This is a genomic window from uncultured Cedecea sp., from assembly GCF_947498825.1.
Classification (GTDB): Bacteria; Pseudomonadota; Gammaproteobacteria; order Enterobacterales; family Enterobacteriaceae; genus JGM124.
Window position 1 is genome coordinate 1 of sequence record NZ_CANMLV010000010.1, and the last position, 115343, is coordinate 115343.

At 45.6% G+C, this 115343-nt stretch carries 99 protein-coding genes, 3 tRNA genes and 2 pseudogenes (1 of these 104 running past the window's edge); 63 read left to right on the top strand and 41 right to left on the bottom strand.

From position 1 onward, the window contains the following. Window positions 1–105 precede the first annotated feature (105 nt). Both Q1A40_RS12130 and Q1A40_RS12135 read left to right on the top strand, forming a co-directional pair. Complete coding sequence (locus tag Q1A40_RS12130; protein WP_300000427.1) at window positions 106–1164, top strand: cell wall metabolism sensor histidine kinase WalK; 1059 nt, start codon at window positions 106–108, stop codon at window positions 1162–1164. Then, entirely contained in the window at window positions 1164–1850 is a 687-nt protein-coding gene (locus tag Q1A40_RS12135) for a response regulator transcription factor (protein ID WP_300000641.1), read from the top strand. Before Q1A40_RS12130 ends, Q1A40_RS12135 begins: the two co-directional genes overlap by 1 nt. A gap of 139 nt (window positions 1851–1989) precedes the next feature. On the opposite strand, the gene sfsB is transcribed toward Q1A40_RS12135, so the two are convergent. Further along, window positions 1990–2310, bottom strand: coding sequence for a DNA-binding transcriptional regulator SfsB (gene sfsB / locus Q1A40_RS12140; RefSeq protein ID WP_300000428.1), 321 nt, complete (start codon window positions 2308–2310; stop codon window positions 1990–1992). A gap of 240 nt (window positions 2311–2550) precedes the next feature. After that, window positions 2551–3522 (bottom strand): octaprenyl diphosphate synthase, encoded by a 972-nt coding sequence (gene ispB, locus Q1A40_RS12145; protein ID WP_300000429.1) that lies wholly within the window; start codon window positions 3520–3522, stop codon window positions 2551–2553. Window positions 3523–3783: 261 nt separating this feature from the next. Between ispB and rplU the strand changes: the two genes are divergently transcribed. The 4 genes from rplU to cgtA all read left to right on the top strand — a co-directional run bounded on the left by rplU (window position 3784) and on the right by cgtA (window position 6619). Further along, window positions 3784–4095 (top strand): 50S ribosomal protein L21, encoded by a 312-nt coding sequence (gene rplU / locus Q1A40_RS12150; RefSeq protein ID WP_300000431.1) that lies wholly within the window; start codon window positions 3784–3786, stop codon window positions 4093–4095. Window positions 4096–4113: 18 nt separating this feature from the next. Then, a complete protein-coding gene (rpmA, locus tag Q1A40_RS12155; RefSeq protein WP_300000433.1) occupies window positions 4114–4371 on the top strand; it encodes a 50S ribosomal protein L27 in 258 nt (85 codons plus the stop codon). A 93-nt stretch (window positions 4372–4464) separates the two neighbouring features. Beyond that, a complete protein-coding gene (locus Q1A40_RS12160) occupies window positions 4465–5430 on the top strand; it encodes a DMT family transporter (protein ID WP_300000434.1) in 966 nt (321 codons plus the stop codon). A 16-nt stretch (window positions 5431–5446) separates the two neighbouring features. Next, the gene (gene cgtA, locus Q1A40_RS12165; RefSeq protein WP_300000436.1) at window positions 5447–6619 is read left to right on the top strand and encodes an Obg family GTPase CgtA; all 1173 of its coding nucleotides are present in this window, start codon (window positions 5447–5449) and stop codon (window positions 6617–6619) included. Window positions 6620–6657: 38 nt separating this feature from the next. On the opposite strand, the gene pmrB is transcribed toward cgtA, so the two are convergent. From pmrB to dacB, 3 genes are read right to left on the bottom strand one after another with little or no spacing between them, the layout of a single operon-like run. Beyond that, window positions 6658–7716 carry a two-component system sensor histidine kinase PmrB gene (gene pmrB, locus Q1A40_RS12170; protein ID WP_300000438.1) on the bottom strand — a complete coding sequence of 353 codons (1059 nt, stop codon included), beginning with the start codon at window positions 7714–7716 and terminating at the stop codon, window positions 6658–6660. Beyond that, on the bottom strand, window positions 7713–8375 hold the full coding sequence (pmrA, locus tag Q1A40_RS12175) for a two-component system response regulator PmrA (protein WP_300000440.1): 663 nt from the start codon (window positions 8373–8375) through the stop codon (window positions 7713–7715). The genes pmrB and pmrA overlap by 4 nt, the downstream gene beginning before the upstream one ends. A gap of 2 nt (window positions 8376–8377) precedes the next feature. Then, entirely contained in the window at window positions 8378–9811 is a 1434-nt protein-coding gene (gene dacB / locus Q1A40_RS12180) for a serine-type D-Ala-D-Ala carboxypeptidase (protein WP_300000442.1), read from the bottom strand. 252 nt (window positions 9812–10063) lie between these two features. Between dacB and greA the strand changes: the two genes are divergently transcribed. Further along, on the top strand, window positions 10064–10540 hold the full coding sequence (greA, locus tag Q1A40_RS12185; RefSeq protein WP_300000444.1) for a transcription elongation factor GreA: 477 nt from the start codon (window positions 10064–10066) through the stop codon (window positions 10538–10540). Between the two features lie 103 nt (window positions 10541–10643). Here the strand turns inward: greA and yhbY are convergent, their stop codons facing one another. Beyond that, window positions 10644–10937: a ribosome assembly RNA-binding protein YhbY gene (yhbY, locus tag Q1A40_RS12190; RefSeq protein ID WP_300000642.1), complete on the bottom strand. Its 294-nt coding sequence runs from the start codon at window positions 10935–10937 to the stop codon at window positions 10644–10646. 124 nt (window positions 10938–11061) lie between these two features. On the opposite strand from yhbY, the gene rlmE reads away from it, so the two are divergent. The 18 genes from rlmE to mtr all read left to right on the top strand — a co-directional run bounded on the left by rlmE (window position 11062) and on the right by mtr (window position 30543). Next, complete coding sequence (rlmE, locus tag Q1A40_RS12195) at window positions 11062–11691, top strand: 23S rRNA (uridine(2552)-2'-O)-methyltransferase RlmE (protein ID WP_300000446.1); 630 nt, start codon at window positions 11062–11064, stop codon at window positions 11689–11691. 56 nt (window positions 11692–11747) lie between these two features. Further along, window positions 11748–13667 carry an ATP-dependent zinc metalloprotease FtsH gene (ftsH, locus tag Q1A40_RS12200; protein WP_300000447.1) on the top strand — a complete coding sequence of 640 codons (1920 nt, stop codon included), beginning with the start codon at window positions 11748–11750 and terminating at the stop codon, window positions 13665–13667. Window positions 13668–13972: 305 nt separating this feature from the next. Then, window positions 13973–14821 carry a dihydropteroate synthase gene (gene folP, locus Q1A40_RS12205; protein WP_300000643.1) on the top strand — a complete coding sequence of 283 codons (849 nt, stop codon included), beginning with the start codon at window positions 13973–13975 and terminating at the stop codon, window positions 14819–14821. Continuing rightward, window positions 14814–16151, top strand: coding sequence for a phosphoglucosamine mutase (glmM, locus tag Q1A40_RS12210; protein WP_300000449.1), 1338 nt, complete (start codon window positions 14814–14816; stop codon window positions 16149–16151). The genes folP and glmM overlap by 8 nt, the downstream gene beginning before the upstream one ends. A gap of 227 nt (window positions 16152–16378) precedes the next feature. Further along, window positions 16379–16711, top strand: a complete 333-nt coding sequence (gene secG, locus Q1A40_RS12215; protein ID WP_300000451.1) for a preprotein translocase subunit SecG — start codon at window positions 16379–16381, stop codon at window positions 16709–16711. A gap of 37 nt (window positions 16712–16748) precedes the next feature. Continuing rightward, window positions 16749–16835 (top strand) — tRNA-Leu (locus Q1A40_RS12220). 61 nt (window positions 16836–16896) lie between these two features. After that, window positions 16897–16973, top strand: a tRNA-Met gene (locus Q1A40_RS12225). A gap of 211 nt (window positions 16974–17184) precedes the next feature. Beyond that, window positions 17185–17637 carry a ribosome maturation factor RimP gene (gene rimP, locus Q1A40_RS12230; RefSeq protein WP_300000452.1) on the top strand — a complete coding sequence of 151 codons (453 nt, stop codon included), beginning with the start codon at window positions 17185–17187 and terminating at the stop codon, window positions 17635–17637. Window positions 17638–17664: 27 nt separating this feature from the next. Next, window positions 17665–19152, top strand: coding sequence for a transcription termination factor NusA (gene nusA, locus Q1A40_RS12235; RefSeq protein WP_300000453.1), 1488 nt, complete (start codon window positions 17665–17667; stop codon window positions 19150–19152). A 24-nt stretch (window positions 19153–19176) separates the two neighbouring features. Beyond that, complete coding sequence (infB, locus tag Q1A40_RS12240) at window positions 19177–21864, top strand: translation initiation factor IF-2 (RefSeq protein ID WP_300000455.1); 2688 nt, start codon at window positions 19177–19179, stop codon at window positions 21862–21864. Between the two features lie 63 nt (window positions 21865–21927). Further along, window positions 21928–22329: a 30S ribosome-binding factor RbfA gene (gene rbfA / locus Q1A40_RS12245; protein ID WP_300000457.1), complete on the top strand. Its 402-nt coding sequence runs from the start codon at window positions 21928–21930 to the stop codon at window positions 22327–22329. Next, complete coding sequence (gene truB / locus Q1A40_RS12250) at window positions 22329–23273, top strand: tRNA pseudouridine(55) synthase TruB (RefSeq protein WP_300000459.1); 945 nt, start codon at window positions 22329–22331, stop codon at window positions 23271–23273. Before rbfA ends, truB begins: the two co-directional genes overlap by 1 nt. A 147-nt stretch (window positions 23274–23420) precedes the next feature. Then, the gene (gene rpsO / locus Q1A40_RS12255; protein ID WP_211993323.1) at window positions 23421–23690 is read left to right on the top strand and encodes a 30S ribosomal protein S15; all 270 of its coding nucleotides are present in this window, start codon (window positions 23421–23423) and stop codon (window positions 23688–23690) included. Between the two features lie 241 nt (window positions 23691–23931). Then, complete coding sequence (gene pnp, locus Q1A40_RS12260; protein ID WP_300000461.1) at window positions 23932–26061, top strand: polyribonucleotide nucleotidyltransferase; 2130 nt, start codon at window positions 23932–23934, stop codon at window positions 26059–26061. Window positions 26062–26160: 99 nt separating this feature from the next. After that, window positions 26161–27048: a lipoprotein NlpI gene (gene nlpI, locus Q1A40_RS12265; protein WP_300000462.1), complete on the top strand. Its 888-nt coding sequence runs from the start codon at window positions 26161–26163 to the stop codon at window positions 27046–27048. Window positions 27049–27155: 107 nt separating this feature from the next. Beyond that, window positions 27156–27233: a protein YrbN gene (gene yrbN, locus Q1A40_RS23185; RefSeq protein WP_367275746.1), complete on the top strand. Its 78-nt coding sequence runs from the start codon at window positions 27156–27158 to the stop codon at window positions 27231–27233. After that, a complete protein-coding gene (locus Q1A40_RS12270) occupies window positions 27226–29145 on the top strand; it encodes a DEAD/DEAH family ATP-dependent RNA helicase (RefSeq protein WP_300000463.1) in 1920 nt (639 codons plus the stop codon). Before yrbN ends, Q1A40_RS12270 begins: the two co-directional genes overlap by 8 nt. Window positions 29146–29301: 156 nt before the next feature. After that, on the top strand, window positions 29302–30543 hold the full coding sequence (gene mtr / locus Q1A40_RS12275) for a tryptophan permease (protein WP_300000465.1): 1242 nt from the start codon (window positions 29302–29304) through the stop codon (window positions 30541–30543). Between the two features lie 85 nt (window positions 30544–30628). Here the strand turns inward: mtr and Q1A40_RS12280 are convergent, their stop codons facing one another. The 5 genes from Q1A40_RS12280 to Q1A40_RS12300 all read right to left on the bottom strand — a co-directional run bounded on the left by Q1A40_RS12280 (window position 30629) and on the right by Q1A40_RS12300 (window position 37041). Beyond that, window positions 30629–31909 carry an MFS transporter gene (locus Q1A40_RS12280; protein WP_300000467.1) on the bottom strand — a complete coding sequence of 427 codons (1281 nt, stop codon included), beginning with the start codon at window positions 31907–31909 and terminating at the stop codon, window positions 30629–30631. After that, complete coding sequence (locus Q1A40_RS12285) at window positions 31902–33056, bottom strand: mandelate racemase/muconate lactonizing enzyme family protein (protein WP_300000468.1); 1155 nt, start codon at window positions 33054–33056, stop codon at window positions 31902–31904. The genes Q1A40_RS12280 and Q1A40_RS12285 overlap by 8 nt, the downstream gene beginning before the upstream one ends. An 814-nt stretch (window positions 33057–33870) precedes the next feature. Further along, window positions 33871–34875 carry a luciferase-like monooxygenase gene (locus tag Q1A40_RS12290; RefSeq protein ID WP_300000469.1) on the bottom strand — a complete coding sequence of 335 codons (1005 nt, stop codon included), beginning with the start codon at window positions 34873–34875 and terminating at the stop codon, window positions 33871–33873. Between the two features lie 265 nt (window positions 34876–35140). Continuing rightward, complete coding sequence (locus Q1A40_RS12295) at window positions 35141–36055, bottom strand: U32 family peptidase (RefSeq protein ID WP_300000470.1); 915 nt, start codon at window positions 36053–36055, stop codon at window positions 35141–35143. Next, window positions 36046–37041, bottom strand: a complete 996-nt coding sequence (locus tag Q1A40_RS12300) for a peptidase U32 family protein (RefSeq protein WP_300000472.1) — start codon at window positions 37039–37041, stop codon at window positions 36046–36048. Before Q1A40_RS12300 ends, Q1A40_RS12295 begins: the two co-directional genes overlap by 10 nt. Window positions 37042–37297: 256 nt before the next feature. On the opposite strand from Q1A40_RS12300, the gene Q1A40_RS12305 reads away from it, so the two are divergent. Further along, window positions 37298–37822, top strand: a complete 525-nt coding sequence (locus Q1A40_RS12305; protein ID WP_300000474.1) for an SCP2 domain-containing protein — start codon at window positions 37298–37300, stop codon at window positions 37820–37822. Further along, complete coding sequence (locus Q1A40_RS12310) at window positions 37816–38319, top strand: GNAT family N-acetyltransferase (RefSeq protein ID WP_300000476.1); 504 nt, start codon at window positions 37816–37818, stop codon at window positions 38317–38319. Before Q1A40_RS12305 ends, Q1A40_RS12310 begins: the two co-directional genes overlap by 7 nt. Window positions 38320–38405: 86 nt before the next feature. On the opposite strand, the gene Q1A40_RS12315 is transcribed toward Q1A40_RS12310, so the two are convergent. After that, window positions 38406–39401, bottom strand: a complete 996-nt coding sequence (locus Q1A40_RS12315; protein ID WP_300000478.1) for a threonine/serine dehydratase — start codon at window positions 39399–39401, stop codon at window positions 38406–38408. Window positions 39402–39454: 53 nt separating this feature from the next. Here Q1A40_RS12315 and Q1A40_RS12320 point away from each other — a divergent pair, with 53 nt between their 5' ends. Further along, a complete protein-coding gene (locus tag Q1A40_RS12320) occupies window positions 39455–39793 on the top strand; it encodes a helix-turn-helix transcriptional regulator (protein WP_300000480.1) in 339 nt (112 codons plus the stop codon). A 9-nt stretch (window positions 39794–39802) separates the two neighbouring features. On the opposite strand, the gene Q1A40_RS12325 is transcribed toward Q1A40_RS12320, so the two are convergent. Then, window positions 39803–40087, bottom strand: a complete 285-nt coding sequence (locus Q1A40_RS12325) for a GIY-YIG nuclease family protein (protein ID WP_300000482.1) — start codon at window positions 40085–40087, stop codon at window positions 39803–39805. Window positions 40088–40140: 53 nt separating this feature from the next. Here Q1A40_RS12325 and Q1A40_RS12330 point away from each other — a divergent pair, with 53 nt between their 5' ends. After that, window positions 40141–40566 carry a YhbP family protein gene (locus Q1A40_RS12330; RefSeq protein ID WP_300000484.1) on the top strand — a complete coding sequence of 142 codons (426 nt, stop codon included), beginning with the start codon at window positions 40141–40143 and terminating at the stop codon, window positions 40564–40566. Window positions 40567–40926: 360 nt separating this feature from the next. Here the strand turns inward: Q1A40_RS12330 and Q1A40_RS12335 are convergent, their stop codons facing one another. From Q1A40_RS12335 to nrdD, 4 genes are all read right to left on the bottom strand, one after another. After that, window positions 40927–45375, bottom strand: a complete 4449-nt coding sequence (locus tag Q1A40_RS12335; RefSeq protein ID WP_300000486.1) for a hypothetical protein — start codon at window positions 45373–45375, stop codon at window positions 40927–40929. Window positions 45376–46266: 891 nt separating this feature from the next. Next, complete coding sequence (locus tag Q1A40_RS12340; RefSeq protein WP_300000488.1) at window positions 46267–47298, bottom strand: AI-2E family transporter; 1032 nt, start codon at window positions 47296–47298, stop codon at window positions 46267–46269. Window positions 47299–47461: 163 nt separating this feature from the next. Next, on the bottom strand, window positions 47462–47926 hold the full coding sequence (gene nrdG / locus Q1A40_RS12345) for an anaerobic ribonucleoside-triphosphate reductase-activating protein (protein ID WP_300000489.1): 465 nt from the start codon (window positions 47924–47926) through the stop codon (window positions 47462–47464). A 3-nt stretch (window positions 47927–47929) separates the two neighbouring features. Further along, window positions 47930–50065: an anaerobic ribonucleoside-triphosphate reductase gene (gene nrdD, locus Q1A40_RS12350; RefSeq protein WP_300000490.1), complete on the bottom strand. Its 2136-nt coding sequence runs from the start codon at window positions 50063–50065 to the stop codon at window positions 47930–47932. A gap of 635 nt (window positions 50066–50700) precedes the next feature. Between nrdD and Q1A40_RS12355 the strand changes: the two genes are divergently transcribed. The 3 genes from Q1A40_RS12355 to Q1A40_RS12365 are packed head-to-tail and all read left to right on the top strand — an operon-like array spanning window position 50701 to window position 52403. After that, entirely contained in the window at window positions 50701–51372 is a 672-nt protein-coding gene (locus tag Q1A40_RS12355; RefSeq protein WP_300000491.1) for a CsgG/HfaB family protein, read from the top strand. Window positions 51373–51390: 18 nt separating this feature from the next. Then, on the top strand, window positions 51391–51750 hold the full coding sequence (locus Q1A40_RS12360) for a DUF4810 domain-containing protein (RefSeq protein WP_300000492.1): 360 nt from the start codon (window positions 51391–51393) through the stop codon (window positions 51748–51750). Beyond that, window positions 51747–52403, top strand: coding sequence for a DUF799 domain-containing protein (locus Q1A40_RS12365; protein ID WP_300000494.1), 657 nt, complete (start codon window positions 51747–51749; stop codon window positions 52401–52403). The genes Q1A40_RS12360 and Q1A40_RS12365 overlap by 4 nt, the downstream gene beginning before the upstream one ends. Before the next feature lie 333 nt (window positions 52404–52736). On the opposite strand, the gene treC is transcribed toward Q1A40_RS12365, so the two are convergent. The 6 genes from treC to pyrB form a co-directional block, all read right to left on the bottom strand. After that, window positions 52737–54395 carry an alpha,alpha-phosphotrehalase gene (gene treC, locus Q1A40_RS12370; RefSeq protein WP_300000496.1) on the bottom strand — a complete coding sequence of 553 codons (1659 nt, stop codon included), beginning with the start codon at window positions 54393–54395 and terminating at the stop codon, window positions 52737–52739. 56 nt (window positions 54396–54451) lie between these two features. Continuing rightward, on the bottom strand, window positions 54452–55870 hold the full coding sequence (treB, locus tag Q1A40_RS12375) for a PTS trehalose transporter subunit IIBC (RefSeq protein ID WP_300000498.1): 1419 nt from the start codon (window positions 55868–55870) through the stop codon (window positions 54452–54454). 111 nt (window positions 55871–55981) lie between these two features. Next, window positions 55982–56929, bottom strand: coding sequence for a trehalose operon repressor TreR (gene treR, locus Q1A40_RS12380; RefSeq protein ID WP_300000499.1), 948 nt, complete (start codon window positions 56927–56929; stop codon window positions 55982–55984). 540 nt (window positions 56930–57469) lie between these two features. Further along, a complete protein-coding gene (gene ridA / locus Q1A40_RS12385) occupies window positions 57470–57856 on the bottom strand; it encodes a 2-iminobutanoate/2-iminopropanoate deaminase (RefSeq protein WP_300000501.1) in 387 nt (128 codons plus the stop codon). A 123-nt stretch (window positions 57857–57979) separates the two neighbouring features. After that, complete coding sequence (gene pyrI, locus Q1A40_RS12390; protein WP_300000502.1) at window positions 57980–58441, bottom strand: aspartate carbamoyltransferase regulatory subunit; 462 nt, start codon at window positions 58439–58441, stop codon at window positions 57980–57982. A gap of 17 nt (window positions 58442–58458) precedes the next feature. Continuing rightward, a complete protein-coding gene (pyrB, locus tag Q1A40_RS12395) occupies window positions 58459–59391 on the bottom strand; it encodes an aspartate carbamoyltransferase (protein WP_300000503.1) in 933 nt (310 codons plus the stop codon). A 472-nt stretch (window positions 59392–59863) separates the two neighbouring features. Between pyrB and Q1A40_RS12400 the strand changes: the two genes are divergently transcribed. Then, entirely contained in the window at window positions 59864–60316 is a 453-nt protein-coding gene (locus tag Q1A40_RS12400; protein ID WP_300000505.1) for a YhcH/YjgK/YiaL family protein, read from the top strand. A 36-nt stretch (window positions 60317–60352) separates the two neighbouring features. Here Q1A40_RS12400 and argF read toward each other — a convergent pair whose 3' ends face one another. Further along, window positions 60353–61363 (bottom strand): ornithine carbamoyltransferase, encoded by a 1011-nt coding sequence (argF, locus tag Q1A40_RS12405; RefSeq protein WP_300000507.1) that lies wholly within the window; start codon window positions 61361–61363, stop codon window positions 60353–60355. A gap of 164 nt (window positions 61364–61527) precedes the next feature. Here argF and rraB point away from each other — a divergent pair, with 164 nt between their 5' ends. The 6 genes from rraB to uhpT all read left to right on the top strand — a co-directional run bounded on the left by rraB (window position 61528) and on the right by uhpT (window position 67817). Then, window positions 61528–61944 carry a ribonuclease E inhibitor RraB gene (gene rraB, locus Q1A40_RS12410; protein ID WP_300000509.1) on the top strand — a complete coding sequence of 139 codons (417 nt, stop codon included), beginning with the start codon at window positions 61528–61530 and terminating at the stop codon, window positions 61942–61944. A 49-nt stretch (window positions 61945–61993) separates the two neighbouring features. Further along, a complete protein-coding gene (gene miaE / locus Q1A40_RS12415) occupies window positions 61994–62758 on the top strand; it encodes a tRNA isopentenyl-2-thiomethyl-A-37 hydroxylase MiaE (RefSeq protein WP_300000510.1) in 765 nt (254 codons plus the stop codon). Window positions 62759–62862: 104 nt separating this feature from the next. Beyond that, window positions 62863–63453, top strand: coding sequence for a transcriptional regulator UhpA (gene uhpA, locus Q1A40_RS12420; protein ID WP_300000512.1), 591 nt, complete (start codon window positions 62863–62865; stop codon window positions 63451–63453). After that, on the top strand, window positions 63453–64952 hold the full coding sequence (uhpB, locus tag Q1A40_RS12425) for a signal transduction histidine-protein kinase/phosphatase UhpB (RefSeq protein WP_300000514.1): 1500 nt from the start codon (window positions 63453–63455) through the stop codon (window positions 64950–64952). Before uhpA ends, uhpB begins: the two co-directional genes overlap by 1 nt. Window positions 64953–64963: 11 nt before the next feature. Further along, entirely contained in the window at window positions 64964–66286 is a 1323-nt protein-coding gene (locus Q1A40_RS12430) for an MFS transporter (RefSeq protein WP_300000515.1), read from the top strand. 142 nt (window positions 66287–66428) lie between these two features. Further along, window positions 66429–67817, top strand: coding sequence for a hexose-6-phosphate:phosphate antiporter (gene uhpT, locus Q1A40_RS12435; RefSeq protein WP_300000517.1), 1389 nt, complete (start codon window positions 66429–66431; stop codon window positions 67815–67817). A 51-nt stretch (window positions 67818–67868) separates the two neighbouring features. On the opposite strand, the gene Q1A40_RS12440 is transcribed toward uhpT, so the two are convergent. The 4 genes from Q1A40_RS12440 to pepA all read right to left on the bottom strand — a co-directional run bounded on the left by Q1A40_RS12440 (window position 67869) and on the right by pepA (window position 73440). After that, a complete protein-coding gene (locus tag Q1A40_RS12440; protein WP_300000519.1) occupies window positions 67869–68378 on the bottom strand; it encodes a GNAT family N-acetyltransferase in 510 nt (169 codons plus the stop codon). 142 nt (window positions 68379–68520) lie between these two features. Next, window positions 68521–71376 (bottom strand): valine--tRNA ligase, encoded by a 2856-nt coding sequence (locus tag Q1A40_RS12445; RefSeq protein ID WP_300000521.1) that lies wholly within the window; start codon window positions 71374–71376, stop codon window positions 68521–68523. Window positions 71377–71382: 6 nt separating this feature from the next. Continuing rightward, on the bottom strand, window positions 71383–71841 hold the full coding sequence (locus Q1A40_RS12450) for a DNA polymerase III subunit chi (protein WP_300000523.1): 459 nt from the start codon (window positions 71839–71841) through the stop codon (window positions 71383–71385). Between the two features lie 87 nt (window positions 71842–71928). Continuing rightward, on the bottom strand, window positions 71929–73440 hold the full coding sequence (gene pepA, locus Q1A40_RS12455) for a leucyl aminopeptidase (protein WP_300000525.1): 1512 nt from the start codon (window positions 73438–73440) through the stop codon (window positions 71929–71931). A gap of 275 nt (window positions 73441–73715) precedes the next feature. Between pepA and lptF the strand changes: the two genes are divergently transcribed. The 3 genes from lptF (at window position 73716) to Q1A40_RS12470 (ending at window position 77688) form a co-directional block, all read left to right on the top strand. Continuing rightward, the gene (gene lptF / locus Q1A40_RS12460) at window positions 73716–74816 is read left to right on the top strand and encodes an LPS export ABC transporter permease LptF (RefSeq protein ID WP_300000526.1); all 1101 of its coding nucleotides are present in this window, start codon (window positions 73716–73718) and stop codon (window positions 74814–74816) included. After that, window positions 74817–75896, top strand: coding sequence for an LPS export ABC transporter permease LptG (gene lptG / locus Q1A40_RS12465; protein ID WP_300000528.1), 1080 nt, complete (start codon window positions 74817–74819; stop codon window positions 75894–75896). 151 nt (window positions 75897–76047) lie between these two features. Next, a complete protein-coding gene (locus Q1A40_RS12470) occupies window positions 76048–77688 on the top strand; it encodes a dihydroxyacetone kinase subunit DhaK (RefSeq protein WP_300000530.1) in 1641 nt (546 codons plus the stop codon). A gap of 57 nt (window positions 77689–77745) precedes the next feature. On the opposite strand, the gene Q1A40_RS12475 is transcribed toward Q1A40_RS12470, so the two are convergent. Beyond that, on the bottom strand, window positions 77746–78768 hold the full coding sequence (locus Q1A40_RS12475) for an NAD(P)-dependent alcohol dehydrogenase (RefSeq protein WP_300000532.1): 1023 nt from the start codon (window positions 78766–78768) through the stop codon (window positions 77746–77748). Window positions 78769–79032: 264 nt separating this feature from the next. Between Q1A40_RS12475 and Q1A40_RS12480 the strand changes: the two genes are divergently transcribed. The 3 genes and pseudogenes from Q1A40_RS12480 to Q1A40_RS12490 all read left to right on the top strand — a co-directional run. Continuing rightward, a tRNA-Leu gene (locus Q1A40_RS12480) sits at window positions 79033–79117 on the top strand. Window positions 79118–79316: 199 nt separating this feature from the next. Further along, window positions 79317–80573 (top strand): integrase arm-type DNA-binding domain-containing protein, encoded by a 1257-nt coding sequence (locus Q1A40_RS12485; protein WP_300000534.1) that lies wholly within the window; start codon window positions 79317–79319, stop codon window positions 80571–80573. A gap of 157 nt (window positions 80574–80730) precedes the next feature. Beyond that, window positions 80731–80928, top strand: a pseudogene (locus Q1A40_RS12490) (IS3 family transposase); the annotation flags it as partial. A gap of 129 nt (window positions 80929–81057) precedes the next feature. On the opposite strand, the gene Q1A40_RS12495 reads toward Q1A40_RS12490, so the two are convergent. From Q1A40_RS12495 to Q1A40_RS12525, 7 genes are all read right to left on the bottom strand, one after another. Next, window positions 81058–82416 carry a hypothetical protein gene (locus Q1A40_RS12495; protein WP_300000536.1) on the bottom strand — a complete coding sequence of 453 codons (1359 nt, stop codon included), beginning with the start codon at window positions 82414–82416 and terminating at the stop codon, window positions 81058–81060. Window positions 82417–82601: 185 nt separating this feature from the next. Beyond that, window positions 82602–85736 (bottom strand): type I restriction endonuclease subunit R, encoded by a 3135-nt coding sequence (locus Q1A40_RS12500; protein ID WP_300000644.1) that lies wholly within the window; start codon window positions 85734–85736, stop codon window positions 82602–82604. Then, the gene (locus tag Q1A40_RS12505) at window positions 85736–86923 is read right to left on the bottom strand and encodes a DUF4268 domain-containing protein (protein WP_300000538.1); all 1188 of its coding nucleotides are present in this window, start codon (window positions 86921–86923) and stop codon (window positions 85736–85738) included. Before Q1A40_RS12505 ends, Q1A40_RS12500 begins: the two co-directional genes overlap by 1 nt. After that, window positions 86916–88382 (bottom strand): restriction endonuclease subunit S, encoded by a 1467-nt coding sequence (locus Q1A40_RS12510; protein WP_300000540.1) that lies wholly within the window; start codon window positions 88380–88382, stop codon window positions 86916–86918. The genes Q1A40_RS12505 and Q1A40_RS12510 overlap by 8 nt, the downstream gene beginning before the upstream one ends. Continuing rightward, window positions 88372–90078: a class I SAM-dependent DNA methyltransferase gene (locus Q1A40_RS12515; protein WP_300000542.1), complete on the bottom strand. Its 1707-nt coding sequence runs from the start codon at window positions 90076–90078 to the stop codon at window positions 88372–88374. The genes Q1A40_RS12510 and Q1A40_RS12515 overlap by 11 nt, the downstream gene beginning before the upstream one ends. A gap of 483 nt (window positions 90079–90561) precedes the next feature. Beyond that, window positions 90562–90768 carry an AlpA family transcriptional regulator gene (locus Q1A40_RS12520; RefSeq protein ID WP_300000544.1) on the bottom strand — a complete coding sequence of 69 codons (207 nt, stop codon included), beginning with the start codon at window positions 90766–90768 and terminating at the stop codon, window positions 90562–90564. 149 nt (window positions 90769–90917) lie between these two features. Then, window positions 90918–91496, bottom strand: coding sequence for an inovirus-type Gp2 protein (locus Q1A40_RS12525; protein WP_300000546.1), 579 nt, complete (start codon window positions 91494–91496; stop codon window positions 90918–90920). Between the two features lie 527 nt (window positions 91497–92023). Here Q1A40_RS12525 and Q1A40_RS12530 point away from each other — a divergent pair. From Q1A40_RS12530 to Q1A40_RS12560, 7 genes are all read left to right on the top strand, one after another. Continuing rightward, the gene (locus tag Q1A40_RS12530) at window positions 92024–93229 is read left to right on the top strand and encodes a hypothetical protein (protein ID WP_300000548.1); all 1206 of its coding nucleotides are present in this window, start codon (window positions 92024–92026) and stop codon (window positions 93227–93229) included. Window positions 93230–93334: 105 nt separating this feature from the next. Next, window positions 93335–94201: a GTPase family protein gene (locus tag Q1A40_RS12535; protein WP_300000549.1), complete on the top strand. Its 867-nt coding sequence runs from the start codon at window positions 93335–93337 to the stop codon at window positions 94199–94201. Between the two features lie 49 nt (window positions 94202–94250). Then, the gene (locus Q1A40_RS12540; protein WP_300000550.1) at window positions 94251–95075 is read left to right on the top strand and encodes a DUF932 domain-containing protein; all 825 of its coding nucleotides are present in this window, start codon (window positions 94251–94253) and stop codon (window positions 95073–95075) included. A 231-nt stretch (window positions 95076–95306) separates the two neighbouring features. Further along, a complete protein-coding gene (locus Q1A40_RS12545; protein WP_300000552.1) occupies window positions 95307–96008 on the top strand; it encodes a YafY family protein in 702 nt (233 codons plus the stop codon). A gap of 45 nt (window positions 96009–96053) precedes the next feature. Next, a complete protein-coding gene (locus Q1A40_RS12550) occupies window positions 96054–96293 on the top strand; it encodes a hypothetical protein (RefSeq protein ID WP_300000554.1) in 240 nt (79 codons plus the stop codon). Next, window positions 96290–96742 carry a YfjS/YafY family lipoprotein gene (locus tag Q1A40_RS12555; protein ID WP_300000556.1) on the top strand — a complete coding sequence of 151 codons (453 nt, stop codon included), beginning with the start codon at window positions 96290–96292 and terminating at the stop codon, window positions 96740–96742. Before Q1A40_RS12550 ends, Q1A40_RS12555 begins: the two co-directional genes overlap by 4 nt. Before the next feature lie 41 nt (window positions 96743–96783). After that, entirely contained in the window at window positions 96784–97254 is a 471-nt protein-coding gene (locus Q1A40_RS12560; RefSeq protein ID WP_300000558.1) for a hypothetical protein, read from the top strand. Between the two features lie 220 nt (window positions 97255–97474). On the opposite strand, the gene Q1A40_RS12565 is transcribed toward Q1A40_RS12560, so the two are convergent. After that, entirely contained in the window at window positions 97475–98248 is a 774-nt protein-coding gene (locus Q1A40_RS12565) for a DUF3800 domain-containing protein (RefSeq protein WP_300000560.1), read from the bottom strand. A 288-nt stretch (window positions 98249–98536) separates the two neighbouring features. Here Q1A40_RS12565 and Q1A40_RS12570 point away from each other — a divergent pair, with 288 nt between their 5' ends. From Q1A40_RS12570 to Q1A40_RS12585, 4 genes are all read left to right on the top strand, one after another. Beyond that, window positions 98537–99769, top strand: coding sequence for a metallophosphoesterase (locus tag Q1A40_RS12570; RefSeq protein WP_300000562.1), 1233 nt, complete (start codon window positions 98537–98539; stop codon window positions 99767–99769). A gap of 1 nt (window position 99770) precedes the next feature. After that, complete coding sequence (locus Q1A40_RS12575) at window positions 99771–101567, top strand: hypothetical protein (protein WP_300000564.1); 1797 nt, start codon at window positions 99771–99773, stop codon at window positions 101565–101567. Beyond that, window positions 101557–102510 (top strand): hypothetical protein, encoded by a 954-nt coding sequence (locus tag Q1A40_RS12580; protein ID WP_300000566.1) that lies wholly within the window; start codon window positions 101557–101559, stop codon window positions 102508–102510. The genes Q1A40_RS12575 and Q1A40_RS12580 overlap by 11 nt, the downstream gene beginning before the upstream one ends. Before the next feature lie 273 nt (window positions 102511–102783). Beyond that, the gene (locus Q1A40_RS12585) at window positions 102784–104226 is read left to right on the top strand and encodes an IS1182 family transposase (RefSeq protein WP_300000568.1); all 1443 of its coding nucleotides are present in this window, start codon (window positions 102784–102786) and stop codon (window positions 104224–104226) included. A gap of 355 nt (window positions 104227–104581) precedes the next feature. Here Q1A40_RS12585 and Q1A40_RS12590 read toward each other — a convergent pair whose 3' ends face one another. Then, complete coding sequence (locus Q1A40_RS12590; protein ID WP_300000570.1) at window positions 104582–105403, bottom strand: hypothetical protein; 822 nt, start codon at window positions 105401–105403, stop codon at window positions 104582–104584. 481 nt (window positions 105404–105884) lie between these two features. Here Q1A40_RS12590 and radC point away from each other — a divergent pair, with 481 nt between their 5' ends. The 5 genes from radC to Q1A40_RS12615 all read left to right on the top strand — a co-directional run bounded on the left by radC (window position 105885) and on the right by Q1A40_RS12615 (window position 109675). Then, the gene (radC, locus tag Q1A40_RS12595; RefSeq protein WP_300000572.1) at window positions 105885–106364 is read left to right on the top strand and encodes a DNA repair protein RadC; all 480 of its coding nucleotides are present in this window, start codon (window positions 105885–105887) and stop codon (window positions 106362–106364) included. 13 nt (window positions 106365–106377) lie between these two features. Further along, complete coding sequence (locus Q1A40_RS12600; protein WP_300000646.1) at window positions 106378–106713, top strand: type IV toxin-antitoxin system YeeU family antitoxin; 336 nt, start codon at window positions 106378–106380, stop codon at window positions 106711–106713. Between the two features lie 66 nt (window positions 106714–106779). Continuing rightward, window positions 106780–107100, top strand: a complete 321-nt coding sequence (locus Q1A40_RS12605) for a TA system toxin CbtA family protein (protein WP_300000574.1) — start codon at window positions 106780–106782, stop codon at window positions 107098–107100. A 113-nt stretch (window positions 107101–107213) separates the two neighbouring features. Further along, on the top strand, window positions 107214–108047 hold the full coding sequence (locus tag Q1A40_RS12610; RefSeq protein WP_300000576.1) for a DUF4942 domain-containing protein: 834 nt from the start codon (window positions 107214–107216) through the stop codon (window positions 108045–108047). 542 nt (window positions 108048–108589) lie between these two features. Further along, window positions 108590–109675: a hypothetical protein gene (locus tag Q1A40_RS12615; protein ID WP_300000578.1), complete on the top strand. Its 1086-nt coding sequence runs from the start codon at window positions 108590–108592 to the stop codon at window positions 109673–109675. 196 nt (window positions 109676–109871) lie between these two features. Here Q1A40_RS12615 and Q1A40_RS12620 read toward each other — a convergent pair whose 3' ends face one another. From Q1A40_RS12620 to Q1A40_RS12630, 3 genes are all read right to left on the bottom strand, one after another. Next, window positions 109872–110747 carry an HNH endonuclease gene (locus Q1A40_RS12620; protein WP_300000580.1) on the bottom strand — a complete coding sequence of 292 codons (876 nt, stop codon included), beginning with the start codon at window positions 110745–110747 and terminating at the stop codon, window positions 109872–109874. Next, on the bottom strand, window positions 110747–112393 hold the full coding sequence (locus tag Q1A40_RS12625) for an AAA family ATPase (RefSeq protein WP_300000582.1): 1647 nt from the start codon (window positions 112391–112393) through the stop codon (window positions 110747–110749). Before Q1A40_RS12625 ends, Q1A40_RS12620 begins: the two co-directional genes overlap by 1 nt. Before the next feature lie 626 nt (window positions 112394–113019). Continuing rightward, on the bottom strand, window positions 113020–114057 hold the full coding sequence (locus Q1A40_RS12630; protein WP_300000584.1) for a hypothetical protein: 1038 nt from the start codon (window positions 114055–114057) through the stop codon (window positions 113020–113022). Window positions 114058–114313: 256 nt separating this feature from the next. On the opposite strand from Q1A40_RS12630, the pseudogene Q1A40_RS12635 reads away from it, so the two are divergent. Continuing rightward, window positions 114314–114435, top strand: a pseudogene (locus Q1A40_RS12635) (restriction endonuclease subunit M); the annotation flags it as partial. Between the two features lie 79 nt (window positions 114436–114514). Then, window positions 114515–115343: the 5' portion of a restriction endonuclease gene (locus Q1A40_RS12640; protein WP_300000585.1), read on the top strand. Its footprint extends 179 nt past the window's final position; the window shows 829 of its 1008 coding nt (coding positions 1–829); the start codon lies at window positions 114515–114517; the stop codon falls past the right edge of the window.

Consider the following 115343-nt stretch of genomic DNA (forward strand, 5'->3'; position numbering starts at 1 on the left):
ATTGAATGTAAAAGTCAATGACGGGTTGGATAGAAGGTCAAAAGCACGCCTTATATCCTCGCCCTAGAAGAACGAGGCTTTACGGCGCTTCCTGATAAAGACGGTATGATCATCGGGTTTCGCATCTCTTATATCAATTTGTTGTCAGATGTCATCAATGTTGCCCATTTTGATTTCGGCAGTGATACCTTGGTGCTGGAAGAAAATGCTCGCCTGTTGTACCAAAGTGCTCCCTATCGCGCACTGGATAAACAGCAACTGCTGGATAAACAAAACTTGCCCTATCCGCTCTCTGCCTGGCAGGTGAGTTATTATGGGCAGCCGGAAACGTCAGTCACCATATACCTTTGGGGAGGCGTTTTTATCCTGTTATTGCTGACTGTCACGGGATTGATCATTTTCCGGCTCTACCGTGAATATACTCAGGCAGACAGGCTGGTTCGCCAGCAGGTTAATTTTGTCAGCCAGGTATCCCATGAATTAAAAACACCTCTGACCAATATCACGCTCTATGCTGAGCTGTTAAAAGAGGAGCTGGCCGATGATGAATATATTGAATCGCTACGTTATTTGGATGTGATTACCGGAGAAAGTCAGCGTTTATCACGTCTTATTCAAAATATTCTGACCTTCACACGTGAACCTAAGTTGCACTTCCAACAGGTCGACGTCAATGCGGTAGTCACTCAGGTTGCCCATACTTTCATGCCTTCGTTGCATACTGAAGGAATAACAGTCTCACTGACACTCAGTGAAAATGCTGTCATACAGAGTGATATTGACAGGCTAATGCAAATTATCGGTAACTTCCTGAGTAATGCCGAAAAGTATGCCGGTGAAGCAAAAAAAATAGACTTACAGACCGTCACCGATGCGCAATATATCGATATCAGAGTGCGGGATTATGGCCCTGGTATTAGCGAAAAAGAGATTGGCATGATTTTCACCCCTTTCTACCGGGTCAAATCAAGTCTTACCGAAGGAGTCACGGGTACCGGTATTGGTCTGGCTATTGCTCAGCAATTAGCACAGAGCCTGGGAGGGATGATTCTGGTCACTCCACAATCACCCGGCGTATGTTTCACACTACGTCTGCTGCGTGATAGGTCTGAACAAAATCATAACCCGGGTAACCCGCTTGTACAAATTACAGGAAAGTCATGATGAAAATTCTGATCGTTGAAGACGATATCCATATTCGTCAAGGATTAGTGGAAGCGTTGTCACGTGAAGGATACCAGTTGATTGCGGCGGAAAATGGCAAAGTGGCCTTAGATAAGTATCGACAGGAGGCACCTGACTTTATCATTCTCGATATCATGATGCCTGAGCTGGATGGCTACAGCGTATGTCGTGAGATCCGTAAACTGGATGAACAGATCCCTATCGTTTTTTTATCGGCTAAGGATGAAGAGATCGATCGCGTTGTAGGACTGGAGCTGGGCGCAGATGATTATATCAGTAAACCCTTTGGTATCCATGAGATCAGAGCCAGGATCAAAACGATCGCACGACGTTGCCTGCACAGCAGGACAGCACAACCAGAGATCAGTTTTTATTTTGGTGATTTGACCGTTTATCCTAATCAATTGTGCGCGCTGCGCCAGAGTGAACGACTTGAACTTTCATTGCGTGAAATGAAAATTCTGGAGTGTCTTCATCTGCATAAAAATTGTGTTGTTACTCGAGAAATGCTATTTGATGCTGCCTGGGGCTATGACTATCTACCCAACAGCCGCACGTTAGATCAGCATATATCCAAGCTACGTAAAACGATTGAGCCTGACCCAAATAATCCACAATTGATCCGCACCGTACATGGCATGGGTTATCTCTATCATACTGAATAATAAAGAAATTAAATGATTACACTATTCTCTGCATTCTTGCAGCGATCATTAGCGTTCGGATATTCAGAGAGATGCTGGCATCCCTCTGAATATTGAGCCATGACTTATACAGAAAGCTCAGGCATGGTGTACATCAGTGCTACGGGATTGTGGCACATTCATCCCTCTCTGTTACGGGATCCACCGAAACGCTCGGTTCCTTTTTTCGGATATGATGAGTTCTGTCGATGAATTCATCAGTAATGGCATCGTGATAGCGCGATGGCCAGATAACCCAAGGTTTGATCCCCAAAACATCTGCAATAATCAGTTCACCTTTAGGCCACGGACGCGTTAGCGTGTTTGCCAGTGTTGATGAACTTAGCCCCGCCTTCCGTGACTCAGCGGCCAGTGATGTACCTTTTTTTCTCAAGCCGGCGACGATATCTGCCGGATGCCAATCCGTATGTTGACTTTTCATAACTTCTCCCTGTGAGTATCACTACCTATTGTTACCGAATAACAATGGCTGTCAGGGATAGTTATATCATGAAAACATCCAAATGCTTTTTGTAAATATATGGAACGATTAAATATGTGTCATCTCGCGCAACTTACTATGTAATAAATGAAAGTAAAGCACAAAGATAAGATATTCAGGGGCGTTCTTTATGTTATTGGAAACTTTAACGCGCCGTGGAAGACACGTTAAATAAGCTTGTTAGTGGTCGCGTTGTACAGACATATGTGCCAGCGCAATAAGTGCTTCGCGGTATGGCGAGTCCGGAATAGCACTAAGTGCTGAGATAGCCTTATCAGCCTCTTCTTCGGCACGCTGACGCGTCCATTCCAGCGATCCACAAGCTTTCATCGTCTCCAGAACAGACTCAAGCAGATGACGGCCGTTACCTTGCTCAATAGCTTCACGAATCATTCTGGATTGCTCAGGCGTACCATGGCGCATGGCATGGAGCAAAGGAAGCGTTGGTTTACCCTCATTGAGGTCATCGCCGACACTTTTGCCTAATGTCTGGTTATCGGCACTGTAATCCAGTAAATCATCAATTAACTGGAAAGCGGTACCAAGATAGCGACCGTAATCCCGAAGGGCGGTTTCCTGTGCTTCACTGGCTCCGGCAAGAATGCCTGAACACTGTGCCGCAGCTTCGAATAATCTGGCTGTCTTACTGTAAATGACCCGCATATAACTCTCTTCTGTAATATTCGGATCATTGCAGTTCATCAGCTGCAAAACTTCACCTTCAGCAATCACATTTACCGCTTCAGACATCACTTCCAGAACTTTGAGTGATCCTAATTGCGTCATCATCTGAAAGGCTCGGGTGTAGATAAAATCGCCTACCAGAACGCTGGCGGCATTGCCAAATGCGGCATTTGCCGTTGCTTTTCCGCGCCGCATATCGGATTCGTCAACGACATCATCGTGTAACAAAGTTGCTGTGTGGATAAATTCGATCAGTGCTGCAATGTTGATATGCGCTGTACCTTCATATCCTAATGCCCGGGCTGCTATAACGGCTATCATCGGGCGAATACGCTTACCGCCGCCACTGACGATGTAGTAGCCGAGCTGATTAATCAGCTGAACATCAGAATTTAATTGCTCAAGGATTGCCGCATTTACGCCCGCCATATCTTGCGCGGCTAATTCATTAATTTTTTCTAGTTTCATCGCAAAAATCTGGTTTTTGTCCTATTTCTGCCGTAATTCTACGGCTTAGCAGGAGGGTGTCGGTGAGATACTGTAGTACAGATTGTACTAAAAATACGAGACAGATAAATGGGGTGGCACAGATTGTACTTTTTTTCTTTGTGGAATAAACAATCGTACTTGTCAAAGCGTCGCGTTTTGCGTAATATTCGCGCCCTATTGTGAATATTTATAGCGCAGCCTGAATTCAATGTAAGGCGAGTGCGGAAAGCGGAGTTTTATATGTACGCGGTTTTCCAAAGTGGTGGTAAACAACACCGAGTAAGCGAAGGTCAGACCGTTCGCCTGGAAAAGCTAGACATCGCAACTGGCGAAGCAGTTGAGTTCGCAGAAGTTCTGATGATCGTAAACGGTGAAGAAGTCAAAATCGGCGTTCCTTTCGTTGATGGCGGCGTAATCAAAGCTGAAGTTGTTGCTCACGGTCGTGGCGAGAAAATTAAAATTGTTAAGTTTCGTCGTCGTAAACACTACCGTAAACAACAGGGCCATCGTCAGTGGTTCACTGATGTTAAAATTACTGGCATCAGCGCTTAATACAGAGGAGCAGATTAAATGGCACATAAAAAGGCTGGCGGCTCAACTCGTAACGGTCGCGATTCCGAAGCTAAACGTCTGGGCGTAAAACGTTTCGGCGGTGAGGCAGTATTAGCAGGCAGCATCATTGTTCGTCAACGTGGTACTAAATTCCACGCGGGCACCAATGTAGGTTGTGGTCGTGACCACACTCTGTTTGCACTGTCTGACGGTAAAGTTAAGTTTGAAGTTAAAGGCCCGAACAACCGTAAATATATCAGCATCGTTGCTGAATAAGTTTTTCGCGTCCTGATAACGGATGTAAGCCCCGCAAAATATTGCGGGGCTTTTTACATTCTGCATCCGAAAAATCATAGGTATCAAACGAGCATGAAGCAGCAGGCTGGAATCGGCATTGTTTTAGCGATAATCACGGCAATGTGCTGGGGGAGTTTACCGATTGCAATGAAACAAGTGCTTCCGGTAATGGAACCCTTAACCGTAGTTTTTTATCGTTTCTCAATGGCGAGTATTGGTTTAGGCATTATTCTCGCATTTCGTAAAAAACTGCCTCCGGTGCGTATCTTTCGTAAGCCCCGTTGGTTAGCTATGTTAGCGATTGCGACCGCTGGATTGCTTGGTAACTTTTTATTTTTTAGCTCCTCACTGCAATATCTCAGCCCAACCGCTTCTCAGGTTATTGGTCAGCTATCTCCAGTTGGAATGATGGTTGCCAGCGTCGTGGTTCTGAAGGAAAGAATGCGTGGCACACAGATCGTTGGTGCCATTATGTTGTTGTGCGGGCTGATTATGTTTTTTAATAACAGTCTAATCGAAATTTTTACCAGGATGACTGATTATACCTTGGGTGTGATTTTCGGTGTTCTGGCAGCAATGGTGTGGGTGAGTTACGGGGTCGCGCAAAAAGTGTTATTGCGTCGGTTAGCCTCACAACAAATCCTCCTTTTGTTGTATATTTTATGTGCGGTAGCATTGTTACCGATAGCGAAGCTGGATACCCTGTTCTTACTGAACAACTGGCAGCTTGCATGTTTATTCTTTTGTGGTTTGAATACCATTGTAGGTTATGGTGCACTGGCGGAAGCCATGGCACGCTGGCAGGCATCTCAGGTTAGTGCCCTGATTACACTAACCCCTCTGTTTACACTGCTCTTTTCAGACCTGTTATCCCAGGCCTGGCCCGACTATTTCGCCATGCCTCAGCTCAACCTTTTAGGTTATGTCGGAGCGTTTGTCGTCGTGACTGGTGCGATGTATTCCGCGATTGGTCATCGCCTTTGGGGACGCCGGCCATCAGCCGATGTCGTCACCCCTGGACAACGTTCAGACGAATGATTTACGGAGAAGTAAAATGAAGTTTGTTGATGAAGCAACTATCCTGGTGGTAGCAGGTGATGGCGGTAATGGTTGCGTAAGCTTCCGTCGTGAAAAATATATCCCGAGGGGCGGACCGGATGGCGGTGATGGTGGTGATGGTGGTGATGTCTGGCTTGAGGCTGATGAAAACCTGAACACCCTGATTGACTACCGTTTTGAGAAGTCATTCCGCGCTGAACGTGGTCAAAATGGTCAGAGTCGTGACTGTACCGGTAAGCGCGGTAAAGATGTCACGGTAAAAGTTCCTGTTGGTACGCGAATTATCGATCAGGGTACTGGCGAAACCATGGGTGATATGACGCTACATGGTCAGAAACTGATGGTAGGTAAGGGCGGCTGGCACGGGCTGGGAAATGCGCGTTTTAAGTCATCAGTAAACCGTTCGCCACGTCAAAAAACCATGGGAACACCGGGTGAGCAGCGCGAGCTTCAGCTTGAGCTGATGCTGTTAGCCGATGTCGGTATGCTGGGTATGCCAAATGCCGGTAAATCGACATTTATCCGTTCAGTTTCTGCGGCTAAACCCAAAGTCGCGGATTATCCATTTACCACGCTAATCCCTTCACTGGGCGTCGTCCGTATGGATAACGAAAAAAGTTTCGTGGTTGCGGATATTCCAGGTCTGATTGAAGGGGCAGCCGATGGTGCGGGACTGGGCATCCGTTTCCTTAAGCACCTTGAACGCTGCCGGGTTTTACTGCACTTGATTGATATCGATCCTATCGATGGTTCAGATCCGGTAAACAATGCGCGGATAATCGTTGGTGAGTTAGAAAAATACAGCGCTGACTTAGCTTCGAAACCACGCTGGTTAGTGTTCAATAAAATTGATTTGATGGATAAAGCAGAAGCCGAAGAAAAAGCGAAAGCGATTGCTGAAGCCTTAGGATGGGATGAAAAATACTATCTGATTTCTGCGGCAAGCCAGGTTGGCGTTAAAGATCTGTGCTGGGATATCATGAGTTTTATTATCGCTAACCCTATTGTTATCGCTGATGCTAGCAAGCAGCCAGAGAAAGTCGAGTTTATGTGGGATGATTATCATCGCCAGCAGCTCGATGAAATGGAAGCTGAATCAGAAGATGACTGGGATGATGACTGGGATGAAGAAGACGACGAAGGCGTCGAAATCATCTATCAGAAGTAGGGCAGGTAATCTGACAGGCCGAATTTATTCGGCCTGTTTTATTCTCTCTGGTGAGGGAGCCAGCAACTGGCCAGTAACCCGCCATTTTCAGAGCTATTATCCAGCGTCAGATAGCCATGGTGTAAATGCACTATTCGGTGGACGATACTTAACCCCAGTCCGCAGCCACTGTAGCGCCTGTCGAGACGTTCAAAGGGCTTTGTCAGATGTTGTCGATACTGCTCAGCAATGCCAGGTCCCTGATCGCAGACTGTCAGTACGATACCGTCCTCCTGTTCAACCAGTAATAGCTGAATAACGCTCTTCTCCGGCCCGTAACGGCATGCATTCTCTAACAGGTTACGTAGCATTAGCCGTAACAAGATAGCGTCTCCCTGTGTGTTACAGGTGGTTTTATCAGGCCAGACGATTCGTTGCTGACGTTGCATTGCCAGTTCGTCTATCTCCATCTGCAATGGCGCGATAATATCGTCTGTCCAGTTCAGCGTCTGATAATGCCCACTTGCCAGTGCATGTCCCGCTCTTGCCAGCATCAGCAGTTGTTCAATGGTGTGCATCAGTTGATCGGTACGCTGTAGCAATACTGGTGCCTGTGGAACACCATTATTTGCCATCAACTCCAGATGCAGTTTGAGACCTGCAAGCGGGGTACGCAATTCATGGGCAGCATCAGCAGTAAACTGACGCTCTTGCTGCAATCTGTTATCCAGCCTGGCAAGTAACTGGTTAAGCACCGTTGTTATCGCAACTACCTCTCCGATACTGGAAGATACAGGCATAGGGGAAAGATCATTCGGGGAACGATGGGACAAGCTGGTACGCAGTTTTTCCAGCGGGCGTGTTATCCAGGTTATCGCCCAGAATGAAAAAAACAAAATACAGCCGATCATGACTATCGAAGGAATAAGTAATGCGGCAATAGCTTCGTGGATTTCATTTTCTATCTGCGCATTATTGACCGTACCGGATACAGCCTTTTGCACTAAAAAAGCAATTTGTTCCCGACTTTCATGCCATAGCCACCAGACGCTGGCAGTTTGAAAAAAAAGGGAGATAAACGCCAGGATAATAATCAGTCGCCAGCGCATGCTGTTCACGCGATGCTTTCCAGACGATAACCAATACCCCTGATGGTTTTGATTCTTCCCTTACCTAATTTTCGCCGCAGGTTATGAATGTGGACTTCAAGGGTATTGGAGCCAGGATCGTCCTGCCAGCTATAAATATCTTGTTGCAGGGTTTCACGGTGGACTGTTTGCCCCAGACGCATCATCAGACGAGTGAGAATTGAAAACTCTTTCGGCGTAATATCGACGGATTGGTTATCCAGCACCACTTGTTGCGTCTGGAGATTCAGCGTTAAGCCATTATCTTGTAGCAGATTATCACTATGTCCCTGATGACGGCGTATTAAGGCTCTGGCGCGAGCCTGGAGCTCAACCAGCGCAAAAGGCTTCGTCAGATAATCATCGGCACCGGAGTCCAGTACACTGACTCTGTCCTCCAGCGTATCGCGGGCTGTCAGTATCAGTACTGGGCTTTTAATACCGCGTTGACGCCAGTGACGAAGCAATGTCGCACCATCCTGGTCGGGTAAACCAAGATCGAGGATAATCAGACTGTATTCAGCACAACGAACATACTGGTCTGCCTGTGATGGTGTTGCTGCAATATCAAGAACATAACCGCCTTGGTTGAAGGCCAGCGTCAGTCCTTCCTGTAATAACACATCATCTTCGACAATCAATAATTTCATGATCAGTTATTCTGATAAATATCTTTATATAGTCGACTTTCAAAACGAACCAGAGGGATCCTACGGTTACGTTGATCGGCAGGTTCAACTGCATAGCCGGACAAATATTGTACAAAGGCCATCTGTTTACCACTCGCAGTGGTGATAAAACCTGCCATATTATAGACCCCTTGTAATGAGCCGGTTTTTGCTGAAACCTTACCATTAACACCCGCCTGGTCCAGACCCGCACGATACTGTAATGAACCATCGTATCCTGCTAATGGGAGCATCGAAATAATGTTCAGCTCACTGTCATTTTGTGCAATATATTGAAGGACCTGCATCATCACTGCTGGAGAGATCAGGTTATGACGCGAAAGCCCTGAGCCATCGACTACGATACTATTACCTAAATCTACGCCTGCTTTTTGCCGTAACAACTGACGTACAGCATCAGCTCCTGCGCGCCAGGTTCCGGGTACGCCAAAACGCTGATGACCGATAGTACGGAATACGGTATCTGCAATCATGTTATCTGATTTTTTTAACATGGTTTTCAACAGCGTCGTTAATGGTGGGGATTGCTTACTGGCAATCACAGTGCCTGGCTCATTCGGTTGTGTCTGACGCAGAATGGTTCCGCTGTAGCGAATACCTGCTTGTTCCAGTTCTTTCTTAACAATAGCCCCCGCGTAGCCCGCACCATCCTGGATGGCAAACGCAAGGGGTAAAGGTTCTTCCCTTTGTGGCATGCAGCCCGTCAGCGTATAGCGATTTAAGTCACCGGTTACCACATCCAGCTCACAATACTGGGCTTCCGATGAGCCTCTGGCCAATGTTTTAACCTGACTTGCTACAATGACGGGATAATAAGAGGCGATACGAACATGTGCCAGATCATTGGCCTTAGGCGCGCTGGATAACGAAACCGAGAAACAGTTACGATCGATAATGGCAGCAGAAGGGGGAGCACTGAAACACTGGGTCATATCATTCCATGGCCAGCCGGGGCCTTTATCATGGCTGGCGAAGACGGAAGTATCTATCAGCAGGTTGCCCTTAATTTGCTCTACACCGGCCTTTTTTAAGGCGGTGACCATATTACGGATATCCTGACGTCTGAGCGTAGGATCGCCGCTGAAACGTACCGTCAGGTCTCCTTCCAGGATATTATTTTGAATTGGCGCTTTACTCTCAAGTGTTGTGGTGAAGCGAAAATCGGGTCCTAGCTGCAAAAGAGCAGCAAGCGCCGTAATCACTTTTTGGGTACTTGCTGGTAACGCCATTTGCTGGCCGTGATAGTCAATCGTGGGGGAGGAGTCTCCCACTTTTTGTACCATCAACGCCAGATTTGCCCCCGCAGGTAGCTGCGACAGATATTCTTCCACATTTGCCGCTTGCACATTTAGCGTAAAAATAGAAGCCAACCCAATGATAAATCTAGAAAATCGCATAGTATCGCGGTAATGTCCTGTAAACATGGTCTTCATACTACGGTGCATCGTAGTGCAAAGTAAACGATGACCCTCAGTGAACTCCAGGGTAAAATAGCGGATAATTTGAAATATTCTGCTTGGTTTGGGGTATCACTCCGAACCATTTTGTTTCATTTGTTGGCAGGGATGTGCTTATAAACTCAGGATATACTCTTGGCTTATTAGCCCGCTGACTGTGCCACACAGAACTGATTATAAGAGGTATAAATAATGCAACCAATTCCGATGACTTTACGTGGTGCTGAGAAATTACGTGAAGAGCTCGATTTCCTGAAGTCCGTACGTCGACCTGAAATTATCGCTGCTATCGCTGATGCGCGTGAACATGGTGATTTAAAGGAAAATGCTGAATATCACGCGGCGCGTGAGCAGCAAGGTTTCTGTGAAGGGCGTATTCAAGATATTGAAGCGAAACTTTCTAATGCCCAAGTGATAGACATCACGAAAATGCCTAATAACGGTCGCGTTATTTTTGGGGCTACGGTAACAGTATTAAACTTGGACAGCGAAGAAGAGCTGACATACCGTATTGTGGGTGACGATGAGGCTGATTTTAAACAGAATCTTATTTCTGTAAACTCACCGATTGCGCGTGGCCTGGTCGCAAAAGAGTGCGACGATGTTGTAGTTATTCGCACGCCGGGTGGTGATGTTGAGTTTGAAATTCTAAAAGTTGAATATTTATAATTTCAACTATGCTTACTCAATGGCTTGCGTATTGTAAAGATAAGAAAAAGGCCGCTATGCGGCCTTTAATCAACGAGCAGAGCGTGGCATTTTGCTCACGTCTCTATTTCGGCAGAGAAACTTTTCTTTCTTTAGTCGGACGATAAAGAACGAGTGTTTTTCCGATAACCTGGACATTACAGGCTTTGGTTTCGCGCACGATAGCATCAACTATCAGGGTTTTAGTTTCACGATCTTCGGTTGCAACTTTCACCTTGATTAACTCGTGATGGTCAAGCGCTTGTTCTATCTCGGCCAGTACCCCTTCGGTCAAACCATTATTGCCAAGCATAACGACCGGCTTGAGTGGATGAGCGAGACCTTTAAGGTGCTGTTTTTGTTTAGTACTAAGATTCATCGTATATTTTTGCTTACGTTGGGATTGAAAACGGTTCATTCTACCGCCATCTCCAGTGTATAGCCAAATCGGCTGTGATTATATGCACAGCCTGCACTCACGATGAGCAACGTTGGATAATGAGATGACAGGTAAAAAGCGTTCTGCCAGTTCCAGTCGCTGGCTGCAGGAACACTTTAGCGATAAATATGTACTTCAGGCACAGAAAAAGGGACTACGTTCCCGTGCTTGGTTTAAACTTGATGAAATACAACAAAGTGACAAACTTTTTAAGCCAGGAATGACTATTGTTGATCTTGGTGCTGCTCCTGGTGGATGGTCACAGTATGTTGTGACTGAGATTGGGAGTAAGGGAAGAATTATCGCTTGTGATCTGTTACCTATGGATCCTATTGTTGGGGTAGACTTCCTTCAAGGTGATTTTCGTGATGAGCTAGTAGTTAAGGCTCTGTTGGAACGTGTTGGTGAGAGTAAAGTTCAGGTTGTCATGTCCGATATGGCACCGAATATGAGTGGGACGCCAGCTGTTGACATCCCCCGCTCAATGTATCTGGTAGAGCTGGCGCTGGAAATGTGCCGTGATGTTCTGGCTCCGGGTGGTAGTTTTGTAGTGAAAGTGTTTCAAGGCGAAGGATTCGATGAATACCTGCGAGAAATTCGCTCCTTGTTTACGAAAGTTAAAGTGCGTAAACCGGACTCTTCTCGTGCCCGCTCACGTGAAGTGTACATTGTAGCGACCGGGCGTAAAGTATAGTACCCTGACGCTGTTTGTTAACACAGTTGTAATGTGAGGTTAATCCCTTGAGTGACATGGCGAAAAACCTAATACTCTGGCTAGTCATTGCCGTCGTGCTAATGTCAGTTTTTCAGAGCTTTGGGCCCAGCGAGTCGAATAGCCGTAGAGTGGACTATTCCACTTTCTTGTCTGAAGTAAATCAGGATCAGGTTCGTGAAGTTCGTATCAACGGGCGTGAAATCAACGTTACTTTGAAAGACAGTAACCGATACACGACATACATTCCCGTTAATGACCCTAAACTGCTTGATAATCTGTTGACTAAACAGGTGAAAGTGGTTGGTGAACCACCTGAAGAGCCTAGCTTACTGGCTTCTATCTTCATATCATGGTTCCCGATGCTATTGCTGATAGGGGTTTGGATTTTCTTTATGCGTCAAATGCAGGGCGGTGGCGGCAAAGGTGCCATGTCGTTCGGTAAGAGCAAGGCGCGTATGCTGACAGAAGACCAAATCAAAACAACCTTTGCGGATGTCGCAGGTTGTGATGAAGCAAAAGATGACGTTGTTGAACTGGTCGAATACCTGCGCGAACCGAGCCGTTTCCAGAAACTGGGCGGTAAGATTCCTAAAGGTGTGCTGATGGTGGGCCCACCGGGTACCGGTAAAACATTGCTGGCTAAAGCCATCGCTGGCGAAGCAAAAGTTCCGTTCTTTACGATTTCTGGTTCTGACTTTGTTGAAATGTTCGTTGGTGTTGGTGCATCGCGCGTTCGTGACATGTTTGAACAGGCGAAAAAAGCGGCACCTTGCATTATCTTTATCGATGAAATCGATGCCGTGGGTCGTCAACGTGGCGCCGGTTTAGGTGGTGGTCACGATGAGCGTGAGCAGACCCTGAACCAGATGCTGGTTGAGATGGACGGCTTCGAAGGCAACGAAGGGATCATCGTGATTGCGGCAACTAACCGCCCTGATGTTCTGGATCCAGCATTACTACGTCCAGGCCGTTTTGACCGTCAGGTTGTGGTTGGTTTACCAGATGTTCGTGGCCGTGAGCAGATTCTGAAAGTGCATATGCGTCGTGTGCCTCTGGCAACTGATATCGATGCGGCAATTATTGCACGTGGTACCCCAGGTTTCTCAGGTGCTGACTTGGCTAACCTGGTTAACGAAGCGGCGCTGTTTGCTGCCCGTACCAACAAGCGTGTCGTATCGATGGTTGAGTTTGAAAAAGCGAAAGACAAAATCATGATGGGAGCAGAACGTCGCTCTCTGGTGATGACGGAAGCGCAAAAAGAATCAACTGCGTATCACGAAGCAGGACATGCCATTATTGGTCGTCTGGTTCCTGAGCACGATCCGGTTCATAAAGTGACCATCATTCCACGTGGTCGTGCACTGGGTGTGACCTTCTTCCTGCCTGTCGGTGATGCGATTAGCGCCAGCCGTCAGAAACTGGAAAGCCAGATCTCGACACTTTATGGTGGTCGTCTGGCAGAAGAGATCATCTACGGTGTAGAAAAAGTGTCTACTGGTGCGTCTAACGATATTAAAGTTGCGACTAACCTGGCGCGTAACATGGTCACCCAATGGGGCTTCTCCGATAAACTGGGTCCACTGCTGTATGCAGAGGAAGAAGGTGAGGTATTCCTGGGGCGTTCAGTTGCCAAAGCCAAGCATATGTCTGATGAGACTGCGCGTATCATCGACCAGGAAGTAAAAGCCCTGATTGAGCGCAACTATGCTCGTGCTCGCCGTCTGTTGGACGAAAATATGGACATCCTTCATGCAATGAAAGACGCATTGATGAAGTATGAAACTATTGATGCTCCGCAGATTGATGACTTGATGGCTCGTCGTGAAGTGCGTACGCCTGCAGGCTGGGATGATGATTCTAAGTCTAAAGGTAACTCTGGCAACAATGCTACGCCAAGCGCTGTGAGCCCGGCTGATGCGTCAGATACCTCTGGCTCAGAAAAAACGCCTGAGTAACTGTTAGCGAGTCTGACAAGATGTTTTTATTATAAAAACCCGGGGTAACTCCCGGGTTTTTTATTTTCTGAAAATCATTAATTCAACGCGTTATCCCTGTACCATCACAGCCGGATTCAGGGCTGAAGTCTGCCAAATGACCTAAGTGCGGCGACGGAAGTGTAAAAGCGGTGTAACATCTGCTCTATCCCTGGATCAAAAACTGATAGCATAATTCGCCTTAGTCACTTATCAGGCTAGAGACGGGGGGAGTATCAATCTCCTTGTGTTTCCGGCTCATGCTATAAAATATGGACAAAAATCACATGCTATTACGCGCACAGGGCGCCACGCTTGATATGAACCATCCCCATGTGATGGGGATACTCAACGTGACGCCGGACTCTTTTTCCGATGGTGGTAAACACAACGCATTAATTGATGCGCTAAAACATGCCAATGCCATGATTAACGCCGGAGCAACCATTATTGATGTTGGCGGCGAGTCGACGCGCCCCGGTGCTGCACAAGTCAGCCTCGATGAAGAACTGTCCCGCGTTATTCCTGTTGTTGAGGCACTGGCGCAGCGATTTGAAGTTTGGATTTCGGTGGACACTTCCCAGGGGGAAGTGATGAAGGAGTCGGCCAGAGTTGGCGCTCATCTGATCAATGATATTCGTTCATTGCAGCTACCAGGAGCCTTGCAAGCCGCAGCTGAAACGGGATTACCCGTCTGCCTGATGCATATGCAAGGCGAGCCAGGAACCATGCAGCAAGCTCCCCATTACGATGATATTTTTGCTGATGTGCATAATTTTTTTGTTGAGAATATTGCGCGTTGTGAAGCTGCAGGTATTACAAAAGATAAATTGTTACTCGACCCGGGCTTTGGTTTCGGTAAGAATCTCACCCATAATTACCAGCTACTGGCTCGCCTTTGGGAATTTCATCGCTATGATCTGCCCTTACTGGTCGGTATGTCGCGTAAATCGATGGTTGGCCAGTTATTGAATGTCGGTCCTGAACACCGTTTGAGTGGCAGTCTGGCTTGCGCAGTTATTGCTGCAATGCAAGGAGCGCATATTATACGTGTTCATGATGTCAAAGAGACTGTAGACGCAATCCGTGTGGTTGAAGCCACCCTTTCAGCGAAGGAAAATAGTCGTTATGAGTAGCCGTAAATATTTTGGTACTGATGGTATTCGTGGCCGTGTAGGTGAAGCGCCGATCACGCCTGATTTTATGTTGAAACTGGGATGGGCAGCAGGAAAAGTTCTCGCTCGTCATGGTTCACGTAAAATAATTATTGGTAAAGATACACGTATTTCCGGTTATATGCTGGAGTCTGCGCTGGAAGCGGGGCTTGCTGCCGCAGGCTTATCTGCGTCTTTTACCGGACCCATGCCAACTCCGGCAGTCGCTTATTTAACGCGTGCCTTCCGTGCTGAGGCCGGGATTGTTATTTCAGCCTCTCATAACCCTTTCTACGATAACGGCATCAAATTTTTCTCCATTGATGGCACCAAACTGCCTGATGCAGTTGAAGAAGCTATTGAAGCGGAAATGGAAAAAGAACTGACCTGTGTCGATTCTACTCAGCTGGGTAAAGCGAGCCGTATCGTTGATGCTGCCGGACGTTATATTGAATTCTGTAAAGGTACCTTCCCGAATGAGCTCAGTCTGAACGAGCTGAAAGTGGTGGTTGACTGCGCTAACGGCGCAACTTATCACATTGCGCCTAATGTGCTGCGCGAGCTGGGGGCTAATGTTATTGCCGTTGGCTGCGAACCAAATGGTTTGAACATTAACGAAAAATGCGGTGCCACCGATGTCGAAATGCTTCAGGCCCGCGTTCTGGCTGAAAAAGCGGATCTGGGTATCGCACTGGATGGTGATGGCGACCGTATCATCATGGTTGATGAACAAGGTAACAAAGTCGATGGCGATCAAATTCTGTATATTATCGCCCGTGAAGCGCTGCGCCAGGGGCAGTTACGCGGTGGTGTTGTCGGGACTCTGATGAGTAATATGGGTCTTGAAGTTGCCTTAAAAGAGCTGGGTATTCCGTTTGCCCGTGCCAAAGTAGGTGACCGTTACGTACTGGAAAAACTGCAAGAGAAAGGCTGGCGTATTGGTGCTGAAAACTCCGGGCATGTCATTCTGCTGGACAGCACGACGACAGGTGACGGTATTGTCGCCGGTTTGCAAGTGCTCACTGCTATGATGCGTAACAACATGAGTCTGGGTGATTTATGTAGTGGCATGAAACTTTTCCCACAGGTTTTAGTGAATGTCCGCTTTGCAGCAGGCTCTAGCGATCCGCTAGAAAATGCAGAAGTGAAACGTGTTACTGAGGAAGTTGAACAGAAACTCGGCCGTCGTGGACGGGTGCTGTTACGTAAATCAGGTACCGAGCCTTTAATCCGCGTTATGGTTGAAGGTGAAGATGAAGCTCAGGTCACGGAATTTGCTCATCGTATCGCAGATGCGGTAAAAGCCGTCTGAGTGTCATTATTATGAAAAACCGGTCATTATTTATACCGGTTTAACTGACCAAAGTCAGTGATTTGGTGTTTTTTTCCGCAGTCAGTGCAATGTTAATAAATTGCCCTTGCGCAGCACTATGACTTTGGTTAGTATTCTCACCCGCTTCACCGGGTAATGAAAAAAGTATCCGCTTTACTGATTTGAAGCAATTTGCGCGCGGTAAACCCGCAAGGAACAGGTTGATTATGTACGAAGCTCTTTTGGTTATCTTCCTTATTGTGGCATTAGGTCTTGTAGGCCTGATCATGTTGCAGCAGGGTAAAGGCGCTGATATGGGAGCCTCTTTTGGAGCAGGCGCTTCCGCTACTTTATTTGGTTCGAACGGTTCAGGCAACTTTATGACCCGTATGACCGGTATTTTAGGGACGTTGTTCTTCATTCTCAGTCTGGTTCTCGGTAATCTGAGCGCTAACAAATCAGGAACAGGAAGTGAGTGGGATAATCTGAGTCAGCCAGCGCAAGCTGAGCAGTCTGCACCTGCGGCGCCTACTACGCCAAGCAGTGATATCCCGCAGTAATAAATACGATAAAAAAACATTATTGTATTTACAGAGTGCCGTGGTGGTGGAATTGGTAGACACGCTACCTTGAGGTGGTAGTGCCCGATTGGGCTTACGGGTTCAAGTCCCGTCCTCGGTACCAACAAGTCTTAGCATCTCTTGCTTTTATAGCAATACTGGCGTAGTATTTGCCACGTTTCGGACGCGGGGTGGAGCAGCTTGGTAGCTCGTCGGGCTCATAACCCGAAGGTCGTCGGTTCAAATCCGGCCCCCGCAACCACTTTCCCTGAGAATTATTTTTCAAATATCCTGTGAACATCTTTGATGCATTCGCGAAGAATTTAGAAAAAAGTTCTCCTGGACGGTGTCCGGGCCGCCTCTGGCGGTATACAGGGTTCAGTTATCTAAAGCCCCGATTTATCGGGGTTTTTTGTTATCTGATTTCAGAATAACTGGGCTTTATGCCCTTTTTTTATGTCTTGGGGGTGGGCTTGTCCACATTAGAGCAAAAATTAACAGAGATGATTTCGGCACCTGTCGAGGCGCTAGGTTACGAATTAGTAGGTATTGAGTTTATTCGTGGTCGCCAGTCAACGCTGCGTATCTATATTGATAGTGAAGATGGTATCGATGTTGATGATTGTGCTGATGTCAGTCACCAAGTCAGTGCGGTTTTCGATGTTGAAGACCCAATAACTGTTGCCTATAACCTGGAAGTATCCTCACCAGGTCTGGACCGTCCTTTATTTAGCGCAGAACACTACCAACGCTTTAGTGGCGAAGAGGTAAGTATTGTGTTGCGTATGGCCGTACAGAACCGCCGTAAATGGTCTGGTATTATTAAATCTGTAGACGGTGAAATGATTACGGTTACGGTCGAAGGCAAAGACGAAGTGTTCGCCCTGAGTAATATCCAGAAAGCGAACCTGGTACCCCACTTTTAATAGTTTGGATTGAGGTGAAAACCCAGGATGAACAAAGAAATTTTGGCTGTTGTTGAGGCCGTTTCCAACGAAAAATCTTTACCGCGCGAAAAGATCTTTGAAGCGCTGGAAAGTGCACTGGCAACAGCAACAAAGAAAAAATACGAGCAAGAGATTGAAGTTCGTGTCAGCATTGACCGTAAAAGCGGCGATTTTGACACTTTCCGTCGTTGGTTAGTGGTTGAAGATGTGACTTTACCGACACGTGAAATTACGCTTGAAGCGGCTCGTTTTGAAGATCCTGCTTTTGATGTGGGTGATTACGTTGAAGATCAGATTGAGTCTGTTACCTTTGACCGTATCACTACGCAAACGGCAAAGCAGGTTATCGTACAAAAAGTACGTGAAGCTGAACGCGCAATGGTTGTGGATCAATTCCGCGAGCATGAAGGTGAGATAATCACTGGTGTCGTGAAGAAAGTGAATCGTGAAAATATCGCTCTCGATTTGGGTAATAATGCTGAAGCGGTTATCCTGCGTGAAGATATGTTACCGCGTGAAAACTTCCGCCCTGGTGACCGTATCCGTGGTGTGCTTTATGCCGTTCGCCCTGAAGCACGCGGTGCCCAACTGTTTGTCAGCCGCTCTAAAGCAGAAATGCTGATCGAACTATTCCGTATCGAAGTGCCAGAAATTGGCGAAGAAGTGATTGAAATTAAAGCAGCTGCCCGCGATCCTGGTTCTCGCGCAAAAATTGCCGTGAAGACCAACGATAAACGTATCGATCCCGTTGGTGCCTGTGTGGGTATGCGTGGTGCGCGTGTTCAGGCTGTTTCTACTGAGCTTGCGGGCGAACGTATTGATATCGTGCTGTGGGATGATAACCCTGCTCAGTTTGTTATCAATGCCATGGCGCCTGCTGATGTTGCCTCTATCGTGGTTGATGAAGACAAACATACGATGGATATTGCAGTAGAAGCGGGTAACCTGGCCCAGGCCATTGGTCGTAACGGTCAGAACGTTCGTCTGGCTGCACAGCTCAGTGGCTGGGAACTCAACGTGATGACCGTTGACGACTTACAGGCTAAACATCAGGCTGAAGCGCATGCTGCGATTGATATTTTCACCAAATACCTCGATATTGATGAAGATTTCGCCACAGTATTAGTCGAAGAAGGTTTTGCAACACTCGAAGAACTGGCTTACGTGCCTGTCAAAGAGTTGCTGGAAATCGATGGTCTTGACGAAGATACTGTTGAAGCATTGCGCGATCGTGCTAAAAACGCACTGACGACAATTGCATTGGCTCAGGAAGAATCTTTAGGTGATAAGAAACCTGCTGAAGATTTACTGGCCCTTGATGGTATGGATCGCCCGCTGGCATTTAAATTAGCTGCACGTGATGTTATCTCGCTGGAAGACCTTGCCGAGCAAGGTGTTGATGATCTGTCAGATATCGAAGGCTTGACGAGTGAGAGAGCCGGTGAATTGATTATGGCAGCGCGCAACATTTGCTGGTTTGGCGGCGAAGAGTAATAAACTGTAGCAGGAAGGAACAGCATGACAGATGTAACCGTAAAAGCGCTGGCCGCAGAGATTCAGACCTCCGTCGACCGTCTGGTACAGCAATTTGCTGATGCAGGGATCCCGAAGTCTGCTGATGATTCTGTTTCCGCGCAAGAGAAGCAAACGCTCTTGGCCCATCTGAACAGTGAACATGGTTCAGTGCCAGACAAGTTGACGTTACAGCGCAAAACGCGTAGTACGTTAAATATTCCAGGTACCGGTGGGAAAAGTAAATCGGTACAAATCGAAGTCCGCAAGAAGCGCACCTTTGTAAAACGTGATCCGCAAGAGGCTGAACGTCTTGCCGCGGAAGAACAAGCGCTGCGTGAAGCGGAAGAGCAAGCCCGTCGTGAGGCAGAGGAAGCTGCCAAACTTGTGGCACAAGAAAAAGCTAAGCGTGATGCTGAAGAACAAGCCAGGCGCGAAGTCGCTGAGAAAGCGAAACGTGTAGCTGCGGAAAAAGACAAAGTGACTCATCAACAATCAGACGATATGACGAAAACCGCCCAAGCCGATAAAGCCCGCCGTGAAGCAGAAGCTGCTGAACTGAAACGTAAAGCAGAAGAAGAAGCGCGTCGCAAGCTTGAAGAAGATGCCCGCCGTGTAGCTGAAGAAGCTCGTAAAATGGCCGAAGCAAATGCTGGTGTTTGGGCTGAACAAGAAAAAGTCGAAGACGACAAGTCTGACTATCACGTAACGACCTCTCAACATGCTCGTCAGGCTGAAGACGAAAACGACCGTGAAGTTGAAGGTGGTCGCAGCCGTACCCGCACTGTTGCTAAAGCCCCACGTCAGAAGAAAGCCGGTGGTAAGCATGGCGAGTCTAAAGCTGACCGTGAAGAAGCACGTGCAGCAGTACGTGGTGGTAAAGGTAAACGTAAGCCAAGTACACTTCAGCAGAGTTTTAACAAGCCTGCTCAGGCAGTAAACCGTGATGTTATCATCGGTGAAACTGTCACTGTTGCTGAACTGGCAAACAAAATGGCAGTTAAAGGTTCTCAGGTCATCAAAGCGATGATGAAGCTGGGTGCCATGGCGACCATCAACCAGGTCATCGATCAGGAAACCGCACAGCTGGTTGCTGAAGAGATGGGCCATAAAGTTATTCTGCGTCGTGAAAACGAACTGGAAGAAGCGGTAATGAGCGATCGTGACACTGGTGCAGCTGCAGAAGCGCGTGCGCCAGTCGTTACTATCATGGGTCACGTAGACCACGGTAAAACCTCTCTGCTTGACTACATTCGTTCAACCAAAATCGCCTCAGGTGAAGCGGGTGGTATTACTCAGCACATCGGTGCTTACCACGTTGAAACTGACAATGGCATGATTACCTTCCTGGATACACCGGGACACGCCGCGTTTACCTCAATGCGTGCTCGTGGTGCTCAGGCAACGGATATCGTGGTTCTGGTCGTTGCAGCAGACGATGGCGTGATGCCTCAGACTATCGAAGCTATCCAGCATGCGAAGGCGGCACAAGTGCCTGTTGTTGTTGCTGTGAACAAAATCGATAAGCCAGAAGCGGATCCGGATCGCGTTAAGACCGAGCTGTCTCAGTACGGCATCATGCCAGAAGAGTGGGGCGGTGAAAGCCAGTTTGTCCATGTATCAGCGAAAGCCGGTACCGGTATCGACGACCTGCTTGATGCAATCTTACTGCAATCTGAAGTCCTGGAGCTGAAAGCTGTTCGTGCAGGTATGGCAAGCGGCGTAGTTATCGAATCTTACCTTGATAAAGGTCGTGGTCCGGTTGCGACTGTACTGGTTCGCGAAGGTACGCTGAACAAGGGTGATATTGTTCTGTGTGGCTTTGAATATGGCCGCGTGCGTGCTATGCGTGATGAGCTAGGTCATGAAGTCACTGAAGCTGGCCCATCAATTCCTGTTGAGATCCTCGGTCTGTCCGGTGTTCCTGCTGCGGGTGATGAAGTCACCGTTGTACGTGACGAGAAAAAAGCGCGTGAAGTTGCGCTGTATCGCCAAGGTAAATTCCGTGACGTTAAACTGGCACGTCAGCAGAAGTCTAAACTGGAAAACATGTTCGCTAACATGACTGAAGGCGAAGTGTCTGAAGTGAATATCGTGCTGAAAGCTGATGTTCAGGGCTCCGTGGAAGCAATCAGTGATTCACTGCTGAAACTGTCAACCGATGAAGTTAAAGTTAAAATTATCGGTTCTGGTGTGGGTGGTATTACTGAAACTGATGCAACACTTGCTGCGGCTTCTAACGCTATCCTGGTTGGCTTTAACGTTCGTGCGGATGCTTCTGCTCGTCGTGTCATTGATGCTGAAAGCCTGGATCTGCGTTACTACTCCGTTATCTATCACTTGATTGACGAAGTGAAAGCGGCAATGAGCGGTATGCTGTCTCCAGAACTGAAACAGCAGATCCTCGGCCTGGCAGAAGTTCGTGATGTGTTTAAATCACCGAAATTTGGTGCCATTGCAGGTTGTATGGTTACTGAAGGTGTGGTTAAACGTCACAACCCAATCCGTGTTTTGCGCGATAACGTGGTTATCTATGAAGGCGAACTGGAATCTCTGCGTCGCTTTAAAGACGATGCAGCCGAAGTTCGTAACGGCATGGAATGTGGTATCGGTGTTAAAAACTACAATGACGTTCGCGTAGGCGACGTGATTGAAGTATTCGAAATCATCGAGATCAAGCGTATCATTTCCTGATAGGCGCACCACACTTATTATCAGGGGGGCCGAGTGCCCCCCGTTTTGTCTGGAGAAATTATTATGGCGAAAGAATTTGGTCGCCCACAGCGTGTTTCTCAGGAACTGCAGAAAGAAATTGCCATTATCCTGCAACGTGAGATTAAAGATCCGCGTCTGGGTATGATGACGACAGTTTCTGGCGTTGAGGTTTCTCGCGATTTGGCTTATGCCAAAGTATTCGTGACTTTCCTGAATGATAAAGATGAAGATGCAGTAAAAGAAGGTATCAAAGTTTTGCAGGATGCCTCAGGCTACATCCGTTCTTTGCTTGGCAAAGCCATGCGTCTGCGTATTGTTCCGGAGTTAACCTTCTTCTACGATAATTCGTTGGTTGAAGGGATGAGAATGTCTAATCTGGTTTCTAATGTCATCCGTCATGATGATGAGCGTCGTGTAAACACGGACGACAGTAAGGAGGATTGATGAGTCGTCCTCGTCGTCGAGGCCGTGATATACACGGCGTACTGTTACTGGATAAACCGCAAGGCCTGTCTTCTAACGATGCCCTGCAGAAAGTAAAACGTCTTTATAACGCTAACCGTGCGGGGCATACGGGGGCGCTTGACCCTCTGGCGACCGGTATGTTGCCGATATGCCTCGGAGAAGCGACAAAGTTTTCTCAGTACCTGCTGGACTCAGATAAACGCTATCGTGTGATTGCGCGTCTTGGTCAGCGTACGGATACTTCTGACGCCGATGGACAGATTGTTGAAGAACGTGAAGTGAATTTCAGTGCTGAGCAGCTTGCCACGGCACTGGAGTCATTTCGCGGTGAAACACAGCAAGTTCCTTCTATGTATTCGGCCCTGAAGTATCAGGGAAAACCGTTGTATGAATATGCCCGTCAGGGTATCAGCGTGCCGCGAGAATCCCGTGCTATTGTTGTGTATGAACTCCTGTTCTTGCGGCATGAAGGTCATGAACTGGAACTGGAAATTCACTGCTCTAAAGGCACATATATTCGCACCATTATTGATGATCTTGGTGAAAAACTGGGATGCGGTGCACACGTGACGTTTTTGCGTCGTCTTGCGGTCAGCACTTATCCTGTTGAACGTATGGTCACGCTGGAACAGCTTAATGCTTTGGTTGCAGAAGCAGAAGCACAGGATGTTGCATCGGCCAGTCTGTTAGATCCTTTACTGATGCCAATGGACAGTCCGGCTGCAGACTTCCCCGTAGTGAACCTCTTATCAGAGGTGGCCGTCTGGTTTAAAAATGGTCAGCCTGTTCGTGTTGCCGGAGCCCCGCAAGAAGGTTTGGTACGCGTGACAGAAGGAAGTGAGCAGAAATTTATTGGCATGGCAGAAATCCTTGATGACGGGCGTGTTGCGCCGCGTCGCCTGGTTGTTGAATACCCTGTCTGAATCCGCTCAGCTTGCGATCAAGGGTCGCGACAGGTAAAATGACGCGGCTTACTGCCGGGTAAGTATTTTTTCTTTCCTGGCAGGTACTGTGGTTGCTGAATTAGAGATCGGCACCCTCTTTTTTTATCTATAATTCTGGAGTTAAAAATGTCTCTAAGCGTTGAAGCTAAAGCTAAAATTGTTGCTGAATTTGGTCGTGGTACTAACGACAGCGGTTCTACCGAAGTTCAGGTTGCACTGCTGACTGCACAGATTAACCATCTGCAAGGTCACTTTTCAGAGCATAAAAAAGATCACCACAGCCGTCGTGGTCTGCTGCGTATGGTTTCTCAGCGTCGTAAACTGCTCGACTACCTGAAACGTAAAGATGTTGCTCGTTATACTGACCTCATCGCTCGTTTAGGCCTGCGTCGCTAATTTTTGCGAGTTTTATAAAAGGGGCCCATGTGGCCCCTTTTTTCAACCGGAACGAAGTATTTCGGTTGAAACTGCTGTATTGTTGCTAAATGTGATCTTTATTGCAGAGATTCGCGCGGCTAATGAGAAGTTTTACTCACTGAAGTGGGTGAGGTTTGTCATTAGTCGCGAGGATGTAATGAAGGTCGGGTATTAACGGTAGTACGTCAATACGTACACCTGTATGTTTAAGGATATTATTTTGCTGAATCCGATCGTTCGTAAATTCCAATATGGTCAGCATACCGTCACTCTTGAGACCGGTATGATGGCTCGCCAGTCGACTGCTGCTGTTATGGTTAGCATGGATGACACCGCGGTATTAGTAACTGTTGTTGGTAAGAAAACACCTAAACCAGGTCAAGACTTCTTCCCACTGACAGTAAATTACCAGGAACGTACCTATGCTGCTGGCCGCATCCCGGGGAGCTTCTTCCGCCGTGAAGGTCGTCCAAGCGAAGGCGAAACGTTGATTGCGCGCCTGATTGACCGTCCTGTTCGCCCTCTGTTCCCGGAAGGTTTTGTTAACGAAGTTCAGGTTATTGCTACCGTGGTTTCTGTTAACCCACAGGTTAACCCTGATATCGTGGCAATGATTGGTGCTTCTGCGGCTCTGAGCCTGTCTGGCATACCGTTTAACGGCCCAATTGGTGCAGCACGTGTTGGTTTCTTAAATGGCCAGTACTTACTGAACCCAACGGCTGATGAGCTGAAAGAATCTAAGCTGGATCTGGTTGTGGCGGGTACTTCTGGTGCCGTTCTGATGGTTGAATCAGAAGCTGAACTGCTGAGCGAAGATCAAATGCTGGGCGCGGTAGTATTTGGCCACGATCAGCAGCAAGTTGTTATTGAAAATATTAACGATCTGGTTGCTGAAGCGGGTAAACCTCGCTGGGACTGGCAGCCTGAAGCTGCGAATGACGCACTGAATGCGCGTGTTGCTGCTTTGGCGGAAGCGCGTTTGAGCGATGCTTATCTGGTAACTGATAAGCAACAGCGTTATGAGCAAATTGATGTCATTAAGTCTGATGTAACCGCAGCTCTGCTGGCGGAAGATGAGACTTTGGATGCAGCTGAAATCAGCGAAATCCTGCATGCTATCGAGAAAAACGTTGTTCGTAGCCGCGTTCTGCGTGGAGAACCACGTATTGATGGTCGTGAAAAAGATATGATCCGTGGTCTGGATGTACGCACGGGTGTTCTGCCACGTACTCACGGCTCTGCTCTGTTTACCCGTGGTGAGACTCAGGCGCTGGTTGCCGCGACTTTGGGAACTGCACGTGACGCACAGACTCTTGATGAGCTGATGGGTGAGCGTACTGATACTTTCCTGTTCCACTATAACTTCCCTCCGTACTCTGTAGGCGAAACCGGCATGGTCGGCTCACCTAAGCGTCGTGAGATTGGTCATGGTCGTCTGGCTAAGCGTGGCGTACTGGCAGTTATGCCAGATGTAGCGGATTTCCCTTACACCGTACGTGTAGTTTCAGAAATTACTGAATCTAACGGTTCTTCTTCTATGGCTTCCGTGTGTGGTGCATCATTAGCACTGATGGATGCGGGTGTACCTATCAAAGCTGCCGTTGCGGGTATTGCGATGGGGCTGGTTAAAGAAGGCGATAACTTTGTTGTTCTGTCTGATATTCTGGGTGACGAAGATCACCTGGGTGACATGGACTTTAAAGTGGCCGGTAGCCGTGAAGGTATCTCTGCTCTCCAGATGGATATCAAAATTGAAGGTATCACCCGTGAAATCATGCATGCAGCACTGAACCAGGCGAAGGGTGCACGTTTACACATCCTGAGCGTGATGGAGCAGGCTATCAATGCACCACGTGGTGATATTTCTGAATTTGCACCACGTATCCATACGATTAAGATCAATTCCGATAAAATCAAAGATGTTATCGGAAAAGGTGGCGCAGTCATTCGTGCGCTGACCGAAGAAACCGGTACGACGATTGAAATCGAAGATGACGGCACGGTGAAAATCGCTGCAACCGATAACGAGAAAGCGAAACATGCTATCCGTCGTATCGAAGAGATTACCGCAGAGATTGAAGTGGGTCGTATCTATAACGGTAAAGTCACCCGTATCGTTGATTTCGGTGCTTTCGTTGCGATTGGCGGCGGTAAAGAAGGTCTGGTTCATATTTCCCAGATCGCTGACAAACGTGTAGAGAAAGTAACTGATTATCTGCAAATGGGTCAGGAAGTACCGGTAAAAGTACTGGAAGTCGATCGTCAGGGCCGTGTACGCTTAAGCATTAAAGAAGCTACTGAGCAATCTCCAGCTGAAACAGCAGCACCCGCTGCACCAGAAGCTGAGTAAAACTCATTAACAGTAGATAACGGTTGTTACGGGGCAGGATGCCCCATTTTGCGAACGGGGACCTGGATGTTCACCATTTGTTGTCTTCAGGAGTAGGTCATGAAGCCTTTTTTGCGCTGGTGTTTTGTTGCTACAGCTATCACACTGGCAGGATGCAGCAGCAATTCTGCATGGCGTAAAAACGAGGTTCTCGCAGTACCGTTACAACCATCATTGCAACAAGAAGTCATCCTGGCAAGAATGGAACAGATTCTTGCCAGCCGTGCTTTAACAGATGATGAACGCGCACAGCTTTTATATGAGCGCGGAGTGTTGTATGATAGTTTAGGTTTGCGAGCACTTGCGCGGAATGATTTCTCACAAGCGCTGGCAATTCGACCCGATATGCCTGAAGTATTTAATTATTTAGGCATATATTTAACGCAGGCGGGCAACTTTGATGCCGCCTATGAAGCGTTTGATTCTGTACTTGAGCTTGATCCAACTTACAACTATGCGCGTTTAAATCGTGGTATCGCCCTCTATTACGGTGGTCGTTATCGCTTAGCGCAAGATGATCTGCAGGCGTTTTATCAAGACGATCCCAACGATCCTTTCCGTAGTCTGTGGCTCTACATCACTGAAAGCGATGTAGATGAAAAGCAGGCCAAAGAGGCGTTACAACAGCGCCTGGAAGAATCGGATAAAGAACAATGGGGATGGAACATTGTCGAGTTCTATCTGGGCAACATTAGTGAAGCTACGCTAATGGAAAGGCTCCAGATGAACGCAACGGATAACACTTCGCTCGCTGAGCATCTCAGTGAAACCAACTTCTATTTAGGTAAGTACTACCTAAGTCTGGGGGAAAAGGACAGCGCCATGGCACTGTTCAAGTTAGCGGTAGCTAACAACGTACATAACTACGTTGAGCATCGTTATGCATTGTTGGAATTAGCGCTCTTGGGCCAGGAGCAAGACGACCTGGCAGAATCGGACCAGCAATAGCTGACGTACAACGACAGCCCATAAACTTTTGTTCAAGTCATCACCTTAGCTGGTGAGGGCGTTTTTGTTCGTCAATCAACCAAATTTGAGCCGGTTCACACTTTTCAATGAATATTGCTGTTAAATTTCAAGATGAGTTATGTAGACTGGCCGCCATTTATGAGGCACACGTACTACATGACTGAATTAAATACTACTTTCTCCGATCTCGGACTGAAATCTTCCATTATTGATGCACTGAACGATCTGGGCTATGAAAAACCTTCCCCTATCCAGGCGGAATGTATCCCTCATCTGTTGGGTGGTCGCGATGTTCTGGGTATGGCCCAGACCGGGAGTGGTAAAACCGCCGCGTTTTCACTCCCTTTACTGAATAACCTTGATGCAGCAGTTAAAGCACCACAGATTCTGGTGCTGGCGCCAACGCGTGAGCTGGCAGTTCAGGTCGCAGAAGCGATGACTGACTTCTCCAAGCATATGCAAGGCGTTAACGTTGTTGCTCTGTATGGTGGTCAGCGTTATGACGTGCAGTTACGTGCTTTGCGTCAGGGGCCACAAATTGTTGTCGGAACGCCTGGTCGTCTGCTGGATCACCTGAAGCGCGGAACGCTGAACCTGTCCAGCCTGAAAGGCTTGGTGCTGGACGAAGCTGATGAAATGCTGCGTATGGGCTTCATCGAAGACGTTGAAACCATTATGGCGCAGATCCCTGCTGAGCATCAGACAGCACTGTTCTCTGCAACAATGCCAGAAGCGATCCGTCGTATTACTCGTCGTTTCATGAAAGATCCACAGGAAGTACGCATCCAGTCAAGCATAACTACCCGTCCGGACATCAGCCAGAGCTACTGGTCTGTTTACGGTATGCGTAAGAATGAAGCGCTGGTTCGTTTCCTGGAAGCGGAAGATTTTGATGCCGCTATCATTTTCGTGCGTACTAAAAATGCCACGCTGGAAGTTGCTGAAGCACTTGAGCGTAGTGGTTATAACAGTGCAGCGCTGAATGGTGATATGAACCAGGCATTGCGTGAGCAAACGCTGGAACGTCTGAAAGACGGTCGTCTGGATATTCTGATTGCGACTGATGTTGCGGCACGTGGTCTGGATGTTGAACGTATTAGCCTGGTGGTGAACTACGACATTCCAATGGACTCAGAGTCTTACGTTCACCGTATCGGTCGTACTGGCCGTGCTGGTCGTGCTGGTCGCGCTTTACTGTTTGTTGAAAACCGCGAACGCCGCCTGCTGCGCAACATTGAACGTACGATGAAACTGACTATTCCTGAAGCAGAACTGCCAAATGCAGAATTGCTCAGTGAGCGTCGTTTGGCTAAATTTGCCGCTAAAGTACAGCAGCAGTTAGAAAGCAGCGATTTGGATCAATACCGTGCCCTGTTAGCTAAACTGCAACCCGGTGAAGAAGAGCTGGATATTGAAACCCTGGCGGCTGCTTTACTGAAAATGGCACAGGGCGAACGTCCTCTGATCCTGCCACCAGATGCACCTGTGCGTCCACGTCGTGAATTCCGTGAGCGTGATGAGCGCTTTGAACGTCGTGGAGACCGTCCTGACCGTGCTCCTCGCGGCGATCGTTCTGCCAATGGCGAAGAACGTCCACGTCGTGAACGCCGTGATGCGGGTGATATGGAACTGTATCGTATTGAAGTTGGCCGTGATGATGGTGTTGAAGTTCGTCATATCGTGGGTGCTATTGCCAACGAAGGTGATATCAGCAGCCGCTATATCGGTAACATCAAGCTGTTTGCATCACACTCCACTATTGAACTGCCAAAAGGTATGCCAGGTGAAGTTCTGCAGCACTTTACCCGCACTCGTATTCTCAATAAACCGATGAATATGCAGCTGATGGGCGATGCACAACCACGTCCGGAGCGTTCAGGTGAGCGTCGTGGCGCTGGTCGTAGCTTCGGTGGCGGCGAACGTCGTGAAGGCGGCCGTGGTCCGCGTCGTGAAGGCGCTGGCACTGGCGCTGGCGCGGGGGCTGGTCGTTTTAGCGGCGAACGTCGTGAAGGCGGTCGCGGTCCTCGTCGTGAAGAAGGTGCTTCAGCTCCACGTCGTCGCTCTAATGATGCATAAATAAGCAATAAAATGCTTCGTCTGGCATAAGAAGTAGTCGAAAAGCCCTGAGCTTAACCGTCAGGGCTTTTTTTTATCCTGTTTGTACTAATGTACTGGTACAATGATTCGGAGCAAAACCGCAAGGTTTATTGTTTCATTTAACCAGGATCCGTTATGACAGAGTTAGCTATGCGCAAGACCCCCTCCATTTTTGGCGGCGTGATGATAATCGGTGGCACTATTATCGGTGCGGGTATGTTCTCATTGCCGGTGGTGATGTCCGGGGCATGGTTCTTCTGGTCAATGGCGGCCTTGGTTTTTACCTGGTTTTGTATGTTGCATTCCGGCCTGATGATTCTGGAGGCGAATCTTAACTACCGCACAGGCTCCAGCTTCGATACCGTTACCAAAGATTTATTGGGCCAGGGCTGGAATATCATTAACGGCCTGTCGATTGCCTTTGTCTTATATATCCTGACCTATGCCTATATCTCTGCCAGCGGCTCGATTATTCATCACACGCTCACGCAGATGAATATCGATCTCTCTGCCCGTATGGGAGGATTGTTGTTTGCCCTGTTTGTCGCTTTTATTGTCTGGTTGAGTACCAGAGCGGTCAGCCGTATGACAGCCATTGTGTTGGGGGCAAAAATTATCACCTTCTTTATGACCTTTGGCGGTTTACTCTGGCATATTGAACCTGTCATCTTGCTGAATAGCGATGCCATTAACCCAAGCTATTTGCCCTATCTGTTAATGACCCTTCCGTTTTGTCTGGCCTCATTTGGTTATCATGGTAACGTCCCGAGCCTGATGAAGTTTTACGGTAAAAATCCGCAGGCGATCAGTCGCTGTTTACTGTGGGGTACGGTAATGGCACTAGTGCTGTATACCATCTGGTTGCTTGGCAGTATGGGGAATATCCCCAGGGGCGAATTTATCAGTATTGCTGAACGTGGCGGGAACATTGATGTACTGGTTCAGGCGCTGAGTGGTGTACTGAATAGTCGGGCACTGGATCTGCTTTTGCTAATTTTTTCAAACTTTGCGGTGGCGAGCTCTTTTCTTGGTGTGACCCTGGGGTTGTTTGACTATCTGGCAGACTTGTTTGGTTTTGATGATTCGAAGGCAGGGCGTCTGAAAACTGCTGCGGTGACTTTCACACCGCCAGTGATTGGCGGTTTTCTCTGGCCAAACGGATTTATCTACGCTATCGGTTATGCGGGACTGGCGGCGACTATTTGGGCGGCGATTGTGCCCGCTTTGCTGGCGCGGGCTTCACGCAAAAAATTCGGTAGTCCGCTGTACCGGGTCTGGGGAGGAAATAGCATGATAGTGCTGATCCTTATCTTCGGGGCCGGTAACGCCGTGGTGCAAATTCTGTCGAGTTTCAATCTGCTTCCGGTTTATCACTAGCCGCTGAAATCTGTCTGATCGGGATATTCCGGACTAAAAACAGCAGGGAAACTGTGTAGCTCTCCCCTGCTGTTTTTCCACTTGGTTAAGATGACAAACTGAGCTGATTTTTCTGCTGTTTTACGAGAGCTAATAACGCAACAATACCAATAAGCGACAGCACGCTGGCTAAAATAAAGGCAGAATGGTATCCGCCACCGTATTGAATTAATAATCCGGTGATCGCCGGAGACATAATGCCCGCCAGGTTTGCCAATAGATGCACAAAGCCTCCCGTTGTTCCTATCCGGTCAGAGGGCACGATATCCTGCAACAGTGACCAACAGGCTTGCGGCGTCATATAGGCAAATACAGTCGCAAGAGTAATACAGGACACCGCGCCTGCAAGACTTTGGGTATAAGCTGCGGCAAAAACACCGATCCCGGCAATCGCCAGTCCGAAGAAAATCACCAGTTTACGAGATAACAAAAAGTTGCCCGTTTTATGGTACAGAAAATCGCAGACCGAGCCGCCGGCTATAAAGCCGATGGTTGCGCCGAGCCAAGGCAAAATGCCGATGATACTCATGCTTTTAATATCAAGATGTTGAAAATCAGTAAGATAACTGGGTAGCCAGGAGAGAAAAAAGTACTGAATATAGTTAAAGCAAAAGAAGGCTGCCGCCACCCCGAGTACCGAGGGTGAAAAAATAACCTGCCAGAGAGTCAGAGACGAGGAGGGGCTGTCAGAAGTCTGCGGGTTTGCTGTTCTCTGGCTTTGAATATAATTTGCTTCTTCACTGCTGACGCGTGGATGCATTTCAGGTTTATCGCGAAACAGCAGCATCCAGGCCATCACCCAAATAATGCCTAACAGGGCGATAACTATGAAGGCAATGCGCCAGCCAAATGCCAGCCCGACCAGCCCGACAATGGGAGCGGCAATGGCAGCACCCAAAGGTTGACCAGCATTGGTAAAGCCCACGGCACGCCCCACTTCTTTTTTAGGGAACCAGTTCGCGATAGATTTGTTAGTTGTTGTCCCCATTGGACCTTCGCCAATACCAAACAGTATGCGTACAACCAGCAATTGCCAGAAACCGGTGACTAAAGCGGTTGCACCGCAGAATACAGACCAAACACTCGCAGCCCAGGCATAAACTTTACGCGGGCCGAATTTATCTGCACCCCAGCCACCAATAAAGCAAAACGCGCAATAGCCGATGAAAAAGCAGCTAAATAAGAAACCAAGCTGAGCATCATTGATATGCAAGTCGCTTTTCACTAACGGTGCCATGACAGAGAGTGCGGCCCTGTCTAAATAATTCAACATACCGGCAAAAAACAGTAGCAGAGCGACTATCAAGCGATAGCGATGTTTAAACATGAGCGTTCTCCTTTGCAGCAGTACAGCATGTGGTCATCAGTAAATGTTCAGCAACCACAGCGGAGTCAGGTTCGAATCCCAGGCCTGGTAGGGTGGGTAATGGCATGGTGGGTTGGTAGTGTAAGAAAGGGTGCAAAGGCGTAGGCCACTGAAGATAAGGCACCTCAAGGCGAACATCGCTTGGTAGCATCGCGACCAGATGTGCCGTTGCCAGCATCCCTGCGCCATAGTAAAAGCAATGAGGAATGACTTTAACCTGGTGTGCCTGCGCCAGTTTTATCACCCTTAGCATGGCGGTAATTCCTCCCACTTTACACACGCTGGGTTGCAGAAAATCCACAGCATGGTGAAGAATGAGATGAATAAAATCGCCTTCCCCGGCGGCGTTCTCGCCAGCGGCCAGCGGTACACCAGCTTCTCGTAGTGCAGCCAGTCCTCGTACGTCTTCAGGAGGCCAGACAGGTTCTTCTAACCACTTTAAGTTCAGATCGGTTAAGCGTTGAGCGTGAGCGAACGCTTCTTCCGGTGACCAGGGGCAATTTACATCGACCATCAGGGATCTTTCATCTCCCATCACGGCACGTGCCGTAGCGATAGCCTCCCACTGTGTTTCATGGAGTTTGATTTCGGAATACCCTGAATCAACGACCTCTTGTACTTTTTGCGCAATGGCATGGGGATCATTGTCGTAGCTGACCAGGCTCGGGTAGAGGCCAATTTCATGGCGTGTCGCACCGAGCATGTACCACAGAGGAGTTTGCTGATGCTTACCAAGCAGATCCCATAGTCCAATATCCACTGCTGACAGCGCGTAACGGACAGGACCGGTACGACCAAAGCCATGAAGCGCAACTTCTGCTTCTTTCATCAGCGTTTCAATATCGCTGACTGAGCTGAATTGTCGGCCGATAAAAAAGGGAGCAACCAGATTTTCCAGTGCAGCGTAGGTCACCGGATTGCTTAGATGGCCAAACGCTTCTCCCCAGCCATATAAACCATTATCAGCGTGAATTTTAATTAACAGCGTTTCCATTTTACTCAGCAGGGGAGAGGCGGCGTTATAGTCTTGTTGCGCGTTTTCTTTCTTCTCTCTTCCTGACTCAAATGGAATAGCTATACGGATTAGCTCTATTTTTTCAATTTTCATTTTGTTTATTTTTTATCTTGAGAGTCGAGGTTCGATTATTGCACAGCTATTTACACAGTGTTTTGTGCATTAATACGTAGTTATCTGCGATTATTACCGTTCATTTGGGCTTGTGAATAATAGAATGTAAACCGACTCACATTTTTATAAAACATCCCTGGTTGCCACGTGGTTGAATTTTAATTGTGTGACAAACTTCTCATTAATAAACGGAATGACTCTTTTGAGGTGTATGTATACGCTGGCGATTACCGTTTTTCCGCGAGTAAAATCATTCGTTGTAGTACTGAAAATATTAGTAATACTTTTAAATGTTTTAATAAACTTATTAAAATATAATACACACTCTTTCAAATTGCGCCTTGATATATTTTATATATTGCAGGGGTGTTTTTTGGGCAGATATTCATGATTATCACTTGCTGGAAAAAGACCTTAAAGAAACATGTCAGCACCCGGTTTTTAGTCAAATATTCAGTGCCGATAATTATAGAATGACCGATATTATTCCTGGAGCACAGGCCGCAATTGCACTTTTAAATCATCAATGGTAAGCAATTAAATATTGAAAGCTTAAAATGATTTTTAATTTTGGTAAGTCCTGCTTTTTCGCCGCTTGTATCACAGCAGGCTTAAGGTTTGGGATAAGAATAAATTGTGCCCCATTTAGGCCGTTTTATACAGGGGGCAAAAGGGTATGAGAGCCAAGTATTCAACATGTTGAATACTTGGCTCTCATATGGCGGACATAATATCCGGCTAAATCCGTCAGGCAGTATATCTGGTTAAGAGAGGGCCAGGAGCTGCGGCGGAATTATAAACTTTCACGTACATCCATCGCTAAATCGAAGGAGTACAGTCTGGCGTCATTATCGAAGATTTGACCATTCACCATAATTTCGTCTGCTTGCGTTTCGCGTAGTAATGAAATCAAGCCGTGACGGACTTTCGCTTTATCCCCCACCAGTGACAGGCCCAGCGCTTTATCGACCCCGTACTTTTCACCGCCACTCCAGATTGCATCCATACTTTCAACCGGAGGCGGCAGGAGCCCGATTTCACCGCGACGCAGTCTGACAAAGGCTTGTTGCATAGAGGTAAACAGGAATTCAGCATCACGGTTACTGTCGGCGACCACGATATTAATGCATACCATGGCATAAGGTTTGGACAGGCGCTCTGATGGCACAAACTGGGTGCGATAAAGTTGCAATGCCTGGAACAGCATATCCGGCGCAAAGTGTGAGGCAAAAGTGAACGGCAAACCTAACTGGGCGGCAAGCTGCGCGCTGTAGAGGCTGGAGCCAAGCAACCAGACCGGAACGTGGGTTGCGTATCCCGGAACCGGACGAACCGCCGGGTTGCTCTCTCTGGCATCAAACCATGACACCAGTTCCAGAACATCCCGAGGGAAGTTATCAACATCACCACTCATATGCCGACGCAGTGCCTGCATAGTGCGCTGATCGCTGCCTGGCGCTCTGCCTAATCCTAAATCAATTCGACCAGGATAGAGCGTTTCAAGCGTACCAAACTGCTCTGCTATTACCAGTGGAGAGTGATTCGGGAGCATCACGCCACCCGATCCGAGTCGTAGCGTTGTGGTATTTGCGGCGAGATAGCCTATCAAGACTGAGGTTGCCGCGCTGGCGATTCCGACCATATTATGGTGTTCAGCCAGCCAGTAGCGATGATATTGCCGTTTCTCTGCCAGACGGGCCAAATCCAGGGAGCGACGAAATGCCTCACTGACATTCAGACCTTCGGGGACAGGGGCTAAGTCCAGTACAGAAAAAGGAATGTTAAGAGATTCAGACATAGCGGCTCACTTTTTTATGAACAGGGTTTGCTGGAGTCTCTTTAGTATTGCTTAAATAAGATCCTTTTTAAGTAACATTGTGAGCTATCCCCGCTATCTGGTTGAATCGCATAGATATCTATACCCGTCATACTTCAAGTTCAAGTTGCCAGGAGGTGCATGCGAGAGGCGAGCCGAATCACAGAGCTTATCTATGTTCATCGACGCGCCTCACTTCGCGCCTACAAGCAACTCGAATTATTTGGGTATATGCGATTCAACCCTTTCATTCAGCGCTTTGAGGGGGGGCAATCAGTGACAGCCCGGCAACACGTCGCCAGTATCCGTTACAGTCGCGAGATCCTGCCAGAGGAAGAGGGGCCTGACCTTGTTCATTGGCACGAAAAGCGTTAAGAATATCGAGTGTCCCCAGTCCCATCGGAGAGAGGCGAACCAAGTCAACCAACCCCTTCATCGAAGCCAGTTCATTTCCCAGGTTATAGACATAACCGCTCATGGTCTGGATACCATTAAGCACGAAGACCTGTTGTTGCTCTTGTGAAAGCACATCTCGACCATTGGGATAAGCAATACAGCAAGTTTCACATTCGTCTTTGGAGCGGTTTTCAGAGCGAGCGGTAAAACAGCGTGCTGACCAGGCAAGAGGAAGATGGCCATAACTCAAGACCTCCACTTCAAACTGGCGGCGAATACCTAACTCTTCACATTGCAGGAGTAAGTTTTCCAGCCAGTCCCGGGAGAGTTCTACAGGCATACACCAGCGAACCATACCTTGCTTATGTAACAGACGGAGCGTGACGGCGTTGTAACAGTTGAGTGCGTGTCCGGCGACAAAGGGTAGCTTTTGTTCAGCGGCAAGATTGACGGCACCAAAATCATTGGCCTCAATCATAAACTCGCCATTATCGATATAGCGCTTAACTTCTCTGAGTTCAGAAGGTGCCTGAATCAATGCAAGAGTAGAAAGCACGACTTGTTTACCGCTACTCGCGATCATTTTAGCCATATCAAACCAGTCATCAGCTTTGGTTGCGCGGCGTTTACTGCATACCGCTTCTCCAAGATAGATAACATCAGCATGGCTTTTTATCGCTGCCTGATAAAATTTTTCCAGCTGCTCGGTGGGCCAATAGTAAAGTACCGGACCTAAAGAATATTTCATGGGGCTCCCTACTGCCATTTACGATGATAAGCGCCAAGCGTGGTTTGTGCCCCTTCAGACATGGCACCCAGAGTATCCATCCAGCTCTGTTGTACTTGATAAGTTGTTGGGTCAGCGAGGCAACGATCGATAGCCTGACGCCAGACATGGGCAACTTGTGTCACATAAGCCGGGCTACGCTGACGCCCTTCGATTTTAACGGAAACAATACCCGCAGCTTGAAGCTCTGGAAGGAGCGCCAGAGTATTGAGACTGGTCGGCTCTTCAAGGGCGTGATAACGCTTATCCCCCACCAGATAACGCCCCTTACATAACGTGGGATAACCGGCATTTTCGTTCGGCTGATAACGGTCTATCAGCACATCATTCAGTCGTGACTCCAGGCCTTCAGGAGTTTGCTGCCAGCGAACAAAACGTGCAGGTGAACAGGCTCCGACGGTATTGGGTGACTCTCCGGTCAGGTAAGAAGAGAGATAGCAGCGGCCTTCGGCCATAATACATAAGCTACCAAAGGCGAAGACTTCCAGCGGTACGGGGGTCACTCGGGCGAGCTGTTTTACCTGATGAATAGACAGCACACGGGGAAGGACCACGCGAGCGACATCAAAATGACGATGATAAAAACGAATCGCTGCTTCATTGGTGGCAGAAGCCTGTACCGAGACATGGCGTTCAATATGCGGATAACGCTCGCTGGCATATTCCAGCATTGCGATATCTGCCAGGATCAGCGCATCAGCGCCTAACTGGGCCGCCATATCCACCGCGTTTTGCCAGCGTGTATAACCATCTGGGTGCGCAAAGGTATTAATGGCGATATGTAATTTTCGCTGATGCTGGTGGGTATAGCTCACCGCCTCCTGTAGTTTCTTTTCCGTGAAGTTAAGCCCGGCAAAGTGGCGGGCATTGGTATCATCCTTGAGGCCTATATAAACGGCATCGGCACCGTTATCGATGGCCGCTTTTAGCGCAGGAAGATTTCCGGCAGGGCAAAGTAACTCCATATTTTATCCTGACTCTGAAGGCATAGCACCACTGCGGCGCTGTGCCGCGCCTGGTGCGCAGAAAATAGCTGATAAGTCGGGATTTTAGTGAACCTGTCGATAAGATATTTTGATTTGAGGCAGTTTAAAGCGCATTGTCTGATCGGGGGAATGCAAAAAACAATCTCAGACTACTCGTGTAATTGTTGATATAACGCGCTATCGAGAATACGGGTTATGGCAAAATAGCCACAACATTCTGTCCAGGTTAAAACATATGTTAAACAAACTGCATGCCCGATTAGTTAAAACAGGTCCCGCTCTTTTACGTACCCCAGTAAAGTTGATACCTTTTGCTTTAAAGCAGCAGGTGCTTGAACAGGTTCTGGGCTGGCAATTTCGCCAGGCATTAGAAGATGGGGAGCTGGATTTTTTAGAAGGGCGCTGGCTGAGTATTGAGGTTCCTGATATCGGCTTACAGTGGTTTACTTCAGTAGAAGAGAATAAACTGATTGTGCGTAAGTCTGCACAGGCTGATGTCACCTTTAAAGCTGATGCTAATTATCTGCTGCTGATAGCGGCGCGTAAGCAAGATCCCGATACCCTGTTTTTTCAGCGTCATTTAATGATTGAAGGTGATACGGAACTTGGGTTATATGTTAAGAATCTAATGGATGCTATTGAACTGGATGCCATGCCAAAACCATTACGCATTGCATTGTTCCAACTGGCAGACTTCGTTGAAACGGGCTTGAAATATCATCCTGTTCCGGACAGTAACTCAATAGGTGAACCATGTTAATTCGTGTAGAGATCCCCATAGATGCGCCTGGTATCGATGCACTTTTGCGTCGTAGTTTTGATGATGGAAGTGAAGCTGAGCTGGTCAGAAAACTGCGGGAAGATGGGCTGTTAACGCTGGGGTTAGTTGCCACGGACGATGAAGGCTTGGTGGTTGGTTATGTTGCTTTTAGCCCCGTTACGGTAGCCGATGAAGACCGTCAGTGGGTTGGATTAGCCCCGCTTGCTGTTGATGCCAGGTTGCGTGGTCAGGGAATCGCTAAACAGCTCGTCTACGAAGGACTGGATTCACTGAATGAATTTGGTTATGGCGCAGTGGTGACACTGGGAGATGCCGGCATGTATCAGCATTTCGGTTTTCAGCCCGCCAGCCGTCATAACCTGCACTGCCGCTGGCCGGGGACTGAAACTGCATTCCAGGTCTACCCTCTGGCAGATGATGCATTAAAGAATGTGCAGGGTCTGGTCGAGTATGCAGAACATTTTAACCACCTGTAATCATTACAGTGAAGGCCTGTAATCAGGCCTTCACTGCTTTCAGGCGAGAGGTAATCAACAGAAATGTTTGAAGTAACTGACTGATGTTATGCCCCAACGGCCTCATTCAGTAAAGTGAGGTATCGTGACGCTGAGATATTCCTGCCAGTGACCACACAGACCGTTTTGCGTCCCTCCAGCATTTTTCCATAACGCACCGCTGCCGCAATAGCGAGTGCGCCAGAAGGTTCGACAACCTGCCGTTGGAAATTAAGCATTGAATGCATTGCTGTTTTGATTTCTGCTTCCGAGACCGTGAGGACGCGGTCAACGCGATCCCGAATCAGTGGCCAGGTCATGGTGCCTGACTCAATATAACCGCTGACACCCTCAGCAATCGAGGGTTGCAATGCTACAGGTACAGTATCGCCGCTCTCTTTCCATCGTGCGAAGGTTGGACTGGCTTCACTTTGTATTCCCCAGATCTCCACTGTAGGGTTAATCGCTTTAACGGCCGTTGCAATGCCTGAAATAAGTCCGCCTCCACCGATATTGACCAAAATAACTTCAGCTTCCAGCCAGTCTTCCATAATTTCGAGTCCTGCCGTACCGCCACCTGCAATCATCTGTGGATTATCATAGGCTGACACGAAGGTTATACCTGCTTGCTGCGCAGTGATAATGGCGGCTTGCCGGGCTTCCTCGATATCAGCAAAAAAACTGAGCTGTGCGCCGCAGGCTTTCATAGCTGAAACTTTCATTGGGTCTGCTGAATGGGGTAAAAAAATAGTGACTGGAATATGGGCCACCTGTCCGGCAAAAGCCAGACCTAAGCCATGATTCCCGGCGGTCGGTGCGATAACACCTGCATGTTTTTGCTGTGTATTAAGACTGGCAATGACGTTTGCGGCACCGCGCAGTTTAAAGCTTCCAGTAAGCTGAAGACTTTCCATTTTAAGGCGGACTTCAGTTCCTGCAAGCGCAGATAACCCTTGGGAGTATTCCAGAGGAGTCCGGCATATGGTGGTTTTTATTTTCTGAGCTGCCCGATAAATGTCTTTTAAAGTGACGCTGTCTGTTGCCCTGATATCTTGCTCTGTCATAGTATATCGCCAGTAAACTAAATATGAAAAATACTATATAGGTGTTTGGCTATATGAACAAGCGGACGATAGAAATTACTGATATGCTTAAGGCTCTGAGTAATGAACAGCGATTTGTTATTGTGGGCTGGTTGGCCGATCCGCGCGCGCATTTCCCAGAACAGCAAGATGGGGATTTGGTTGACGATGGAGTCTGTGTCGGATTTATTACTGAGAAGACAGGTCTGAGTCAGCCTACAGTGACCGGCCATCTTAGCGTTCTCTCTAAAGCGGGAATCGTTACCTCAAAACGCATAAAAAACTGGGTGTTCTATAAGCTTGTTCCAGAGCAGCTGAATGAGATTATTGGAGCATTATCAGAATGTATAGCGCGGGTTTCACATCGCTCTTAGCCGAGTTGTTTAACTCTGAATGTTTGTTATCAGTTCTTCCAGACTCCTTTCCTGATTTACCAGACGTTCTTTTTGAGTTTTGCTGAGTTGTTTGATTTTGTACTCAATGCGCAGCGCTTGTGAGTGGTTACCAACCTGCTGGCTGAATACCAACTGCAGTGCTCCCCGCCCACGTAATGCTTTAGCCCCCTTTCCAGACTGATGTTCTGCAAAGCGGCGCTGTACATCTGTTGTGATGCCGGTATAGAGCCGGTTGTCTTGACCACGAATTAAATAAAGATACCAGGATGTCATAGTCTGTGTACATAATCGATGAGTGGCCCAGCCTATTATTGTAAGGTCTTATCATGGAATCACTCAATAGCATCGGAAAATGGCTCAAAAAACAGCATGTACTGACTTACTGTGCAGGGGCTGCGGAGTCACTCTGGTGTGCGAATGCCTTTTATATTTTTGATGAAGACGAAGTGGCCTTCTATTTTCTGAGTGACACCACCACTCGTCATGGACAAGCTATCGGTCAGCGTGCGTTAACGGCGGGTACTGTCAACGGTCAGCCAAAAACAGTCGCTTTGATCCGTGGTGTACAGTTTCGTGGTGAGATCCGGCTGCTCAGTGAAACTGAAGCTGCCAGTCATCGGGCGCGTTACAATAAGCGTTTTCCTGTCGCCAGAGCAATGCCTTCTCCTGTGTGGGTCATTCGGTTGGATGAACTGAAGATGACAGATAACACTCTGGGATTTGGTAAAAAATTACATTGGGTCAGGAAATGATGATACATCATTGATCCCCTTGCTTAGTTATTAACGAACAAGCAAGGGGGTGCTGGTTTGTTATCTGTTAACCAAGGAACTTATGAGATAAATAGTAATAATTCCTCGGGCTGCCCAAGGTATGAATTGCTTCATGTATCATAGTATATGACATGATATTTGTGGCATTGCTGGCCTATTATCTTGCGCTGTTTTCTCTGGGTTAATGCTCATTTCTGAAGCCTCATTAAAAGTTCTTAAATGAATAAATATTCGATCTAATGGATCATGTGGGAGAGTAACCCCTACAACCGATACTCCTCCTTTAGTGAGGGTTTTTGTAACAGGCATTGCTTTAGCTGGCATAATCACCCTCTAGTTTTAGTCTGGCGCAAACTGAGCCAACTCTCTAACTATTACACTGATGGTATCAGGATTATTGAGGAAAATAATAGAACGATAATAAGGGTCATTGCGGAAAATATTTAGCAGGTTACTTGCTTTAACAAGGCTGGAGATAGAAAATTTATTATAAAGAGGATGATTCAGAAAAAAGAGTCTGGATAAATATTCAATATTCATGTTTTCCGTATATTCCCAGGCAATTGATTCCTCGATCTCTGCAATCGATGTGGATATTTCACTAATATGTCCATCTTCACTGATCGGTAAATATACATAATCCTCAGTCTTACCTAGGGCATGAACGGCTTCATGGAGCATAGTATCTGAAATCATATTTATATAAGAAAGTCGGGACGTTTCTGAAAAATCATTCATCATTGCGGTGTTAATGTAAATTCTATCTAATGGGTCATGAGCAAGATTAAATCCGAGAGTTGCTTTTCCTTTATCCGAAAGTACTTCTGTAGCGATATTTTTTTGTCTTACTTTCGATATTATCATGATGCTTTCTTTATGTTTTTCATCAAATATCATTTTCATCATTTCTAATTGTTTTTCTAAATTGACAAAAAATTTCTCGCGCGCCTTGTTATCTGATATCTTTAAGGCATGAGTGATGTAGTTATTCACACTTCTACTGGAATGTTTCATGGTAATTATGGCCTCGTTAATATTATAAATAGTTTTTTTAAACGCTTGATCACAGATATCTTTAATTACAAAAGGAACATTGGAGTTCACAATATCTTTCAAACTATTAATTTTAAGGCTATTAATTAAAGTGGCTGAAGGATGTAATAACATGTTAATAGATGCTTTTATCGCTTGGTCAATTTTTTCAGGTGCTGTTATTATTTTCTTTCCTGTACGATTAAAAAGTTCATCCAGGCTGGACAGATCGTTCAGGAAAGACATCTTACTATGTATTTTCTCAAGTTCCCAGGCCGTCACCTCTGGATGAATTTGATCCCCACCCTGCCATTCCAGATGTAATGAAAACTCTTTTCTTTTGATATCAAGTATATATTCCTGAGCCTCTTCAGGTGTGCAAATGACTATTTTTTTTGTATCAAAGTCTTTTACAATACTGATATTAGAAATAACAACATTACGATTAATCTGTTGCCTTGAATCCTTGCCGTGAAGAGTGAAAACAACAGGTACTATATATGAGGAGGTATCGGAGGGAGGACTTGCATGAAGGTAAATATTATCTACCCCTGTATAATAATACAAACTATTTCTATCTCCTCTCCTTGCTCTGTATATGCCACGAAAACCAGCGTACGGTTCAAGTTGCTCAGTGGGATTATCTATTGTTATACCTTCATCAATATGATTATTTACAAGATAATTTACCACGCTGGTTTCAAAATATGGAGCGGTGCATGTTGATAATGGTTGTCTTCTGACTATACAATCTTCTTTTTTCTCTTTTAATCCCTGCCATTTTCCTCTTGATTTTGGTATTTTGAAATAAACTGTACTCTGTGCATTCTTATATGCCAAAATGTTATTTTTGTCATTTATATCTCCAATTGTATATGTCCCATCATTATTTGAATATATATGTATAAACATATTGTCATAGTAAAAGTAATCGTTTCCACTATTAGAGATAGCACCTTCTATGTGAGGTGAGGGCAGGAAATCAACATCAACAATATCTCTCTGAGTCATTATATTACGATCATTAGATAAAAACTCATCACTTTTAACATGTCTTATTATTGAGTTATCGAGGAAAAAATTATCATCTTGATTCATACCGGGTATTTTACTAAGAGGTTCTTTATGGAAACAGCAGAGCTCATCAAAGAATGATTCTTTTATATGATATTGGTTGTCAACCATCTGTAATGCAAGTGTACTATGAGGGCTTTCAATATAATAACTGGTATCTTGATATTTTTTTATTAGGAAGTACTCATTATTAATCTTCAAATAATTATTGAGGTTTTTATCAAATTTCAGTCCGCTATCAGGAGAAAAAGGAGAAACATCTTGATGATTAATGTATTTACTTATCAGGGCATTTTTTATATTTTTGTTGTTCTTTATAAATGACTGTAATTGCATACTTGACGAATATGAGCTGGGGGCTTCTAAAACCCACCCATTTTCCCCTCGAGCAACTGGGAGACTGATCTTATTTTTAGTGGTATATATAAATACAGTATCGATTAATGATATTTCATTAATTGGCTGGAAATTATCACCAATTAATGCATAGATATCATTGTTATATTTTATAATAATATTTTCACCATAATATTCTGGTGCGCTATTCTTATAAAAAAAGATATTCTCGTGGTCCTTCCAAACTTCTGTCGCTCTTTGAATTGTTTTTCGTATGTAATTGTTTGATTCTATCTGACTGTCAACATACCATTTTTTTTGATGGTCATAAAAAATGAATCCCTTACCGACGGGATCGTAAAGGTGGTTGAGATCTCTTTGTACTTTTATTATGTTTCCATCACGATCGGTAATTACAAGATCATCGTTTTGGTAACTCAGTGACTCTGTAATCTCTTTTATTTCTTTATCGTCAATGTTTTTCGATATACGCTCAATGTCTTGAATAAGAATAGAGGAAACCATATCTTTTGCCAAACCAAGCAGTTCTGCAGAGATATTAAGTATAGTATCCGCATTACCTTTTTTTCCCTCTATATGGTCAGCATACAGTTCAAGAAGACCAGCAATGAATCTGGTGGCGAAGCGTAGTCTGTCTAACTTGCGTGCTATTTTATTCTCAGAGAGAAAAGAGAGAAATGTCTCAATAACTGACTCTATTTTTTTCGATGTTTCATAAAACTGAGTATTGTCCAAACATCCCTGACCAAAAAAATTATACTGAATAATAACTCGCCCCTCATTAAATAAAGTAGAGAGAGGATTGTATATTGTCTGACTGATTATGCGGGCTATTCTTGAATTTGTTAAATTTTCTCTTTCATGATAACAATCGAGAGTACTAACCTTTTGGACTTCCTCGAGGTTTTCCGTATTATTTGAACCAGAGATAATAGTATGGTTTATTTTCGGAGTAAGTCGGTATTCATAAAGATTATGAGTTCTGTTTTTGATCGTTTTTTCATTATCAGAAGAAATAACTGGCAGGGCAATATGAGTATCTTTTGGTATTGGTATTATTGAATGAGTGGTGGTAACAGGGGCTGTCGTGGATGATAAATATTTCTTCCGATCAATATTCCTAATCTCAGACTGTGTCGGCTCTCTCATTTTTACTTCAAACCAATCAGGGGGGAGGCACATACAAGAGATTTCAGCTAGCTTTAATACCATATACGATGGGAGTTCGTGGCAATTATTTCTGGTAGTTCTTTCACGATGCCTTGTTTGACACATTTTATTAAAAGAATCGGTCAGGCAAATTTCTGGTTGTTTTGTTGTGTAAATATATAACCCAGCAAGTTTTGTTTTTTTCTTATCATTGACAGAAGGGCAAGGGCGAATGTTGTTTACTTGTTGTGGTGTCACTACTTTAATATTGAGCCAGTCAGGAGGAGGGCACAAACAATATATATCGCGTATCTTTAATACCATCTGTTTTGGAATGTCATGGCAATTTCTTTTAACCATTCTTTCATTATGGACTCTTTGGCAGTTTTTATGAAATGCATCTGTCAGACAAATCTCTGATTGTTTTATTGTATAAATATAGGATGACTTAAGTGCTTGTATTTTCTGTTTACTATTTACAGGCGGGCACGGAAAGGTTTTGTTTATATTCTTTTTGTATAAAATTTGGCGATCAGAGACAGCTGATTTGATCATGATATTTATTCTTCTTCTACGGGGCAAGAAAATATCCTGTGTTTCAGATATGTTATAGTATGGACTAATTGAGGAGTGGGTATTAAGGGGGGGATAAAGGTTATAGGGTGATAGTGACATTGATGACAGTCCATCTCTATTCGTCATCTCTGGAAGATCGTCATTGCGTTGTTCACGGCTTGTACGTTGAAGATAATAGATACTCCCAGTAGTGATTGCACTGGTTAGCAATATACCGCCTAAAACTATCCCTGTTTTGGTTGTTAATGAAAGGGAGGGAGGGATAACGTCTGGTTTATCATTAAGTAAACGTTGAAGATTATCTGACTGCTCGGAAAGTATTCTGCCTTGCGACAGAACACTGTTAAGTTCATTATCGACCGGCGTCAGAGTATTTGTTTTTTCTAATAATATGCACTTTAATTTTTTAAAAAAAGTACCCATTATCTTTAGTGGTGATGAAGGAGTATTTATCTCCGTTAATGAAATATGTGAGTTCTCAATGAATGATACATTATGCATAAAACCATTATTTTTACTGGTATTGTTAGATGGTGAGGTATGAGCTGTCATTCCATTTAAACGCGATTCGGTTGAAGCTTGTGTAAAGCTAGCATGCATGATTCATCATCCTTTATTAATATTTAATTAATTAAAGATGATTTTATTTGTAAATCTATCATGAAACGCTTTTCTGTTTTATTATAAAATAAATAGAGGTTTAATAGGGGTGTTAATCACATTACATATAGAACTATTTAATGATAACTGGAGTTTTTTGATTTGGCAGGGGAATATCACGTGCTTATTTTAAAAGCTACTGCCCTGGTTTTTAATCTGACACTATAATATTGTATATATCTGAACTAGTTATTGTCAGGTCATTAGTGAAATTATCAACAGAGAGATACCCAGCTTGAAAATTGAGACTACAAATTGCCCAGGAAGTTTTTTATCGCTAAGAGGGGGTAAGATAAACGCGTTTTTTTAGTACAATAGCATTTTTTCAATTGATAATACATTTCCAGGGAAATCATCACCATTGAAATGATGACTTGGTGGTGTCATATTTAGCGTTGTTTTATTTACATTTGATTCTCGAAAGGTTGGCGATGACTCAGTAATTATGGTTAGCTCTTTATCATGTGATTGATTGTTCGATGAAGAGATAATTAATAACAGACTGAGCTTTAAGAATATCAATAAACATTTCTTGCAGTTATTTTAAAATGCGGTTGAATGCGTTAGATATTTATTGATTTTATTATTAATAATGTCTTTTTTTTTATTGAATGCTAATGCGGGAGGAAGTTTTCTCGTTGGATAATGATTTTCTGAAATATTTTAGAGTCTGTTTTTAATATCTGTTTCCCGAGAGTACCCTTGTTAAATTAATGGGGCGCCACTTTTCTTTCGCTGCGCCCCGACACCCGCCAGAGATTACACTTTGGGCTATCAGCCAGACCTGCGTGCCCATAGCCCAATTGAATCACCGCATAGCGATAACGTTGATTATTTACTCATATCACTCAGCAGTATTGCAATGCCTTTACCGGCTTCTGTCTGCTCCAGAGCAATTTTGACCGCAATCGTCAAGGGAACGGAAAGCAACATACCGACAGGTCCGAGTAACCAGCCCCAAAAGATTAATGATAAAAAAACCACTAGCGTCGAAAGCCCCAGTCCTCGGCCCATCACGCGGGGTTCAATAATATTACCTATCGCCAGGTTAATCAGTAAATATCCAGCAACTACCAGTAAGGTTTCATAGAATCCATTAAAGACTATTACTTGGATAATCGGTGGAATAGCGGCGATAATGGATCCGATATTGGGAATATAGTTCAGGGCAAAAGCCAGTAATCCCCAAATAAATGAGAAGCGAATACCCAGCGCAGCAAGCATTCCCCAGACCACTAATCCAGTAACGATGCTGATTGCAGTTTTTAGAACCAAATAGTGGCTGACACTGTCCAGTGCCCGCTGAATCGCCCCCATCCCTTCCTCAGGATCTGACATTAACTGCTGTAACTTACGTGGTAGCTGAGGGACTTCAATCAGCATAAAAACTACCGTTAACAGGAGCAGAAAAATGGAGCTCATCGCATTAGAGAGTTGACTGAGCATACTGGTGACTAAGGTCATTAATGCATTAGGATCAACGTATTTTATCAGCTCATCAATCGAAACGGTGATACCGGCACGCTGTAACCAAGGCTCCAGGGTCTGGAGTGGTACCATTAGTGAAGAGCGATATTGCGGCAGTGTTCGTGCCAGTTCATTCAGTGAGGTTCCCAGTGAAGCCAGTAACAACAACATAGTACAAATAATGACAGCGATAACCAGACTAATGGCTATCACTCTCGGTACTCGCAGGCGTTCAAAACGACGGATCAGAGGATTGAGAATAACGGCAATAAACAGCGCCAGAATAAACGGAACGATTATTTCAGCCGCTGCTTTAATACCCACTAAAATGATGACTAACATTCCCAGCATAACCACTGCCTTCATCGCATGACGAGTGGTGATTGACTTCGCCATCTGAGCTCTCCTCCTGAGTGATAGAGATAAATATCATCGGGTAATTATGCAGGTTTAACGCTGAGAGACAAAGGCAGAGAGCAATATTAAAGTGAGGCGCTCGGGGATGCGTGATGCTTATAAGAGAAAATAAATCATACAGAAAATATTAGTGCATAGTATTTTAGCGCAAGTAATGAATGACTTGATTGCTGCTGCCGCGCCAGATAAGCATCGGGTCATGCATTGCCTGAACAAATTTACCATCAACCAGAACATTAATTAGCGCAACAACCTCATGCTGTGCCGCAGTTAATTCTTCAAGTCGATATCCAGTCCACAGCCAGATATCTTTACCCGGACATTTCGCCCGTACCCGCTTAACCAGCTTATAAATATCAGTAATATTTTCTGGATGCAGAGGATCGCCACCTGACAGTGACAGCCCCTGCCGCCGAATACGGGGGTCATTTAAGTCTGCAATGACCTGGTCTTCCATTTCCTGGGTAAATAACTGACCAGAATTAACTCGCCAGGTACTTTTGTTATAGCACCCCGGGCACGCATGCACGCATCCGGAAACGAATAGCGTACAGCGTGTACCGGGCCCGTTAACGACATCAACAGGATAGTACTGGTGGAAATTCATTTCTTAGCCCAATTGTCCGTTATCCAGATGCTTAATACGACGTTTAACTTCTTCCTGCTTCCCGGCATTAAACGGACGCGCATCCGGGCTCCCCAGATAACCACACACTCGGCGGGTGACTGAAACCCTTGCGGAATCATGGTTACCGCATTTTGGACAGGTAAAGCCTTTGCTGGTACAGGTAAATTCGCCCGTAAATCCACAGTCATAGCACTCATCAATCGGCGTATTGGTGCCGTAGTAGGGAACGTGGCGATAGCTGTAATCCCAGACATCTTCCAGGGCCCGTACATTATGCTGAAGATTAGGGTACTCGCCGTAGCAGATAAAACCGCCATTCGCTAAAGCTGGATAAGGTGCCTCAAAGTCGATTTTGTCGTAGGGATTGACCTTTTTCTCGACGTCGAGGTGGAAACTATTGGTGTAGTAGCCTTTATCCGTTACACCCGGAACAATGCCAAACTCAGCGGTATCCAGACGACAGAAGCGGTCACAGAGGTTTTCACTCGGAGTGCTATACAGACTAAAACCATAGCCGGTTTCTTGCTTCCATTGCTCGGTGGCCTCACGCAGACGACTAATGATAGCGATCGCTTTTTCACGTAATGTTTGACTGTCATAGACATGCTGGTTGCCGAATAACGCATTGATAGTTTCATGCAGCCCGATGTAGCCGAGTGAGATCGAGGCTCGACCATTTTTAAATATATCCGCGACCTCATCGTCAGCATTCAGGCGCACACCACAGGCACCTTCCATATACAGAATTGGCGCAACGCGGGCTTTGACACCTTCCAGGCGGGCGATACGAGTCATCAATGCTTTGCGGGCCAGAATCAGACGTTCATCCAGTAAGACCCAGAAGCGTGCTTCATCTCCCCGAGCTTCAAGTGCAATGCGCGGCAGGTTGAGACTGATAACACCAAGATTATTGCGACCTTCATGTACCTGCTCACCGTCTTGTTCATAAACACCCAAGAAGCTGCGACATCCCATTGGGGTTTTAAAGGAGCCGGTGACTTTAACAACCTGTTCGTAATTAAGGATATCCGGATACATGCGTTTAGAAGCACATTCCAGTGCCAGCTGTTTAATATCGTAATTCACATCATCCGCTTTATGGTTTACACCATCGCGGATAGCAAACACCAGTTTTGGGAACACGGCTGTTTTATGATTTTTGCCAAGGCCGGCAATGCGGTTCTGCAAAATAGATTGTTGAATCAGGCGTGACTGCCAGCTGGTGCCTAGCCCAAAACCAAAGGTTACAAAGGGGGTCTGGCCATTGGCTGTGTGCAGGGTGTTAACTTCATATTCCAGCGACTGAAAAGCGTCATAACACTCTTTTTCAGTACGGGTATGCGCATAGGCATCGGCGTCAGGGATCTGCCACTCTTCAGCTATCTGACGATGTTTATTAAAACTTTCAGTGACAAACGGCGCCAGTACTTCATCAATACGGTTGATAGTGGTGCCACCATAAATATGACTGGCGACCTGGGCGATGATTTGTGCTGTAACGGCGGTGGCGGTAGAAATTGACTTCGGTGGCTCAATTTCCGCATTACCCATCTTAAATCCATGAGTCAGCATACCTTTAAGGTCAATCAGCATGCAGTTAAACATCGGGAAGAAGGGAGAATAATCGAGGTCATGATAGTGAATATCCCCGCGCTCATGCGCCTGCACTACATCACGTGGCAGCAGATATTGTCTGGCATAATGGCGAGACACAATACCTGCGAGAAGATCGCGCTGTGTCGGGATAACTTTACTGTCTTTATTCGCATTTTCATTCAGCAAGCTGGCATTGGTCTGCTCAACCAGCCCGCGTATTTCTTGATTCAACCGCCCACGTTTTTCACGTTCAATATCCCGGTCATGGCGATATTCAATATAGGCGCGAGCCAGTTGCTTATAGCGACCCGCCATGAGCTGATTTTCTACAGCAGTTTGAATCTTACTGATATCAACCTGCAGACTGCCAGCCATTTGCTGACTCACCGTATCGGCAACCGCAGCACAGTATTCTGGATCATCCACTCCCGCTGCAAGCGCGGCACGTAAGATAGCATCCCTGATTCGCTCAGGGCTGAAAGGCACCTTACATCCGTCTCTTTTCATTACATGCGGTGTCATGATTACTCCTGGTTTAGGGCAAAAAATTATCGGTGTATCCGGGCTGTTGCTGCTGAAAACAGCGGGTTACGCGTCTGTTCTGGTAGCAAATATGCGATATTTCTCAGATGAACATATAGACTTATTGTTTGAATGGTTACTACATATAGTCATCACGCCAATAATAATTCCTATATGTAGTGTTTTCATCAAACATGTTTGCTGTTTTATTGATGTAGGACAAAGTAAATCTGTGAGGGTAGAGATGATGGGCATGGCTTGAAAAAAAATATCAGTCTGAATGATATTGTTCGTCTAAATAATCAACCAAGGCACCTGTTCGGGGGAGAAAGAGTACCGCCGATATATTCGGATTAATCTTCTGTCTGGTCTGGAGAATATTTCTTGGCAATATGTATCTTTTTTTATCTTGTGTATAGAAAGTTGCAGGTAAAACGATGTTTAGTCATTTTTTGTCAGTTTTTTGCATAAAATAACTCGTTACTTTTTCTTACGCCCTTCATAATACCGAGTACTATTTAAATGCAGCAAAACAGTGTTGTTGCTGAATAGAATTTTTATTTTCTAACTATAAATCAATTTCATATGTTGTGCTTTGGTTAATGAATTGCACTAATAAACTAATGGATAGTGTTATGAATAAAAAAGTTGTTTTTTGTTCTGTACTCATGTCAGCCGCGTTGATGAGCGGATGTGCTACAGAATCTTCCCGTACCGTAGAAGCACAAAAAGTCGCTTCTTACAGTACACCTTATCAGGGAGTTCGCAGTCCAATTTCCATCGGAAAATTTGAAAACCGTTCTAACTACATGAACGGTATTTTTTCTGATGGTGTTGACCGCTTAGGTAATCAATCCAAAACCATTCTTGTTGGCCATCTCCAACAGAGCGGCCGATTTAATGTGCTGGATCGTACCAATATGGAAGAGCTAAAAGCGGAAGCCGGTATTAAAGGGCAAACGCAAACGTTGAAAGGTGCTAGCTATGTTATTACCGGCGATGTGACCGAATTTGGTCGCAAAGAAGTGGGTGACCATCAGTTGTGGGGCATCCTGGGTCGCGGTAAAACACAGGTTGCTTACGCAAAAACCACGTTGAATGTGGTGAACGTACAAACATCTGAAGTGGTGTATTCCGTACAGGGTGCGGGCGAGTACACTTTATCTAACCGAGAAATAATCGGCTTCGGCGGCACGGCTGGCTATGACTCGACGCTGAATGGTAAAGTCCTGGACCTGTCCATTCGTGAAGCGGTCAATAATCTGGTTGCAGGAATTGAAAGTGGTGCCTGGCGTCCAGCTAACTAATGGAATAGGGATATAACAATGTTTTCTTATAAGAAAGTTGCTTTGCTACTGGCTGCGTCAGTATTGGCTGGCTGTGCGTCTGAGCCAAAAACCATTTACAGTTGGGATAAGTACCAACCAGCGCTTTATGACTATTATCAACAGGATAAGGTCAGTAAAGAGCAGCAGATCCTTTCTCTGAATGAATCGATAGAAAAAGCAAAAGCCGCAAATAAACCCGTACCACCGGGGCTCTATGCTCAACTTGGATTGCTGTACGCCAATACTGGCCGTGATAGTGAAGCTCGCCAACAGTTTGAAACTGAAAAAGCGAAATTCCCTGAATCAGCACCTTTCATGGACTTCCTGTTGAGTAAAAATAAAGGGAATATTAAATGAATCGTTTCTTAGGATTATGTAGTCTGCTTTTTGTGCTTGTGCTGACTGGTTGTGCAAAACCCGAACCTTATGACTACTCGGCATTTAAACAGAGCAAGCCGAGGTCCATTCTGGTATTGCCTCCGGTTAACCATTCTCCTGATGTAAAAGCAAGCTATAGTATGCTTTCACAGGTCACCTACCCGCTGGCTGAATCGGGCTATTACGTACTGCCCGTTGCGGTAGTGGATGAAACGTTCAAACAGAATGGTCTGTCTACCGCATCGGATATTCATGCGTTGAGTACGGCTAAGTTACACCAAATCTTTGGTGCTGATGCTGTGTTGTATCTGGATGTGAAAGAATACGGTACGTCATATATCGTGATTAGCAGCGAAACCCGCGTTTCTGCAGATGCCCGTTTGGTTGATCTGCGTACTGGAAAATTACTGTGGAGCGGAAGCGCAACGGCATCCAGCAGCGAGCAGCAAAGCGCCAATGGTGGCATTATCGGTATTCTGGTGCAGGCGGCAGTGAACCAGATTGCTGACACGATCTCTGACAAGGGCCACGATATTGCTGGCGTGACCAGTGCGCGTCTGCTGGCGGCGGGGCATCCACGCGGTATGCTGTACGGACCTCGTTCACTGCAATACGGTAAAGAAACCTACTAAATTTCCAGAAGTTTGTCGTTGAAGGGATATTTAGGTTTGATAAAGCACTTTACGATCAACTCGTTGGTGCTTTCTTTTCGTAAGAACGCGAGTTTCGACGTTTTCCATAACAGATTCAGTTTATCAGTAATGTCTTTCGTCGTGTCTTGACCGCCTACATGCAACTGAGATACCAGGATATTTAACTCTGTAAGAAAGCTTATTTGTATCGGGATCTATCCCGCTTCTATAGGTGGCTTAATACGAACTTGAGGATATCCCCCTTGGTAGCCAAGAGGGAGAGTCGTGACGATGTCTTGTCTGGTGCACAGCTCATTCAGGACGTAGAGAATGTCAATTTTGTAACCAGTAGACAGCCTCAAACGGACGTAAACTCAGTCTTCCGGGTCTGGCTGCCGCATCCGGATAGTTATTCATTACCACTTCCCAGTCACCAGAGAAACTCGCATCATCCCAGGATTGTGACTGTGAGCTGAGGTTGGCAGCCACCACCAATGTTTGTCCATTCCACTGACGGCGATAACACCACAGAGACGGATGCTGCGGCAGGAGGTCGTGATAATCCCCATGAGTGAATATCGCTTGTGTTTTGCGCAGGGTAATCAGTCGTTGGTAGGTATAAAATACCGAATCAGGATCGGCAAGGGCAGTGGCAGCGTTAATTTCCGGATAGTTATGGCTGACATCAATCCACGGTGTGCCTGTGGTGAATCCGGCATGTTCACTGTTATCCCACTGCATCGGAGTGCGGCTATTATCCCGTGATTTACTGGCGAGAATAGCCAGCAGCTCTTCAGTCGAATCGCCAGCGGCCCGACGTTCAGCAAAGATATTCAAGCTCTCGACATCGCGGTACTCTTCGATACGGCTAAAATGCGGATTAGTCATTCCCAGTTCTTCGCCTTGGTAGATATAAGGCGTTCCTTGCATACCGTGTAACACCATTGCCAGCATTTTCGCTGAAGTGACACGCAGCTCATCCTCATCTCCGAAACGAGAAACAATGCGTGGCTGATCGTGGTTACACCAGAACAGGGCGTTCCAGGCGACATTGTGCATGCCTTGCTGCCAGTAGCTGAACAAGGATTTCAGCGCCACATAGTCGGGTTTAGCCAGTGTCCATTTCTCACCACCCGGATAGTCCACTTTCAGATGGTGGAAGTTAAAGGTCATCGACAGTTCCTGGCCACTCAAGGCACCATACTGCTGACAGTTTTCGAGCGTTGTCGAGGACATTTCACCGACAGTCATCAAGCCCCGTGGGGTAAAAACATCGCGACTGAATTCTTGCAAAAACTCATGAATGCGCGGGCCATCGGTATAAAAGCGACGGCCATCTCCGCCATCAGTATCATTTGGGAAATGCGTATCTTTCGACACCAGGTTAATAACATCCAGGCGCAATCCATCCACACCACGATCGGCCCAGAACTCACACACTTTTTTAAGTTCGCTGCGAACCCGTTCGTTTTCCCAGTTCAGATCGGCCTGTTTAGGGTCAAAAAGGTGCAAATAGTACTGACCGCTTTCCGCATGCCAGTTCCAGGCGTTGCCACCAAATTTAGACTGCCAGTTATTGGGTAAAGCATCTGGTGTGCCGTCACGCCAGATGTAGAACTGACGATAAGGACTATGTAAATCCTGCGCGGATTTAAACCAGTTATGTTCAGTTGAGGTATGGTTGAACACCATATCAAGAATCAGACGGATACCACGTTTATGGGCTTCTGCTACCAGAGTATCGAAGTCATCCATATTGCCGTACGCGGGATCGATAGCGCAGTAATCAGCGACATCGTAGCCATTATCTATCTGGGGTGAAAGGTAGAACGGAGTCAGCCAGATAGCATCAACACCTAACTTTTTCAGGTAATCAAGACGTTTGATGACGCCTTGAAGATCGCCAGTACCACGACCGGTGGTGTCCTGAAAACTCTTGGGATAGATTTGATAAATGACGCCTTGCTGCCACCAAGGGGAAGTGTTGTTCATAACGGATTCCTGCAAATAATAGGAGGAGGCAGGGATCCTGCCTCCAGATAAAGAAATTACGCGATATCGAGGGTGCCTGAACGAGCTTTACGCTTATAAACGATACAGGTGAGGATGACAGGTACCACTACCGCGATAACAATCGCCACTGCATAAATAGCCCAGAAACGTGGCTGGATAGAGAGGATGCCAGGCAGACCACCGACCCCGATTCCGTTAGCCAGTACGCCATTTAAACCACAGAGCAAGCCAGCAATACCGGATCCCACCATCGCGCATAACATCGGGAAACGGTATTTCAGGTTAATACCGTACATCGCCGGTTCAGTTACGCCAAGATAGGCTGAAATAGCGGCCGGAACAGAAATCTCACGTTCATTTTTCTTACGGCTACAGATAATGATACCGACAACAGCAGAGGCCTGAGCGATATTGGAAAGTGCTATCAGTGGCCAGACAGGGGTGCCGCCCATGCTTTGTACCATCTGTAAATCCACTGCCAGCGTGGTTTGGTGGACGCCAGTAATAACCAGAGGAGCATAGAGGAAACCAAACAGTGCGGCGCCGACTGGAGCAAAGCTACCGGTCATCAGACTGCGTACCAGGAAGGCAACTCCGTCACCAATCATACGACCAAATGGACCGATAATGGCGTGTGCCAGGAAGACGGCAATGATCAGGGAGCAAACAGGAACGATGACCAGATATAAGTAATCCGGTACGATACGTTTAAAGAATCTCTCAATGTAGGCTAAAGCGATACCAGCCAGTAATGCTGGGATAACTTGCGCCTGATAACCCACTTTTTCAATTGCAAACAGGCCAAAGTTCCAGACTTCCGGAATTTTGCTGCCAATCTCATAGGCATTCATCAATTGCGGAGAAACCAGGGTAATACCCAGCACAATGCCCAGAATCGGTGTTCCGCCGAGTTTACGTACCGTAGACCAGCAGATACCCACCGGAAGATAGAAGAAAATCGCTTCGCCAATTAGCCACAGGAAGCTGTTTAGTCCATCCAGTGAGGGATACATCTGTACCAGAGTCTGACCATTGCTCATCGGTAAATCACCGATGACATTGCGGAAGCCGAGGATCAAACCACCACTGATCAACGCTGGCAGCAAGGGGAAGAAGATCTCAGCGAAGTGGGAGATCATCTGCTCGTACCATTTCATATTCTGGCGTGCTGCTGCTTTTACTTGCTCTTTGTCCTCTGAGCTATGACCCGTGGTTGCCAGCAATGCCTTGTAATAGTCATCGACGTCAGTACCAATAACGACCTGAAACTGACCGGCATTGGTAAAGCAGCCTTTCACCATCGAAAGGTTTTCAATTTCTTTTGGGCGGGCATTTTCAGGCTGGTTAAGTACAAAACGCAGTCGGGTAATACAATGTGTTACGGAGGCGATATTGTCGCGACCACCGACTAACTCGATCAGTCTATCGATATCTTGCTGTTTGACTTTGCTCATATCAGAATCTCTGGGTAAGAAACATACATTAAGCTTAGCGGATGATTTAATTTTCATGAAAGGGAACGTTCCCAATTTCCAGCGGAGATCACATTAAAGGGATCTTTTCGCTTACTGGAGTTGGCTTGGGATCACTATTTGCTGTAATGCTTGCTGCTCGGATATTTGGGCTATTAGCTGTAATGCCGCCTGACTGCCCGCTTTGCTGTAACCCGGATCGACGGTAATAATCTCTGGATGCAGAAACGACATCAGGGGAGTGTTACCTACGCTGGCGAGCTGGATATTATTGTGATTGTGCTGTTGTAAATATTTACTCGCGCCTAAAGCCAGAGTATCAGTCGCACAAACCAACGCTGTGGTTTCAGTAGTGAGGGCTTCGGCGGCATGTTCATAGCCTTGCTTCATCGCAAGCCCGGGGAGCGTAGCATGAGGTTCTAGCTGGTATTGCTGGCAGAAGCCCAGATAGGCCTGGTGACGGCGATAACCTGTCGTGATATCTGTATGAGGAACGCCGAGAAAACTAATATAGCGATGACCACGTTCATATAATGCTGACATCAGAAGCTGGATAGCGCCTTCATCGTCATAGCAAACGGAGGCAAAGCCTGGTGCATCACGTGCGATTAATACCAGCGATGAACGCCAGGGTTCTAACATCTTTTCCGTTACCCCGGTAAAACCAAATAAGATCACGCCATCAATGTGGCGTCGCTGCAAGATCCCCAAATGTTCTGCCACTTTATCCGCCGAAAACTGGCTTTCCATCATAATCGGGTCATAGCCCTGGGCATAGAAGTGGGGCAGCATGGTTTGTACTGCCAGGTTTTCAGACAGGGAATCAAGGCGAGTAACGATGATAGCGACCACTTTATCGCTCTGCCCACGCATGGCGCGTGCTGAACGAGAAGGCATAAAATTATGCTGTTGCAACACTGCTTCAATACGTTCCCGGGTCTCAGCGTTGACACCGCTTTCATTATTAAGGACACGTGAGACTGTCGACTTACCAAAGCCGCTCAGACGAGCAATATCTTTAATTGTAAGGCGGTTTTTCATGGTCATTTTCTCTCGTATTTCATCAGGTTTTATGGTCAAAAACATTTATGCTCACCGCTAAAGCAGTAATGTTGCTGCTTGCACGCACAGAAAGCTGATGAGTAGCAATAGCCTATGCCATTCGGGACACAGAGTAAAAGCTCTCATAGCATGAATTGTGAGTATGGCATCCTGAAGATAATGAAAACCTGAGGTACGAGAGGGGTGGGATTTATAATGAAGTCATTCCACTGCAAGCAAGGCAATGGGGAATCGCACAGAGTTTGAAAATATTTTTATCAATGTGGGTTTACGCGATCTGATTTTCGCTTCTGAACCTGAAAATCTCAGCCAAGCTGATATTCTGGCTGTATAAGGTATTCAGCTAACCCTCAGTGTCAGTAGATATGACAATGAGGGCAGAATACGCTGATTTATACCTAATACTTCAAGTCGCTTGGGGGTTGCCTGCGTCCAGCTCGCCGAATCACAGGTTTATCTACGCTCATCGACGGACTGAACTGGGCGCCTACAAGAAACTCGAATTATTTTGTTTATATATCAGCGACGTACAGCAATAGCTTCGATTTCAATCTTCACATCTTTTGGCAGACGAGCCACTTCAACACAAGAGCGCGCCGGGAACACCGCATTGTGCTCAGTGAAGAACGCTTCATAAGTGGTGTTGACGGTGGCGAAATCATTAAGGTCTTTCACAAAAACGGTCGTTTTTACGATATCGCCCACTTTTAAACCAGCAGCTTCAACTATCGCTTTCACGTTTTCCAGCGACTGGCGTGCCTGGGCAGAGACATCGTCAGGTACTGTGCCGGTTTTAGGATTAACCGGGATCTGGCCTGAAGTGATAATCATGCTACCAAGATCAACACCCTGAACATAAGGACCAATCGCGGCTGGGGCATTTTCAGTGCTAATAATGTGAGACATTTTTCTTCCTCAGTTGGCAGGTCTGGCAGACGATGGATCGTCTGCCGGAGTCAACAGACCTGTGGTCTGCTTAGAAATCGCCGTTATTATAGAGAATGATAGCGTATTATTGTTAGTGATAGATCAAGCTGCCACGACGACATGATGGGCAAACTCTTTCTCACAGTATTTACACTTCAGACTGATTTTTTCCGCGCGCTTTTCCACCGAAAAGTAGGAAGAAACCGGTTCATTACGACTGATACAGTTTGTATTCGGGCAAATCAGCACATTTTCGATGAACTTAGGCAAGCTTGGGCGACTTTTACCCACCACTTCATAATTATCAATCCGGTTTACCGTGGCTTCCGGGGCATACAACGCCAGTTGGTTTACTTGGTCATCGGTCAGAAAGGTGTTTTCTATTTTGATTAAGTCCTTACGGCCTTGCTCACGAGACGGCAGATTCAGACCAATGGTGATGCGTTGGTCGGTTTTGGTCAGTTTGAACAAGGTCAGCAGCTTAAAACCGACTTGAGCCGGGATATGATCGATAACGGTACCGCACTTGATAGCTTCAACCTGCAATTTATTATCATGTGTCATTTTTCTTGTCCTCTCACTTAAACCAATTCGCGATTCAACACCAGAGCGAGCAGTGCCTGGCGGGCAAATATACCGTTACCTGCTTGCTGGAAATACCAGGCATGCGGGGTTTTATCTACATCAATGGTTATCTCATCAACACGTGGCAGAGGGTGCAGCACTTTCATATTCGTGCGTGCTCCAGCCAGGTCAGATGCCCGCAAGATAAACTGAGCTTTGACGTTGGCATATTCTGAAGGGTCAAGACGCTCTTTCTGAACGCGAGTCATATAGAGAATATCCAACTCGTCGACCACTTCATCAATGGCCTGATGGCAGCTCCAGGTGATGCCTTTTTCATCCAGCATATCGAGAATATATTGCGGCATCGACAGCACTGAAGGGGCAATAAAATAGAAGCGGTTGCCAGAAAATTTAGCCAAAGCCTGGGCCAGAGAATGCACTGTACGACCGTATTTTAAATCACCCACCATGGCAATATGCAGATTCTCAAGGCGTCCCTGAGTTTCCTGGATAGTAAACAAATCCAGTAGCGTTTGGGTCGGATGCTGATTTGCACCATCACCAGCGTTGATTACCGGGATATTACCGGCAAATTCCGTCGCCAGACGTGCAGCGCCTTCTTGCGGATAACGCATCACAATCGCATCCACATAGGTTCCGATAACTGAGATGGTATCTGCCAGCGTTTCCCCTTTTTTACCGAGAGAGGTATTACCGCTGTCAGAAAAGCCCACGACAGAAGCCCCCAGACGATGAATGGCGGTCTCAAAAGAGAGGCGTGTACGGGTTGAAGCTTCAAAGAAACAGCTGGCGATAACCTTGTACTTAAGCAACTCTGGTTGCGGGTTTGCTTTTAATTTTGCGGCCGTGGCCAGAACCAATTCGAGCTCATCGCGACTGAGATCATTAATGGAAATGATGTGTTTTTTATAAAGTGGATTTGTCATATTTCTCTCCTGTTCTCGAGTCTCGAGCGATGGACAAAAAAAAGCCCCTCAATGAGGGGCTTTAGAAATTTGAATAGGCAACGGAAGGAAAAACGCCACAGCAACATCGGCAGTTTGTCGATGTAGTGTAATAGTCTGACAGATACAATGGCGCATGCTTCCTCCCGGCAAATTGTGGCGCATTATACGCGGGTGTTTTTTCACTGCAATAGATTTCATCAGACTTTTTTTACCGATAGCAATCGGTTGCTATAACCAGAAGTGCTGACTTTTGACTTATCCTGTTAAACGGCTTTGGTTACTGTGAATACACCTTAAAGTGAGAGTTTTACCCTACGACCTGCTGTTCTCATATTAACTTCCGTATGTCTGTGATTTTTTTGTCATCTTATGATCTGCGTCGCTGGTGATGCGCTAAAAAACCACGCTAGACTGAACACCTTAAAACAGCGTTTTAAATAAAGAGGGCATCATGATTATTGGTAATATCCATGCACTGCAAGACTGGTTGCCGGTAGAGCTGCGTCAGGCAATTGAACACGTAAAAGCGCACGTCACACCGGAAACTCCCGTCGGCAAGCATGATATTGATGGTAATAACATCTTTATGCTGATCTCTGAGGACAGCACTGAGCCTCTGGCTGCGCGTAAAGCGGAATATCACGCCCGTCATCTGGATATTCAAATTGTTTTACGTGGTCAGGAAGGTATGGTGTTTAGCTGCTTACCGGCCGGAAAATCCGATACCGAACGTCTTGCTGACTGGGATGTTGCTTTCCTGCCTGCGGGTGAGCAAGAAAAAAGTGTCGTCCTGGATGAAGGTGATTTCGTCATCTTCTATCCAGGAGAAGTACACAAGCCTTTGGTGGCAGTGGGTGAGCCTGCTATCGTGCGCAAAGTGGTGGTTAAAGTTCGACAGAACTGATATCAGAGTCCTCTCCTCTGGAGAGGACTCTGAAACTTACAGGTTGGGTGCCAGAGTGGCGACCATCACCGCTTTAATGGTATGCATACGGTTTTCTGCCTGGTCAAATACCACGCTGTGCTCTGACTCAAAAACCTCATCTGTCACTTCCATTCCATTGTGTAAATCGAAGGTCTCCGCCATCTGCTTGCCCAGAGTGGTTTTTTCATCATGGAAAGCAGGCAGGCAGTGCAGGAATTTCACCTGGGGATTGCCGGTTAAGGTCAGCATGGCCTTATTTACCTGATAAGGGCGAAGCAGAGCGATACGTTCAGCCCATTTCTCTTTTGCTTCACCCATGGAAACCCAGACATCAGTATAAATAAAGTCTGCTCCTGCTACTCCGGCTGCAATATCTTCTGTCAGGGTTATCTGACCGCCATTTTGTACCGCCAGCTCACTACACTGCTTGACTAGCTGTGCTTCAGGCCAGCAGCTCGTAGGGGCCACTAAGCGTAAGTTCAAGCCGGTCAGGGCGGCGGCTTCCAGCATTGAGTTACCCATGTTATTACGTGCATCGCCTACATAGGCCAGCGTCATTTGATTGAAGCTTTTTCCTGGCAAATGTTCCTGCATGGTCAGTAAATCTGCCAGCAGCTGTGTCGGATGAAATTCATTTGTCAGGCCATTCCAGACTGGCACACCGGCAAATTCTGCCAGCGTTTCGACGATTTCCTGGCCATAGCCCCGGTATTGGATACCGTCATAAATACGTCCCAGTACCCGAGCCGTATCTTTTATTGATTCTTTATGTCCTATCTGGCTACCACTTGGTCCAAGATAAGTCACGCGAGCGCCTTGGTCATAAGCGGCAACTTCGAAAGAGCAGCGAGTTCTGGTCGAATCTTTTTCGAAGATGAGCGCTATGTTTTTTCCAACAAGACCTTGATTTTCTATGCCTTTTTTCTTGTCGCTTTTCAGTTTAGCGGATAAGGATAATAATTTGTTGAGCTGAGCAGGGGTAAAATCAAGTAATTTAAGGAAGTGTTTCTGATAAAAGTGACTCATTTTAACCTCACGTGGCGCGCGCCATGAATTGAATTAAAATTCAATTTATATGTATGAATATTCAATTGCAACCCTCATCAATAAATCTTTGCCAGGAAAGGTGGAGGCAAACCCTTCGGTATGTGAAAATAAGCGCGTGTGCCGATACATGTGAGGACAGGATCATGGCAAATTCAGAAGAGCTGGAAGAACAACGCGAAGAAACGCGTTTAATTATTGAAGAACTGCTGGAAGACGGCAGCGATCCCGATGCGCTTTACACCATTGAACATCATCTTTCTGCTGATGATTTCGAAACCCTTGAAAAAGCTGCTGTTGAGGCGTTTAAACTGGGTTATGAAGTGACTGATCCTGAAGAGCTCGAAGTTGAGGAGGGTGATGTCGTAATATGCTGCGATGTGCTGAGCGAAAGCGCATTAAATGCTGAAGTCATTGATTCCCAGGTTGAGCAACTCATGAACCTGGCCGAAAAATTCAATGTTGAATATGACGGTTGGGGCACTTACTTTGAAGATCCGAATGGTGAAGATGACCAGGACGATGGCGAAGATGACGAAGACGATGACGGTGTACGTCACTAAATATCAGTGATGGTGCAGCAGCGCCCGCTGCTGCACTGCAGGATAAAGCATGAATCTAGAGTTACTTCTCTCACCTGTTAATGATTTTCTGCACTGTTCAACGCCCCTGGCGTGGAGAGAGCAAGCGCGTAAACCTGAAAATTTATCGCTATTACTGAATGATCATTTGATCTGTGAACTGAAAGCCGCCCAGACCGGGATGTTCCTTGTTCGCAAATATGTTGCAGATAAAGAAACGTCGGAGACCCTGCTAGCCTTGCTACGCCCCTATGAGGTTTTTGCCTTTAGTGACGGACCGGAGCCTGACTTTCTGGCGCTGCATAAAGCGCTAAGCAAGAAGTTGATGCCAAAGACACAAGGAGACTGGGAACAAGCTCTTATCGACAGCATGCTGCTGCTTATCAAAGAAGAGCTACACCATTTCTGGCAAGTTCGTGAAATCATGCTGGCGCGTGATATTCCTTATGTCAAAATGACGGCCAGCCGTTATGCCAAAGGGCTGCTTGGTCAAACGCGTACCCATGAACCCTTAATGCTGATAGATAAATTGATCTGCGGGGCTTATATCGAAGCTCGTTCCTGTGAACGCTTTGCCGCGATAGCTCCCTACCTTGATGATGAACTGAGCAGTTTCTATCTGTCGCTGCTGCGCTCAGAGGCGCGCCACTACCAGGATTATCTGAGCCTGGCACAGCAAATTTCCGGCAGCGATATTCAGGAACGTGTGAAATTCTTTGGTGAGTTGGAAGCCACTCTTATCCAAAGCCCTGACGATACGTTTCGCTTTCACAGCGGTGTACCTGTTTCAGGGTAAGATCCAGAAGCGACCAGCAGGGTATCGGTAAAGAGTGTTTAATGCTTGAACAGCGTTACTTGACTCGTTAAGGTAGCAGCGATTTTACCCTCCTGGAAGAGACCATGATTACCCTTGCTCTGATTGACGACCATCTAATCGTCCGTTCAGGTTTCGCTCAGTTACTGGCTCTGGAACCTGATCTTCAAGTGGTTGCTGAATTTGGTTCTGGCCGCGAAGCCTTGGCTGGTCTGCCAGGTCGTGGCGTGCAGGTGTGTATTTGCGATATCTCCATGCCCGATATTTCAGGGCTGGATCTGCTCAGCCAGCTTCCCCAAGGCATGGCTACTATCATGCTGTCAGTACACGATAGCCCGGCCTTAATTGAACAGGCGTTAAAAGCCGGAGCACGTGGATTTTTATCAAAACGTTGTAGCGCTGATGAACTGATTACGGCTATCCATACCGTTGCTACCGGCGGCTGTTATCTGACGTCAGATATTGCCCTCAAACTTACCGTCGGGCGTCAGGATCCGTTGACGAAACGGGAACGCCAGGTTGCTGAAAAGCTGATACAAGGTCTGGCTGTGAAAGAGATTGCCGCAGAACTCGGATTATCGCCGAAAACAGTCCATGTTCACCGGGCCAATTTAATGGAAAAACTCGACGTGAGTAATGATGTTGAACTCGCTCGTTATATGTTTACTGGCTGGTAATGCAAAGACTGCTGACCCGACTGGCGGGTATTATTGCCAGCTTTTTTACATTTGCTGCCGCCTGGTTCTGTTTGTGGAGTATCAGCCTGCATCTGGTCGATAGCCCTGAACTCGCGGTACTGCTATTCCCGTTTGGTTTACGTATGGGGTTGATGCTGCAGTGCCCGCGCAGATACTGGCTGGTATTACTGGGGACTGAGTGGTTATTACTGGGCTGGTTATCCTGGCAGGTTGAACTGGCACATCTGCCCTTTTTGCTCATAGGCAGTCTGCTCAGCATATTACCAGTAGTATTAACTGCTCATTATGCCGGCAGCCGTGACTGGCGGACGTTACTGCGTCAGGGAGCCGCCCTGATTACCGCCGCGCTGTTACAGTCATTACCCTGGGTTGAACAGGGCGCTATGGCGCTGAATGTTTTACTCATAACGCTTACCGGTAGTTTAACCTTGTCCCCCATTTGCCTGGTTTTCTGGCGCTATCTGACCAGCACCGTCTGGCAGCCGCTGGGGCCCTCTCTGATCACCCAGCCGGTGAACTGGCGTGCCCGTCATCTGGTTTGGTATCTGGTTTTGTTTGCTATCAGTCTCTGGTTGCAGTTAGGTTTACCAGCAGGCTTAGCGCGTTTTACGCCTTTTTGTCTGGCTCTGCCTATTATTGCCCTGGCCTGGCATTACGGCTGGCAGGGGGCATTAATTGCCACCTTAATGAATGCCATTGCGCTGATTGCCAGCCAGACATGGCATGCTTATCCGCTTGATTTGCTGCTCTCATTACTGGCTCAAAGCCTGACCGGGCTGCTTCTGGGAGCGGGTATCCAGCGTCTGCGTGAACTGAACCTGTCATTGCAAACCGAACTCCAGCGTAATCATCGCCTGGTGGAGCGCTTACTGGAAACGGAAGAGAGTGTCCGTCAGGATGTGGCGCGGGAATTACATGATGATATCGGACAAACCATCACCGCGATCCGTACGCAAGCCAATATCGTGCAGCGTCTGGCACGGGATAACCCCAATATCAAACAGAGTGCAGGTCATATCGAACAACTTTCACTGGGCGTCTATGATTCAGTACGTCGCCTGTTGGGTCGTTTACGCCCACGTCAGCTTGATGATTTAACCCTGGCGCAGGCTATTAGTGCCTTAATGCGAGAGATGGAACTGGCCGGGCAAGGTATTATCAGCCATATCGACTGGCAAATTGATGAGTCGGTACTGAGTGAAAGCCAGCGCGTCACATTATTTCGCATTTGTCAGGAAGGACTGAATAATATTGTTAAGCATGCGAATGCCCAGGCCGTGACGATACAAAGCTGGCAACAAGACCAGCGGCTGATGCTGGTGATTGAAGATGATGGTAGCGGTTTGCCTGACGACTCAGGACGGCCCGGGTTTGGGCTGACAGGGATGCGCGAGCGTGTTTCTGCCTTGGGGGGCTCTTTGGCGATTTCTTGTACTCATGGGACGCGCGTCAGTGTAAATCTGCCATTAGGCGGGTAAGAGAAATAATCATGCTCAGTTTTTTAAAAGTTCCTGAAAAGATTCAACCCCTCAGCTCTAAAACAGAAATTGATGCACGTTATCGCTACTGGCGCAGACATATTCTGCTGACCATTTGGCTGGGATACGCGCTGTTCTATTTCACCCGTAAAGGATTCAATGCGGTAGTACCGGAAATTCTTGCCACTGGCGTGATGACCCGAACCGATATCGGCCTGCTGGCGACCTTATTTTATATCACCTACGGTTTATCAAAGTTTTTGTCGGGTATCGTCAGTGACCGCTCTAATGCCCGTTATTTTATGGGAGTCGGGCTGATAGCCACCGGGGTGATTAATATTCTGTTTGGTTTTTCCACCTCGTTATGGGCCTTTATATCGCTGTGGGTATTGAATGCCTTCTTTCAGGCCTGGGGGTCACCGGTGTGTGCCCGTTTGCTGACCACCTGGTATTCGCGTACTGAGCGTGGCGGCTGGTGGGCGCTATGGAACACTGCCCATAATATCGGTGGCGCACTGATCCCCATGATGATGGGGGCCGTCGCTCTGCATTATGGCTGGCGTAGCGGTATGGTGATTGCCGGCGTCATGGCGATTATCGGTGGTCTGTTTGTTTGCTGGCGCTTACGGGACCGTCCGCAGAGCATGGGTCTGCCAGCTGTCGGCGAGTGGCGTCACGATGCTCTCGATATTGCTCAACAACAGGAAGGGCTGGGACTGACGCAGAAAGAGATCCTCTATAAGTATGTATTTGCTAACCCCTATATCTGGTTACTGTCCCTGTGCTATGTGCTGGTCTATATCGTTCGGGCGGCGATTAATGACTGGGGTAACTTGTATATGACGGAAACCCTCGATGTGGGGTTGGTGACCGCTAACTCAGCCGTAACCATGTTCGAGCTGGGCGGATTTATTGGTGCGCTGGTGGCTGGCTGGGGTTCCGACAAGCTGTTTAATGGTAATCGCGGGCCGATGAATCTCATTTTTACTGCGGGTATTTTGCTCTCTGTCGGCTCGTTGTGGCTGATGCCGTTCCACACTTATGTGATGCAGGCTGCCTGTTTTTTCACGATCGGTTTCTTTGTCTTTGGCCCGCAAATGCTGATTGGTATGGCGGCAGCAGAATGCTCCCATAAAGACGCCGCAGGAGCAGCCACCGGGTTTGTGGGATTGTTCGCTTATCTTGGCGCTTCGCTTGCAGGCTGGCCGCTGGCATGGGTTATCAATCTCTGGTCATGGAATGGCTTTTTTGTCGTGATATCGATTGCTGCCGGAATATCAGCGCTATTCCTGTTACCTTTTTTAAATGCCCAGGCACCACGCAAACGCGACTGAATGTGATTTATCTCACTTTTTGCAACGGAATATCCAAAAACTAGGATATTTTCCCGGTTCGACCTGGATGCTATCTCAGGTCATATCAGCGACTGATTTTTACAATGTCGGCATCAGGTCGATATTTTAATCAGGAAAACCCATGCTGAATTTTTTAAACCAGGTGCGTAAACCCACTCTGGATCTGCCGTTAGAAATACGGCAGAAAATGTGGTTCAAACCCTTTATGCAGTCCTATCTGGTGGTTTTTATTGGCTACCTGGCGATGTATTTAATTCGTAAGAATTTCAATATTGCGCAAAACGACATGATCTCGACTTATGGTCTGAGCATGACGCAATTAGGCATGATAGGACTGGGTTTCTCGATTACTTATGGTATCGGTAAGACTCTGGTTTCCTATTACGCCGACGGTAAAAATACCAAGCAGTTCTTGCCCTTTATGCTGATCCTCTCGGCGATTTGTATGCTGGGCTTCAGTGCCAGTATGGGGAGTGGTTCAGTCAGCCTGTTTCTGATGATAGCTTTCTATTCGCTCAGCGGTTTCTTCCAGAGCACCGGCGGGTCGTGCAGCTACTCAACGATTACCAAATGGACTCCACGCCGTAAGCGCGGCAGCTATCTGGGGATGTGGAATATCTCCCATAACCTCGGCGGTGCGGGTGCGGCAGGTGTGGCACTATTTGGTGCTAACTATCTGTTTGATGGCCATGTTATTGGCATGTTTATCTTCCCGTCTATCATCGCCCTGATTATTGGCTTTATTGCCCTGCGTTACGGTAATGACTCTCCGGAAGCCTATGGTCTGGGTAAAGCGGAAGAGTTGTTTGGCGAGTCGCTGAGTGAAGAAGATAAAGAAACTGAAGACTCGTCGATGACGAAATGGCAGATCTTTGTTGAATATGTTCTCAAAAATAAAGTTATCTGGCTGCTCTGCTTTGCCAATATATTCCTGTATGTAGTGCGTATTGGGGTGGATCAGTGGTCAACGGTTTATGCTTACCAGGAACTGAAACTACCTAAAGAAGTCGCTATTCAAGGTTTCACACTCTTTGAAGTCGGGGCGCTGGTGGGAACCCTGCTGTGGGGCTGGTTATCCGATCTGGCTAACGGACGTCGTGCGCTGGTGGCCTGTATTGCTCTGAGTCTGATTATTGTGACCCTGGGTGTCTATCAGCATGCCAGCAATCAATATGTCTATCTGGCATCACTGTTTGCCCTTGGCTTCTTGATTTTTGGCCCACAATTATTGATTGGTGTGGCAGCGGTAGGCTTTGTACCGAAAAAGGCTATCAGTGCCGCAGACGGTATCAAAGGCACCTTTGCCTATTTGATTGGTGATAGCTTCGCGAAGTTAGGTCTGGGAATGATTGCAGATGGTACGCCAATCTTTGGACTGACGGGCTGGGCAGGGACTTTTGCTGCACTGGATGCCGCCGCAATAGGTTGTATTGCCCTGATGGCTGTCGTCGCTATTCTGGAAGAGCGTAAGATTCGTCGCCTGAAAAAGAACGTGTTACAGGAAGCGTAACAGACCAGAAGTAACATAACAGAGCCAGGGGTATTTCTCTGGCTCTCGCTATTACAAGGATTTGAGCATTCTCACTTCGCAATCCACATGGCCGGTACAGCCGAGTGGCTCATCAATATGCACAAAACCTAAGTGTTCATATAACCCAATCGCCTCTTTCAGAAAGGCGGTTGTCTCAAGATAACACTGCTTAAAACCCTGCTCCCGTGCGTAGTCCATTGCCAGTAGCGCCAGTTTCTTGGCTAAACCTCTGCCACGAACGACAGAAGAAAAATACATTTTCTGTAATTCACAGATATCAGGCTGACTACAGGCCAGGGGGGCAACGCCACCACCACCGACCACCTCGCCGTCGTATTCCACGACCCAGAACGCAAACCCAGGTTTGCTATAAACCTGATACAGCTCGTCGAGATCGGGATCGGCAACGGTATAACCTTTATCCGCCGTTAAACCATATTCTGCTGAAACCTGACGAATAACCCGCGCGATAGCCGGGTTGTCATGGGGCGCTATCCGGCGCAACAGGCATTGGGGCTCAGCCAGTATAGCAAGACTCATACATCGCTCTTTTGAAAGTAAAAAACACCAGAACTCAAACAGTAACCCGAACCGGGATACATGATGATTTTGTCTGTTTCTGTTCGTGAAAATGGCTGCCTGGAGAAATATTCAGTCTCCAGACAGCAGCATTTTTCACATATTACAGGGCAGCAATCACCGATTGTTGCTCAATCAGCTTCGCTTTGGCATCGGCATAACCGTCCAGCTTCTCACGCTCTTTAGCAATAACGGCTTCAGGCGCACGGGCAACAAAGCCTTCATTAGACAGCTTGCTCTCGATACGGCCGATTTCCGCTTCTACCTTAGCGACTTCTTTTGCCAGACGCGCCAGTTCTGCATCTTTATCGATGAATCCGGCCATTGGGATCAGCAGTTCTGCACCATCAATAATTTTGGTCACAGAAGCCGGGCCTTTATCGCTGGCAGGCAGAATGTCGATGCTGTCCAGACGCGCCAGATTCAGCAGGAAGCTACGGTTTTCGTTCACCCGGCGCTCTACTTCAGTGCTGACTCCACGCAACAGAACATCCAGCGGTTTGCCCGGAGAGATATTCATTTCTGCACGAATATTACGTACCGCAGTAATTGCCTGCTTCAGCCATTCGGTATCGGCCAGCGCAACGGTATCGTCAAGACTTGCATCAAACGCCGGGAAAGGTTGCAGCATAATGGTGTCTGCGGTGATGCCTTTCAGCGTTTTCACGCGCTGCCAGATGGTTTCCGTGATAAACGGAATGATCGGGTGTGCCAGACGCAGCAGCCCTTCCAGTACGTTCACCAGGGTATTACGTGTACCGCGCAGCTCAGCTTCCGATCCACCGTTCATGACCGGTTTAGTCAGCTCCAGATACCAGTCACAGAACTGATTCCAGGTGAACTCATACAGAATATTAGCCGCAATATCAAAGCGATAGTTATCCAGCGCTTCACGATAAGCTTTCACCGTACGGTTAAACTCAGCGAGGATCCAGTTATCTGCCAGTGACAGCACCAACTCACCACCGTTAAAGCCACAATCCTGATCTTCGGTATTCATCAGCACGAAACGACTGGCGTTCCACAGCTTATTACAGAAGTTGCGATAACCTTCCAGGCGTTTCATATCCCAGTTGATATCGCGACCGGTAGAGGCGAGAGCAGCCAGGGTAAAACGCAGGGCATCGGTACCGTGTGGTTCAATACCGTTCGGGAACTGTTTCTCGGTACGTTTACGGATTTTTTCAGCCATTTGCGGCTGCATCATATTACCGGTACGTTTTTCCAGCAGGTCTTCCAGCGAAATACCGTCAACCATATCCAGTGGGTCAATAACGTTCCCCTTAGACTTGGACATTTTCTGTCCTTCGTCATCACGGATAAGACCGGTCATATAGATAGTTTTAAACGGTATCTGCGGCTTGCCATCTTCGTCTTTAATAAAGTGCATGGTCAGCATGATCATGCGTGCAATCCAGAAGAAGATAATATCGAAACCACTGACCATCACGCTGGTTGGATGGAAGGTACGCAGAGCTTCGGTATTTTCAGGCCAGCCAAGGGTAGAGAAGGTCCACAGACCGGAAGAAAACCAGGTATCCAGAACGTCTTCGTCCTGACTCAGCGCCACATCTGCTGCCAGGTTATTTTCGCGACGGACTTCCGCTTCATCCCGGCCAACATAGACATTACCCTGATCGTCATACCAGGCAGGAATACGGTGTCCCCACCACAGCTGACGGGAAATACACCAGTCCTGAATATCGCGCATCCAAGAGAAGTACATATTTTCATACTGTTTTGGTACGAACTGGATATCACCTTGCTCAACCGCTTCTACGGCCACTTTTGCCAGTGGGGCAGTACGCACATACCACTGATCTGTCAGCATAGGTTCGATAACCACACCACCACGATCGCCATAAGGCACCGTTAAGTCGTGGGCTTTTACTTCATCCAGCAGGCCCAGCTCATCAAAAGCGGCAACCACCGCTTTACGGGCAGCAAAACGCTCAAGATTCTGGAAAGCAGCCGGAATATCGCCACTATAGACGGTTGAAGGTTCACCTTTAGTATCAAATACTTCCGCCACATCGCGGATATCACCGTCGAGGGTCAGAATATTGATCATTGGCAGTTGATGGCGACGACCTACTTCATAGTCATTGAAGTCATGGGCAGGGGTGATTTTTACACAACCGGTGCCTTTTTCCATATCTGCATGTTCATCAGCAACAATCGGGATCCGGCGGCCAGTCAGCGGCAGAGTAAGATACTTACCGATCAGATCTTTATAGCGAGGATCTTCAGGGTTTACGGCAACGCCAGTATCGCCCAGTACGGTTTCCGGACGAGTAGTTGCCACTACCAGGTAGTCTTTACCTTCACTGGTTTTTGCGCCATCAGCTAATGGATAACGCAGGTGCCACATGGAACCTTTCGACTCGCGGTTTTCCACTTCCAGGTCGGAAATCGCGGTGCGCAGTTTAGGATCCCAGTTGACCAGACGCTTACCACGGTAAATTAAGTCTTCTTTATAGAGACGAACGAATACCTCTTTGACCGCATTGGACAAGCCTTCGTCCATGGTGAAACGTTCACGTTCCCAGTCCACAGAGTTACCAAGACGACGCATCTGACGGGTAATGGTGCCGCCAGATTCTGCTTTCCATTGCCAGATTTTTTCGATAAAAGCATCGCGACCGTAGTCATGACGGGTTTTACCTTCTTCGGCAGCAATTTTACGCTCAACCACCATTTGGGTAGCGATACCCGCATGGTCAGTACCTGCCTGCCACAAGGTATTTTTACCCTGCATACGCTGGTAACGGATCATGGTATCCATGATAGTTTGCTGGAAGGCGTGACCCATATGCAAACTACCGGTGACATTCGGCGGCGGGATCATGATGCAGAAGCTTTCCTGGCTTTGGTCGCCATTAGGTTTAAAGTAGCCAAGCTGTTCCCAGTGCTCGTAAAGCGGCTGTTCGATATCTTGCGGGTTATATGTCTTTTCCATGGTCTGCTATGTCGTTCCCGGCGGGGTATAGGTCGCCGTAGTCAAGTGGAAACCGGCAACGCGATAAGCTTTATAGCGTTCACGAGCCAGTTGTTTCTGGGATATTTCGTCAGGTACGAAGTCTATCACTTCAAGGAAAGCGGTGGCAAAATCTGCGAACCAGGGCAGCAAATTGATCAATACATCTCGGGGTGTGCTGCCACGACGTTCCGGCCAGGCCAGTTCAACGGGGGCACCGTAACGAGGACCTTCTCCAGCCAGATTATGCGGGACAAATGCGTGCACATCACGCTGCCAGAGCGCTTCATCCAGGCGTATTGCCTGTTGTTCATTTTCACAGGCGACCAACACCCGTTTACCGGCACGAAATTTTTCTGCCGCCAGTTCACACACCAGTTGCTCAACCGCATTAAGGTCATTGCGCATCGTGTTGTTATCGAGCAGATAAAAGGTCGTGTTTTTCATGAGGTCCGTTTTAGCCTGTTGATATTAGCTATAGCAGTCTGAACCTGGGTTCTGACTGCTATATATCATGCCATTACTGGCAATAGTTTACTCTTCGCCGTTAAATCCGGCACGGTTCAGCAAGAACTGAGACAGCATTGCAACCGGACGGCCTGTTGCCCCTTTTGCCCTGCCTGAACGCCATGCTGTACCCGCAATATCCAGATGTGCCCAGTTATATTTGCGCGCAAAGCGTGACAGGAAACAGGCTGCGGTAATCGCGCCACCAGGACGACCACCAATATTGGCCATATCGGCAAAATTAGAGTCTAACTGATCGTGGAACTCATCCGCCATCGGCAGACGCCATGCACGGTCACCCGCCAGCTCAGAAGCACTCACCAGCTCATGTGCCAGTGGATTATGGTTCGACATCAGACCGGTAATGTGATGGCCAAGGGCAATCACACAGGCACCGGTCAGCGTCGCAACGTCAATCACCACTTCGGGCTCAAAGCGTTCAACGTAGGTTAGTACATCACAGAGTACCAGACGGCCTTCAGCATCGGTATTCAGTACTTCAACAGTCTGGCCAGACATGGTGGTGAGGACATCACCCGGACGATAAGCCCGACCGCCAGGCATATTTTCACAGCCTGCGAGGATCCCGACGACATTCAGCGGTAAACCGAGTTCTGCTACCATGCGCATTACGCCATAGACTGAAGCCGCACCACACATATCGTACTTCATTTCGTCCATGCCTTCGGCAGGTTTAATTGAAATACCGCCGGAGTCGAAGGTTAGCCCTTTACCAACAAGCACGATTGGACGAGCATCAGGATCAGTATTCCCTTTATACTCAATCACTGACATCAGTGACTCATTTTGTGAACCTGCGCCAACCGCCAGATAAGAGTGCATACCAAGCTCTTTCATCTGCTGTTCGCCAATCACTCGGGTCACGATATTGGTGCTAAATGAGTCTGCTAACTGACGAGCCTGGGAAGCCAGATACGCCGCGTTACAAATATTAGGCGGCATATTGCCTAAATCTTTGGCAGCCTTAATACCTGAAGAGATGGCCAGACCGTGAGAAATAGCACGTTCACCACTGGTGAGTTCGCGGCGTGTCGGGACATTGAAGACCATTTTACGCAGCGGGCGACGTGGCTCGCTTTTGTTGGTTTTCAACTGATCGAAACTGTACAGCGTCTCTTTCGCCGTTTCGACTGCCTGGCGAACTTTCCAGTAAGTGTTACGCCCTTTAACGTGCAGCTCGGTCAGGAAACAGACTGCTTCCATTGAGCCGGTGTCGTTAAGGGTGTTGATGGTTTTTTGAATCACTTGTTTAAACTGACGCTCGTCCAGCTCGCGCTCTTTACCACAACCAACAAGTAAAACGCGCTCAGACAACACGTTGGGTACGTGATGCAGCAACAAGGTTTGCCCCGGCTTCCCTTCCAGCTCACCACGACGCAGCAGGGCGCTGATGTAGCCATCGCTGATTTTATCGAGTTGTTCGGCTATCGGGGACAGGCGACGCGGTTCAAAAACTCCGACAACGATACATGCACTACGCTGTTTTTCGGGGCTACCGCTTTTTACACTGAACTCCATGCACTACGCTCCTGAATCTTAAAGACAACGGCGGGGAGGAAAGGCTAGAATTAAAGCCTTGTTAACTCAGGTCCGCTGTTGCGATGACTTCGTGTTAATCTTAACGGATAGTTTTATACGTTTTTAGGTTCGTCTTAGCATTGCCCTGTTGCGGAACTTCGCCGGGCTTTTTAATCTTAGCGATGTTTTCGACGATTAAAGAGAATAAATGACCTATAAGCTATGAAACAAGCAATTTTCCCGCAAAAGAACTCGTTTTAACAGGTGTATTTAATGTGATTATCATAAGATATCTGGTTCGTGAGACGCTCAAGAGCCAATTAGCTATCCTTTTCATCCTGTTACTGATCTTCTTTTGTCAGAAGTTAGTGAGGATCCTCGGCGCTGCAGTGGACGGTGAGATACCGACTCATCTGGTTCTGTCGCTGCTCGGTTTAGGTGTGCCTGAAATGGCTCAATTGATCCTGCCGCTCAGTTTGTTCCTCGGCTTATTGATGACCTTGGGGCGACTGTATACCGAAAGCGAAATAACGGTGATGCATGCCTGTGGTTTAGGCAAGTCGGTGTTGGTCAAGGCTGCGATGATTCTGGCGCTGTTTACCGGTGTCGTGGCGACAGTCAATGTCATGTGGCTCAGCCCCTGGTCAGCTCGCTATCAGGAAGAAGTGCTTGCGGAAGCGAAAGCTAACCCTGGCATTGCGGCTTTGGCACAAGGGCAATTCCAGCAAACCAGTGACGGTCGTTCGGTACTGTTTATCGAAAATGTGAAGGGTGCAAATTTTCAGGATGTATTCCTGGCTCAGACACGGCCAAGTGGTAATACCCGCCCGTCAGTTGTGGTGGCAGATGAAGGCCACCTTTCTGTTCGTTCTGACGGTTCGCAAGTGGTGACCTTAAATGCCGGTACGCGTTTTGAAGGAACGGCATTATTACGTGACTTCCGCATCACCGATTTTAAAGATTATCAGGCGATTGTCGGCCATCAAAACGTGGTGCTGGATCCCTCTAATACCAGCCAGATGGAGATGTCCACGCTGTGGAACAGTAATGAGCCTGAGCTACAGGCAGAGTTACACTGGCGTCTCACCTTGATTATGTCGGTTATCATTATGGCGCTGATGGTCGTTCCCTTGAGCGTGGTAAACCCTCGGCAAGGGCGGGTGCTGTCGATGCTTCCGGCAATGCTGTTATATCTGGTGTTCTTCCTGCTACAAAGCTCTCTGCGTTCCAGTGCCTCAAATGGGCGAATTGATCCGATGCTGGGAATGTGGGGGGTTAATCTGCTGTATTTGCTATTAGCGATAGCGCTAAATCTCTGGGACACCGTACCCGTGCGTAAAATACGTGCCGGCTTTAGCAGCAAAGGAGCGGTATAAATGTTTGGTGTACTGGATCGTTATATTGGTAAAACCATCCTCAATACGATATTGATGACGCTGTTTATGCTGGTGTCACTGTCAGCGATTATTAAATTCGTTGATCAGTTAAAAAGAACCGGACAGGGCAGTTATTCAGCGATGGGCGCAGGGCTCTATACCCTGTTAAGTGTGCCGAAAGATATTCAAATCTTCTTTCCTATGGCGGCTTTGCTAGGCGCCTTGTTAGGACTGGGGGCACTGGCCCAGCGTAGTGAACTGGTGGTGATGCAGGCGGCGGGTTATACCCGTCTGAAAATCGCCGCATCAGTGATGAAAACCGCTATTCCCCTGGTTATCCTCACAATGGCAATAGGGGAGTGGGTTGCCCCGCAAGGTGAGCAGATGGCGCGTAACTACCGTGCTCAAATGCTGCTGGGAGGTTCGTTACTGTCAACCCAGAATGGTTTATGGGCCAAAGACGGTCATGATTTTATCTATATCGAACGGGTAAAAGATAACTCTGAACTGTCGGGAGTCAGTATCTATAGCTTTGATTCCGAAAGACATCTGCAATCTATTCGCTATGCGCTATCGGCAAAATATGATGCGGATAATAACGTCTGGCGGCTGTCGCAGGTGGATAAGTCTGATTTAACCGATCCGCTGCAAATTGTTGGCTCTCAGAGCGTTAGCAGTGAATGGAAAACCAATCTGACGCCGGATAAACTGGGTGTCGTTGCCTTGTCCCCTGAGGCGCTGTCCATCACCGGGCTTTATGATTATGTGAACTACCTTAAAGCCAGCGGTCAGGATGCCGGGCGTTATCAGCTCAATATGTGGAGTAAGATCTTCGCGCCTTTCTCGGTCGCGGTAATGATGCTCATGGCCCTGTCGTTTATCTTCGGACCACTGCGCAGCGTAGCCATGGGTGTCAGGGTAGTGACCGGCATCAGCTTTGGTTTCCTGTTTTACGTTCTTGACCAAATCTTCGGCCCGTTGAGTCTGGTGTATCATATCCCGCCAGTGTTAGGGGCATTATTACCCAGCGCCACCTTCCTGCTGTTAAGCCTGTGGTTGATGATGAAACGCTCCAGTTAATACTCGTAGTAGCGATAAAAACAGGCACCTGTCAGCTTTGCTCCGGGTGCTTTTTTTATGGCATAAAGGCATCACCTTGGGAGAAAAGGACAAAACTTCAAGCTAAAGGGGCTATGCTATAAGCCTGTCCAACCTATGTTTCGGGGAAATCATGTCCAGATTCTTTTATAACGACCGTCAACAGCTCATCTCTGATGCCATTGAAGGCATTATCATAAGTTCTTGCCATCATAATCTGACCCGACTGGATATTGATCCTGCTATTCGGGTGGTTGCCCGTAGCGACTGGGATAAAAGTCAGGTTGCTGTTATCTCGGGTGGGGGCTCCGGCCATGAACCAGCCCATGCTGGTTTTGTCGGCAAAGGGATGCTGACTGCAGCCGTGTGCGGAGATCTGTTTGCTTCCCCGAGTGTTGACGCGGTGTTTAATACTATTATGGCGGTAACGGGTCCTGCGGGCTGTCTGCTGATAGTTAAAAACTACACGGGCGACCGACTGAACTTTGGCCTGGCGGCAGAAAAAGCCAAAAAGGCTGGCCTTAAGGTAGAGATGGTCATTGTTGGCGACGATATTGCCCTTCCTGATAATAAACAACCTCGCGGTATTGCCGGAACGGTGATGGTGCATAAAATTGTCGGTCACGCTGCGGAGCAGGGCTTGGCGTTAAATGAGGTTTTCGAGGTGGCAAAACAGGCCTGCGCCTCGATTTTCAGTATTGGCGTAGCCATGCAAACCTGTCATTTGCCTGACAGCAGCGGGGACGATGAACGGATCAAAAGCGGCCAGGTTGAACTGGGTTTAGGCATTCATGGCGAACCCGGGGCCATCACCGTTGATACCCAGAACAGCACCGAAGTGATTGCTATGATGGTCGAGCGGCTACGTAAAGCCACCGGTAATGAGGCTCCACTGGCGGTTCTGATTAATAACCTCGGCGGCACCTCGGCGCTGGAAATGGCGCTGTTGGCCAAAACCCTGTTCGCGTCAGAACTGGCAGCACAAATCCAGTATCTGATAGGCCCGGCAGATCTTGTCACGGCTTTGGATATGAAAGGATTCTCGCTGTCAGCGATTAAACTGACTCCGGAGTTTATCACCGCTTTATCCTCCGAAGTCGAAACCTCCGGCTGGCAGCCGCTGGTAAAATACCGGCCAGTAACCAGTCAAAAAGTCACCCTTATCCATGATGAGGTGAAGGTGACGCCTTCCGAGAATGCGCAGGTTAAGGCCTGGGTCGCCTCTGTCACTCAGAGTCTGATAAGTCATGAAGCGTATCTGAATGAACTGGATGCCAAAGTCGGCGACGGCGATACCGGCTCCACCTTTGCTGAGGGGGCGCGTGATATTGCCAGTCTGAGCGACCAAGGTCAGTTGCCACTTAATGACACCGCAGCACTGCTGGAGCGGGTGGGGGAACGCCTGGCGACGGTAATGGGCGGTTCCAGCGGGGTATTGATGTCGATATTCTTTACTGCTGCCGGACAAAAAATCCGGGACAAGGCACCGCTGGCTGAAGCGCTGCTGGCAGGACTCGAACAAATGAAGCACTACGGCGGCGCCCAGCCGGGTGACCGTACGATGATTGATGCCCTGCAACCCGCGCTGGAAGCGCTGAAAACCGGCTCTCTCAGTGCGGCGGCTGTGGCCGCTGAGAAAGGAGCACAAGCCACCGCCAGCATGCAAAAAGCTGGCGCGGGTCGTTCATCCTATGTAAACAGTAAAAATCTCGATGGGGTAGTGGACCCGGGAGCAGCGGCAGTCGCTGGGGTATTTGCTGACCTGGCAAAATAGTCTGTTATGACTGGATTCCGCTAAATGCCAGCTAACTGGCATTTAGCGGGCTGATGCTTATTGGAAATCGGCTTCTAACACCACGCGGTAACGTGCTTTACCGTCACGCACATGTTGCAGCGCATCGTTGATTTTTGACATCGGGAAGAACTCCACCTGCGGGGCAATTTTCGTGCGTCCGGCAAACTTCATTAATGACCGCAGTTCATGCGGAGAACCGGTCGATGACCCGGACACACTGCGATCGCCTGCAATCAAGCTAAAAGCCGGTACCGCGATTGGCGTCAGTACTGCACCAACGGTATGGAAGTTCCCGCCAAAAGCCAGAGCATTGAAGTAGGGAAGCCACTCCAGACTGACATTGACGGTGTTAATAATTAAATCGAACTGACCTGCCAGGGCGGTTAACGCCTCAGGATCACGGCTATTAACCACCCGATCGGCACCCATCGCCAGCACTTCTTGCTCTTTGGCCGGGTTAGAACTGAAAGCCGTCACTTCGCAGCCCATCGCATGCAGCAGTTTAATGGCAATATGCCCCAAACCACCGATACCAATCACCCCAACCCGACTGGTAGCGGTGATATTATGCATCAGCAATGGCTTAAATACGGTAATACCCCCGCACAGCAACGGCCCGGCTGAAGCAGCATCAATACTTTCCGGTAACGGAATAACCCACTGCCAGTCAGCGCGGATTTTATCCGCAAACCCACCTTTATTGAGAATGGTCGCGACACTGCCACTCTGACAATTCACCTGACTGCCGCTGATACAGGCATCACAGTGCCCACAGCTACGCGCAGTCCAGCCAATCCCAACCCGCTGACCCACTTTCAGCCCTTTACTCTGAGCCTCAGAACCCAAAGCATGTACCCGACCAATCACCTCATGCCCGGCAACCAGCGGATACTGCGAAAACCCCCACTCATTATCAATCATCGACAAATCAGAATGACAAATCCCACAAAACTCTACCCGAACCTCAACATCCTGCGGCTGCAACTCACCGGCATCAAACTCATAAAGCTCCAGCTCAGCACCCGCTGCTGCTGCGGCATAACTTTTAATGACAGACATTCGCGATTCCTCTTCAGGGTTAAGGTGGACAGTGTAAAACATCATCCAGACAAATCAGGGTAACAAAGGGTGCTATTCCCTCAATGAGAATACAGCATATACCCAAAATATTTCGAGTCGCAGCCAGCGCACAGGCAATTTGAAGTATGACGAGTAAGACCATTCGCCGAAAATTTACGCACTTAACACAACATACTCACCATGCCACTTGCAACACCGCTCATCACAGGTATAATCCCCCTCGTTATCCGCGTACCCCTTCGTGCCGAAGTGGCGAAATCGGTAGACGCAGTTGATTCAAAATCAACCATCGAAAGATGTGCCGGTTCGAGTCCGGCCTTCGGCACCAACAGTACGTAAATAGACCTCAACTGAGGTCTTTTTTTATGTCTGAAATCCAGTTCCTGCAAGGCTTTCCGCGATTTTCCTTTCAACAGAAGTCAATCTGAGTCAACCCACATCAAGTCGCTTGTGAGTATAGAACCGAGTATATATGCTGGTTCGATAATGGTTGTATACTCACGGCAGCATATGGAAGGAATATCATCATGGCCCTGACTGATACCAAGGTGCGTGCGGCAAAACCCGAAGCAAAGGAATACTCGCTAGTAGATGGCGACGGTATGTTTTTACTGGTACACCCTAACGGCTCCAAATACTGGCGCTTTCGTTTCCGCTTTGGGGGCAAACAACACCTGATGGCTTTTGGTGTTTACCCTGAAACGTCCTTGGCTGATGCTCGTCAAAAGAGGGAGGAGGCCAGGAAGCTTGTTGCTGCCGGTGTTGATCCCCGTGAGCATAAGCGTGCAGTAAAAGAAGAACAGGCAAAAGAGGTTATTACTTTCGAGTCTGTTGCCAGAGATTGGCACGCCAGCAATCAAAAATGGTCTGAGTCACACAGTGCTCGGGTTCTTAAAAGTCTGGAAGATAATTTGTTTGATGCGATTGGTAAGCGAAATATCGCAGATTTAAAAACTCAAGACTTACTTAAACCACTTAAAGCCGTGGAGATGTCTGGACGTCTTGAGGTTGATGCGCGCCTTCAACAACGAACAACATCAATTATGCGATTTGCCGTTCAGAGCGGTTTAATCGACTATAACCCCGCGCAAGAGATCGCTGGAGCAGTTGCCACAGCTAAACGACAGCATCGCGCTGCGCTAGAACTTAATCGCATTCCTGAATTACTCCATCGGATCGACACATATACCGGCAGACCACTAACACGCTTAGCTGTGGAGCTGACGTTGTTAGTCTTCATTCGATCTAGTGAACTGCGTTTTGCTCGCTGGTCAGAAGTAGATTTTGAAACTGCTATGTGGACGATTCCGGGAGAGCGTGAGCCTTTGGAAGGTGTGAAGCATTCACATCGAGGATCGAAAATGCGGACTCCTCATCTTGTTCCTTTATCCCGCCAGGCTCTAATCATTCTGGAACAGATCAAAAGCATGAGTGGAAATCGTGAGCTGATCTTCGTTGGCGATCATGATCCACGTAAACCAATGAGTGAGAACACGGTGAACAAGGCGCTGAGGGTGATGGGATTCGATACAAAAGTTGAAGTTTGCGGCCACGGTTTCAGAACCATGGCCTGCAGTTCTTTGATTGAGTCGGGATTATGGTCGAAGGATGCGGTAGAACGGCAGATGAGTCACCAGGAGCGTAACTCTGTGCGTGCGGCTTATATTCATAAGGCCGAGCACTTAGGAGAGCGGAAACTGATGATTCAGTGGTGGGCAGATTATCTGGATGCGAATCGGGAGAAGGGTGTGAGTCCGTTTGACTTTGGAAAAGTGAGACGGTAATCAAATGTATTAGTCGCGAATTGATCTGACACTGGACCTTGAAAGGTTGAGAGTTACCGGTTTTGATATGGGAGTCGAATCCTTATACAAAACACGAGGTAACTCTCATGCTTCATACTAACAATCCCATCATCAAACACAAAGCCGGCCTGCTCTCAACCCAGCGCCTCTGGCGACGCCTGAAGCAATTAATTTGTGTTGGTCCATCGATTTTATGCACGATGTGCTGGCCTAAAGGTAGATGCTTCAGAATCTTCAACGTGGTGGATGAATTTAAACGTGAGGCGCTGGCGATAAAATCGACCTGAATATTCCAGCCCAGCGTGTCGTCCGAGTACTGGACAGGATATTAGCAATGTCCGTGTCTGAAACGTTGTAAATACTAAACTATTTTGAGTGAGGAACGGACACTGATGTTTCAAGAACCGCATCACGGAAATTCTGCGATGCGGTGAAAGGTAGCATGTTATTCGATTCGTTAGTGCTATTTCAAAAGAAAAGAAGGAACTATAGGCAACCCACACCACTCTGCCAGCTTGTTATATCTAGCAGCCAAATCGGAAAAAATCTCCCAGCCCTTTTCAGCTTTTTTAATTGCGGTATTGAGATTACTTCCTGTGTCAGCCACCTTATCTATTAGTCTTTTAAACTTACTCATAGCAGGTGATCTTCTTACTGACTCTTGATCATTATTAGTTTCAATTGATATCAATGAACTTTCAAGTTCTTTTAAAGAAAAAAATGCATCGTTAGATTCAGGCAACTCTTCCATTAACTCAGTAACACAACTCAACGCCGCTGCAATATCTTTGTTAATAGTTATAGTATTTGAAAGTGTAATTGTTGGTTTAAAATCCACCATTACCTGATTTTTTTGAGATAGCCCATTACCAACAATATTAAGAAGTTGGTCAATTCGATTATGCTGCATTCCAATCAAATCTTGCTGTGATTCAAGTCTAAACTTCGCTATTCTAATTTCATTCCTTAGTTCAAGGATAAGTTTGTCATTATTGGAGAATTTTTCCGGTGGCACAGCTCCTGTGATAATTAGTTCATATTCGTGCAGTGCTTTTTCTATTACCTCTGATTTTCCATCTGCCGTTTCAATCACTAATCTAACTGTAAGCCCTTTTTGTTCGATTTTAACGGAGGCATTTTCTTCTGGATATTGCTCTCTGAGGTAAGTACCAAAATAATTTAGGATATCTAAGCCAGCCTGATGATATTCTGGGGGGAATTCAATGCATCTATCGATAACAGGCTTATCTTCGTTTACATATGAATCAGAAGAGATTTCAATAACTTCAGGCCCACGCGTAGGCTTCTTATTGGAGTACCCAATTATCAAAAAAGGATATTGATGGCTTAATGGAGCCAGCATTTCAAGCTGACCTAAATTCATTTCAAAATACTCTCTCCTCATCCACATGTTATCTAATTCCCTTGATAGATCACGCACAGGAACTAACATGATTGGAGTTTTTATAAGGCCATACTTAATTGCAACCGTACTTTGCTGAAAAATCCATCTGCTGATAGTATCGAAACTACCAAAAGGAAGGGTCACGCTTAAGCCATTTTTAGTGGGTCCCAGTCTGCCTACATTTATACGTGCTCCATCTGCCGTATAATGAGTCCTGTCAATTAACTCCCAGTCTTTTTTATACATTAATTTCTCCCAGATATCTCTTTGGGATATTCTTTCTGCTTTCATTTCCGGTTCAATATTTTCAGAAAACATATCATCGAGTGCTGATTGAATTTCGGATAATTCAACAATATGATTCTTGCTTACTTTTTCCCAAGCATGCTTATAATTAATTACTTTATCTATATACATACATTTAAATCCTCTAGCAATTGCCCAGTAATTCTGGTGAAGAAATTATAGTTATCCAGCCCAGTAAGCTAACAAAGAGTTTTTAGGCATTCGATATCCTTTCCTTAAGTGAGATTGTAGAGGTCGCAAATAAGGACCTCATGCTTAAAGAAAAAATCCTGTTGATAATATTTTAATGACTTCACTCAGACCGTCCAGCTATTCGAAACGACTTCAGCTTGCTTCAATATCAGTTCAACGGCGTAAGGTGTTTTATCCGGTGGATACTTATATTTGCGTAGCGTTTGGCGCACTAAAACACGCAGCCGAGCACGAACGCTTTCACGGACCTGCCAGTCAACCGTTGTGGATTTGCGTAATTGAGCTGTCACTTCAATCGCTAGCTTTTTAAGGATGTCATCTCCCAGCTCACGCACGGCACTTTCGTTTTCAGCCAACGCATCGTAGAAAGCAATTTCATCCGGATTCAGGCCCAGCGCATCATCACGCGCCATTGCCTCCTGGAATTCTTTCGCCATCTGGATCAGCTCTTCAATAACTTGTGCCGTTTCGATAGCCCGGTTGTTGTATTTAACCAGTACAGCCTTTAAGCGGTCAGAGTACTTTTTCTCCTGCACAACGTTGTTATTGGTTCGCGCATGGATGCCATCGTTAAGCAGCTTTTCCAGCAACTCGACGGCCAGATTACGATGTGGCATTTCGCGCACTTCTTCCAAAAACTCATCTGACAACAGACCAATGTTCGGTTTATCCAGCCCAGCCAAGGCAAACACATCATCAACCCCCGTAGCGATAACGGCGTTGTCGAGGATTTTACCCAGCAGAGTATTTTTCTCTGACTGACTATATTTTTTATCCGTTGTAGTGCATTTGATAATCGCGACTTTCACTGCCGATAAGAAGGCTATTTCTTTTTGTAGCGGCTTAGCTTCATCAAGCGTACTGCACAACGACCATGCTTTATTCATCGCCAGCACAACATCAAAATAGCGCTTCTTACCATCTTCCAGGCCAAGAATATAATCAGCAGCTTTTATTAAATACTGGCGTGGTGTTTCCTCAAAACCTGTGTAATCAAAACCGGTAGCGGTGGGGGTTTTAGCAAACATACCGTGAATGATATCCAGCTTCTCCAACATGATGGAGAAAGCTTCTTTCGCATCAACCGTGGTCTGTCCCTTACCTTTTGAATCGGTATAAGTTTTCAGCGCCTGCTTCAGTTCATTGGCTATGCCGATGTAGTCCACCACCAGCCCACCAGGTTTATCTTTAAATACCCGGTTTACGCGTGCGATAGCCTGCATCAGGTTGTGCCCGCGCATCGGCTTGTCGATATACATGGTGTGGCAGCATGGTGCATCAAATCCGGTCAGCCACATATCACGCACAATCACGATTCTTAGCGGGTCATCCAGATCCTTAAACCGTGCTTCAAGGCGTTTTTTGGTTTGTTTGTTGTAGATGTGCGGTTGTAGTTGACCCAGATCTGATGCGGAACCCGTCATAATAACTTTTATTTCGCCCTGTTCTACATCTTTGCTATGCCATTCCGGGCGTAGATCCACTAATGCGTTGTATAGTTTGACGCAAATATCACGGCTCATGGCGACTACCATAGCCTTACCGTTCATCGTGGCATTACGGGCTTCAAAATGCTGTACCAAATCAGCGGCTACCTGCTTGATTCGAGGTTCCGAACCCACCAGCTTTTCCAGGCGGCTCCAGTCACCTTTGGTTTTCTCTTTCTGATCGGTTTCTTCGTCTTCAACCAACTCATCTACTTGGCTTGAAAGCTCTTCTAACTCTTCATGATTCAGGTCGAGTTTTGCCAGGCGGGATTCGTAGTAAATCGGTACTGTGGCACCGTCGTCTACCGCATCCTGAATATCGTAGATAGAGACGTAATCACCAAATACTGCGCGAGTATCTTTATCTTCTGAAGAGACTGGCGTGCCGGTAAAGCCCATAAATGAGGCGTTAGGTAGCGCATCACGCATATGCTTGGCATAACCGTATTTATAAGCCCCCGTTTCTCTGTCCAGAGTGGCATTGAGCCCATACTGGCTGCGGTGCGCCTCATCCGAGATCACTACGATATTGCTACGCAAGTTCAACGCAGGATGGGTCTGCTCACCATCCACTGGGGAGAATTTCTGTACCGTGGTAAAAATAATACCGCCAGATTCTCGCGAGTTAAGCAATTCACGAAGCCGATCGCGGTCGCTAGCTTGCTGAGGCTCTTGCTTCAACAAATCCTGAGCCTGGCAGAATGTGGTGTAAAGCTGCCCGTCGAGGTCGTTTCTGTCTGTCACGACCACAATTGTCGGGTTATTCATCTCTGCCTGTTGCAACAGTTTTCCGGCGTAACAGCACATGGAAATACTCTTTCCCGAACCTTGTGTATGCCACACCACACCCGCTTTTTTGCTACCTGGTTGGATAGTACTGCGTAGTGGTAAAAACTTACCTGTAGAAGCGACGATGGTTGCATTGACCGCTTCACGCACTGCGTGGAACTGGTGATAGGCAGCGATTTTCTTAATCAGGCGTTTGCCGTCGGTTTCAAACAGAATGAAGTAGCGGATGTAATCGAGTAATAACTCACGGTTAAAGAAGCCTTTAACAACATTTTCGAGTTGCCACTCCAGTTCGGGCTTATCGTCTTCATTGCTGATGGTTTTCCAGGGCAAATAGCGCTCTTCGTCAGCCGTAAGGGAGCCAATACGTGCGTTGTACCCATCACTGACCACCAGCGCTTCATTGCAAATAAACAGGTCACTAAGTTCATTTTTATAAGTCTGCAATTGATTAAATGCAGCCCAAATATCAGCATTAGCATCGCTCGGACTTTTAAGCTCAATCACTGCCATTGGCAGGCCATTGATATAGCCAATTACATCAGGACGACGAACCTGTTTCGTTCCCTGAATCGCAACTTGGTTCACGACCGTAAAGCAGTTATTACTGGTGCGGCTAAAATCCATAAGCAGGGCTTTATCGTAGACGACTTTATCATCCTGCTTGTATTCCACAGGTACACCGTCCAGCAGTAGGTTATGAAATGCTTTATTACTGACGACTATATCCGGGCTTTCTGCGTGCGTGATGCGGGCCAACACATCATCGAATACAGAAACGGGAAGATGTGGGTTTATTTTCTGCAACTGCTCCAACAAAACTGGACGCAAAAAAACATCATGAAAAGAGGTACGCAGCGGATTATCACCATCTGGTGCAATATCCGGCCCATGCAACACTTCCCAGCCCAGCGCAGCAAACCATGTAAGGCTCTGCTGCTCTAAATCGTCTTCACTTAGCATCATGCTTCCTCAGTATCAGGCTCTTCAGTTTCATCCGGCGCGTTGGATACTTCCTTGAGCGCGATATTCAGCGGTGCAATAAACGGGTCTATAGCTTTTTCAAATGCGCTCATATTTTTCAGCAGCCAATCAGTGATTTCCGGCCAGTTAGTCTGATCAAAACTGGACACTGGTTTTGCAAAACTAATTCGGCAAGATTTTTTACCCGGTAGTGGCTGCCAGAAAAGTGCATGACCAAATGTATTTTCGATTGACTGTCGACGCTCATACAGCCAGTCGAATGCAAAGGTATTACTCTCAGCGGAGAATTTGGCAATCCAAAGCTCTACGCGAATCTCTTTTTTACTGAAAATCAGGTTATAAGAAATACCGCTGATACCTGAACCAGCGCTTAGCCAATGGTCTGTTGAGGGGCTGATATTGTTATAAAGCGAGCAGGGGCTGTGCCTTAATCTCTCCAGCATCTGCGTCCAGAAGGCTTTACGCATGTGATGGCGAGATTTCATTTCACCACTGGTTGATTGTTCTTCCGCTTCTTTCTGCGCCATTCCGATCATGTAGGATTCTGCTTCCGGCGTTGGGATCACCTGACGGATATCAACAAACACATCGTCGTTAAAACGGTACGGCGTAACCTTGAAGCACTGTGCGCGGATACCAAACTGCATCAGCCAAAGCGCAGTATTAGTGACTTCTTTGCGGAAATTGGCGGCAACCATCATCACGCGTTGAGTACGGATCTGGTTGATTAGTACTTCATCCAGGCTTTCATATTCCAGAAACTCAGCCATTACCTCTGCTGCTGGGCGGGTTTCTTCTGGCTGTTCTTTGTCGAGGTAAAGCTGGAAGATCTCAAGAATCTGTTCTTTGCGCAGATTAGCGCAGTAACCCGCGTATTTCAGCGCCTGCCACACCACGTCACGCCCGGAGTCATCTAGTTTGTTCTCAATAATCACCAGGTTGCCTTTCTTGTCGATAGCCAGGAGATCGAGGCGTTCTTTGGTGTCGTCAAACCCAGCGAACTCTTTCTGGATTATCAACAGTTCATCGTCACTTTCACGGGTTAAAGCCTGTGGGTTTTTGGCTAACCACTCTTGCAAGTGATATCGCTCAGTAAAACCAAGGCTGCTGAACGAGACTTCCTGCAGCGAATGCAGGCTGTTTGTTGGTATGTCGACTTTATACATTTTTCGCCTCACTTACCGCTCGCTCGGCTTCTGGCAGAGTAATTTCGCCTGAAAGGAGTTTGGGGAGAAGGATGTCTCTAAGCTCAGAGAGATACTTATTTTCCTCAATAGCTGTATTGACTTTAGAAAAAATCGATTTGGCGTGCCGAGCATAAATATTAACCAAGCCTTTATTAGCTAAAATAAATTTATAACTTGGAACCGCATTTTTACTTAGGTGTAATACAGTTGTTCCAGTCGAATGTGAGTTTGTATGCTGTTGAAATTGTTCAGTTCTTGCTACCCCATAGAGATAGTACTTTAAGCAATCATTAAAAGGCCTGACTACTGCTACATCGAGCGATATAACAAGATGCTCGTATCTGATATCACTTATTACCATTGCAGGCTTACCTATCACTTCTGCTGCCTGTGTCACATCGGTATAAGCGATGATCAAATCACCCGCAAAAACTTCCTGGTCGGGTTTATATTTACCGGTATATTCCTTAAGGCCGTCAAGCCTATATCCACCTCCTCGATTAAAAGACTTTAAGGTAACCAATGCAGTCTTGGAACAATCGAGTTCTGTACTTTTATACGATTTCCCTTTTACCGTGTTCGCTACATCCTGAACAGCAGGTGTTTCCCACCCCTTGGGAATCTCACCCAACTCACTGTCCTGCATCGCAGATGGGAACAGTTCCGCCGTGGCTTTTAACTCAGCATATTGCTCAGAATGGTCATGCTCAAAAACCACCATTGCATCAGCATCTTTCCCGGAAATCGCCGTCATGGCAGCAAGTGTTGCGTCCTCCTGCGTACCACCCGCTTCCAGCACCGCGATTTTGGCTTTTACCGGTTCAAAATCGACAAACCAACTTTTGAACAAGGATTGCGCCATTTGTTCGAGGGTTCGGTTAATATGGTTATTAATAATAATTTTATCGTTGATACTATCAATAATATCTACGATAAACTTTCTTTGTAATGAACTTCCCCATGGAATATCATACGAAAAAATATCTGAAAGAGTTATGCTTGCTTGGTTAGCACTTCCTTGTGCTTTTGATATTAAATAATCTGAGAACTCATTATTTTTCAGAGCAATATACAAATACCTCTGATCAATAATATTATCGCTTATAACTCTTAGCCGTACTGTGTTTTGATTCAATAATGAACCGGATAACTCTTGCGGAACCCTTACAACCTTACCAACGATTGAAGCAGGGTTTTGCGGCCATGAACCAACGGTGGCAATAATTACGTCGTATTTTTTGAGCGATACAACTTTGTTACTGTTTGCCGTCTCATTACCAACAAAGCGCAGATCTTCTGTGGAAATTGAATCCCATGTAAAATTACTTACTCGTACAACAGGGACACCCGTAGGGGTATAATCTTTTGATTTAAAAGCGAACCCTTTTTTGTGGGTTACAAGATTTCCTAAATTTTTGCGCTGTATTTTAAAATTCATAACCCAACCCCCCCAGATGCGCCTTAATCTGCTTCTCCAGCTCAGCACTCTCTTCCATCTGGTCTTTTAGCTGCTGTGTTAGCCATGTCATCTTCTCAGCAAACGGTACATCGTCTTCTTCCTGCTCGGCAGCGCCAACGTAGCGTCCAGGAGTCAGCACAAAATCATTCTTCTGGATATCTTCAAGGGTCGCGGAGAAGCAGAATCCGGCTATATCTTCATACTCTTTATCTGCCTGCCAGGTGTGGAAGGTATCAGCTATTTTCGCAATATCGTCTTTGGTTAAGTCCCGTAGCGCACGGTCCTTCATAAAACCCATCTGGCGAGCATCGATAAACAACACTTCGCCTTTGCGGTGCGCTTTGCCATTGCCGCCGGATTTGTCTTTGGTTAAAAACCAGATACAGGCCGGGATTTGGGTGTTGGTAAACAGTTGGCCCGGCAGTGCCACCATGCACTCCACCAGATCGGCTTCAATAAGGTTGCGGCGGATATCACCTTCGTTATTGGTGTTGGAACTCATCGAACCATTAGCTAGCAGCAGCGCCATTGAACCTCTCGGCGCTAAATGGTGGATCATATGCTGCATCCACGCAAAGTTAGCGTTGCCTTGCGGTGGTGTGCCGTATTTCCAGCGAACATCTTTTTCTAATTTTGCGCTCCACCATTCCTTCATGTTGAATGGTGGGTTAGCCATCACGAAGTCGGCGCGTAAATCAGGATGTTGATCGTCCAGAAGGGTGTCAGCGTTTTTCTTGCCGAAGTTAAAGTCGATGCCACGAATTGCCATGTTCATCGCCGCCAGCTTCCAGGTGGTCGGGTTAGATTCCTGACCGTATACCGAGATATTACGTTTCTGCTCTGCTACGTTGTAATGCTTCTCGCCTGCGTGCTCTTCAATAAAACGGTCGCTGGAAACAAAGAAACCACCGGACCCCATTGCTGGGTCATACACGCGCCCATTATAGGGTTGCAGCATTTCAACAATCAGCGTAACGATGCTTTTTGGCGTGTAGTACTGTCCACCTTGCTTACCTTCAGCCAGCGCAAACTGGCCGAGGAAGTACTCATATACGTGGCCGAGAATATCCTTGCTTTGCAGGTTTAGTTTCTCGCCGTTGTATTCAGGGTTAGTGAAGTTAGCATCAGAAAAAGTGTTAATCAGGCCAATCAGGACATCATTCCCCAATTGATATCGGCTTATACGGTCAAGAATGTCTTTCAGTTTCGGGTTAGTTTTTTCAATTTCATCTAGGGCGTTATCCACCAGCCAGGATACTGAACGCAGTTTCACTTCTTGCCCGGTTTTATCAACCCAAAGAACTGTACCGACTGGTAGCGTCGCTTTGGTTTTCAGGGTATCCCAACGTGCCGCTTTAGGGACCCAGAACACGTTCTTTTCAGCGTAGTAGTCTTCGACTTCCAGCTCGTCCTGAATCGCCTGTGAGTAATCTTCATCGGATTCGTAATCTTCGCGAGACATTGCGTAAATGTTGTTTGGGTTACCCACATCGCGGAACAACGTGATCAGTTCTTGCTGGCGAGCCTCGAAAGCATCAGAAACATACTTAAGAAAGATTAGCCCCAATACCACATGTTTGTAGTTGGCGGCATCCATGTTGGCACGCAGCTTGTCAGCCGCCTTCCAGAATTTGTTATCCAGCTCGTTCAGGAATAGCTGTTCAGCGTTATTCATGTAAATCCTCGGGGTAGATCACAGTAGCCATGCATCATGCAAAGCCACAGAATTTGTTTTGGAATGCTTCTCGCAAAATGATACCTGCAACGAGGGGCTTGGAAAACGATACGGCGCAAAGAAATGTGGATAGCCATGAAGTCTATAGATACTTTGTGCACATTCTGGAAGCTGCATAAAGGAGTGAAATTTCAAAAGGTAAACTGAAAAATGGATCACAGGGCTGGGTATAGCTGCCTGTGGGTAAACGGTCCAGCGGTTGCCTTGATAGCCAAAAATTTTAAGTGATTGTATAAATTGTTTTTTGTCTGCATCAACGCAACCAGAGGTCCCTGTGTTTGCGACAGGCGTACCACCAACAACAAGGCTGAAGCTCCATTATGGCGATTGTTGGGGACGTAGTTTGCATTGGGCATCGATGGTTGGACGTTCCCCCTAGAAGTAATCATTAAGGAGATATTGAAATCAGGTCTTACGAAATTGTTATTTTCGGGAAACGTTAATTCGATATTGCAGCCATTCTTCTAAATCGCTTCTTAACCAGCGTGATGCTCTTCCGAATTTAATAGGCTTCGGGAATTCGCCATCCTGAATAAGTTTATAGAACCATTTATTGGTTAGTCCTGTAAGGGATGTGATGAATTGCATATCGATAAATTGATCTTCAAGCAAGGCTGGTTTCATGTTCATTTTGATGTGTTCCGATTAGATGGGGACAATCGAAGCTGGTAGTTAATTTTCCCTCACCACCAGCTCCTCCACATCAATGAGCCATGATGTAAAAAAGATTATGAGAATCACAAGGGTCTCTAAATGAAGCCCTTTATTCCCTTTGAAAACTATTTACCTCTCGGTCTTCCTAATCCACTTGGCGGTGGTACTTCACTGCCACAATAGATTTGGGTTCCATTTTTCTGCTCTTCCTTCGCTAAATAACTTATGATGTACCTTAACCCATTAATATCGTCTGGATTGCTGTATTCGATAAGCTTATTAATATCCTCTTTATAATTGGTTTTACGTTCGCAACGATGGTGTTTCCCCTTGCCTTCAGTAACTTCTTTCCATAGTTCACCAATACGTACTGCAGTCGGAAATGGTTTACGTATTTTCTGCCCATCAAGGTATACAACAGCATGGGCATGGAAATTACTGTTCTGGTTCTGTTCTATTACCCAGAAAAAGCCGATGACACCATTCTCCTTCTCAACACGGCTAAACAGTTTACGCAGTTCTGTCTCAAGTCTGTGATGGCTACTGTCATTTATTTCAGTGAATTTACTGTCGTATGAGAAATCTACTCTGATACCTATAACTTTCGAGTATCGATTAATAACATCGTTAAGATGGTTGTTAATGAGATTGAGCAGAAACCAGTCCATAGTATATTTTTCGTTATGGGGGTATTTGTAGTCCATGTTATTTCCTCTGTGTTTGGGTTCAGAGGAAGGGGATGTGTTGTATTTTTTGTATGGAAGTTGATAACTGGAGTGTTGAGATAGTATTAATTAAACTAATTAACCTTAATTATCCGTATGTTGAAATTAAAGTGTATATGACATAAGCAACTGACATGTTAGAGCGAAGCTTGTAAACCTTCTGCAGACGTCAAGTAACGGTAGGGGTTGTGATTCGGTTAGCGGACTCTAATGCTGGACGTGAGCGCGGATTTCTTAGACCAGCGCGAGTACAAACATGTTACTGCCGCTTGCCATATCATTATGGTATGGCGTAAAAAATAGAATCCGCATTCAGAGGTGTATGATAAAAGGTGTTCACCTCTTGATTTTTAGGGTGTACAGGTAAAAAATACAAAATTTTACTTACTAAAAAATTACTAATTTATATTGATTTTTTATCGAAATATTTATGTTTTTAGATTTTCATGTAGTATGATTTTTACCCAATGATCAGCTAAGTACAGAGAGAGCGACTGGAGGGTGAAATGGCTTTGATGGATTATGGTCGCTGCAGGAAATATCGGCAGTATCTGGAATGTCTTTCACGTTTTTATAAAGTAGACGTGGACTGGGAAGACGTTGGAGGTTTTCATTCTGCAGCGCAATATTCTTTTTTGATTAATAAAATAATACGTGACTCATCATTTCTTAGTGATAACAAAAAGAACGTCATCAAAGATATGAAAGAATATGCGTCAGTTGATATAGTGCCAGATAAATATTTTAATTGGTTAAAGGCTGATAATAGGGCGGCATGTTATACATGGTTCTGGTTGGTAAGCAACACTAATCCTTGGCGGTCAACTAATCATAAGAGAATGGGGTTAATTAATGAAAGCGATTTTAATAACTTTAACTCAGCATGTGATATGAACGAAGGGATGTTTTCAGAATCTCCTGATTATAAGGCAATAAATAGTGAAATATGTTTTTCTGTACAAGAGCTCTCCATAGAGTTGGAAAAAGAGAGAGCTAAAAAAGATGATTTTCTGAGACCTTTTTTAGGTGGGGTTAACGTGGGCTCCGTCGTTTCTAATAGCGCAAATGGAATCAACTTTTCACGGTTGTCCCCTGTGAACGACCTTAGGGAAAGTTATATATATTCCAGTATGATTCTAATTGATGATCTTGATTATCAAGTTAATGAAAAAATTCATATATTAGATAATGTTCATGATTCATGGGGGCGCAATCTTAATCAGTTTACCAATCCATTTAAATGGATAGATCTTTCCGAAGATGAGAGTATTCACTGGCTATGGGATTACATGAAAAAAAATCATCTGGGATGTGATTTGCTACCATCTTCAATTAAACAGATGAAAGATTTCATACTGGCTACCTTCGATAATTGGGCTGGATGGACAGATGAGCAATTCAGCAAGCAGAAAGAAAATGCCAAAGCCATAAGAGCAAGGTCAGAAGAATCAATATCCTTAAAGAAATTATTAAAACCCACCGATGCAGATGAGTGTCGAAGAGTATTTCTTGAGAATGCTCGTAATGCTTGGATGCAAAAACGTCACCGGGAAAAACTTAAAAAGGATTTTTCAGGTATCAAACTTACCGCACAATCAAAAAAGAAATTACTGGCAATACATAATGCAACCGGTATAGAACCAAATGCACTACTTAAAAGTTTTATTGATGATGCTTACAGAAAAATAAAATCTGAGAATTCTGACTCATAGGCATTCAAATTTTTTATAGACATATATCATCATCATGAATGTACCAACATAACGGCGAATCCAAAAAGGGTTCGCCGTTTTTGTTTTCTTCTTTCAGGAGATGCCATGAGAAATCAAGAAGGCCTACAGTCCCTGCAGGACTCACTCAAGGGATTACCAGAATGGGCCTCAGAACGGCTCATGCAGCAGATTCGTCTGCTCACCAACTATGAGCCGGTCATTGGCATTATGGGCAAAACTGGTGCCGGTAAATCATCGTTATGCAATGCCCTGTTTCAGGGGGAAGTTTCACCCGTCAGCGATGTGACAGCCTGTACCCGTGAGCCCTTGCGCTTCCGGCTGAAGGTCGGTGAGCGGAGCATGTTACTGGTCGACTTACCGGGTGTAGGTGAAAACGAACAGCGCGATACAGAGTACGCGACACTCTACCACCAGCAGTTACCGAAGCTTGACCTGGTGCTGTGGCTGATTAAAGCCGATGACCGTGCACTGGCAGTCGATGAGCAGTTTTACCGTCAGGTCATTGGTGAGCAGTACCGGAGCAGAGTGCTTTTCGTTATCAGTCAGGCTGACAAGATTGAACCTACAGACAGCCTCATTGGCGGAGTGTCAACTGCTCAGAAGCGCAGCATCAGCCGTAAAATCGTTGCCCTTCACGAGCTGTTCCAACCTGTTCATCCGGTCTGTGCGGTATCGGTGCGCACGAAGTGGGGACTCAGGGTTATGGCAGAGCGTATGGTCCGCAGCCTGCCGCGTGAAGCCAGCAGCCCGGTGGTGGCGCAACTGCAGCGCCCTTTTCGTACTGAGCAGGTAAAGGAGAAAGCGCGCAGTGATTTTGGTGAAACGGTCGGTGCTGCGCTGGATATGTTCTGCAATGTTCCCCTGATACCCGCCCCGTTACGCACGGTGATACGTGCTGTGCGTGACACGGTAGTATCAGTGGCCCGCGCCGTATGGGATTTTTTCTTCTGAGTTTCCTTTTCTTACTTCCTGTCGTTAATCCAGATATCTGAGGTGTTATATGTCCCGTTTAGCTTCCCGCTTTGGTGCGGCGAACCTCGTTCGTCGTGACCGCCCGCTGACTGATGATGAGCTCATTCGCTTTGTGCCCAGCGTGTTCAGTCAGGAAAAACATGAATCACGCAGCGCACGTTATACCTATATCCCGACCATTACCCTGCTGGACAGCCTGCGGCGTGAAGGCTTTCAGCCATTCTTTGCCTGCCAGACGCGTGTACGTGACCCGGAGCGCCGCGAGCACACCAAACATATGTTACGCCTGCGTCGTGCCGGGCAAATCACCGGTAAACAGGTGCCGGAAATCATTCTGCTGAATTCGCACGATGGCACCAGTTCGTATCAGATGCTGCCGGGGTTGTTTCGTCAGGTTTGCCAGAACGGGCTGATTTGTGGTGAGACCTTTGGCGAGGTACGCGTTCCGCATAAAGGAGACGTGGTGAGTCAGGTGATAGAAGGCGCGTATGAAGTGCTGGGGATTTTTGACCGGGTGGAGGAAAAGCGCGATGCGATGCAGTCGCTGATGCTGCCACCTCCGGCCCGTCAGGCACTGGCAAAAGCCGCTCTCACTTATCGCTTTGGCGAGGACCACCAGCCGGTAACCGAAGCTCAGGTTCTCACTCCCCGCCGTTACGAAGATTACAGCGATGACCTGTGGACCACTTATCAGCGTCTGCAGGAAAACCTGATTAAGGGCGGGCTCAGTGGACGTAATGCAAAAGGTGGACGTACACATACCCGTGCCGTGCGGGGCATCGACGGCGATGTGAAGCTTAACCGTGCCCTGTGGGTGATGGCCGAGACCATGCTCGAACAGTTCCGGGGTTAACGTTACCCGTTTACTTCTGTAGATATGTTGATATCCGGTTAAAACCGGTCATGTCCTTTCCGCATTCATCACGATTGAATGTTCACTAAACAATCATTCCCGCTGTAACCCGCATCACGACAGGGTTTGTCGCTGTCGAAAAAATAGTTCCTGCAGTGTCCATACCCTGTCCACCCCCTTCTTTAAAGTAAACATACCTTTTCAGTCACTTAATCATCATGGAGGTCTTTCATGACTCAGGCAGTTCGTCGCCATGACCGGCTGGCTGTCAGGCTGTCGTTGATTATCAGCCGCCTGGTGGCAGGCGAAACGCTGAGCGTGCGTAAGCTGGCCGCTGAGTTTGGTGTATCGGTTCGTACGCTGCGCCGTGATTTTCGTGAGCGCCTGATGTATCTCGACCTCGAATATCACCATGGCTCCTGTCGCCTGCGTGCAGCAGGCAACACCGCACTGCGGGAGCTGGATGTGCTGACGTTTGCCCACCGGGCGGGAATTGCCGGGATGTTTCCGGGTCTCGACAGACGACTGGTTACCACTCTGCTGGAGTGTGATGAGGCTCCCTGTCTGACCTGGCCCTCACCTGAAGTTTCCACCCCGGCAGGCTCACTGTCTTTTTACCGGCTGATAAAAGCCATCACTGACCGCCAGCGGGTCACGCTGATTGCCGAGGGTCAGCGCTGTGAACGTGCAGAGCCCTGCAGACTGATTGCATATCAGGATGTCTGGTATCTGGTCGCCGGATACAACGGCCATATCGCGGTATTTACGCTGGATGAAATACATGTGGTGCAACCCACAACAGAAGCATTCAGACGCAGTGAAAACCTGTGTCGCCTGGTCGAGAACCCGGTCTTTATCCAGGCACTGCCCCATTTTCGTTTTATACAACAGTCGCTGCTTTCCTTCAGTTCTGTACCGGAAGGGCAGGATTAAGGTGAAACAGCAGGCCCGTTACTGTCACTCAGGGAGGTCAAAAGTATGCCTGTCATTGCCATCATCGCCATCGTCATTGTTGTCATCATTCTGAACAAGACCGGCGTATCCGAGAGCCTTATCGCGTTAATTGTTGCCACCCTGGCCGGTCTGCTGACCGGTGGCGGGGCTGCTGGTGCTGCCAGTATCGCCCTGACACCGTTTGTTGGTGTTCCGGTCGGGGTACTGGTAGGTGTTTACGTATTTATCAAAGTGGTTCGCTTAATCTCAGGAAAGAGAAAATGATGAAAAAAATAAAGTGTATTCCCGTCTTACTGATGGCTTCATCAGCCATGCTGCTGGCGGCCTGTAATGGTAGCAACGATGAAGAATTAAATGCGGTGCGTAAATTTAAGGACCTGACTCCACCCGGCTTCAGCGATGTGGTTTCTGACAAGGATGATATTGCGGATGAATGGTCACAGCTGGAGGGTACCGGCAGGCCATTGTATAAGGTGATAAAAACCAGAAAGTCACCGAAGGGATGTGAAGGGGGCAGTTATTACTACCTGGCCGATATGCAGCAGAAAACCATCCAGCCACTGATGAATGCTCTCTGCCTTGCTGACAACATCACCCTCAAGTACCGGGAAGAAACCGACCGCTATACCCGTGAGAAGTATTTCGTCTACTCCCATGACGGCAAGGACATGGGCAGACTTCTGCTGCCTGAAAATCAGGATAATGACGACTGAGTCAGCCAAAGAAAACACGCTTACTTTCATTAAGGAAGAATATGAAACTCAATCAATATATTCGCATTCTGCTGGTGGCGGGCTCCGCAATGACGGCATTCAACGCACAGGCCATCCCGAATTTGTGGGGGCAGGGATACGGGCAGGGAAATGCGGAATACACCATTACCAGCTCAAAGGGGGTAGAGTTAACGCTCAACTGCACCGGCAATCCCGATAACAACGGTATCTATCAGCACTCGGTTATCGTCACGCTGCCTGACGACAGTATGGTCAGTTCACACGATGAAGGAAAAGATGTCACGGTGGTGATGAACCACCAGCAGTACGCTATCCCTTCATTCCTGGGCTGGCGCAACGGTGATAACGCCTGGTATGACTTTATCAAAGATATTCGCCAGGCAGGGCAGTTCGAGGTCTACATCAATAATCGTAAAATGGGGTCGTTCAGCCCTGATGTACAGAATGCACTAAAGGTCCTGCCAACATTAGCGGACTGCATTAACGACTGACTGCTGTATTATCAAGTCCACAACAACCCTGATTGCTTCCGGCAGTCGGGGTTTTCTTTTTTTTCGCTGATTCGCCACCGATAGCCCTGGCACTTCCGAACGATGAGCGCAGTGGTCAGTTTCTTTCTTCAGATAAATGTATCCGCTTCTGGCTGTAAGGTCTGCTGGGAGCAAAGCGGACATTTACATATTTGTTCCGGTGGCCAAATTTAGTACGCCACTACAAGGACAGCTCTTCCCGCTTAACCAATGGAACGCTGTAATCAGGTCGAATACTCTTTGAACCCGGCATAGCTCGCATCTCTTGGGGAAAATGCCAGATATTAAAATCCTTATTCGGGAATGTATCGTAATGGAATACATCCCAGCCAAGCAGAGCAGCCATACGTTCAAAGGCAAGCTCCTTAGCCACTGATAGTTCCAGCCGAGGATTAAGGTACTTCAAGTACCCAGAGTTCACAGCTCCGGTCAGGATGTCGACAACCTGTAATCCAAGATGATGCTTAGAGTCGTGCATCGTGACAGACTTAACCAGCTTCTTCATCCCTGCCCTGGCCAGCATGTTGTTAGCAACAATACCTGTCACTTCATCGTTCTTTTTGTACTTATCAATCTTCTGGTCGATGATGACCTCAACGTCACTTTTAATCTGTTTAGCAACGTTCTTAACGAGCATTGTGTACGTCTGGTAAAAAGCCAGCTCCCTGTCCGTCTGCCAGTTGTTGTAAATGTTCTTAACTACAACAATCGAGTGGAAGCAGCACGAGTTCTTGAGCACCATAGCCAGCAGCTCAATGCAGATGTTTGCCTGCCCTGCACTGTTCTTAATCTTGGACCACTTCAACTCACCGACAATCCCGTACTTATCTTTTAACTTCTGGACGCGCTCATTGAAGATTTGCAACGTATCTTTACGCACACACAGCAAACCAATGCCATAACAGCGGTCACTCCCTGTCGTACCACTCTCATCACCAAAAGCCACGTATTCCATACAAATACCCACTTAAAATTGAATGGGTATTTTATGCTCAACCCAAGCGACAGACAATGTTTGTAGGTCTACTCCAGAGCATTTAGGTTTCTAGTGTATCCATACGTTCGCACAATCTACTGATGGCACTTTACGGGCAGGCACGAAGTTCTTCTATGAGCGATCTACGAACATTTACCTCTGGAAGGAAGTGGAAGGCCTCAAAAAATGATTGATCCCTTAAAACGGGATACTTACACAACTGTGATATCATGCAACAGTATTAGTATACCTATAGGTATCTGGCATATGAAAATAATAATCATTAGTGATTTACATGTTGGTGATGCGGCTGTTTCAAATGAGTTTGCAGTAGGAAGCTCTAACAACGCTGTAAAAAATCAGTTTCTAAATGAATTAAGGCATCTTGCTAAACAAGAAGATATACGAGCTGACTATCTTGTTGTTGCGGGTGACATCACCAACAGAGCAACTAGAGAAGAATTTGATCTTGCATCTACACGATTGAAAGAAATAGCGACGATTGTGGGAGTAGAGCAAGAAAAAGTTTTTTTTGTTCCAGGGAACCACGATGGTAACTGGGTTGAAGAAGAACGCTCAATGACCTCAGAAGAAAACATTAACATGACAATTGAACGCAAATATAGCAACTTGCGCTTCAATGACTTTTTTAAACAATGTTTAGACCGAGCTCATTTTGGCTGTTATTACAATGAACCATATTTTGCTATTTGGAGTGATGAGAACCTAAATATCATTGGTGTGAACAGTTCGGTTTATGACCACTATAATAGAAAACCTCATCACGGTGTTATTCGCAAACAGGATTTAACAGAACTGGATAGAAAGCTTCAAGAACTGCAGATTGCATATAGCGAGAAGATTAATCTGCTAGTCTTACATCACCATCCAATCCAGCAGCCTGATTTACCTTTTGATGTCGCTGACCATAGCATCTTACAAAACGCAGCTATCCTGATGGAAATTGCGTCTAAGCATAACATTAATTTTATCGTACATGGACATAAACATATACCCAGGCTTGCACAGTATTCTGACGACTATCAGCATCCTATTAATATACTTTGTGCTGGCAGTTTCTCTGCGCGTTTAGATGATAGATGGTTCCAAGGGGTACCGAATACGATTCATCAAATTGAAATTGATAAAATTTGTGATTTAAACAAAACCCCTTTAGGGAAGGTAGTGACTTGGTCACACAATACAGGACATGGGTGGACAAAAGATGAGTCCATTAACGGAATACCTCATAAAGAGTTTTTTGGTAATCGCATGTTACCTATTGAACTAAAAAAGCAGCTAAAAAAATCTATTGAGAGTTTTTTCGAGACGCAAACACATGTAAAGTGGAGTGAACTATCTAAACATTATGCTGATATAATATATACTTCAAGAAAGTTACTTGAAAAGACTATTATGGATTTATCGGATGAAGTTGGCTTTACAATATTTAAAACTCCAGGACAAGATGAGTTATTCATTTTGCTGAAGGGAAAATAACATGCATAATTTATTTGGGTTTAATAATATATTTGAACACTCTAATGCTAGATATTTCACTTCTAACCAACTAGCTGAAGAGTTTGTTTGGACCCCAGCATTTGAATCTCTAATATCTAACAAAAATCATATAATACTAGGTTCTCGAGGCTCGGGTAAGACTGCTTTGATTAAAATGCTTTCTCATGAATGTCTTACTAAATTAAATGATGAAAAAGCAAGAAAAATCATAGATCAACGCTCGTTTATTGCGACGTACATTCCCTTGAAAGTTGAATGGGTAAACTCAATTGGTGACATTGATGATAATAACCAGCTTTTTAAGTGGAGTTTGAACTTATCTTCATGCGCAAGATTTCTAGATACCATACGAAGCTGCCTTCATTCGTATATTGAGGATGAGATAGATAGGATTATCAAAGAAAAATCCATTTGCAATAAAATATCAGAATTATGGCTGTCTAAGAAATTAAATACAATTACCGATATTTATGACGAGCTAGAGATTACCGAATATAAAAAGAACATTGTATTTAATAAGATGAAGCTAGGTCTTAAATTAAGTGATGATGATCTTATGGTTGGGCTTAACTTTAATACTGATCTATTTAAGCCTTTAACAATGGCACTCTCTGCGGTAAGAAAAGAAATCGGACTTTCTAATTCTTCTACATTTTGTGTTTGTATTGATGAGGCTGAATTCTTAACAAAAGAGCATCATAAAATATTGAACACGCATATGAGGTCATATAATGAGATCGTATTCAAGATAACAACAATGCCATACCGGCACTATACTCTGGAAACTGATACGGGCACTCCATTAAACATGGGGCACGACTTTGATTATTTAAATATTGATAAGCAAGGCCTCCATGGTAGTTCAAATAATAACTCTCATAATTTCTTTGAAAATTTCGCAGATAAGCTTTTTAGAAAAAGAATAAAAAATTCATCTATTATAAATAAAGATATCACACTAGAGTTTCTTTTGGGTAATTCAATATTAGTTGACTCCCCTAAAGATGCGCTCCCTGATGATAAACTGATGGAGAAGGTGAGAGAGTATTGTGATTCCAGTACGATCAAAAGAGCGGAGAGGTTACTGGATCAAGACTATTCTCTTTTCGAGAGCTCAGTATCAAGAAAATTAAGAGGAATACTGATATTAAAAGATTCTTTTCAACGTTATAAAGGTAATGCTTCACCATTTATATTTTCTGGGTATTCACTGATAGTAAGATGTTCTGATGGAAACCCACGTCGTCTATTACGGTTATTCAATTATCTTTTTTCAAAGAATATTGAATCTTGTACTGAGCTTAAGCCTCTATCAGACAAGGAACAAGGTGCAAAACTAAAAGAGTTTTCATACTCAGAGCTAGATGGTTTAAACCTAGAGGTGGACGGAAAGAAAGCTTTCGATTTGTTTACAACAATTGGGAGGTTTTTAAAAGACAAACTTCATACAGACAAAATAAATACAGATACATACAACTCATTTTCATTCGATGTTGAAGATGATAACGTATGGAAGTATATAGAAACAGCTGTAGATCTAGGTTTAATTTACCCAGATTTTAGAGGGTTGGACAATGATAACAAAATGCCAAACAGAAAAGGTAGATTTTCCTTGGCCTTTTGTTTATCTCCTCATTTTTACTTAATGCCAAGAAAAGGAAACTCCATCAAATTATCTGTGATAATGAACAATTCTTCTTATAGCCGATTTAAAGCTATAAATAAAAATAATGATGATGGACAATATAGTCTAGACTGGGAGGAGGATGATGAATAAATTACATATAGATGACTTATCAATAGGTGAGCTAAGTCAGTCAAAATATGATATTGCATTATTTTCTTGTGGATACGAAGAACGCTGTATTGACGTGGCTACACGATTGCATAAAAAAAATATCGACAATGTGATTGTTTTAGCTTTTGACCAACATAAAGAAGATCCAGTTCGTATCGATAGTTTAAATTACTTTTCAGAAAACTGGGCTGGCTTCAAATTGCTAGAAATTTCACAAAGAGAAATTTCTGAAATACAAAAAGCACTAAGTAAAATAATTAACAAGGTTAATGTTACGGAATTAAAAATATTAATTGACTACACCTCGATGTCTCGAGCTTGGTATGCAGCGATTTTAAACTACCTAGTCAATTTTTGTGAATTAAGAGTAACAGTTGATTTGACATATGCAACCGCAGTGTATAAAAATTTAGATCTCAACGTTGAACTAGGTGAGTTACGCATAATTCCGGGGTGTGAAGGTATTTCATTAACCAAAAGACATAATGCAGCAATATTTATGTTGGGCTTTGATAGATATGGTCCTCAACGCTTGTATAACTTATTAAATCCAAACAAATGCTTTGGAATCATGGCTGCACCAGCTGCAACCTATGATTATGAAAATACTTGTTTAGAAAAAAACAAAGACTTTATTTCACACTACCTTGGTGGTGAAGATAAACTCATAAAATTGCCAATTAATAGTATTGCTACATGTTATGATAACATGTCACAAATGCTCTCTCCTCTTAGGTCTGAGTATAATGTTTCCATCATTCCATTTGGGCCAAAACCACATATTTTAGCCGCGATATTATGTAGCTTTAATTATCCTAATGTTACCTGCCTATACTCTGAATATATTCGAAATGAAACTACAAAAGTTGAATCCTCCGGTGATTTTGTAATATCTCGCTTGCATGTTAAAAAAAATGAATAACTTATTGATTCTACTACATTACTAGATGATTTAGTTTGGGTGTAAGATATTGTAAGTATCTCACCAAAGCGGGCCACATGTTTTTAGGTATCTGACCTAACGAGCAATAGAGTTCGTGATGCCCGCTCCTGGCACAGGCTGTGTGAAAACTGCTGATCACTTTTTGGTCTAAGCAGCGACTTTATATGTTCAACCATTCTTGATAAACCCATGCGGTAACCTACTTTATTTAATAAAATTAAAAGCATACGATTAAATATTGCGGGTACAGATATGACCCATCACATTAAAGGCCAGGGCAGACATCAGGTGACTTTACTCCCTGAAGTGCTGGATGATTTTGTCACTGAAGATAACCCAGTTAGAGTAGTTGATGTATTTGTAGATGGATTACAGCTTGATTCTCTTGGTTTCGAGAGAGTTAATGCAAAGCAGACCGGGCGGCCTGGGTATCACCCCGCAACCATGTTAAAGCTGTACATTTATGGATACCTGAACCGCATCCAATCGTCCCGCAGGTTAGAAAAAGAGGCTCATCGGAACGTTGAGCTGATGTGGTTACTTGAACGATTAACGCCTGATTTTAAAACCATTGCAGACTTCAGAAAAAACAATAGTAAAGGTATCAAAAACACCTGCCGAGCTTTTATTGACCTGTGTCGGCAGATGCAAATGTTCACCGATGTAGTTGTTGCCATCGACGGCAGCAAGTTCAAGGCAGTAAACAGTAAATCGAACAACTTCACACCTCAGAAAACAAAAGGTCACATCGAAAGGGTCGAGCAAAGTATCGCTCTATACCTGAATAAGCTCGATGAAGCTGACAAGACTGCTGAGCCTGAAATAATCGCTGATTTAACAGCGACGAAACTGGCATGGTTGCAAAATCGTTTAGAAGAGTTAAAACAAATTCAGCAGGCCGTGGAGCAGCATCCCGATAAACAATTGTCGCTGACAGATCCTGATTCCCGTTTGATGAAAATAAACAATGTTAACCGCCAGGTTAGCTATAACGTTCAGACTGCCGTTGATGCTAAATATCACCTGATTGTTGCGCATGAAGTAACGAATACACCAGACCGTGGGCAGCTAACAGCGGTGACAAAATTAGCGCAAGACGCTGTTGGCAAAGCGGATATTACCGTACTGGCTGATAAAGGTTACTACAGCCGGGGTGATATTAAAGCAACGCAGGACTTAGGTGCCGTAGCCTTAGTACCAAAAGGCGATACCTCAGGCGCTGACCGCAAAGGTCTTTTCAATCGTTCATTGTTCAAATATGACCAGGAAAAAGATATTTATATTTGTCCGATGGGTAGCGAGCTTCAGAACAGATTTACGGTGGTTGAGGATGGTTTAGAGCAGCAAATGTACTTTAACAATATTGCTTGTCGCGATTGCAGTCAGCGGTCAAGGTGCACCACATCAAAACGCGATCCGAGACGTATAAGGCGCTGGGTTCATGAAGCAGAAATGGAAGACATGCAAGCCAGGCTTAACACATCGCCAGAAACAGCTGTCGTGCGAAAGCAAACGGTAGAGCATCCGTTCGGGACAATTAAAATGTGGATGGGAGCGACTCACTTCCTGACGCAACGGTTTAAAAACGTCAGCACAGAAATCAGTCTGCATGTGCTGGCTTATAACCTGAAAAGGATGATGTCAATCTGGGGTACTGAAGGACTGACCATTAAGCTGCGAGGGCAATGCAACTAGCGGGAGTGGCCGCTTTAACCGCTGATAACAAGCCATTAGCACTCCATATCAAGCCACAAAAGCCTCGTTCTGCCTCTAGATACAAATCACAGCGGATACAGTCAATATCAGGAATATCTTGCATCCCTGACTGAGGATAGTACTCAGATACTGCAAAAAATGAGTTTTTACACAGCCTGGGCACAAAGCAGACTGCCAAATCGTTTTGTGTGCAGTTCAGCTAAAGCACAACAATTCTGTGCTTCGCTTGCAGAGAATAACATAGTAACGATCGCCACATTTAACGAGAATGAACAATCAGCTTTATTTAAGTTGCAGAAATTGGCGCTCAGACTAATCGTCTTGACAGGATAAATTACCCTCCCATTGACTGCGCTGCCCTTTTAATCAGGTTTTCCCTACAACGATAACAAACTATTAATAATAGAAATGATAAAATCATGCTGGCTATCTTACGATATCTTTCATTTTCTTCTGAATAACTCTGATAAGCATCTGCAAGGTCACTGTAAGTTCTTGACAGCAGTTGTACCGAAGAGAAATATGACACCATTGCCTTATCACATATCTCTGAAGAAGCGTGTTCCGATTGAGAAATGTTGCGCATTATCACGCGGGTCTGCGCAACCAAAGCATCAGATAGTTTATCCTCAGATGTTGTAGACAAACCTGAAACCAATGCCCAATAGTCTTGAACTGCATTTGTATTACATTCAGCAAGTTTGGGATAAATTTCGTGTAGATTGTCGGTTACAACCTTAACTGATTTGCGAGTTAAAGGGGGAAGGCTTGTATACCAGCTTACATATTTTAATTCTTCAAACGGCTTTAACATACCGATAATTATTGGCTTCTCTGTTAACCAAAAATCAAGATATCGGGATTCGGAAATATTTAACTTAAGTGCAATTTGTGCAGTTTCTAAGAAAGTATGCTTTCGGGATGTCAATTCCTTCCTCATTTCATCCCGCTGTTTTTGATACTCATTACGTAAATTAATAAGCAATTGAGAATGTTCAACGACGATATTTTCATAATATCCTGGAGGCGTCACTGGGATCGTTTTTAAACTCAACCATCCGAAGTTAAAAAATCCAATGCAAACCATGAGTAGCACAGTAATTATTTCATATTTATTTCTTCTGATGCTTTGAAAAAAGACAATCATCGATTTCATTCTGTTAGTGATTTCCTTTGTATGTGAGATTCATCGTTCAACCTCTATTTTTATTGCTCTCTGCGCGTTTACCTGCTCCAATTGATGAACATACTGTAGTGGTTTACTGAATTTGGCCACCTGAATAGAGGTGATATCATCACCTCATACTCTTTGCAACTTCTGCTCTGGCACTCAGCAGACGATCACATCCGAGAAGTATCTGATCGAAAAAATTTCATAATAGGTCTCGGAACAAATCCATTTTTCTAAACCTTTTCAGATAGATATTATCCCCATGGATCCTCCCGCATCCTCACTGGATTGCGGGATTTTTTATTTTTTTACACTGTCATTGTGTATAAGTCACTGGGTCATTACTGGCTTCGTTTCCTCATGCATTTCGCAATCATATTGCCATCTTTCTGCTCGAATACAGCCATCACGCTTGTCGTATCGAATCCAGTGCCATCCTTACCACTTTTAATTAAGGAGATTTGCTATGGAGAAACAAATCACTCTGTTTACACCGGAACTACCATTACCGGCACAGCGCACCATTAAACGAGCCCTGAGTCTGCTTGACCACCATCTGCGTGAGCCGGGGGTGGCTTTCACTTCCACACAGGCGGCTCGCGACTGGCTCATGCTGAAGATGAGTACCCTTGAGCGGGAAGAGTTTGTAGTGATGTATCTCAACAATCAGAACCAGCTGCTTGCTCACGAAACGCTGTTCACCGGCACCATTAGTCACACTGAAGTCCATCCCCGTGAGGTGGTAAAACGCGCCCTGTACTTTAACGCGGCGGCAGTGATTTTTGCCCATAACCACCCATCCGGGGAGGTGAATCCAAGCCAGGCAGACAAGGCCATTACCCAACGACTGGTACAGGCGCTGATGCTGGTGGAAGTTCGGGTGCCCGACCACCTGATTGTTGGCGGCAGGCAGATATTTTCCTTCGCCGAACATGGTCTTCTTTAACAGGAATAAAATGATGAATAAAGACACTACCCAAACCTGGGGTCTTAAACGAGATATCACGCCATGCTTCGGAGCACGGCTGGTGCAGGAAGGTAATCGTCTGCATTTTCTGGCAGAGCGGGCAGGATTCACCGGTATGTTCAGTGAGGTACAGGCCCTACAACTGGAGGAAGCCTTCCCTCATTTTGTCGCACATCTGGAGCTGATGCTGCTCTCCTGTGAACTGAACTCCCGGTACGCGCATTGCGTCACGCTGTACCGTAATGGGTTGACCTGTGAAGCCGATACGTTGGGCAGTCATGGGTATGTATATATCGCAATTTATCCCTCAAAACAGGTTAAAGACTGATTTTTAGCTTTATCCCTGCATCGTAATTCTTCAAACCTTTTCCTCCTTTATTAAGAGACTCCACTCATGCAAATTTCAACTGTACCGGCCACGTTGCCGGTTTCGTCACGCCTGTCACCTGTGCAGGTCTGGCAGCAACTTTTAACGTATCTACTGGAGCAACATTACGGCCTGACACTCAACGACACGCCATTCCATGACGACGCGGCCATTCAGGAACATATCGAAGCGGGAATAACACTGGCTGATGCCGTAAATTTCTTGGTGGAACGCTATGAACTGGTACGCACTGACCGTAAGGGGTTCACCTGGCATGAGCAAACACCTTTTCTTACCGCAACCGATATTCTCAGAGCCAGACGAGCTACCGGGTTGATGAATACGTAAATTCTTCGATCTTCATTCCTGATTTTTACCTCTGCGCTTTCCTCCCTTTTTATTCCTCGCATAATGCGCCTGCCAATTCCGGCAGGCGTGTTTGCTTTTATGGACGATTAACGATGCAAACAGAACCCGACGTGTTAACAGATCACAACGAACTTATCCTTTCGACCAATATCGAACGTGTGGTCACTGGCCGCGATGCTGCACTGAAACAGATAGAACAACTCATTCAGCAGCTTGATGCCATTTCACGTTTAACCTCAGAAATTGGCGGTGGTACAGCGCAAGATTGGGCGATGAAAGCGGGGCACCGTTACGATAGCTGGATGACCGAAAAGGTAGATAAAGCGCTGCCTGCCGTTACCCACAATATTGACCGGAGTATCTGGCGCGACTTGATGCTGAAGTCCGGCATGATGGCATTGATGGATGCCCAGGCCCGTGACCAGTGGCATAAAAACTTGGAGGAGGGAGACCTTCCTGCCATTAGCGAAGCCAATATCCTCAGTACCTTTAAGCAGTTACATCTGAATAAAAGGGATGTCTTTGAACGCGGTATCATCAATGTCTTCAAAGGGCTGTCATGGGATTATAAAACTAATAGCCCCTGTCGTTTTGGGAAGAAGATCATCATTAACAATCTGGTGACGCATAACCGCTGGGGATTCAGTCTTAACTGGGGCTGGCGACGCGATCAGCTGGCTGACTTGGAGCGTATGCTGTTTCTGCTGGATGGCAAACCGATCCCTGATAATCGTGCTGATATCTCTACCCGACTAATGGAACATATTCGGGATAACCCAGCTAAGGAAGCCTATGAAGATGAGTTCTTTAGTATTCGTTACTTTCAGAAGGGCACGGCACATCTGACGTTTAAACGTCCGGAACTGATTGAGAAGATGAACGATATTATCGCAAGATACTACCCGGGAATGTTGGCTTCGAGATGATTAGTGTCGCCAGAACCCTAGGTTGTGATCGAATCATGCTACTTTAACAAGTATCACTGGTACTTATTAAAAGATGATAATCATGGGACCCACTAAGAAGCAAAAAATCAAAACTCATATTGCTACAGTGTTTGAACGTTCTGAGGTTGATCCAGACAGAGATAGCATGTTTGAAAAGAGGGAACTGCGGCATCAGCGGATACTACAAGGTCTTACTGATGTCGATAAGGCTAATGTGGTTAGTCATACAGACTTGGTTTGTTCCACTAATAGGCTGAAAAAATTATAATCGATTGAAATACAGTAGTTCGAAATCCCAAGATGGATCATCATATATTTTCCTGTCAGTAAAGCTAGCAACTAATTTAAGTATTTTTCATCAGAAGAACTTTACTTATCGACTATTGAACTATTCCCCATAAATTAAGATATTGTGATGTTAGCAAAAACCGCCTCTGGCACGAGGCGAACAGTCTGAAGTGCCACGAGGCCTGCTAAGAGCGAAAAGCAGAAGTTGCAATTTCATCAATAGGAAAACTAAGATGCAAAATTATAAGAATGTGGTAGAAAATTTTATCCATAATGAAATTCTTTCAAAAACAGGTGAGGTTTATTTCGATTTTTCAAAAGAAGAGGATTTTTTATATCATGAGTTAGATTTTATTGGGAAAAACTTATGTCAAGATTATGTAAAAGGCCCGTCAAGTTTTTACATAATTGATAGCGTTCGAGTTCAAGCCGTAGCTATTCACAATCACAAAATAGTCTTAGTTTTTAAAGGAATGTTAGAGCAGATATTTCGTACGGCTGCAATGATGGTAGGAGCAGAGCGACGCGACAAAGAATCCGATGAGATTTTTTACGAACCTTGGTTTGATAATGTCAATCTATGGATAAATGGGGGTGAGTTCGAGTGGACAAGCAATGAATACTGGTGGCTTCATGATCAAGAATACAGAAAGGCATTTGATATATTAGTAGAGGCACTGTTTATATTCCTTGTTTTACATGAGATAGGACATCTTCATAACTTACATGGAGAAAGAAGAAATGATAACAATGAAGAATGCGTCTCACCAATTGATAATATTACTTTTATCCACAAAGCGATTGAAGATAATGAAGAAATGGATGAAGCAGAAAGGCTTAATTCACATGCTCGTGAAATAGTCGCAGATACTTTTGCCTTTCAATTCATGATGTCAGAATTAAAAGAAAGTCTTTTCCCTAACTCGGAATATGAGGGTACTGACTCTGCCACTTTAACAGCAATAAACTTCGGTGTTTGCATATATGCAGTAGCTTCATATTTGTGGGCCCTGAGTTTTCGGTATAACTCGGAGAGCAGCACACATCCACCTCATGTGTTTAGATTGGCGAGCATTGAGGCTGCATGCCTTGAGCACAGAGTATGTGGAGGGGATGAAAAATTGACAATTTTGGGATTAGAAATTGGTATGAGGAGTTACCTAAAAAAAATGACATGCATTTGTAATAGTAACGAATTTGTTGAATGGCGTAACTTAAAATACACTCCAGCTAATCAAGAATACTATGAGAAAATTTGCCGAATTATACCAAAGTGGTCTAATTCAACATTTGGTGTTCGTGATGAAGATTGGCTGTAATAATACAGCTCCGCGAGCGCTGTACTGACAGTTCCGCTTCTGGCACTAACTGTCAGTAAGCAGAACCCAATGGGCTGGTTTGAGCGAAGAGGGTAACTAATCCGCTTGTCTGACGATCTCTGAAACAGAGTGAGCCACTTTGCTAAGATACTTACACATAGGCCTATGCTGTCCATAAGCCTATGAAAAAAATTAGTCAAAAATCTAAATCTACCGCATGATTGGACTGTTGATGCAAATTTTCTGCAGGATGCAAGGAATTCATATAATCTATAATCTCTTGATTTTGTAACAAGGCAGAATAAAATGCACTCTGCCAATCTTTTCCAATGTCTGGCTGTGGAATCTCTGATAAACGTTGATTTAATGCTGTACTCACGTCAAATCTTGCATTGGCCAATCTTCTCTTCCATTGCCGGAATTCCTTTTTACAATAATGAATAATTCGTGATTTAATTTTTAATTTTTCCGCATGAATAATCACTCGCCTTTGGTCTTCTGCCTGAGTTTCTATTATTCTTTTTAACTTTACCACTACAGATATATCATTGCTTTCAGTATTTAATGAAACATTCATTGAGAAACGAAAATTCTCCAGAAAATTGAAATAAATAGGATGTATAAACATAGCTAAATTATTTTCAATGCAATAATAATGCTCACCTTTTACTGGAGCGCAACCTCTACACTGAGGGACTAGATTATTAGGAAAAATAGAAAATTCAGGCCATTTTCCTTTAGGGATAAAATGATCTAAAGTGTCAGGAATCATTGGATTTCCGCAGTAAGGGCAAAAGGAAAGTTCGTGTTCATTTCTTCTTTCAAGTAATAATTTATTTAATTTCTTTGGTGCTTTTTCATAATAGTCAATTAATAGATCGGAATGTTGTAGGAATACACTATCAGGTAGCGCATCATTACTAGAATCTATCAGGTTATCATATGAGCTATAATTATCAGATAGTTCTTCAGCTATAAGTTCAAGTTGTTGAACATTTTCTTTTTTACTTCCTCTTGCCGCATCAAGCCATGTGCAAGGCTGATTTTCCATGAGCTCGCCTAAGTATTTCATTATTCATCCTCAATAGACATCTTGTCATCATCTGATTTTGAAAGTGCATAAGCTAATGCATCATTGCCGATATACCCCTTAATTTCAGAGATAGATGAACTATCGCGAATGAAATATTTATCAATCTCTTTTTGATAAGGCTTGCTTACATATTCATCATCGAATACTTCCGAGACTATTACATCAATTGACTCCCCATATGTTTCAACTGAGGATCTAAATACTTTGGTGTTCCCTTCAATCTTTCGTAATATAGTTACTGCATCTCTTTCAACTTCACGTGTCAATATTGATGAATGAGTGGCAATTATAGAAAAAGATTTTGTTTCATCCAAAATGTTTTTGAGCATGTTTATCAAACCAACTTCAAGCTCAGGGTGTAAGTAAAGCTCAGGTTCATCGAGGATTAATAAACTTTCTTCTTCAAGCTCAGATATTATTGCCGGAATCATATATGTATAAATTTTCTGACCTGAGCTTAGAGGGATTATGGCACCGTTTTTTTTAAAGATTAATCCTTTTTTTAAATTTATATTTTCTTTAATGCTATTGATTTTTGTTTTTTCGTTTATGCAAATTTCATCACCACTATTATCCAGTATCGATATTGAATCAAATTCTATTGAAATGGATAATGTTTCTTTTAGAAGTTGAAATCTCGTCTTATCATTCCACCAACCGTTTTCTTCATCATAACTAAGTATTTTAATAATTGATTCAACGCTTTTTAAAACTGGGTATTCCGGGTCAAAGATTCCATCCTGATTTCTAAACCCTATGTAAGAGTATTCATTTACATGTAAACGTTTTCGTTTCAAGCTTTTTTTGTTAGCTAAAGAGCCTTGCCGTGAATATTTTACTGTTAGCTTATTGAATATTTCATTTTCCGTATAGAAGTCTTCAAATGGTGAGTGCGCAATAACTATTAATTTGTGAAAATAAGGAGGGTGATCTTCTCCGTCTGTAACACCCGTTATAACTTCACTTATTCTCTTCAATATATGGGTTTTGCCAACACCATTCTTACCGATTATAAGACAGATATTTGACTTCCCAATTTTTCTGTCCATGTTAAATTTAAAATTAATAGGATCAAAACTATCACCGAGGCTTTCAATGTTCAGGTCAAATTTAGTTTTAGGATTATATCTCCCCAGTGCTATTTGATATCCTTTTTTCAAAATTGCAGCAGAAGAACTTCCTCTCATTAAACTACCTGAATATCCTCCCCATTCAGAGTATTTTCCTTGATTCCCGAGAAAATACCCAGCATCACATAAAGCCTCTAGCAGGGCATCTATTTTCTCAGGTTTAAATAGTGTATTTATCTTTTTATAGTAGTCTATATCTTCACCAATCGAAACCAACTCATTCTCAGACAGTAAGTCATTAATATTAATAATTTTCAGCTCAATTTCTTTACCATGCTCTTTAAAGTAAAGCGATGTATTTTCATTTGCTTTGGAAAGCATTTTTATATTGCCAATTTTTATCTTATCAATATTTCTGACATAATATACTTTGAACGTAATAATATACCCGAAGTCATCCCATGGAACTCCATAGTTTGTTCCTATATGATCCTGAAGCAAATGAATTCCAGGGTATTTATCAATCATTAATGTTTCCGAGTAGTAATAATCCATTTTAACTCCTTTGAGTAACTAATTATCTCAAAATGCTCATGAGAATTTATTCATTTGATTGTATACATTCTCTTAACATAGTGTGAGTTTATAGCATCGTTTTTTGAAGCTTAATGCTTTGGCGATTTTCCAATAAAACACACAGCCCCAGATTAATAGATAGTGTTAACACTCTTAAAACAAGGTTTACACCGTGAGAGAAAGATATAACAAAACATTATCATTATGTAAGCCCCTTAGCATAGGTTTGTCAGTTTTTTACCACATAATCGAATAAATATGTGCGTTAGTGAACTATTCATAACTGTTAACGCTAAGTGAGATTTACAACGTCCGCTCCTGGCTGTGAGTTCAAATGGTCAATTTAAGAGCAGGAGTAGACTTTAAAAATATCGTATTGTGTTAATTCTTGAGTAATTGAAAAACGACATCAATGAAGTGGTGCAAAAATGACCTAGCGCCGAGGAGTGGCCCTCTCCTAGTTTAGCCATGGCCACTCTTATCTGGCGCTAACGGGTTTCTGCAAACTTGGTCGTGCGGCGGCTTACATGTATCCTGACGGCTATGTTAGCTGGCTAAAGATCCAGATTGGCGTCTGAAAGACATCTTCATCGGAAAGATGTATTTCATCGAATATTCGAGGGTATTATCGCTTTCATGTCACTGGCAAGCGCATTTGCCCGCTTTTCCAAAGCAGCTAGCATGAGGTCTTTTTTATCCTCTACACTAATCAGAGTATAGAAAGGTTCACTACTCGTGCAGGTTAAACGTGAGATTGTAAAGTCATCATGATGAGGTATTAATGCGCGATAGTTTCCTTCAGAGATAAACATAAAACGGGCATTAGGATGCTCGCTAAGAAACATGTATCTATTACTGCAAAAAAAAGTGTCGCGCGTATCATATTTCATGGCAACTTCGAAACCGAATTTAAGGATTGAAAGGGATTGTACATTAAATGCAATATACGAGATGTAGCCAATAATAAATAACGGAGCAAAAATAGATATTGAATAGTTAATGTCAACAGAAGATTTTCTCTTTACCTTTTTTGTTTTTAGAGGGATAGATGATAAAAAAGAAATAAAAACAAAGTAAATTAAATAATAGAAGGTGAAAACAAAAAATAACGCTGTAACTATCGTTACGAGTTTGTTGAATGTGGAATCAAAAGGAATGTCCCATGAGTTAGCTGTTAGCGAACGAGAGAGATAGTATGAGATCAATGATACGATTAACCATGAATATTTAACAGCTAGCTTTACTCTTAAGGCTATGGTTTTTCCTTTGTCATCGATTGATTTTATATGCGATGCGATAGTGTAGGTAATTAACATTGCAGTCATAAATGCTAATGTAGTAGGAATGGCAATGCTAATATAATTTAATGCTTTAAAAGAAATACATGTTAGCAAAAATAGCAATGTTGAAAGTAATGCCGCTCTTGACGTTTTTTTATAATTTGTTCGAAACCGAATGGTGGATTGATTAAACGATGTTTTACTCCAGTAAAATTGCACGATTAACCCACTAAGGATAATCATACCCAGCCAAATGACAATCGGGTATAACTGCATGTTCTCCTGCGTAACGAACAATATTGCGATATAGAAAAGTAAAAGATTTGCGATGCCAAAATTTAATGATTTCCATATTTTTTTCATAAACAATCCGTTTAATAATAGTTTTTTATTGAATTTAGATATCGTTTTATAGCAGTTTTTATAGAAAATCGGAAAGAAAAAATTTAATTACGGTGAATTTAACATGCATATCAGCGGGATTTTCGTGGATTTTCTTCAATCCCCACCCTCCGAACAATGCATATTAGGTTATACCTTATTTGTGCAAGCGGTGGAACCTAAGCAATACTTACTATTTTCACTCCCGGCTCAAAGCAGCCAGTTTTCTTGTTTCACGGATTAATTTGGTAGTATTTTTTATTTTCAGCAGGGCCGGTATATTTGATTTATAAACGTACCGAACTGATTGAGAGAATGAACGACATTATCGCTAAGCACTATCTGGAAATGTTAGCGTAATAGTGGTCGAGGACTTTGACGCCCTTGAAGAACAAGTATATGATTTGTCGCAATTTCTTTTCTTCTTGAAAGGACAGGTATGGATAACAAAATGTGGATGATTCGCGGTGATAGTGGCAAGCTCTATTATGATTTTCGCGATAAACAAATTGTAGGTATCGGTTGGTCTCAACTAGCTCCTTTAGTTAAACTTGGCCTATCTAGAGCTCAGCTGCTTGAGTTATATCAGGAAGTTGATCCTCTAACTAAGCTGGGAACAGCCCGTTCTGGTGCATCGCAGGTCTGGCGTTTTGTGAATGAGATCCAAAAGGGTGATTGGGTTATTACCTATTCGCCAGCCAACCGTACTTATCTGCTAGGCAAAGTCACATCGGACTTCCAATATCATCCTGAATGGCTGGAAGAGGGGATGGGTATTGCTCGGCAGGTTAAGTGGAATACTCAAGAAATCGACCGCGATCGATTGTCTGTTGCTACCAAAAACACATTGGGTTCTACGCTGACGGTTTTCCAGCTTCCAGAATATGCTCTAGAAGAGCTTTTGCAGGATAAGAAACCTACTATAGACGTGATTACTCAGAATCCAGTTGCGATAGATGAAGATGAGGTCGTTTCTGATCCGCTCCGCGATATGGAAATGCTGGCGTTTGAGGGTATCAAAGATCGTATCAACTCTCTTGATTGGGACGAGATGCAAAATCTGGTTGCCGGAGTTTTACGCAGCATGGGCTATAAAACGCAGGTCTCTCCTGCAGGAGCCGATCGAGGTAAAGATATTATAGCTTCACCTGATGGGTTCGGTTTTGAAAATCCACGTATTATCGTTGAGGTAAAACATCGCAGGGAGCAAATGGGGAGTCAACAGATTCGCAGCTTTATTGGCGGACGCCATAAAGACGATCGCGGGC

Bases quoted from the DNA above. Each gene is read 5' to 3' on its own strand.
- Q1A40_RS12130 (WP_300000427.1), top strand. From the start codon at position 106: ATGATCATCGGGTTTCGCATCTCTTATATCAATTTGTTGTCAGATGTC.
- Q1A40_RS12135 (WP_300000641.1), top strand. From the start codon at position 1,164: ATGAAAATTCTGATCGTTGAAGACGATATCCATATTCGTCAAGGATTA.
- sfsB (WP_300000428.1), bottom strand. From the start codon at position 2,310: ATGAAAAGTCAACATACGGATTGGCATCCGGCAGATATCGTCGCCGGC.
- ispB (WP_300000429.1), bottom strand. From the start codon at position 3,522: ATGAAACTAGAAAAAATTAATGAATTAGCCGCGCAAGATATGGCGGGC.
- rplU (WP_300000431.1), top strand. From the start codon at position 3,784: ATGTACGCGGTTTTCCAAAGTGGTGGTAAACAACACCGAGTAAGCGAA.
- rpmA (WP_300000433.1), top strand. From the start codon at position 4,114: ATGGCACATAAAAAGGCTGGCGGCTCAACTCGTAACGGTCGCGATTCC.
- Q1A40_RS12160 (WP_300000434.1), top strand. From the start codon at position 4,465: ATGAAGCAGCAGGCTGGAATCGGCATTGTTTTAGCGATAATCACGGCA.
- cgtA (WP_300000436.1), top strand. From the start codon at position 5,447: ATGAAGTTTGTTGATGAAGCAACTATCCTGGTGGTAGCAGGTGATGGC.
- pmrA (WP_300000440.1), bottom strand. From the start codon at position 8,375: ATGAAATTATTGATTGTCGAAGATGATGTGTTATTACAGGAAGGACTG.
- dacB (WP_300000442.1), bottom strand. From the start codon at position 9,811: ATGCGATTTTCTAGATTTATCATTGGGTTGGCTTCTATTTTTACGCTA.
- greA (WP_300000444.1), top strand. From the start codon at position 10,064: ATGCAACCAATTCCGATGACTTTACGTGGTGCTGAGAAATTACGTGAA.
- yhbY (WP_300000642.1), bottom strand. From the start codon at position 10,937: ATGAATCTTAGTACTAAACAAAAACAGCACCTTAAAGGTCTCGCTCAT.
- rlmE (WP_300000446.1), top strand. From the start codon at position 11,062: ATGACAGGTAAAAAGCGTTCTGCCAGTTCCAGTCGCTGGCTGCAGGAA.
- ftsH (WP_300000447.1), top strand. From the start codon at position 11,748: ATGGCGAAAAACCTAATACTCTGGCTAGTCATTGCCGTCGTGCTAATG.
- folP (WP_300000643.1), top strand. From the start codon at position 13,973: ATGCTATTACGCGCACAGGGCGCCACGCTTGATATGAACCATCCCCAT.
- glmM (WP_300000449.1), top strand. From the start codon at position 14,814: ATGAGTAGCCGTAAATATTTTGGTACTGATGGTATTCGTGGCCGTGTA.
- secG (WP_300000451.1), top strand. From the start codon at position 16,379: ATGTACGAAGCTCTTTTGGTTATCTTCCTTATTGTGGCATTAGGTCTT.
- nusA (WP_300000453.1), top strand. From the start codon at position 17,665: ATGAACAAAGAAATTTTGGCTGTTGTTGAGGCCGTTTCCAACGAAAAA.
- infB (WP_300000455.1), top strand. From the start codon at position 19,177: ATGACAGATGTAACCGTAAAAGCGCTGGCCGCAGAGATTCAGACCTCC.
- rbfA (WP_300000457.1), top strand. From the start codon at position 21,928: ATGGCGAAAGAATTTGGTCGCCCACAGCGTGTTTCTCAGGAACTGCAG.
- truB (WP_300000459.1), top strand. From the start codon at position 22,329: ATGAGTCGTCCTCGTCGTCGAGGCCGTGATATACACGGCGTACTGTTA.
- rpsO (WP_211993323.1), top strand. From the start codon at position 23,421: ATGTCTCTAAGCGTTGAAGCTAAAGCTAAAATTGTTGCTGAATTTGGT.
- nlpI (WP_300000462.1), top strand. From the start codon at position 26,161: ATGAAGCCTTTTTTGCGCTGGTGTTTTGTTGCTACAGCTATCACACTG.
- yrbN (WP_367275746.1), top strand. From the start codon at position 27,156: ATGAATATTGCTGTTAAATTTCAAGATGAGTTATGTAGACTGGCCGCC.
- Q1A40_RS12270 (WP_300000463.1), top strand. From the start codon at position 27,226: ATGACTGAATTAAATACTACTTTCTCCGATCTCGGACTGAAATCTTCC.
- mtr (WP_300000465.1), top strand. From the start codon at position 29,302: ATGACAGAGTTAGCTATGCGCAAGACCCCCTCCATTTTTGGCGGCGTG.
- Q1A40_RS12280 (WP_300000467.1), bottom strand. From the start codon at position 31,909: ATGTTTAAACATCGCTATCGCTTGATAGTCGCTCTGCTACTGTTTTTT.
- Q1A40_RS12285 (WP_300000468.1), bottom strand. From the start codon at position 33,056: ATGAAAATTGAAAAAATAGAGCTAATCCGTATAGCTATTCCATTTGAG.
- Q1A40_RS12290 (WP_300000469.1), bottom strand. From the start codon at position 34,875: ATGTCTGAATCTCTTAACATTCCTTTTTCTGTACTGGACTTAGCCCCT.
- Q1A40_RS12295 (WP_300000470.1), bottom strand. From the start codon at position 36,055: ATGGCAGTAGGGAGCCCCATGAAATATTCTTTAGGTCCGGTACTTTAC.
- Q1A40_RS12300 (WP_300000472.1), bottom strand. From the start codon at position 37,041: ATGGAGTTACTTTGCCCTGCCGGAAATCTTCCTGCGCTAAAAGCGGCC.
- Q1A40_RS12305 (WP_300000474.1), top strand. From the start codon at position 37,298: ATGTTAAACAAACTGCATGCCCGATTAGTTAAAACAGGTCCCGCTCTT.
- Q1A40_RS12310 (WP_300000476.1), top strand. From the start codon at position 37,816: ATGTTAATTCGTGTAGAGATCCCCATAGATGCGCCTGGTATCGATGCA.
- Q1A40_RS12315 (WP_300000478.1), bottom strand. From the start codon at position 39,401: ATGACAGAGCAAGATATCAGGGCAACAGACAGCGTCACTTTAAAAGAC.
- Q1A40_RS12320 (WP_300000480.1), top strand. From the start codon at position 39,455: ATGAACAAGCGGACGATAGAAATTACTGATATGCTTAAGGCTCTGAGT.
- Q1A40_RS12325 (WP_300000482.1), bottom strand. From the start codon at position 40,087: ATGACATCCTGGTATCTTTATTTAATTCGTGGTCAAGACAACCGGCTC.
- Q1A40_RS12330 (WP_300000484.1), top strand. From the start codon at position 40,141: ATGGAATCACTCAATAGCATCGGAAAATGGCTCAAAAAACAGCATGTA.
- Q1A40_RS12335 (WP_300000486.1), bottom strand. From the start codon at position 45,375: ATGCATGCTAGCTTTACACAAGCTTCAACCGAATCGCGTTTAAATGGA.
- Q1A40_RS12340 (WP_300000488.1), bottom strand. From the start codon at position 47,298: ATGGCGAAGTCAATCACCACTCGTCATGCGATGAAGGCAGTGGTTATG.
- nrdG (WP_300000489.1), bottom strand. From the start codon at position 47,926: ATGAATTTCCACCAGTACTATCCTGTTGATGTCGTTAACGGGCCCGGT.
- nrdD (WP_300000490.1), bottom strand. From the start codon at position 50,065: ATGACACCGCATGTAATGAAAAGAGACGGATGTAAGGTGCCTTTCAGC.
- Q1A40_RS12355 (WP_300000491.1), top strand. From the start codon at position 50,701: ATGAATAAAAAAGTTGTTTTTTGTTCTGTACTCATGTCAGCCGCGTTG.
- Q1A40_RS12360 (WP_300000492.1), top strand. From the start codon at position 51,391: ATGTTTTCTTATAAGAAAGTTGCTTTGCTACTGGCTGCGTCAGTATTG.
- Q1A40_RS12365 (WP_300000494.1), top strand. From the start codon at position 51,747: ATGAATCGTTTCTTAGGATTATGTAGTCTGCTTTTTGTGCTTGTGCTG.
- treC (WP_300000496.1), bottom strand. From the start codon at position 54,395: ATGAACAACACTTCCCCTTGGTGGCAGCAAGGCGTCATTTATCAAATC.
- treB (WP_300000498.1), bottom strand. From the start codon at position 55,870: ATGAGCAAAGTCAAACAGCAAGATATCGATAGACTGATCGAGTTAGTC.
- treR (WP_300000499.1), bottom strand. From the start codon at position 56,929: ATGAAAAACCGCCTTACAATTAAAGATATTGCTCGTCTGAGCGGCTTT.
- ridA (WP_300000501.1), bottom strand. From the start codon at position 57,856: ATGTCTCACATTATTAGCACTGAAAATGCCCCAGCCGCGATTGGTCCT.
- pyrI (WP_300000502.1), bottom strand. From the start codon at position 58,441: ATGACACATGATAATAAATTGCAGGTTGAAGCTATCAAGTGCGGTACC.
- pyrB (WP_300000503.1), bottom strand. From the start codon at position 59,391: ATGACAAATCCACTTTATAAAAAACACATCATTTCCATTAATGATCTC.
- Q1A40_RS12400 (WP_300000505.1), top strand. From the start codon at position 59,864: ATGATTATTGGTAATATCCATGCACTGCAAGACTGGTTGCCGGTAGAG.
- argF (WP_300000507.1), bottom strand. From the start codon at position 61,363: ATGAGTCACTTTTATCAGAAACACTTCCTTAAATTACTTGATTTTACC.
- rraB (WP_300000509.1), top strand. From the start codon at position 61,528: ATGGCAAATTCAGAAGAGCTGGAAGAACAACGCGAAGAAACGCGTTTA.
- miaE (WP_300000510.1), top strand. From the start codon at position 61,994: ATGAATCTAGAGTTACTTCTCTCACCTGTTAATGATTTTCTGCACTGT.
- uhpA (WP_300000512.1), top strand. From the start codon at position 62,863: ATGATTACCCTTGCTCTGATTGACGACCATCTAATCGTCCGTTCAGGT.
- uhpB (WP_300000514.1), top strand. From the start codon at position 63,453: ATGCAAAGACTGCTGACCCGACTGGCGGGTATTATTGCCAGCTTTTTT.
- Q1A40_RS12430 (WP_300000515.1), top strand. From the start codon at position 64,964: ATGCTCAGTTTTTTAAAAGTTCCTGAAAAGATTCAACCCCTCAGCTCT.
- uhpT (WP_300000517.1), top strand. From the start codon at position 66,429: ATGCTGAATTTTTTAAACCAGGTGCGTAAACCCACTCTGGATCTGCCG.
- Q1A40_RS12440 (WP_300000519.1), bottom strand. From the start codon at position 68,378: ATGAGTCTTGCTATACTGGCTGAGCCCCAATGCCTGTTGCGCCGGATA.
- Q1A40_RS12445 (WP_300000521.1), bottom strand. From the start codon at position 71,376: ATGGAAAAGACATATAACCCGCAAGATATCGAACAGCCGCTTTACGAG.
- Q1A40_RS12450 (WP_300000523.1), bottom strand. From the start codon at position 71,841: ATGAAAAACACGACCTTTTATCTGCTCGATAACAACACGATGCGCAAT.
- pepA (WP_300000525.1), bottom strand. From the start codon at position 73,440: ATGGAGTTCAGTGTAAAAAGCGGTAGCCCCGAAAAACAGCGTAGTGCA.
- lptG (WP_300000528.1), top strand. From the start codon at position 74,817: ATGTTTGGTGTACTGGATCGTTATATTGGTAAAACCATCCTCAATACG.
- Q1A40_RS12470 (WP_300000530.1), top strand. From the start codon at position 76,048: ATGTCCAGATTCTTTTATAACGACCGTCAACAGCTCATCTCTGATGCC.
- Q1A40_RS12475 (WP_300000532.1), bottom strand. From the start codon at position 78,768: ATGTCTGTCATTAAAAGTTATGCCGCAGCAGCAGCGGGTGCTGAGCTG.
- Q1A40_RS12485 (WP_300000534.1), top strand. From the start codon at position 79,317: ATGGCCCTGACTGATACCAAGGTGCGTGCGGCAAAACCCGAAGCAAAG.
- Q1A40_RS12495 (WP_300000536.1), bottom strand. From the start codon at position 82,416: ATGTATATAGATAAAGTAATTAATTATAAGCATGCTTGGGAAAAAGTA.
- Q1A40_RS12500 (WP_300000644.1), bottom strand. From the start codon at position 85,736: ATGCTAAGTGAAGACGATTTAGAGCAGCAGAGCCTTACATGGTTTGCT.
- Q1A40_RS12505 (WP_300000538.1), bottom strand. From the start codon at position 86,923: ATGTATAAAGTCGACATACCAACAAACAGCCTGCATTCGCTGCAGGAA.
- Q1A40_RS12510 (WP_300000540.1), bottom strand. From the start codon at position 88,382: ATGAATTTTAAAATACAGCGCAAAAATTTAGGAAATCTTGTAACCCAC.
- Q1A40_RS12515 (WP_300000542.1), bottom strand. From the start codon at position 90,078: ATGAATAACGCTGAACAGCTATTCCTGAACGAGCTGGATAACAAATTC.
- Q1A40_RS12520 (WP_300000544.1), bottom strand. From the start codon at position 90,768: ATGAACATGAAACCAGCCTTGCTTGAAGATCAATTTATCGATATGCAA.
- Q1A40_RS12525 (WP_300000546.1), bottom strand. From the start codon at position 91,496: ATGGACTACAAATACCCCCATAACGAAAAATATACTATGGACTGGTTT.
- Q1A40_RS12530 (WP_300000548.1), top strand. From the start codon at position 92,024: ATGGCTTTGATGGATTATGGTCGCTGCAGGAAATATCGGCAGTATCTG.
- Q1A40_RS12535 (WP_300000549.1), top strand. From the start codon at position 93,335: ATGAGAAATCAAGAAGGCCTACAGTCCCTGCAGGACTCACTCAAGGGA.
- Q1A40_RS12540 (WP_300000550.1), top strand. From the start codon at position 94,251: ATGTCCCGTTTAGCTTCCCGCTTTGGTGCGGCGAACCTCGTTCGTCGT.
- Q1A40_RS12545 (WP_300000552.1), top strand. From the start codon at position 95,307: ATGACTCAGGCAGTTCGTCGCCATGACCGGCTGGCTGTCAGGCTGTCG.
- Q1A40_RS12550 (WP_300000554.1), top strand. From the start codon at position 96,054: ATGCCTGTCATTGCCATCATCGCCATCGTCATTGTTGTCATCATTCTG.
- Q1A40_RS12555 (WP_300000556.1), top strand. From the start codon at position 96,290: ATGATGAAAAAAATAAAGTGTATTCCCGTCTTACTGATGGCTTCATCA.
- Q1A40_RS12560 (WP_300000558.1), top strand. From the start codon at position 96,784: ATGAAACTCAATCAATATATTCGCATTCTGCTGGTGGCGGGCTCCGCA.
- Q1A40_RS12565 (WP_300000560.1), bottom strand. From the start codon at position 98,248: ATGGAATACGTGGCTTTTGGTGATGAGAGTGGTACGACAGGGAGTGAC.
- Q1A40_RS12570 (WP_300000562.1), top strand. From the start codon at position 98,537: ATGAAAATAATAATCATTAGTGATTTACATGTTGGTGATGCGGCTGTT.
- Q1A40_RS12575 (WP_300000564.1), top strand. From the start codon at position 99,771: ATGCATAATTTATTTGGGTTTAATAATATATTTGAACACTCTAATGCT.
- Q1A40_RS12580 (WP_300000566.1), top strand. From the start codon at position 101,557: ATGATGAATAAATTACATATAGATGACTTATCAATAGGTGAGCTAAGT.
- Q1A40_RS12585 (WP_300000568.1), top strand. From the start codon at position 102,784: ATGACCCATCACATTAAAGGCCAGGGCAGACATCAGGTGACTTTACTC.
- Q1A40_RS12590 (WP_300000570.1), bottom strand. From the start codon at position 105,403: ATGAAATCGATGATTGTCTTTTTTCAAAGCATCAGAAGAAATAAATAT.
- radC (WP_300000572.1), top strand. From the start codon at position 105,885: ATGGAGAAACAAATCACTCTGTTTACACCGGAACTACCATTACCGGCA.
- Q1A40_RS12600 (WP_300000646.1), top strand. From the start codon at position 106,378: ATGAATAAAGACACTACCCAAACCTGGGGTCTTAAACGAGATATCACG.
- Q1A40_RS12605 (WP_300000574.1), top strand. From the start codon at position 106,780: ATGCAAATTTCAACTGTACCGGCCACGTTGCCGGTTTCGTCACGCCTG.
- Q1A40_RS12610 (WP_300000576.1), top strand. From the start codon at position 107,214: ATGCAAACAGAACCCGACGTGTTAACAGATCACAACGAACTTATCCTT.
- Q1A40_RS12615 (WP_300000578.1), top strand. From the start codon at position 108,590: ATGCAAAATTATAAGAATGTGGTAGAAAATTTTATCCATAATGAAATT.
- Q1A40_RS12620 (WP_300000580.1), bottom strand. From the start codon at position 110,747: ATGAAATACTTAGGCGAGCTCATGGAAAATCAGCCTTGCACATGGCTT.
- Q1A40_RS12625 (WP_300000582.1), bottom strand. From the start codon at position 112,393: ATGGATTATTACTACTCGGAAACATTAATGATTGATAAATACCCTGGA.
- Q1A40_RS12630 (WP_300000584.1), bottom strand. From the start codon at position 114,057: ATGAAAAAAATATGGAAATCATTAAATTTTGGCATCGCAAATCTTTTA.